The following is a 92,662-nucleotide window of genomic DNA, read 5'->3' on the forward strand; positions in this document are numbered from 1 at the left end:
GCCCCCCGCGGAGTGTGCATGCACTTCATATCGTCGCCGTCTGTATGCGTTGGGGGGCAACGGCAGGGGGCGGCCGCGGCCTTCCGGCCGCGACCGCCCCCGCCGTGCTCAGGGCTCCGTGCTCAGGACCCCGCGCCCCGGTCCTTCAGCATGTCCGCCATCAGACCCATCTCCGACTCCTGCCCGCGGACCATGCCCGCCGCCAGGTTCACGATGGCGTCCGTCTTCGCCGCACCGGCCGCGGCCCGCGCCATGTCGGCGCCCGCGCGGTGGTGCACGGTCATCAGCCGCAGGAACAGCACCTCGGCCTTCTCGCCCTTCGCGGCCGTGAGCGCCGCCAACTCCGCGTCGGTGGCCATGCCCGGCATCAGCGAACCGTCGTCGGTCGGCGTGAGGGTGTGCCCCATCCACTCCATCGGCGGCCCGGCCGCGCTCTTCGGCAGCCCCCACATCTCCAGCCAGCCCAGCATCATGCCGCGCTGGTTGGCCTGGGTGTTGATGATGTCGTACGCGAGCCGCCGCACGTCCTCGTCGTCGGTGCGGTCCCGCACGATGAACGACATCTCGACCGCCTGCTGGTGGTGGATCGCCATGTCCCGGGCGAAGCCCGCGTCCACGGAGTCCTCCGCCGGAGCGGACTGCGCCGCCGAGGACGCCCCGGACGGGGAGGCCGCGGAGGGGCGGACGACCATCAGCGCCACCAGCCCCAGGGCGAGGAGCAGCACGCAGGCTCCCGCGAGGACCATCCGGGTGGAGCGGGAGGGTGCGAGGGCGGTCACTTGTCCAGCCCGCCGGTGCAGGCGGCCCCCGGCTCAGGGGTCTGCGGGCCCTGCACGTACTTGGTGAAGAACTGCGCGACGCGATCGTCCGACGCGCTCTTGACCGTGACCTGCTTGCCCCAGGCGCTGAGCATCAGCGGGTCCTTCTGGTCCTTGACCGGGCTCATCAGCGAGTACGGAGTCGACTTGACCTTCTTGGTGAGCGCCTCGATGTCCGCGTCCGAGGCCTTGTCGTTGTACGTGACCCAGACCGCGCCGTGCTCCAGCGAGTGCACGGCGTTCTCCTTCGGTATCTCGTCGGTGTAGACGTCCGCGTTGCAGTTCATCCAGACCTGGTTGTGGTCGCCGCCGACGGGCGGGTTCATCGGGTAGTCGACCTTGTTCGCCACGTGCTCCTGCGTCAGCTTGTCCCAGCTGCGCTCACCGGTGACGGGCGAGGTCTTGGCCTTCTCCTCCTTCTCGTCCTTCTCGTTGGCCTGGGCCATCAGGTAGCCGCCTCCGGCGACCAGGGCGCCGACCACGGCCACCGACGCGCCGATGGTGATGATGCGGACGCGGCGCTCGCGGGAGCGCTCCTTGCGGCGGGCCTCTTCGAGCTTGGCGCGACGTGCCGCGCCCGCGTTGTTCTGGTTCTTGGCGGAAGCCATGGGAAGTCCTCGTCGTTCAACCGATGCATACGGTGCGATGCATGAGGGGCTGGGGATGCGGGGCATACGAAGAACCGCTCCCGTGAACCGGCGCCGGGGCACGGCGGGAGAGCGGAGCGGACCCGGCCTCTAGATCCTCTGGACCTGAAGGCGTAGTTGATCGACGGAACGCACACCGTCGTGCGCGGGACCCCTGATGGCCGCGGCCCCCGTGAGCGGGGCGGCGGGGACGAAGGCCACGGGCGAGGGAACGGCCACGGGGGCGGACGACACCGGAGGCACGACGGCCACCGTGTGCGTCGAGCCGCCGTGGCACGACGCACCGAGACCGCGGTCCGCCGGAGAGGCCCGCACGACCGGTTCGAAGGCCGCGTCGGGTACCGGGGTGAACGCGCGGACGGCGGCCGCTTCGGCCGGGCCCGCCGCGACCGGCACGGCGGCGGACGAGGTGGCGGCCGAGCAGCAGAAGAGCATGGCCACAAGGAAGAAGGACCAGCTCAGGGCGAGAGGCGTGCGGGAGCGGTACCGCTGCCGGTCCGTCCGCGTGCTCACCCTGGTCATCGCCCGTCATGGTAGTGGGTACATGAAGATTCAAAGAATGTGGGTCGTGCTGTTCGCGGGACAGTGTGCCCGAGTCGCCGCCGCGCGAACAGAGTGCAGATAATTTACAGGTGTAATACATGTTAACGTATATGGGTGAGCGATACACCTACCTGCGTCGGGCGGCGTTCCGGCCGCAAGCCCCCGTCGGCCGTCCGTACCTTCCCATCGGCCGTCCGCGGCCTCCCACCGGCCTCGGCCCTCCGGCTCTCCCGGCCGTCCGACATCTGGTTCAAGCCCGCCCTCAGCGTGGTCGTCGCCTCCGCCGTCCCCCATCTGACGCTCCTGGCCGTCGGCCGGCTGGACCTCGTGATGTACACGATGGCCGGTTCGCTCTGCGCGCTCTACGGACACGGCCTGCCGTACGCCCGGCGAGCGCGGGCCGTCGCGGGCGTGGTGCTCGGCATGGCCGCCGGACTCGCCGTCTCCCTCGTCACCGCGTCCCTCACCGGCTCGACTGCCGTGCTCATCGCGGTCGGTGCGCTGCTCGCGGCAGCCCAGAAGGTGCTGTGCGACGCCACCCGGATCGGGCCGCCCGGCCATGTGATCTTCACCTTCGTCAGCTCCGCCGCCCTCTTCGCCCCGCAGCGCCCGGAGCAGATCCCCAGCCACCTCGCCCTGACCCTCGGCGCGGGCGCGGTCGCCTGGCTCGTCGCCGTCGCGCCCGCCCTCCTCCGCCGTGAGGGGCCCGAACGCCGCGCCGTCGCCCGTGCCCTGGAGGCCGCGGCCGCGTGCGCCGCCGACCCCGGCCCCCGTCACCGCAACGCGGCGGCCGCCGCCGTGCACGCGGCCTGGCAGTGCCTGCTCGCCTCCGGCCGCCCCACCCCCGTACGCCGGTCGCTGGAACGTCTGGTGGTGCACGCCGAGGCGGCCTTCGCGGCCCCGCGCCCCGGGGGCGGAGGTGGGGCGGCGGATCCGGACCGGCTGCGCGCCTGGGCCGCCCTGACCCGGGCCCGGGGTCCCGTGCCCGCGCCGTCGGCGGCCCCCGGCACCGCCGACGAGCTCTCCGGCATCGACGCCGAACGCGCCGCCCTGCGGGCCCCCGAGGGACGCCGCGCGGTCCGCCGCACGCTGCTGCGCCGCCTCGGCCCCGGATCGCCGCTGCTGCCCGTCGCCGTCCGCACCCTGGCGGGCTGCGCGCTCGCCGGACACCTCTGCGCCACGCTCGGCGTCGGCCGCCCCTACTGGGCGATCGTCACCGCCGCCTCCCTCTGCCAGGCCAACATCACCCTGTCGTGGAACCGGGCCCTCCAGCGCACCCTCGGCAACCTCCTGGGCGTGCTCGTCTTCGCCGCCGTCCTGCCGGTGTCGCGGACCGGCCCGCTCGCCCTCGTCTGCTGCTGCCTCTTCTTCAGCTTCGCCGCCGAGGCCCTCATCACCCGCAACTACTGGCTCGGCTCCGTCGCGGTGACCCCGATGGCCCTGCTGGTCCTGGAGTTCGGCGGCGCCCAGCCGGCCGGGGAGCTGATCGGCGACCGGGTCCTGGACACCGTCATCGGCGCGGCCGCCGGCTTCCTGGCCGCGACGCTCGTCACCAACCGGAGGGCGGCGGGCCGGGTCGAGCGGGCGCTGGAGGCCACCCGCCGGGCCCGCGCCGAAGCGAGACGGACCGGAGCGGACCCCGGGGCCGCGCCCGCCGATCGGGACCGGGCCCGCCGGGCGCTCACCGCGAGCCTCGTCGAGCTGCGCGAGGCGGGCGACACCGCGGCGGGCGAATGGTGGCAGCGCGCCCTGCCCGAGCAGCGCCTTCTCGCGGCCGAGCAGGCCGGACACCGTACGCTCGCGGCGACAGCACAACGGCGAGGGCCCACGGTCCGCGCCCCTTCGATCGGAGCGGAGTGACCGACGACATCGTTGCCTCGGTGGTCCGGCAGTGGCAGGCCGTCAACCCCGAGCTCGACACCGGACCGATGGAGATCATCGGCCGGATCAACCGCTGCGCCGCCCTCCTCCAGCAGGCGGAGGACGCCCCGCTGCGCTCCGCCGGACTCACCCGCGCCGAATTCGACCTCCTCGGCGCCGTACGCCGGACCGACCGGGAACTGACCCCCGGCGAGCTGGCCCGCGAGACCTTCTCCTCCGGGGCCGCCGTCACCAAACGGCTGCGCACCCTCCAGGACCGCGCCCTGGTCGACCGCCGGGGCGACGACCGCGACCGGCGGGTCGCCCATGTCCGGCTCACCGACGAGGGCCGGGCCCTGGTCGACCGGCTGCTGCCCGAGCAGCTCGCCTACGAACGCGCGGTGCTCGCCGGACTCGACGAGAGCAGCCGCGAAGAACTCGGCTCCCGGCTCGGCGAGTTGCTCGTCCAGCTGGAGGGCCGGCTCGGCGGAGCCCGGCGCTGACACGACCCTCGGCCGGGCCTCGGGTGGCCGATCTCGCGCGTCACCCGCCCGACGGTCGGGAATCTGCACCTTTCGATCCGATTCGATCACGTGTGCCGTTGTCTGAATCTGTGAGGAAAAACCGGCTGATGTACGGGTGATTTACCCGGCAAAGCGCAGCAATCCGGCGACGATTGCTGCGCTTTGCGGCGTCATCACCGTTCGGTAGAGGCGTTTTTCAGCCACTCTCACTCCCTGCACATGCTTCACAGCGCAGCGTGCAAAAACTGGCGAGTGTATTCCTCTCGGCGGGCTCCCGCAGGGGGTTGGGTGAATATGCCGAAGCACTGTTCTCATCTGGCTAAGCTCACGCGCAGTGAAGTCGAGTTGAGATGAATTCGAGCACTTGTTCCCGAGTCTCCGCTCACGTGCGCATACATCCCGGAATCAACCGCCAGAGGGTTTTAGATGGTTCGTGTTGAATCACCGCCGACCGACAGAGAAATTCCCGTCGTCCGCGTAGTCCTGCTGCCCGTGGCCCTGCTCCTCGGCGCGACCGCCGCCGGATCGGCCCTGGTCGCACCGGCCGCGCGGATACCAGTCGCCGTGTGCGGCGCGATCACCACGCTCGTGGTCGCCGTACTCACCGTGGCGCTCCACCGCCGCCGACACGCCATGCGCGTCCAGCGCGCCGAGTACGAACAGCGCATCGCCTATCTGGAACACCGCATCCTCTCGCACGACGCCGAGACGGTACGGCTCACCAAGGAAGTCATGCCCGCCGCCATCCGGCGGCTGCGCGTGGGCAATTCGCCCGAAGAGGTGATGCGCGACATCGTCGACGCGGACGTGGCCAACCGCCACCTGCCGGGGGCGCTGCGCGAGCAGATCCACCAGGTCCTCGAAGTCATCGACAACGAGGAGGCGCGGCGTGACTCCGCTCAGCGTGCCTTCGTCAGCGTCGCCCGCCGCGTCCAGGCGATCGTGCACCGCCAGGCCAGTGAACTCCGGGAGATGGAGGACCACTACGGGCGCAACCCCGAGGTCTTCGACGACCTGCTGCGCATCGACCACGGCACCGCGCTGATCGGCCGGCTCGCCGACTCCATCGCCGTCCTCGGCGGCGCCCGCCCCAGCCGCCAGTGGCCCAAGCCCGTACCGCTGTTCAGCGTGCTGCGCGGCGCGATGTCCCGCATCCTGGAGTACCAGCGCGTCGACCTGCACTCGATCGCCAAGGTCGCCATCGTCGGCACCTCGGTCGAACCGCTCATCCACGCCTGCGCCGAACTCCTCGACAACGCGACCCGCTACTCGCCGCCCCAGACCCGGGTGCACGTCACCGCGGTCGAGGTGCAGACCGGCATCGCCATCGAGATCGAGGACGGCGGCGTCAGCCTCAGCGAGGAGGCCCGCGCCCGCGCCGAGAACATGCTCGCCCAGGCCCAGGCCGGCATCAACATGAACGACCTCGGCGAGTCCCCGCGCCTCGGCATGGCCGTCGTCGGCCGGCTCTCCCGGATGTACCAGCTCCAGGTGTCGCTGCGTCAGTCGGCGTACGGCGGCGTCCGCGCCGTCCTCATCGTGCCGCGCGACATGATCACCACCGGGCCCGCCCCGGGCATCGCCCACGGCATCGGCGCCACCTCGCGGCCCACCAGCTCCCTCGACATGTCGCAGCTCCAGCACGTGGTGCCGCCGCCCGGCAAGCGCAAGCCCAAGCCCAAGCCCGCCGCCACCGGCCCCGTGCCGTCCGTGGCCGCCCCGGTCTCCACCGGAGCCCCCGCGGCCACCTCGCGCCCGGCCGCTCCTGCGGCCGCCATGGAGGACGACGTTCCCGTGGTCACCGAGTGGACCGAGAACGGGCTGCCGCAGCGCCGCAGCCGGGGCCGCGCCCCGCTCGGCTCGCACAACCTCCCGCAGCAGCCTCCGCCGCCCCCGGCCCCCGCAGACGGGTTCCAGCCCGGCCCGGGCGAGTCCGCGGACGGCGGACGCGGCGAGGAGAAGCCCCCCGGCCTCTGGCTGGAGGCCTTCACCAAGGCCGTCAACGGCGTACCGCAGGAACGAAAGCACGGCGAAGACTCCGATGACGCGTGGGACAAGGGAGACCTGAAGTGATCCAGCAGCGGGGAAACATGGACTGGATGCTCAAGGAGCTGGCCGAAGACGTTCCCAGCATCCATCAGATCGTGGTGCTCTCGTCGGACGGCCTGCGCATCGCGATGCACGGCGGCGACCCCGACGTCGCCGACCGGCTCGCCGCCGCCTGCGCCGGACTGCAGAGCCTGGCCGCCGCGGTCGCCACCGAGATCCCGTACAGCGACGGCCTGATGAAGCTCGTCGTCATCGAGGTGACGGGCGGCTTCTTCTACCTGATGGCGGCCGGCACCGGCGCGTATCTCGCGGTCCTGGCCGGCGAGACCGTCGACGCCGGACTCGTCGGAGCCCGGATGCGGGACATGGTCGTGCGGATCGGAGCCCACCTGACCAGCCCGCCCCGCCACGGCGGGCAGTCCGGATGAGTGGTCCTCGACGAGAACGCCGCAAGGCCGATCCGGATCTCCTCGATCCGGAACGGCTGTACGTGATCACCGGCGATCTCGACGACAGCGAACGCGCCGCGCTCGACCTGGTCACGATGGTCGTCGCACAGGCGGAACCCTCGCCGACGTTCCAGCCCGAACAGGCGGCGATCCTGCGCCTCTGCCAGGCCCCGTTGTCCGTCGCCGAGATCTCGGCCTACCTCAGCCTGCCGTTCAGCGTGGTCACCTCGCTCCTGAGCGATCTCCTCGCGACCGAGCTCATCGAGTCGCGGGCTCCGATGGTCCGCGCCACTCTCCCCGACAGGTCCCTTCTCGAAGCGGTGATGCATGGACTTCAGAAGCTCTGACACGATCACCGGACCCCGCACCGAGGACGTCCTCCCCACCACGGCCACCGCCGCGGTGAAGGTCGTGATCGTCGGCGGGTTCGGCGTCGGCAAGACGACCATGGTCGGCTCGGTGAGCGAGATCCGGCCGCTGACGACCGAAGAGACCATGACCCAGGCCGGCGTCGGCGTGGACGACAACGCCGGGGTGGAGACGAAGACCGCCACCACCGTCGCCATGGACTTCGGACGGATCAGCCTCAGCGAGGAACTGATCCTCTATCTGTTCGGCACCCCCGGCCAGGAACGCTTCTGGTTCCTCTGGAACGGTCTCTTCGAGGGCGCCCTCGGCGCGGTCGTCCTCATCGACACGAGACGGCTCGAAGTCAGCTTCGACGTCATCGGCCGGCTGGAGGAGCGCGGAGTGCCGTTCGTGGTCGCCGTGAACACCTTCCCCGACGCACCGCACCACCCGGTCGAGGCCCTGCGCAGAGCCCTCGACCTGCCGGACGAGGTCCCGATGATCGACTGCGACGCCCGGCTGCGGGCCTCCAGCCGCGATGTGCTGATGACCCTGATGCGCTACCTGCACAGCCTGGCCGTACCCCTCGCCTGACGCCGTACGTCCCCGGGCCCGGCGACCGGACCTCCGCCGGGGGCGTACGCCGTCCCCCGACGCACGCCCCCGGCCCCGGGTCCGCGCCCGGACACCCCGTGCCGCCCGCTTGTCCCGCCCGCTCGTGCACCAGCCCCGGAATCTGTGCACCAGCCCTGGAATCCTGATCCCTGGAGCCCCTGTGACAACCCCCTTCCACCACGAACCCGGCGCCGTGCCCCCGCCGCAGTGCCCGGCCCACAACCTCGACATCGGCCCCGGCGGACTGCGCCGGCTCTACGGCCCCGAGGCGGAGAACGACCCCGCGGGCCTCTACGACAAGCTCCGCGCCGAACACGGCACGGTGGCCCCGATCCTGCTCCACGGCGACGTTCCCGCCTGGCTCGTCCTCGGCCACAGCGAGAACCTCCACCTCACCCGTACGCCGTCCCAGTTCTCCCGGGACTCGCGGCGCTGGCGGGCCCTCCAGGACGGCAGCGTCGCCCCGGACCACCCGCTCGCCCCGATCTTCACCTGGCAGCCCGTCTGCGTGTTCGCCGACGGAGCCAAGCACGAGCGGCAGCGCGGCGCGGTCACCGACAGCATGGAGCGGATCGACACCCGCGGGGTGCGCCGCCACATCAACCGCTTCAGTAACCGGCTGGTCAACGACTTCTGCGAGAAGGGCACCGCCGACCTGGTCAGCCAGTTCGCGGAGCACCTGCCGATGATGGTGATGTGCGCGATCTTCGGCATGCCGGAGGAGTACGACGAGCGCCTCGTCCAGGCCGCCCGGGACATGACCCGCGGCACCGAGACCGCCGTGGCCAGCAACGCCCACATCGTGTCCGTGCTGACGCGCCTGGTGGAGCGCCGGCGCGCCGACCCCGCGCCGGACTTCACCACCTGGCTCGTCGAACACCCCGCGACGATGACCGACATCGAGGTCGTCGAGCACCTGCGCCTCATCCTGATCGCCGCCTACGAGTCCACCGCCAACCTCATCGCCAACGTGCTGCGCATGGTCCTGATCGACCCGCGCTTCCGCGCCCGGCTCAGCGGCGGGCACATGACCGTGCCCGAGGCGGTGGAGCAGACCCTCTGGGACGAACCGCCGTTCACCGCCGTCTTCGGCCGCTGGGCGGTCGGCGACACCGAGCTGGGCGGCCAGCAGATCAAGGCGGGCGACGCCCTCCTCGTCGGGATCGCCCCGGCCAACACCGACCCCACCGTCCGCCCGGACCTCAATTCCGACATGGGCGGCAACCGCGCCCACCTCGCCTTCAGCGGGGGACCCCACGAGTGCCCGGGACAGGACATCGGCCGCGCCATCGCCGACGTCGGCGTCGACGCGCTCCTGATGCGCCTCCCGGACCTGGAGCTCGGCGTCGGGGAGAGCGAGCTGCGCTGGGTCGGCAACATCATGTCCCGCCACCTGGTCGAGCTGCCGGTGAAGTTCGCCCCCAGCCCGCAGCAGAAGCTGGACGCGGACCCGCTCTCGGTGATGGCCCGTACCCCCCGCCCGGCCGACGCCTGGGAGATCTCCTCCCCGGCCAGGACCGTCCCCGAGCCCCGGCACGAGGCGGCCGGGGCACAGCCCGCCCACGCCCCGGGCACCCCCGTCCGGCCCGCCCCGGCCACCACGTCCCCCCCGGCCGCCACACCCCCCGCCCCGGTGGCGATGATCCCGCCCCAGCGCCGCCCGGCCGCCCCCGTCCGGCTCTGGCAGGCGGTCAGCCGCTGGTGGAGCGGCTACTGACCCGCGTTCGGCCGTCCGGCCGCGGTGGCCCCGGACCACGCCCGGGGCCGCCGCGTCGCGCGCGGGCAGCGCCGTACGGCTCCGGCCTGCCCGTACCATCGAGCAGCGTGAAGCTGACAATTCTTGGCGGTGGCGGATTCCGGGTGCCTCTCGTGTACGGGGCCCTTCTCGGCGATCACGCCGAGGGCCGCGTCTCCCGGGTCACGCTGTACGACACCGACGCCGACCGGCTCACCGCCGTCGCCCGCGTCCTCGCGGAACAGGGGCGGGACGTGGCGGACGCCCCCGCCGTCGTCGCCACCACGGAACTCGACGAGGCGCTGCGCGGGGCCGACTTCGTCTTCTCCGCCATCCGGGTCGGCGGCCTGGCCGGACGGGCCGCCGACGAACGGGTGGCCCTCGACGAAGGCGTGCTCGGCCAGGAGACCGTCGGCGCCGGAGGCATCGCGTACGGGCTGCGCACCGTCCCCGTCGCCGTCGAACTCGCCCGGCGCATCGCCCGGCTCGCCCCGCAGGCCTGGGTCATCAACTTCACCAACCCGGCGGGCCTGGTCACCGAGGCGATGTCCCGCCACCTGGGCGACCGGGTCATCGGGATCTGCGACTCGCCGGTCGGCCTCGGGCGGCGCATCGCCCGCGTCCTGGGCGCAGACCCGGACCGGGCCTGGATCGACTACGCCGGACTCAACCACCTCGGATGGGTCCGCGGCCTGTACGTCGACGGGCGGGACGAACTGCCCCGGCTGCTCGGCGACCCGAAACTGCTCGACTCCTTCGAGGAGGGCCGCCTCTTCGGCGCGGAACTCCTCCGGTCGCTGGGCGCGATCCCCAACGAATACCTGCACTACTACTACGTCAACCGTGAAGCGGTCCGCGCCTACCAGGAGGCGGAGCAGACCCGGGGCGCGTTCCTCCGGGATCAGCAGGAGGGCTTCTACGCCCGCATGCGCGAGCCCGGCACGCCCGCCTGGGCCACCTGGGACCGCACCCGCGCCGAACGCGAGGCGACGTACATGGCGGAGAACCGCGAGGTCGCCGGGGCGGGGGAGCGGGAGGAGAGCGACCTGGAGTCCGGCGGCTACGAACAGGTCGCGCTGGCCCTCATGCGCGCCGTCGCCCGCAACGAACGCACCTCCCTGATCCTCAACGTCCGCAACCGCACGGCGCTTTCGGTCCTGGACGCGGACGCCGTCGTCGAGGTGCCCTGCCTCGTCGACGCCAACGGGGCCCACCCGGTGGCCGTCTCGCCCCTCCCGTACCACGCGGTCGGGCTCGTCACCGCGGTGAAGGCCGTGGAGCGGGCGGTGCTGGAGGCGGCGGAGAGCGGGTCCCGCGCGGCGGGCGTCCAGGCCTTCGCCCTGCACCCGCTGGTCGACTCCGTGACGGTGGCCCGGCGGCTGCTCGACCGGTACACCGAGGTCCACCCGGGGCTCGCGTACCTCGACCGGGCCTGAACCTGGCGGACCCACGACCGGACGAGACGGGCCCGACCTGACCGGGCCCGGCTCGTTCGGTCGTGGGCCCGCCGCCGGGGGGCCACGCGGGCTACGGAGCGGACACGACGCTCCGCGTACCGGCGGTGTCCCAGCTCGGCGCCACCCCCGTCACCTGGCAGACCATCAGGAAGAGCGGAATGGGCGGGGTGTACGGGGTGAGGGCGTCCGGTGAGTGGATCAACCGGGGCCGGGTGCCGGACACGGCCGCGTCCCGCGCGTACGTCACCTGATCGGGCCAGTCGAGATCCAGGTCGGAGCCGGCCGGGACGATCCACCACCAGCGGTCCGCGTCGGCGAAGACGCATCCGGTACGGGGCAGATGGGACATGAGGCGGAAGCCGTGCCGGGCGGGCACCCCGACCGCGTCGCAGCCCAGGCTGGCCGACATCGACGCCGGCAGCGCCAGCCGCGCCCGGCCGCCCCGGGGCTGTTCGGGCGTCCGGTCGCGGTGCGCCGCGCGCAGCCGGGACAGCGCGTTCCTCAGCATGGCCGGTCCGAGCCGGACAGCTGCTCCGCCTCGTGCGGCAGCTCCGCCCAGACGATCCGCCCGGAGGCGTCCCCGGCGTCGTGCGAACCCCAGGCGCTGCTCATCGCGTCGACGAGGAGCAGGCCGCGGCCGTGCTCGTCGTCGGAGGAGCGGCGCAGCCGCGGGCCGCCGGGCTGGTGTCCCTGGTCCTGCACGGCTATCCGCAGTCGTCTGCCGAGCCGGCTCAGCTCGCACACCACCCGGGTGCTCGTGGTGTGCACGACCGCGTTGGTCACCAGCTCGGAGACGATGAGGACGGCCGCGTCGCAGGCGTCGCGGCCCAGCTTCCAGGCGTCCAGCCGGGCTCGCGTCAGCTCGCGCGCACCGGCCACCGATTCGGGGTGCGCCGGCAGCGCGAAGCAGTAACGGAGCGCCTCCGTCCCGGGACTGAGGTCCATGAGCCGGGGGATGAGCGCACTGCCAGGTGCCACGACCGATTCCTCACAGTGGGGGCTGCGTCACGCTTCGTTCCCCGGATGCTCGGGGGCGGGCATGACTGAGCGAACTGGTTCGGGAGTCAACTCTCCCCCCGACGATGACACTTGGCAAGAGGCACTCTGAAATTTCCAGAGTGACTGTGTCGTTGGGGGCGCACGCATGGCACACTGCTCGCAAAACAGCGCATGGGGAGGTCTGAAGTGAGCGAACCGCGGTCCGCCCCGACCGTGGGCCAGGTCGTTCTCGGCAAGCGCCTGCAGGATCTGCGCGAGCGTGTCGGCCTGACCCGTGACCAGGCGGCGAAGGTGCTCCGGGTCGCCCCGGCGACGATACGCAGAATGGAAACGGCCGAGGTCGGGCTGAAGATCCCCTACGTCCAGCTGCTGCTGAAGGCGTACGGCGTCGCCGACCAGGAGGCCGAAGCCTTCGTCGACCTGGCGGAGGAGGCGAACAGGCCGGGCTGGTGGCAGCGTTTCCACGACGTGCTGCCCGACTGGTTCAGCATGTACGTCAGTCTGGAGGGCGCCGCGAGCCTTCTGCGCATGTACGAGCCGCACTTCGTGCCCGGACTGCTCCAGACCGAGGACTACGCGCGCTCCGTGATGCGCACCGGGGCGGTCGGCCAGACCCGTCCCGAGGACATCGAGCGCCACGTGGCGCTGCGGATGGAGCGTCAGTCCCTGCTGGCCAAGGACGACGCCCCCCGACTGTGGGCGATCATGGACGAGACCGTCCTGCGGCGGCCCGTCGACAGTGCGCAGGTGATGCGCGGGCAGATCGACAAGCTCCTCGCGGCCACGGAGCTTCCGCACGTCACCCTGCAGATCGCGGAGTTCGCCGCCGGCCACCACCCGGGAACCTATGGTCCCTTCGTCCTCTTCCGGTTCGCCGTTCCCGAACTCCCCGACATGGTCTACAGCGAGTACCTGACCGGTGCCGTCTACTTCGACGCCCGCCCCGAGGTGGCCTCCTACCTCGAAGTCATGGACCGCATGGCGGCTCAGGCCGCAACTGCACAACGCACGAAGGAAATCCTCCGGGACTTCCGCAAGGAGCTGTGATGAACCAGATATACAACGGCATGCCGGCCGGTGACCTCGGCTCCGAAGGCTGGTACAAGCCGTGGAGCGGCGGGAACGGCGGCAACTGCGTCGAGGCCATGAAGCTCGCCGACGGACGGGTCGCCGTACGCCAGTCCGCCGACCCGGAGGGCCCCGCTCTCATCTACTCCAACGGCGAGATCGCCGCGTTCATCCAGGGCGCCAAGGCCGGCCAGGCCGACTTCCTGCTCACCTGACATCGCACCCCTCCTTCACTGACCACTGACACGGAGCGCGCCATGACCGGGCAAGAACCCCACCCCATCGAGATCGACACCAGCAAGCCGCATCCGGCCCGCATGTACGACTGGTTCCTCGGCGGCAAGGACAACTACCCGGTCGACGAACAGATGGCGCGCCAGCTGCTCGCCCTGGACGCGCGCGGCCGTGACATGGCGCGGGTCAACCGGGCGTTCATGCACCGGGCCACCCGCTGGCTCGCCGAGAGGGGGGTGCGCCAGTTCCTGGACATCGGCACCGGCATACCCACCGAGCCGAACCTCCACCAGATCGCCCAGCAGGCCGCCCCCGACGCGCGCATCGTCTACTGCGACAACGACCCGATCGTGCTCGCCCACGCGGCGGCACTGCTCCGCTCGACGCCCGAGGGGGCCACCGAGTACATCCAGGCGGACGCCCGCAAGCCCGCAACCATCCTGGCGGAGGCCGGCAAGGTCCTGGACTTCGGCAAGCCGATCGCGCTCTCCCTGCTGGCCCTGCTGCACTTCATCGACGACGAGGACGGCGCGGCCGACCTGGTCGACCAGCTGGTCGACCAGCTTCCCTCCGGCAGCTACCTGGTGCTCTCGCACACCACCGGCGACTTCAACCCGGAGGGCGCCGCGCAGGCGCGGGCCATGTACAAGGCGCGCGGGATGACGCTGCGGCCCCGCACCCACGCCGAACTCACGGCGTTCTTCGACGGCCTCGAACTGGTCGAGCCGGGCGTCTCGCTCTCGGCCGACTGGCATCCCGAGCTCGGCGAGGTCATCGACGTGCCAGGCGACGAGCCGATCCCCGGTTACGCCGGCGTCGCGCGCAAGCCCTGATCTGCGCCTTCCGTCATCGTCGGCCCGCGTACGCGGCGGGCCCACGGCGGTGGGGCACGCGCCGGATCGATCGCCCCGGCCCACCGAGCCCGCCGCCGGGCGTCACAATGGACCCATGTCACGACGCACCTCCCGGCCCCGGGGCCCCGCCGCCCCGCGGATCACCCCCGCCTCCCCGTGCCCCTGCGGCCTGCCCGCCGCCTACGGGGAGTGCTGCGGCCGGTTCCACTCCGGCAGCGCCGCCGCGCCGACCTGCGAGGCCCTGATGCGCTCCCGGTACGCGGCCTTCGTCGCCCGGGACGCGGCGTACCTGCTGCGCACCTGGCATCCCGAGACCCGGCCGCCCGGCGTCGACTTCGACCCCGCGATGAGCTGGGTGCGGTTGGAGATCCTGGACACCACCGACGGCAGCGCCTTCCACTCCACCGGAACGGTCACCTTCCGCGCCCACTACACCGACGACGGCCGCCCCGACTCCCTCCACGAGAAGAGCCGCTTCGTCCGGCACGAGGGCGCCTGGGTCTACACGACGGCGGTCTTCGTCGACTGACCCCGGGCGTGGGCCTCAGACCGGAGCACCCACCCGCGACGATCCGCCGGAACCGGCCGCTGGGGACAGCTCCTGGGCCAGGTCCTCCGCCAGCAGCCGCTTGGCGATCACGTCCACGGTGGCCCGGAGCTGACGGTCGTCGGGGCGCGCGCCGTCCTCGGCCAGGCGGTCGTTGAGCCAGCGGCCCCAGGCGTCGGAGATCACCGCCGCCTCGCGCCGGCCCGCCGCCGTGTGCGAGAAGAGCCGCCCGTCGCCCGTCAGATAGCCCTCCTCGATCATCCGGTCGAAGACGGGCACCAGCACCTCCGGCGGGATCCGGTGCCGGGCCGCGATCAGCCCGAGTCCCGCGTGGCCGACCATCCGGGTGAAGAGGTCCACCTGCATCACCGCCCAGGCCCCCGCCATGTCGAGCCGGGTGTCGGACGCGGCGGTGATGCGCCGGGCGGTGTCGGGGCCGGCCCCGTGCAGGATCGTGGCCACGGAGTACTCCAGCACCTTCGCCGAGTCCCCGCTGCCCGGCTGGGCGAAGCCCTCGCCCATGTCCGTGGACCCGAGCCGCGCCGAGTCCCGCAGCTTGACCTCCTTGAGGAAGAGGGCGACGACGAAGCCGATCAGCGCGATGGGCACCGTCCACAGGAACACGGTGTGCAGCGTGTCCGCGTACGCCAGCGCCAGCGGTTCCGACTGGGCGGCGGGCAGCGCGTGCAGGGCCTGCGGGCTCTCCGAGGCCCGGGCCAGCACCGCCGGGTCGCCGCCCGCGGCGACCGCCTGAGCGACCCCGTCGGCGAGGTTCGGCTTCAGGGCGTTGGCGTAGATCGTGCCGAACACCGCCGTGCCGAAGGCGCTGCCCAGCGTACGGAAGAACGTCACACCCGAGGTGGCCGTGCCCAGGTCCTCGTAGTCGACGGTGTTCTGCACGGCGATCGTCAGCACCTGCATGGCCAGGCCGATGCCGAGCCCCAGGACCACCATGTAGAGGGACTCCAGCCAGACGCCGGTCCCCGGCCCCATCCGGGACAGCAGGAACAGCCCGGCCGCCATGACCAGCGTCCCCACGATCGGGAACACCCGGTAGCGGCCCGTCTTGCTCACCACGTTGCCGCTGAAGATCGAGGCGGCCAGCAGACCGACGACCAGCGGCAGCGTCCGCACCCCCGAGAGCGTCGCCGAGTCCCCGTCCACGTACTGGAGATAGGTCGGCAGGAAGATCATCGAGCCGAGCATCGCGAAGCCCACGATGAAGCTGAGGATCGAGCAAACGGTGAACACCGGGTTCCGGAACAGCCGCATCGGCAGCATCGGTTCCTTCGCCCGCGTCTCCACCAGGCAGAACAGCGCCAGGGCGATCAGCCCGCAGACGGCCAGCCCGATGATCACGGCCGAGCCCCACGCGTACTCGTTCCCGCCCCAACTCGTCGCGAGGATCAGCGCGCTCGCGCCGACGGTGACCAGCGCGATGCCCCGGTAGTCGATGACCGGCCGCCCCGCCGCCTTCACCGACGGGATGTTCCGGGCGGCCGCGATGACCACCACGATGGCGATCGGCACATTGACGTAGAACGCCCAGCGCCAGGTCAGATGGTCGGTGAACAGCCCGCCGAGCAGCGGGCCGATCACGGTCGAGATACCGAAGACCGCACCGATCGCGCCCTGGTACTTGCCCCGTTCGCGCAGCGGGATCACATCCGCGATAAGTGCCATCGACGTGACCATGAGGCCCCCCGCGCCGATGCCCTGCATACCGCGCCAGATGATCAGCAGCAGCATGTCCGACGCCAGGCCGCACAGGAACGATCCCGTGATGAAGATGATCGCCGAGACCTGGAAGACCAGCTTCCGCCCGAACAGGTCGCCGAACTTGCCGACCAGGACGGTGGCCACCGTCTCGGCCAGCAGGTAGGCGGTGACCACCCACGACATGTGCTCGGCGCCGCCCAGGTCCGAGACGATCGTCGGCAGGGCCGTGCCCACGATCGTCTGGTCCAGTGCCGCGAGGAGCATGCCGAGCACGATCGTGGCGAAGACGATGTTGCGCCGCCGCCGGTCGAGGACGGGCGGCGGCGCGGCGGCACTCTGCGCGGCGGGGGCTTGCTCGCTGGCAGTCGTCACCTCTGCACCCTCACACCGGCCCACGGCCCCCGCATGCGGGGGCGGGCCGGACGGGGGTCAGCGCGGCAGCGAGGAGATCGACGTCTTCAGCCGGGCCACGAACGCCTCCCGGATGTCCTCGCCGACCCGGTCGAGCGACAGATACGGGTTGAGGTCCTCCAGCTCCACCAGCAGCAGAGCGCCGTCCGCCGTCCGGCAGGCGTCGACCCGCTGGATTCCGTGGGAGAGGGAGTTCCACTCGATGAACAGCCGGGCGAACTCCAGATCCGCCGCGCTCACCGCGTACGGCTCCAGCACCCAGCGCCGCTCCGGGTCGGGGGCGTACAGCGCGTACTGGAAGTCGTGGTCGACGAAGTAGAAGGACACCTCGTGGCGGAAGTCGATCCGCGGCTGCACGAGGAGGGAGCCCTCGGCCGCCCGTTCCAGCTCGGCCCGGGCCTCCGCTGCCGTGACGAACCGCAGCCCGACCGAGTCCGCCCCCAGCTTCGGCTTGACCGCGTACCGGGGGACCTCGGGCAGTTCCGGCAGATCCGCCGCCCGGTCCACCGTGGGGATGACCGGGAGGCCGGCCGCGGACATCTCGACGAGGTACTCCTTGCCCGCCATGTCGCCGCGCCCGCCCAGCGGGTTGTAGACCGGCGTCCGCAGCTCCCGGGCCCGCGCGCGGAACGCGTCGTACGCCTCCCGGTAGTGCAGCACCGGCCCGCTGTTGCGGATCAGCACGGTGTCGAAGCCCGCCAGCAGCGCTGCCGCGTCCCGGGGGTGGCAGAGCGCGACGTCGAACGCCTCGCGCAGCCGGGAGCCGAGGTAGATGTCCTCGTCGCAGTAGCGGCGGCCGCGGGCCTCGTACGCGAGATCGGTGACGAGCAGGAGGGACGGGCGGCGTGCGCCGGCGGGTGACGCGGCGGTCATGAGGTGCTCCCGGGGTGAGGACGCGGACGGACGATCACTATCGCCGACGCCCCGGCCCCGCCCCGCGGAGGGGGGCGCTCGCCTGGTACGGAGGCCCGCACACCGCTCCCGGCGGGCGCCCGCCGCGTACCGTCGGTCAAGCTCCGCGGTTCAGCCCGTACGGTCAGACGGTTTCCGTCGACCCGCCCCGGACGGCCGCCACCCACTCGACGAGGAGCCGCTCGTACTCCCGGCGGCCCTCCGGCGACACCACACCGCCATCGGCGACCAGAGCGCGGATCTCCGCGTTCAGCTCAACCATCGGGCGGGCAGGTGTCGGCTCGGTCGAAGTGGAGGTCATGTGAAGAGGCTAGTGGCACGGAGGGGGGCGAGGCACCGGCAGAGCGTGCGGACCTCACCCCGGGAGCCGTTCGCCCGCGCCCACGACGTGGCGCCGACCCGCCGTCGTGCCTCGCCGCGTCCCTCTCCACGCCGTCGCCATAGATCGTCGGGGACGGTCCCGCCCGAGCGATCCGCACCCCGTCGCCGCACGTAGACGGGGTGCGGCAGGGTGCGGGCGCTACCGCGTGATCCTTCCGACGCGCTCGGTGACGACCTCCGACCGCCTCGGCCGGACGGAGAATTCCCCGTTCGCGTTCCGGCGCCGCCGCACCCGTTCGGGGCGACGAGGATCACATGTGCCGACCGTCACTTCGGCGACCCCTCAGCGGATCTGCCGCCCCGAGATCGCCCGCGCGATGACCAGGCGCTGGATCTCGCTGGTCCCCTCGAAGATGGTGTAGATCTTGGCGTCGCGGTACATCCGCTCCACCGGGTGCTCCCGGCTGTAGCCCGCGCCGCCGAGGATCTGGACCGCCTTCTCGGTTGCCGCGACCGCGAGTTCGCCGGCGCGCAGCTTCGACATGGAGCCCTGGCCCGCGTCGAAGGTCCGGTCGTTGCGGGCCATCCAGGCGGCCTGCCAGATCAGCAGGCGTACGGCTTCGATCTCCGTACGGATATCGGCCAGCGCGAAGGCGATCGACTGGTTCTCGATGATCGGCCTGCCGAACGCCTCACGCTCACCGGCGTATTCCAGGGCGTACTCGTAGGCGGCCCGGGCGATGCCGAGTGCCTGCGCGGCGACGGTCGGGCGGCTGACCTCGAAAGTCGCCATCGCCGCCTGGCTCTTGGCGGTGCCACCCTCGCGTGCCCGGGCGAGGCGGGCGTCCAGCTTCTCCTTGCCGCCGAGCAGGCAGTGGCCGGGGACGCGGACGTCGTCGAGGAAGAGGTCCGCCGTGTGCGAGGCGCGCAGGCCGAGCTTCTTGACCGTGCGGCCCGCCGCCAGGCCCTTCGTGCCGGGCGGCACGATGAACGCGGCCTGTCCGCGGGAGCCGAGCGACGGGTCGACCGAGGCGACGACGACATGGACCTCGGCGATGCCGCCGTTGGTGATCCACGCCTTCTGACCGGAGATCACCCACTCGTCGCTCGCCTCGGCGTAGCGCGCCCTCGTCGTCATCGCCGAGACGTCCGAGCCGGCCCCCGGCTCGGAGACGCAGAAGGCGGCGACCTTCGGGTCGTCCTCGTCGCCGTAGCACTGCGGCACCCACTCGGCGAGCTGGTCCGGGGTGCCGGAGGCGAAGATTCCGGCCACCGCGAGCGAGGTGCCGAACAGGGCCATGCCGATGCCCGCGTCGCCCCAGAACAGCTCCTCGTTGGCGATCTGGAGGGAGAGTCCGGTGGGGTCCCCGTACAGGTCGGCGAGCGATTCGAAGCCGTACAGACCGATCCGGGCGGCCTCCTGGATCACGGGCCAGGGGGTTTCCTCCCGGGCGTCCCACTCGGCGGCGGCCGGGCGGACCACCTGGGCGGCGAAGCCGTGCACCCAGCCGCGCAGGTCCTGCTGCTCCTCGGTCAGGGCCAGGGAGAAGAAGCTCATGCGCTCACGCCTTCGGGATGTCGAAGTAGCGGGTCAGGCCGGAGGCGAGACCGACGTCACCGGCGACCTTGAGCTTGCGCGTCATGAACATGGTGACCGGATTGCCGTTGCCGGAGACGAGCTTGAGGAACTCGACGTCGGCCATCACCAGCGTGGTGCGGGGTTCGGCGTCGGAGCGGCCCGCGGTGACCTCGCAGGCGCCGTCCGCTATCGCGGTCTCGTAGACCGCGTCGCTCTCCCCGGTGATCTTCCAGCGGATCAGTGCGGTGAGGCCGCCGGCCGCCTCGGGCCGGAACTGCTGCCGCATCCGGCCGAAGACCTCGCCGAGTATCCGGGTGCGCAGCTCGCCCCGCATGACCTCGGCGAGCTGCTTGGCGGACAGGCTCCTGACGATCCGTGCGAACTCCTCGGGCGCGACCGCCGCGAAGTCGAGCGCGGACAGGTCGTCGGTGAGGCTCCCGCTGCTGGTTCCGTCCACGCCGATTCCTTACTCCGAAGTAAACTTACTTTTGAGTAAGGTAAGGGGAGCGGTGGCGCCCCGCAAGGCCGGTCCGCCACTGACGGGCTCGATCGGGGAAGGGTTCAGAAGGGCGAGCCGGGCAGCACCGTCAGTCCCGGATGGTGCGCGGCCAGCACCTTGTTGGCTCGGGCCAGTTCGGACAGGGCCTGTTCGCGGTCGGCCTGGTCCTCGACGCCGAGCCGGGGCCCGCGGAACCTGCGGACCTCGCGGGCCGCGCAGTCGGCGTCGAACTCCGCCTGGAGGATGTGGGGCGGAATGCACGAACCGATCAGCGCGGCGACCCGGTCCGGGATCGGCACGGGGACGAGGAGGTGCGAGGCGGTCATGGGGCTTTCCCTTTTCGATGGTTGGCCAGGAGGCGGTGCACGGGGCCTGCCGCCCGGTGGGCGGCAGGTTCCTTCCTGTGTACGGGACGCGGTTCCGGGTTTCTCGCCGGAAACGTCTCCGTGTCGCAACCGTTTGGGACTGACCGTCTATTTCGCCTTACGCGCCGGTAAGTTGACCCGCCGCGCCGAACGTGATCCGGATCAGGGGGATGTGCCGGTGGCACGGGAGCGCAGACGCAGCGCCCGCAGCACCGCCTCGGTGGCGAAACGGCTCTCGGGCTCGACGAGTTGGTCACCGAAGATGGTCTCCAGGCTGCGCATGCGGTAGCGCACGGTCTGCGGGTGGACATCGAGCAGCGCGCCCATCTGCGCCGCGGTGCCCCGGGTGTCGAGCCAGATCCGCAGCGTCTCGACCAGCCGGTCACGGCGGGTGGCGCTGATCCCCGCGACGGCGGCCAGCTCCCGCTGGGCGAGCTGGTCCAGCAGGGCGGGGTCGGACAGCAGCCACAGGGTGATGAGGTGGTCCTCGCACCGGATCAGCGGAGCGTCGTCGATCACGCCGGAGTCGACGAGCTCCAGGACCCGGCGGGCCCAGCGGATCGACTCGCAGGCCAGCGCCGTGGGGACGGTCAGCCCGATCGCCGCGCGCCCGGCCGGTAAAGCCTGCTCCAGCATGGATCTTCGTGCGTCGTCCAGCGCTCCGGGAACGAGCAGATGCGGCTGCGGGGCGCTGAGATCGACCAGAAGGTCACGGTCCGCGCTGAGCCGGTCCAGCTCCGCCGGAGCGCGCACGGCGATCAGCGTCACCTCCTCGGGCAGCGCCCACCCGGTCTGCTCGCACAGCTCGGCGATGGCGCTGCCGGGGGACGGGCGTCCGGCGAGGATCAGGTGGAGCAGGCGACGGCGCAGCGCCTCGCTGTGCTCGCCCGACGGGGAGCGCACCTCCAGGAAGCCTTCTCGGGAAAGCGATTCCAGTTCATCGACGTAGGCGAAGAGCGCGTCGGCGAAGCTCAGCATCAGGGTGGGGGACAGGTGATAGCTCTGCCCGACCTTCTTCGCCCGCCGCAGTGCCACCCGCGCGCCCAGCCGGTAGGCCCCCTGAAGGGTGTCCATGGTCCGGCCCTCGTACGCCTCGAACCGCCCGAAGCGCCGGCACATGTCGTCCCGGAGCGTGGTGGGGGAGGAGGGCTCGGCCACCAGATCGACGAACGAGGCGAGGCTCTGCTCCACGCCCACCCGGATGGCCTGCCCGTTCGGGCCGTCGAGGAGCCGGGCGTATTCCGGATAGGCCCGGGTCACCTCGACGCCGATTTCCTTGATGAGGCTGGGCAGTTCAGGTCGCATGATCGCCGCGAATTCCTGGGGGAGCGGCCCGAGCGGGTCCTCGGTATCCAGCGGCTGTATGAGATGTGGCATGACAGATCCCCTTGCTCTCGGCGCCCGGTGGTGGGGTGAGGCGGTGGGGGGAAAGCGCTCCCACGAACCGACAGGTGCGTACCAAGTCCGCGACGAAGATAGACCACGGAACAGGCACTGCACACCACTTGGACAAGATCGAAGTGCAGGGGGCACACATCTCGGCCGCCCGGTGCGACTTCCGTGCAGGTCGGGCGGTGCTCAGCGCTTTCGGACAATGAATTTCGGCCGTCTGCTCCGGCGATGACAACAAAGCGGTGTCCTCTTCGCCGAGTTGTTCCGGCGTGGTCCGTCCGTAGCCCGTCGGGTGCGGAGTCGACGGGGGGTGCGGGCGGCTCACCACGGCGAACGCGGGGGGCACCTGGTGGGCGTTCTCTCTCGAACGGGGATTTCAAGCCGCCTGGCCGAATTGCATGCCACTCCTGAGGGGTCCGGGGGAACGGAAGCCGGACCTCCGTGGCCCCCGGCGCAGTGGCGCCGCGTACGCACCGCGCGCGGGGTTCCGGCCGCCGGTACGTAATTCCCGGCCCCCGGGTGCGCATTCCTTGACAAGGAGGCCGTACCCCGATGCTCATTTACGGATCAAAAAGAGTGCGGTGCAAAGAATCTTAGCCGGACGGATTGTGTCGCCCTGTTTCCCGCGAGTAACATCACGCCTCGATCAATTCGGTCATGAAATCTGCCCGAAATTTGATGCTCCGATACTCCGCCCCCGGGCCCACCCGAGGCTCCATCACCGTCGAGAAGTCGTCGCGGTGCGGGCATGCGTTGCAGAACGGTCAACTTCGTGCACGAGGCCGCGCCACGGCGGCCGACAGAGGGGACGACATGAGAACCGTTTCCCATCGAACCCGCGTAGGGCTGCTCGCGGCGTTCACGGCATTCAGCGCTCTGCTTTCCACCGGCTCGGCCACCGCCGCCACCCAGCTCAACGGCGACTGGGCGCCCTTCGACCGCTGCCCGGTCGACGCGCCCGCCATGCTGGCCGCCGACGGCATCAACACCATCGCCACCTGCATCGCGTCGAGTTCGGCCACCGGAACGATCACGCTGGGCAAGACGAAGGTCTCCACCGGCCAGACCGATCTGCAGCTCGGTGTCGTCCAGCGCGCCGGCGGCGCCGCCTCGCTGGTGGCCCCGCCCGAGGGGGCGCTGACGGCGGACCCGGCGGAGATCCCCGGCGGTCTGATCGGGCTGATGTGCCCCAGCGGAATTCCGTTCGTATCGGCAATCTGCCGTCAGTTGACGGACAACAACCTCAACCGTGTGACGGCCACCATCGAACCTGCCGGAGCACCACGCGACTTCAATATGAGCGCGGCATTCTCCACCGGCGAGCCGATTCTCACCATCCCGGTCCGCATCCACCTCAGGAACCCGTTCCTGGGTGACAAGTGCTACATCGGAACCACCGCGAATCCGGTGCTCCTCAAGCCGCAGAACGTGACGGCGCCGACCCTCTCGCTCCAGCGCTTCGGGGCCGACGGGACGCCGAACGACGACGAGGGCGAGATGGGGCGCTACACCTTCGACGGCGCCGACCAGGGCGATGCGGCCTTCGCCGTCCCGGGAGCCAGTGGCTGCGGCGCCGGGCTCCTGGACTGGGCGGTGAACCTCAAGACCGGTCTCCCGTCCGCCGCCGGGAAGAACAGCGTGACGCTGGACGCCACCACCACGTACTTCGGCAGCCCCTACGACCCCGCCGGCCTCGCGCCGAACGAGGGCCGCAAGCTGTCGGAATTCTGGCACTCCGCGAAGCGGTAGGCCATGGAGCACGAAATCTCTCCAGTCACGTTCAGCCGAATCCCCAACGGGACGAGAAAAGGGAGTACCCCCATGTTCAAGCGAACCGGTGTCCTGACCGCGATCGGTGCCGCCGCGGCATCCGTCGTCCTGGCCGCCCCGTCTGCCGTCGCCGCGCCGACCAGCTGGACGATCAGCCCGACCGGTGCCTTCAACGGCAGCGCCGGAGTGACCGTCCTGACCGACAACAACGGCAACAAGATCCAGTGCGCGACTTCCGCCGCCTCGGGCTCGGCGCCGACCTCCCCGGTCGCCGGCAGCCCGGCCAAGCTCGCGTCCATCTCGGCGATCTCGTTCAACTCGCCGTGCACCGGGCCGTTCAGCTCCACGTGGACGGTGACCACCACGCCGCCGTGGGAGATCTGGGGTCTCGACTACGCGGCGGGCGCCGGTACCAACTCCACGGGCCAGACGACCGGTGAGATCAGAGCGATCAAGGCGAAGGTGTCCGGCAGCAGCATCCTCGGACCCTGCACCTTCGACGTGACCGGCAAGGTCGCCGCCAAGTACAACAACCCGACCGCGGGCGGCAGCAACGGCACCCTGAACACCGCGGGCGGCGGGCTCACCCTGTCCATCGCCAACAAGGTCGGCGGCGGCTGCGGCATCGTCGGCACCACCGCCAGCTTCCAGGGCCTGTACACCATCGTGAACGCGGCATCGGGCAAGTCCCCGGTCATCAGCGGCTGATCCCGCTCCGATGACGTACCGCTTCTGAACGTCGTGCCCGGCCGTGCGCACCCGACGGCCGGGCACGCTTTCGCGCACTCGCCGACAAGGGCGCGGCGGCACTTTGTCACCGGCTGCCAAAGCCCGCACGCCGGTGATCCGATCGCGAACCCCGCCCTTCCCAGGCGTCGTCGGCGTGCGTACCGTACCCGCTCCGCAGCCGCCCATCCGCAGGGCCCACGCGCGCCGGAAGGACACATCCGTATGACCGTCGATGCACGCGCCGCGGCGAGACGACCGATCCACTGGGCCGTGGGCGGGGCGCTCGTCGTCGCCACCGCGCTCGTCCCCAGCGCCGAGTCCGCCGCCGCGGAACAGACCTCGGAGGTAGCCCTCCGCTACGCCTGCCCGTTCCCCTCCGGGCCCGAGGAGGTGGACGTCGTCGTCTCGGCGGTGCTGCCCACCTCGGCCCGCACGGGCGAGGAGATCCGCCCCGATCAGGTAGCGGTCGAGGTGAGCCTGCCACCGACCGCGCTCGCCCGGTTCGCCGATCTGGACGCCGCCACCCTGTCGGCCGTCGCGCGGCTCACCGTCCGCAACACCGTCGGCGACCGGTACGCGGACGCCTCCTGGCAGGACCTGACAGCCCCGCCGACAGCCCTGCCCGCACCCGCCGATGGCGATGGCGATGGAGACGGCGACGGCGATGGCGCAGGCGACGGCGAACTGACCCTGATCGCGACGGGGGACGTGCCGACGGTCTCGTTCGGCAGCCCCGGACGTGCGACGCTGGCCCCCGCCGCGCTCGCCCTCTCGCTGTCCTCGCTCACGGAGGCCGGTGAGCCGACCACGCCCCCGGGGCTCGACGTCGCCTGCGAACCGGTCCCGGGCCAGGACCCCGAACTCGCCGCGATCACGGTCCGCGGCGGCACCGACCCCACCGCCCCCGCACCCCGGCCGGGGGAGAGCGACCCCGCGCCGGACCCGACCCCGACCCGCCCGGCCGAGGGGCTCCCGCCCACCGCACGGGAGAAGATCGACGCCCTCACCGAGGAACGGCTCGGAGCCCTGGAGGACGACCCGGGCAGCTGCCCGATCGAGATCCCGCCCGAGTGGGTGATGACCACCGCCGAGACATACGCGGCCGGCTACGCCAACGCCGCCAAGCTGGACGGCGCGGCGGCGCTGGGTCCCGCGTTCATGAAGGTGGTGCTCAACAAGCGGTACATCAACGACTCCTGCGCCTCGACCGTCGACGTCAGCTCGGAGGTGAACTTCGACTACGAAGGGCGCCGCCAGCTCCCCCCGACGAAGGCCACGTTCCTCAGCTACGGGTTCATGCCGACCACCGCCACCATGACGCTGGAGCAGGTGGGCCCCCCGGCCGCGATCCACACGCACACGGTCACCAACACGCCGACCTACCCGGAGGAGACCACGGTCACCGCCCAGCTCGTCATGCGGCTGTCCGACGTCGAGGTGAACGGAGTGCCCCTGGACGTGGGACCCGACTGCCGCACGGAACGCCCCTTCGAGCAGGTGCTGAGGGGGTACGGCCAGAGCTACCCCCCGGCCGGCTACCTCGTGGCGTACGGCGGCACCCTGACCGGGTACGCCCACATCCCGCCGTTCGAGGGGTGCGGTGCGACCGAGGACCTCGACCCGATCTTCACCTCGGCCATCTCCAGCCCCGGCAAGAAGGCCGACAACTACACCAAGATGACGCAGGCGCCCCTGTGTGTGGCCACGAACCCGGAGGGGCCGGACTGCCCGCCGAGGAAGCCGGAGCCCGAACGGTGAGCGCGCGACGCTCCCTGTCCGTCGGCAGGTGAAAGGCGACCGAGCCCTTCCGGTCCTCCCCCGGGGACCGGAAGGGCTTTTTCCTGTCCGCCGGAACGGGACGCCCGGCCGTGTGATTCCTCATCATCCGACAGGTTTGGCACGCGGATTACTCACCCGACAACAATCATCCGGCCCACATGAATTCTCGCCGAGGAAAATCTGTACCCAGTATTGCGAAGTAAGGTTACCGGCCCGTAGCGTCCCAGCTGTGCCGGTCGAAAGCGCCTGCGTACCTGCTCGTCGGGGTTGCTGGGTGCCGGTTCGCTCCGCTCCGGTCCCGGGAAGCCGCGGGCCGAACACTCTGGTGCTTGCGCAGATTTCGACAAGGACGGGAACCGGCCTTGTCACCGAATGACAAGTGATCCAATCCCAGCCACAGGTTCGTCGAAATCCGCTGTTCAACGGCTTGCCCTGGCGGTTTCGGCAGACATAACGTGCGCCCCCTGGTGCATGTGTGACGAGCCGCCATCGCTTTTTTCAGAGCCGGAGCGCTTAACGATGAACACGTTCACCGCCACTTCGAGGGAGGGCCGATGGGAATCGAAGTAGTCGTCGAGGGCCTGACGAAATCCTTCGGCAAGCAGAACATCTGGCAGGACGTCAGCCTCACCCTGCCCGCCGGTGAAGTGAGCGTCATGCTCGGTCCTTCCGGAACCGGAAAGACCGTCTTTCTGAAATCCATCATCGGGCTCCTCAAGCCCGAACAGGGACGCGTCCTCATCAACGGCGTCGACATGGTGAGCAGCTCGGAGCGCGACATCATGGAGACCCGGAAGCTCTTCGGCCTCATGTTCCAGGACGGGGCCCTGTTCGGCTCCATGTCGCTCTTCGACAACATCGCGTTCCCGCTGCGCGAGCACACCCGCAAGAAGGAATCCGAGATCCGCCGCATCGTCATGGAGCGCATCGACATCGTCGGACTCCTCGGCGCCGAGGGAAAGCTGCCGGGTGAGATATCCGGCGGCATGCGCAAGCGGGCCGGACTCGCCCGCGCCCTGGTCCTGGACCCGCAGATCATCCTCTGCGACGAGCCGGACTCCGGCCTCGACCCGGTCCGCACCGCCTATCTGTCGCAGCTCCTCATCGACCTCAACGCCCAGATCGACGCGACGATGCTGATCGTCACCCACAACCTCGACATCGCGGCCACCGTCCCCGACAACATGGGGATGCTGTTCTGCCGCAACCTCGTCACCTTCGGGCCGCGCGAGGTGCTGCTCACCAGCGACACCCCGGTCGTCTCCCAGTTCCTCGCCGGCCGCCGCGAAGGACCCATCGGCATGTCCGAGGAGAAGGACGCCGCGACCCTCGCCGCCGAGCAGCAGGCCGACACCGCCCCGCTCCCCACCGGCCCCCGCACCGTCGTCCCGCAGCTGGAGCCCTCGCCCGGGATGCCGGTACGCCAGGGCGCGCTGCGCCGCCGCGAGCGGGTCATGTCGATGATGGGCCGGCTGCCGGAGGCCGCCCGTACGGCGATCCTCGACAGCTACGCCCCGGCCGCGGGAGGTGCGCGCGCGTGACCGCCCCGATGCCGGTGCGGCCGCCCGAGCCGCCCGAGAAGCCCCCGCCGGCCACCGGCCCGGAGGCGAGCGCCTCCGCCTCGCCCGGGCAGCGGCGGCCCTCCCGGCTGCTCGCCCCGCTCCGCGAGACCGGGAAACTGTTCGCGCTCGCCGTCGCCGTGGCCCGGGCCATCTTCCGCAGGCCTTTCCAGGTACGGGAGTTCATCGAGCAGTTCTGGTTCGTCGCGAGCGTCACCATCCTGCCCGCCGCCCTCGTCTCCATCCCGTTCGGCGCGGTCATCGCCCTCCAGGTCGGCTCCCTCACCCAGCAGCTCGGGGCCCAGTCCTTCACCGGCGGCGCCAGCGTCCTCGCGGTGATCCAGCAGGCGAGCCCGCTCATCGTGGCGCTGCTGATCTCCGGCGCGGCCGGCTCCGCGATCTGCGCCGACCTCGGATCCCGCAAGATCCGCGAGGAACTCGACGCGATGGAGGTCATGGGCGTCTCGCCCATCCAGCGCCTCGTCGTCCCCCGGGTGCTCGCCACCATGCTCGTCGCGGTCCTGCTCAACGGACTGATCTCGGTGGTCGGCACGCTCGGCGGCTACTTCTTCAACGTGATCATGCAGGACGGCACCCCTGGCGCGTACCTCGCGAGCTTCTCCGCCCTCGCCCAGCTGCCCGACCTCTACATCAGCGAGTTCAAGGCCCTGGTCTTCGGCTTCATCGCGGGCATCGTCGCCGCCCACCGCGGCCTCAACCCGCGCGGCGGCCCCAAGGGCGTCGGCGACGCGGTCAACCAGTCCGTCGTCATCACCTTCATGCTGCTGTTCTTCGTGAACATGGTCCTCACGGCGATCTACCTCCAGATCGTCCCCGCGAAGGGGAGCTGACCGATGGCCATGCTGAACTGGCTCGACCGGTCGGGCGACCAACTCACCTTCTACGTCAGGGCCCTTCTCTGGATCCCGCGCACCCTGCGCCGCTACGTGCGCGAGGTCCAGCGGCTGCTGGCCGAGGTCGCCTTCGGCAGCGGCGGGCTCGGCGTCATCGGCGGCACCATCGGCGTGATGATCGCCATGACCCTGTTCACCGGCACGGTCGTCGGACTCCAGGGCTACGCGGCGCTCAACCAGATCGGCACCTCGGCGTTCACCGGGTTCATCTCCGCCTACTTCAACACCCGGGAGATCGCTCCGCTGGTCGCCGGACTCGCCCTCTCCGCCACCGTCGGCGCCGGCTTCACCGCCCAGCTCGGCGCGATGCGGATCAACGAGGAGGTCGACGCCCTGGAGGCGATGGGCATCCGGTCCATGCCCTACCTCGTCACCACCCGGATCATCGCCGGAGTCGTCGCGATCATCCCGCTGTACGCGATCGGGCTGCTCTCCTCGTACGTCGCCTCCCGCTACATCACCATCTTCTTCAACGGTCAGTCGGCGGGCACCTACGACCACTACTTCAACCTCTTCCTCTCCCCGCAGGACGTGCTGCTGTCGGTGCTGAAGGTGCTGATCTTCAGCGTGCTGGTGATCCTCGCCCACTGCTACTACGGCTTCCACGCCACCGGCGGACCGGCCGGGGTGGGCGTGGCGGTCGGCCGCTCGGTGCGCAACGCGATCGTCCTCATCAGCGTCACCGACTTCTTCCTCTCGCTCGCCATCTGGGGCGCCACGACGACGGTGAAGGTGGCCGGCTGATGCGCACATCCAGCACCCGCACGGTCCGCCGACGCCTGGCCGGAGTCACCTTCCTGCTGGTGCCCGCCGTCCTGGTGTGGGTCTCGGTCTCCGTGTACGAGAAGGACTTCACCGACGACGCCACCGTCACCGTCCGCACCGGCTCGGTCGGCAACGAGATGCACGCGCATGCCGATGTGAAGCTGCGCGGCGTCGTCATCGGGCAGGTCCGTTCCATCGCCACCGACGGCGAGGGCGCCCGCCTCACCCTGGCCATCGACCGCGACAAGCTCGGACAGATCCCCGCCGACGTCACCGCGCAGATGCTGCCCACCACCCTCTTCGGCGCACGGTTCGTCGCGCTCGTCCCGCCCCGCATCCCCACCGGCACCACCCTGCGGTCCGGTGCGGTCATCCCGCAGGACCGCTCCAGCAACGCCATCGAGCTGGAACAGGTCCTGGACAACGTCCTGCCGCTGCTGACCGCCGTGAAGCCCGAGAAGCTCTCCGCCACCCTGGGCGCCGTATCCCAGGCGCTGGAGGGACGCGGAGAACGCCTCGGTGAGACGCTCACCACGCTGGACGGCCACTTGAAGAAGTTCAACCCCCAACTCCCCACCCTCAACGCCGACATCAAGGAACTCGTCAAGGTGAGCACGCTGTACGCGGATGCCGCGCCGGACGTCCTCGACGCGCTGACCGACGCCACGGTCACCAGCTCCACCCTCGCCGACCAGGAGGCACGGCTCGCCGGGCTCCACGGCACCACCACGGCCGCCGCGCAGGACGTCACCGCCTTCCTGCGGGAGAACAAGGACAACCTCATCCGGCTCTCCGCCGCCGGCCGCCCCTCCCTCGAACTCCTCGCCGAATACGCCGAGTCGTTCCCCTGCACCCTGCGCACCATGGCCGGATTCGTGCCCGCCATGGACAAAGCGCTCGGCAAGGGAACCAACGAGCCGGGGCTCCACGTATCGGTCAAGTCCGTTCCCTCCAAGGGCAAGTACGTCCCCGGCCGGGACACCCCGGTCTACAACGCCACCGGTGGGCCGAGCTGCTACTCGGTGCCGTACGTCGGCAAGCACGCACCGACCGCCGACAGCCGCCGGGCCGTCGACGTCACCGCACCCCCCGCCGCTCGGAGCGATGCCGGCGGCGGTACCGACACCGCGCTCGGACTGCCCAACTCGCCGCAGGAGTCCCAGCTCGTCAACGAACTGGTCGCGCCCTCGCTGAAGGTCCGGCCGGGAGACCTCGCCGACTGGAGCAGCGTGCTCATCGGCCCGGCCTTCCGCGGTGCGGAGGTGAAGCTCAAGTGAAACGCCGCTCCCTCGCGGGACCGATCACCAAGTCCCTCGTCTTCATCGTCGTCACCGTGCTGGCCACCACCGTCCTCGGGCTCTCCATCGCCAACACGGGCGTCGGTGACACGACCACGTACCAGGCGCGGTTCACCGACGCCACCGGCCTCATCCCCGGCGACAGCGTCCGGATCGCCGGGGTGAAGGTCGGCCAGGTCGAATCCGTGCGGGTCGCCGACCGGCGGGTCGCCGAGGTCGCCTTCGCCGTACGCAAGGGGCGTGACCTCCCCGCCTCGGTGACGGCGTCCATCAAATACCTCAACATGGTCGGCCAGCGGTACGTCGACCTCGACCGGGGCGCCGGACCCGTCGGCCGGAGCTTCGCGCCCGGGGACACCATCCCGCTCTCCCGCACCACCCCGGCGCTCGACCTCACCCAGCTCTTCAACGGCTTCCAGCCCCTGTTCGAAGGGCTGTCGCCGCCCGACGTCAACCAGCTCGCCGGCTCCATCGTCCAGGTCCTCCAGGGCGAGGGCGGCACCGTCGACAGCATCCTGCGGCACGTCGGCTCGCTCACCACCACCGTCGCCGCCAAGGACAAGGTGATCGGTGAGGTGATCACGAACCTCAACACGGTCCTCAAGACGGTCAACGACCGCGAGGCCGGTTTCGACGACCTCGTCGTCACCCTCCAGAAGCTCGTCACCGGATTCTCCGGCGACCGCAAACCGCTCGGCGAGGCCATCACCGCGATGGGCGCGCTCACCACCGTCACCGCCGACCTCTTCCAGGACGGCCGGAAGCCCCTCAAGGACGACATTCGTGAACTCGGTCGGCTCAGCGGTCAGTTGGAGAAGGGCACCCCGCAGATCGAGAACTTCCTCCAGAAGACCCCGGCCAAGATGGCGGCCATCAGCCGGCTGACGTCCTACGGATCGTGGCTCAACCTCTACCTCTGCGAGGCGAAGGTCAGCGGCGTCACCCACGACGACGGCAGCACGCCGCCAGGCGGCATCGCGATCACCCAACCGAGGTGCCTGGCATGAGCATCACACCCATCCGGGAACGCAACCCGGTCGCCGTCGCCCTCGTCGGACTCCTCGTCCTGACCCTCCTCGGCCTCGCCGCCTGGCGTGCCGACGCCCTGCCCTTCGTCGACAGCGGCACCTCCTACAGCGCCGACTTCACCGAATCCGCCGGACTCGCCGACGGCGACGAGGTACGGATCGCCGGAGTGAAGGTCGGCGAGGTCACCGGGGTGTCCCTCGACGGCGGAAAGGTCCGGGTCGACTTCCGGGTCAAGGACGCCTGGATCGGCGACTCCTCCACCGTGGGCATCGCCATCAAGACCCTGCTCGGGGAGAAGTACCTCGCCGTCGACCCGCTCGGCGACGCCCCGCAGGACCCCGGCTCCCGCATCACCGCGAGCCGCACCACCTCCCCGTACGACGTCACCCAGGCGTTCAACGGGCTCGGGGAGACCATCGGCGAGATCGACACCGATCAGCTCGCCAAGAGCTTCGAGACGATCTCCGCCACCTTCAAGGACTCCCCGCCCCACGTCCGCAGCGCCGCCGACGGGCTCTCCGCCCTCTCGCGTACGGTCTCCGAACGCGACGCCCAGCTCGCCACCCTGCTCAGCAGCAGCAAGAAGCTGACCCGGACCCTCGACGGGAAGAAGAGCAGCTTCGAAACGCTCCTGGAGGACGGGAACCTGCTGCTCGGCGAGATCCGGGCCCGCCGCGACTCCATCCACCTGCTGCTCACCGGCGCCCGCGACCTCGGCACCCAGCTCACCGGACTCGTCAAGGACAACGACAAGCAGCTCGGGCCGACCCTGGCCTCCCTCGGCCGCGTCACCGCCGTCCTGGTGAAGAACCGCAAGAACCTGGACAAGGTCCTCGCCACGACCGGCTCGTACAGCCGGCTCGTCGGCAACACCCTCGGCAGCGGGCGCTGGTTCGACAACTACGTCTGCGGCGTCGTGCCCAAGAACTACCTCCCCGCCGGTACACCCCCGGCGACCGGATGCATGCCACCCCGGCAGCAAGGGGGCCGCTGACATGAGACGCACCCGCATCACCGGCATCGCCGCCGGACTCGCCCTCGTCGCCGTCGCGGCCGCCACCGGCGTGAGCGCGCTGGAGGAGGACGGCAAGACCACCGTCACGGCCTACTTCGACCGGGCCACCGGCGTCTACGCGGGGTCGGACCTGCGCATCCTCGGCGTCAAGGTCGGCACCGTCGACTCCGTCGAACCCCGCGGCGAAGAGGTGAAGGTCGTGCTGCGCCTCGACGAAGGCATCGACGTCCCCAGGGACGCCCACGCCGTCGTCGTCGCCCCCAGCCTCGTCGCCGACCGCTACGTCCAGCTCGCCCCGGCCTACGACGGCGGGCCCCGGCTCGCCGACGACGCGGTGCTGCCCGCGGCCCGCAACGCCACCCCCGTCGAGGTCGACGAGCTGTACGCCTCCATCACCGAACTCTCCACCGCGCTCGGCCCCGACGGAGCCAACGCGGACGGGGCCTTAGCCCGCCTCCTGGACACCGGCGCGAAGAACCTCGACGGCAACGGCAAGGCCATCGGGGACTCCATCGAGCAGTTCGGCAAGGCCACCAAGACGCTCGACAGGAGCAGCGGCGACCTCTTCGACACCCTGACCCACCTCCAGCGCTTCACCACCATGCTCGAGGAGAACGACGGCAACGTCCGCAGCGCCGAGCAGCAGCTGAACACGGTCACCTCCTTCCTCGCCGACGACAAGAAGAACCTCAGCGCGGCCCTGAAGGAACTCGGCACCGCCCTCGGCCAGGTCAAGACCTTCATCGCCAAGAACCGCGGCTCGCTCAAGAAGAACGTCGAGGCCCTGGTGCCCGTCACCCAGGCGCTCGTCGACCAGCGCGCCTCGCTCGCCGAGGCGATGGACACCCTGCCGCTCGCCGCGGGCAACGTCCTCAACGCCTACGACCCGGCCAACCGCACCCTGAACGGGCGCACCAACCTCAACGAACTGTCCATGGGCGGACCGCTCATCGACCCGGGGGCCGCCGCCGTGGCCGGCCGGCTCACCGGCCTCGCCCCCGTCGACGCGGACCGCCGCAAGGCGCTGCCCGTCCTGCCGCTGCCGGAGGTCGGCACGGTCTACGGCACCCCCGGCAAGCAGCCCGGCACCCCGGGCAAGCAGCCCGGCACGTCCGGCACGTCCGGCGAGAAGAAGGGGGCGGAAGGATGAACGACGACGCCCGTCGCAGACCGGCCGCACGGGCCGCCGTCGCCGCCGTCGCCCTGCTCGCGACCGGAGCGCTGATCGCCCTGGTCGTGGTCCGCCCCGACGCCCCCTCCTTCACCGGCATCGAGCAGATCCCGCTGCCCGGCGGCGCGGACCTCGGCGACCGGCCCTACGAGGTCACCGCGGAGTTCGGCGACGTCCTCAGCCTCGCCCCGCAGTCCTCGGTCAAGGTCAACGACGTGTCCGTGGGGCGGGTCACGAGGATCGAGCTCGCCCCGGGCGGATGGCGGGCCCGGGTCACCATGCAGGTCAACGGGAGGATCGAACTCCCCGCCAACGCCTACGCCCGGCTCGAACAGTCCAGTCTGCTCGGCGAGAAGTTCATCCAGCTCGCCCCGCCCCCCGAGGGCACCGCACGCGGATCGCTCGCCGGCGCCGGGCGCATCCCCGTCTCCCGCACCAACCGGAACCCGGAGGTCGAAGAGGTCTTCGGCGCCCTGTCCATGCTCCTCAACGGGGGCGGCGTCAACCAGCTCAAGACCATCACCACCGAACTCAACAAGGCGCTCGCCGGACAGGAACCGCAGATCCGCTCCGTCCTCAACCGGGTCGACACGCTCGTGACCGACCTGGACGAGAACAAGGGCGACATCACCCAGGCCCTCGACGGCGTCAACCGGCTCGCCGCCACCCTCGCCACCCGCGAACAGGACATCGGCACGGTCCTCACCGGGCTCAGCCCCGGGCTCAAGGTCCTGGAGAAGCAGCGCGGCTCCCTGCTGACCATGCTGCGCTCCCTGGACACCCTGTCCACCGTGGCCGTCGACACGATCAACCGGAGCAAAGCCGACATGATCGCCGACCTCAAGGCGCTCGCCCCGACCCTCAAGGCGCTCGCCGACTCCGGCCAGGACCTCCCCGACTCGCTCCAGGTGCTGCTGACGTACCCCTTCACGGACGAGGTGCTGCGCGGCGTCAAGGGCGACTACCTCAACGTCTACCTGGACGTGACGGCCGTGCCCGGTACGCAGATCATCCCCCCGCTCACTCCGGACGAGCCCGGCATTCCGCTGCCCCCGGCCGAGGGGGAGGGCGCGGCGGCAGCGACCCGGAACGCGCTTCCGCTGCCGCTGCCCGCCGTGCCGGGCACACCGAGGACCACGAAGGAGGCGACACCGTGATCACTCTCGCCATCCGGCTGAAGAACCTCGCCTTCCTCGTCATCGCCGTCCTGGTCCTCGGCTACCTCGGCGTGCGGTACGCCGATCTCGGCCACTACGTCGGACTTCGCGGCTACTACACCGTCACGGTCCAACTCCCGCAGACGGGCGGCCTGTACACCCACTCCAACGTCACCTACCGGGGTGTCTCCGTGGGCCGCGTCGGCCCCATCGAGCTGACCGAGGACGGCGTCGAGGCCGAGCTGCGGATCGAGAAGGGCGCCCCGCGGATCCCGGACAGCCTCACGGCCGTCGTCGCGAACCTCTCGGCGGTCGGCGAGCAGTACGTCGACCTGCGGCCCACCCGCACGGAGGGCCCCTTCCTGGGCAACGGCTCGGTCATCGACGAGGCCGACACCACCATCCCCGCGCCCCCCACCGACGTCCTCACCAGCGTCGACGACCTGGCGAGCTCGGTGGACCTGGAGAGCCTGCGGACCGTCGTCGAGGAGTTCGGGGCCGCCTTCGAAGGACGCGGCGACGACCTCCAGGTCCTCCTGGACACCGGTGGCGACTTCGTCGAGGCGGCGGACCGGGCCCTGCCGGTCACCACCCGGCTGATGGCCGACGGCGAGAAGGTCCTGCGCACCCAGGCCGAACAGGGGCAGGCCCTCAAGGGCTTCGCCAAGGGGGCCAAGGAGCTGGCCGCCGAACTCAAGGGCTCCGACGCCGACCTGCGCCGCCTGATCGCGACCACCCCGGACGCCGCCGTCCAGATCAGCGGACTGCTGCGCGACCTCGACCCCGCCTTCGGCGTCGTCGTCGCCAACCTCCTCACCACGTCGGAGGTCGCCGTCACCCGCCAACGCGGCCTGGAGGAAATCCTCGTGAAGCTCCCCGCCGTCGCCGCGGCCGGAGCGAGCGCGGTCGACGACGACGGCGCCCGGTTCGGCATGTCCCTCACCTTCTTCGAACCGCTGCCCTGCACCGCCGGCTACGGCGGCACGGTCTACCGCAACGGCCTCAACACCTCGGCCGGGCCCGCCGTCAACACCGCCGCCCGCTGCACGTCCTCGCCGGGCACCGGCATCAACGTCCGGGGCAGCGCCAACGCCCCCAAGGGCGGCCCGGTGCCGAAGCCGGCCGTCCCGGGCTCGATGAAGCTGCCCGGAGCCGTGGCCGGCGCATCGGCGACCACCCAGCCGCCGGCCGAGGGCATGGCCGGGCTGCTCGGCCTGGGAGGCGGCTCATGACCCCCCGCACCCGACGCCGGGCCGGCTGGGCCGTCCTGCTCGTCGCCGCCCTGCTCTGCGGGCTGGGGGCCTGGTCGTACGGACAGGCGCGCGGAGACCGCTCACTGTCGTACGCGAAGGCACGCGACACGGCCCTGGCCGACGGCAAGCGGCACCTCGCGACGCTGAACAGCCTGGACGGCGAGGACGCCAAGCGCGTCGACGCCGGGCTGCGGGCCTGGCAGGACTCCTCCACCGGACCGCTGCGCGACCAGTTGGAGCGCACCCGGAAAGCCGACGCCAAGTCCCTGACGGCGGCGGGTGACACGGCCCGGTCCAAGGTGACCTCGGCCGCGCTCACCGCACTGGACGAGCGCACCGGCACGGCGGAGCTGATCGCCACCGTGGACGTCGAGGTCACCCCGCGCAGCGGCGCCGCCGGCACCCAGCGCAAGCGGTTCGGGGCGACCCTCGCCCGTACCGCCGAGGGCTGGAAGGTCAAGGCGCTCACGGCGATCGGGACGGGCGGCGGCCGATGAGAGCGAGCGGAGGAACGACGACGGTGAACAGCGAGGCCGCCCTCGACCCCGGCCCCGAGGCCCGGGAGGCCGAAACGGTGGCGACGGAACCCGGAAACAGGGCGGACCCGACCCGCCGCCGGTGGCCGCGCCTCCTCGGCGCACTGCTCACGGTCGCCCTTCTCGCCACGGGCGGCGCCCTGTTCGCCGAAGGACGCCAACTGCGCGACACCCCGGCCACGGCGAACCTCGCGCTCACCGACGCGGAAGCGACCACGCGCGTCACCGGCGACGTCAGCAGCGCGCTCAGCAAGATCTTCTCGTACGGCCCCGGAGCCACCGCCACCACGCGGGCGGCGGCCGAAGAGGTCCTGGCGGGCAAGGCGCTCCAGCAGTACGCGGCACTGTTCGGCCAGGTCGAGCGGCAGTCCGCCGACCAGAAGCTGACGCTCACCACCGAGGTCGTCCGGGCCGGCGTGACCCGGCTGACCGACGACAGCGCGCACCTCCTGGTCTTCCTCGACCAGGTCTACGAGCGCCGGGACCGCACCCCCACCACCGCCTCCGCGCAGCTCACGGTGACCGCCGAACTGCGCGACGGACGCTGGTGGATCGTCGAGATCGGCTCCACATGACGGCGGCCCGGCGGCGACGGCGCACCGGTCCGGTTCGGCAGGCAGGGGAGAGGCACCACATGGCACCGCAGCGGACGGCGGAGAAGAACGCCGAGACCACCAGGACCGCAGAGGGACCCCCGACTTCGCGCGCGGGAACGAGGAACCCGCTGCTGCTCGCCGCGCTGGCCCTGGCTCTCTGCGCGGCCGGAGCGGCGGGCTGGGGCGGCTGGCAGCGCTACGAGGCCTCGCACGATGACGCGGCGTCCTTCGCACAGGCGCGGAACGACGCGTTGGCGGCGGGGGAGCAGGCGGTGCAGAACATGAACACCCTGGACCACCGGTCGCTGGAGAAGGGGCTCGACAGCTGGGAGCAGTCCACCACGGGTGACCTCCACCGCCAACTCGTGGACGGGCGCGACGCGTTCGCCCAGCAGATAGCCGAGACGAAGACGGTGAGCACGGCGAAGGTGCTGTCCGGCGCGGTCACCGAGCTGGACCAACGGGCGGGACGAGCAGGGGTGATGGTGGCGCTGCGGGTCACCGTCACCGCGCCCAAGGGTGAACCGGCGGTGAAGGAGAGCCGGTTGCTCGGCAGCCTCACCCGGACCGCCGGCGGGTGGAAGCTCAGCGCGCTGGGCCAGGCGCCCGTCGGCTCCACGGCCGGCTGACCTCCACGCCGCCCCCCGCCGCATCCCGCCCCGCACGCCCCGAGAGGACCCCACCCATGTCGACGACCCGTCACCTCGTCAACCGTCGCCGCCGGCTGGCCACGACGCCCTCGCGTACGGCGGGGGCCGGGACGGAGCCGGGTTACGAACCGGCCGCCGCGGCCACGGACACGGAGACCGAGCCCGAACCGCGGGCAGCGGCAGGCGCCGCCGCCCGCGACACGGCTGCCGCCGACCCGGATGCACCCGAAGCCGCCACCGGGCCCGCTCCCGCCGCCCCGACGGAGGCCTCCCGCCCCACCGCCGCCGGCCTCCGCCGCACGCTGCCCGCCGTGCTCTGCGCGCTCACCGTGCTCCTCGGGGCCTTCGCCGCCTGGGCGTTCGCCTCCGCCGACAACCTGCGGGACGAGCCCGCCCGGCAGAACACCGCGCTCACCGACATCGGCCGGACCAGTGAGGTGAAGGGCCGGATCAGTGAGGCGGTCGGCGCGGTGTTCAGTTACGACTACGCCTCGCCCGCCCGGTCCGACCGCGCGGCGAGCACCTATCTGACCGGCCGGGCCGTGCGGCAGCACAAGGACATGCTCGCCGACGTACGGGAGCAGGCTCCGGAGCAGAAGCTCGTCCTGACGACCACCGTCACCGAGAGCGGGGTCGAGTTCCTCGACGGCGACCGCGCCCGGCTGCTGATCTTCGCGGACCAGAGCAACACCCGTACCGGCAAGGACGAGGAGACGACGTACGCGGCGGCCATGTTCGCCGTGGACGCCGTCCGCCGAGGGGACGCCTGGCTGATCGCCGCGATCGACACGTTCACCCGCTGAGACCTGAGGGAGCACCCATGAGCTTCAACCGCACGGTGCGCCGCCGGCTCGGCACCACGGCCACCGCCGTCGCCGCGATGACCGCGCTCACCGCGTCCCAGGCCCCGGGGCTCACGCTGCCCGAGCCCCGGCCGGAGAAGGCGGCGTCCTCCGACGACGTCGTATGGACCGAGGTGCCGGGCGACGACGTCTACCACACCGAGTTACCGCCGTTGCGGTCCCCGAAGCCGCCCGCGCCCCCGAAGCCCGGGGCGAAACCCGATCCGCTGCCGGCCCGGTCCTGGTCCGAGGCGGGCATCCCGGCCACCGTGCTGGCCGCCTACCGAAAGGCCGCGAGCATGGTCGGCCGCAGCGATCCTGGCTGCGGGCTGCCGTGGCAACTGCTCGCGGCGATCGGCAAGGTCGAGTCCGGACAGGCGTCCGGCGGCCGGGTCGACGCGCGCGGGACGACGCTCGCCCCGATCCTCGGTCCCGCGCTCGACGGCAACGGCTTCGCGCTGATCCGGGACACCGACGCGGGGGCGTACGACGGCGACCGTACATTCGACCGGGCCGTCGGGCCGATGCAGTTCATCCCGTCCACCTGGGCGGCCTGGGGCGCGGACGGCAACGGCGACGGCCGCCGGGACCCGAACAACATCTACGACGCGGCGCTCGCCGCCGGGCACTACCTCTGTGCCGGTCCGCGCGATCTGACCCGCCGAGCCGACCTGGACCGGGCGATCCTCAGCTACAACCGCTCCGACACCTATCTGCGGACGGTGCTGTCCTGGCTGGACTTCTACCGCACGGGCAGCCACCCGGTCGCCGACGGCGAGGGCGTCCTCCCGGTCAGCCCCGGCCCGGGCGGGAAGACGCGGCCAGGGGCCCCTGTCGGTGGTCCCGGCGCTCCCGAACCGCCCGGCAAGGGCGGCGGAGGCGTCGTTGTCGGACCGCAGCCGACCCGGCCGCCGAGTCCGACCCCCACGCCCCGTCCCACGGGCCCCGGCTCCCCGAGTCCCAGCCCCGACCCGACGGACCCGGGCCCCGACCCCACCGACCCCGGTCCGGGCCCCGGCCCCGACCCCACCGACCCGGGCCCCGGCCCGACGGACCCGGGCCCGAGTCCCAGCCCCGACCCGACCGGGCCCACCACACCGCCGGACCCCGGCGAGACCGACCCGGGCTGCCCCGACCCCGGCGACACCCCGTCCCCCTCCCCGTCGGATTCCGCGCCGGCCGGGGGGACGTCAGGCGTCCGGGAGGAACCCGGCGACCCCTGCGCGCCGACCGACGGGGCCGCCGCCTGAGACCGAGGGGCGGGCCTTCCCCGGGGCCGGCCCCTCAGAACAGGGCCACGACGGCCACGATGCGCTTGCCTTCCCCGTGCGGGGTGACGGACACCTCCGAGGCCAGCCGACGGACCAGCGGCCAGCCGTAGCCGCCTTCGCCGAGTTGGGCCCCGCGCTGTTCCCGCACCACGGGGAAGCCCGGATCCGCGTCGTCGACCGTGATGCGGAGCCCCTTCTCGGTGATCCGCGCCGAGAAACCGGTGAGGCCACCACCGTGCCGGACGGCATTGGTCACCAGCTCCGAGGTGATCAGCAGAGCGTCCGCCACCACCACGTCCGACTGGGACTCCCCGGCCAGCGAGCAGAACTCGGATGCCAGCAGTTCTGCGACGGCGTCTCGCGCCTCGGCAGCGCTGCCGGGCGTCCGCGCTGCCGCGCCGACGGGGTCCGACGCGACCGCGGTGCGACGCACGGGAGCTGCGTTGCTCACGCCCGTACCTCCTTTCGCGCGTTGGTCGCTCGCTCGCCCCGCGGGTCCGGCGAAGACGCCGACCGGACGGGGCGCGGTGCATGGTCGGCGGGTCGAACTGTCAGCGTGTCCCGAACCGCCGGATTCATGTCTGCTTCATGTCCGCGGGAAATTTCCCGGTGCCGCCGGGCCCATTGCGGACTCCGTCGATAAATACGTGAGTGATATTCCGCTTTGCCCGGGTACCCGGGCTGCATAGGGCCCGGGGAGGGCTCTTCTCGTTTCAGGGAGGGAAAACGATGAAGAAGGTCATGCTGGTCGCGGTTTCGGTCTCTTTGGGTGCGGCGGCGCTGGTGGGGTGCGGGGGGAATGGGGGATCCGGTGAAACGTTCGACGGAAAGAGCGCGGACACCATCGCGGCGGACGCGGTCAAGGCGACGCGGGACGCGAAATCCGTCCGTATCGCGGGAAGCGTGCGACAGCCGGGTGGAAACGAGATCGCCCTCGACTTCCACATCGACGATCAGGACCGGTGTACGGGCACGATGACCGGCCAGGGCGCGAAGGCGGACGTCCTCCAGGTCGGACAGAGCGTCTATGTGCGGGGTGACGAGAAGTTCTGGAAGAACAGCCTGAAGGGCCGGCCCGGCACGGATGACGTGGTCAAGCAGGTGCAGGGCAAGTGGGTGGAGTCCGAGCAGGGGCAGTCCGGCATGGAGGGGATGTGCGACAAGCAGACTTTCCTGGCCTCGATGGACGGTGACAAGTCCGAGCGCGAGGGAATGAAGAAGGGGGATACCACGGAGGTGGACGGGCAGCCCGCGCTGATTCTCGAGAAGAAGCAGTCGAACGGTGAGAAGATCACCATGTACGTGGCCACCGAGGGCGAGCCCTATGTCCTCAAGACGGTGACGGAGGGCGGGGACGCGCCGGGTGAGGTGGTGCTGAGCGACTTCGGCAAGAAGGTCGACGCGCAGAAGCCCGCCGCCGAGGACGTGGTCGACCCGAAGAAGATCACCGCGTGACACCCGTCCCGCGCCCCGGGAAATGTCCGGCCCCCGGGAAAGGGAATTGCTCAAGCGTGCGATTCTCTTGTTCTCCTGTTCGAGCGACTTCTGGTTGACGAATCCTGGTTCTCCACCGGCCCGGTGGAGAACCAGGATTCGCTGCGTCAGGAGGGGTGGGCTCACGCCTCTTCAGGGTGGTTGCCCGGCCCGTGCGCCCGGCCGGTCAGCGGCGTCGGCGAGAGAACCGCCTGCTCCTCGCCGGGCTCCAGCAAGGTGTCCGCCGGACCCACGATCAGCGGATCCGGGGGTCCGATGGTCTTCTCGTCCTTGCTGTCGTAGTCGAGACGCCACAGCAGGCTGCGCATCGCCTCCAGCCGGCCGCGCTTCTTGTCGTTGTTCTTGACCACGGTCCAGGACGCGTACTCGGTGTCCGTGGCCCGGAACATCGCGACCTTCGCGGCCGTGTACTCGTCCCACAGGTCCAACGAGGCCACGTCGGTGGGCGACAGCTTCCACTGGCGGACCGGGTCGACCTGCCGGATCGCGAACCGGGTCCGCTGCTCGCTGCGCGAGACCGAGAACCAGAACTTCACCAGCAGCACCCCGTCCTCGACGAGCATCCGCTCGAACTGCGGGGCCTGCCGCAGGAAATGCTCGTACTGCTCGGTGGTGCAGAAGTCCATCACCCGCTCCACACCGGCCCGGTTGTACCAGGAGCGGTCGAAGAAGACGATCTCCCCGGCGGTCGGGAGCTGGGCCACATAGCGCTGGAAGTACCACTGCCCGCTCTCCCGCTCGGTGGGCTTCTCCAGGGCGACCACACGCGCGCCACGCGGGTTGAGCCGCTCGGTGAACCGCTGGATGGTCCCGCCCTTGCCCGCGGCGTCACGGCCCTCGCACAGGACCACCAGCCGCTGCCCGCTCTCCCGGACCCAGCGCTGGAGCTTGAGCAGTTCGATCTGGAGGACGCGCTTGTCCCGCTCGTATTCCTTGCGGCGCACCCGCCGGTCGTACGGGTAGTTCTCCCGCCACGTCTCGATCGGGCGGCCCTGATCGTCCAGCAGAACGGGCTGCTCGGGACGCCGGCCGTCCACGGTCAGCCCTTTCAGCAGCTCCGCGGGGTCGGTGTTCGGTCCTTCGGTCATCGCCCTGTCCCCGTTCGCCTCGACATCAGCCGGTGCGGGAGAGGGCCCACCCGCGACGGGGTGGGCCCTCTCCCGCACCGGAACGTGCCCCGAAGGCCGCCGTCCATGCCCGCGACCGGTGGCACGGCGGCCCGGTCAGCCGCCCGCCAGCACCTCGGAGAGATCGTAGGAGACGACCTCCTCCAACTGCGTGTACGTACAGTCTGCCGGAGACCGGTCCGGCCGCCACCGACGGAACTGGGTGGTGTGCCGGAACCGGTCGCCCTCCATGTGGTCGTAGGCCACCTCGCACACCCGCTCGGGGCGCAGCGGCACCCAGGACTGGTCCTTCTTGCCCGTCCAGCGGTTCTGCGTCCCGGGCAGCCGGGACTGCTCGTGGGCCGCCGCGTCCGCCCAGGCGCCCCACGGGTGCTCGGTGAACTCGCAGCGCATCGGGGCGAGTTCCTCGGCGAGTTCGGCGCGCCGCTTCATCGGGAAGGCCGCGCAGACCCCGACGTGCTGGAGCACGCCGTCGGCCCCGTACAGGCCGAGCAGGAGCGAGCCGACGACCGGGCCGCTCTTGTGCTCGCGGTAGCCGGCCACCACGACGTCGGCCGTCCGCTCGTGCTTGATCTTGTACATCGCCCGGGCGTCGGGCCGGTAGGGGAGGTCGAGCGGTTTGGCCACGATCCCGTCGAGCCCGGCCCCCTCGTAGCGGTCGAACCACTCCCGGGCGATCTCGATGTCCGTGGTGGACGGGGCGAGGAGCACGGGCGCGGACGCGCCGGAGAGCGCCGCCCGCAGCACCTCCCGCCGGTCCGCCTGCCGGGTGGCGAGAAGGGAGGTGTCGTCGACCGCGAGGGCGTCGAAGGCGATGAAGCTCGCAGGGGTCTGCTCGGCGAGCATCCGCACCCGGGAGTCCGCCGGATGGATGCGCTCGCTGAGCCGTTCGAAGTCGAGCCGCCCCTCGTGCGCGATGACGATCTCCCCGTCGATCACACAGCGCGGCGGGAGGTTGTCCCGCACGGCGTCGACCAGGTCGGGGAAGTAGCGGGTCAGCGACTTGCCCGTACGGCTGCCGATCTCGACCTCGTCGCCGTCCCGGTACACGATCGCCCGGAAGCCGTCCCACTTCGCCTCGTAGGCCATGCCCGGCGGGATCTTGGCCACCGACTTGGCGAGCATCGGCTTGATGGGCGGCATCACCGGCAGGTCCATGGCCCGATTCTGGACCGCGCACCCACCCATGTCTCCCGATGTGCGGCATATGTGCGACCGGCCTACGGTGGCCGTCATGGGAGCAGCGGTGGAGCTGGACGCGGGCGGACGGGCCGTGAGGCTGTCCAACCCGGACAAGGTGTACTTCCCGGAGAAGGGCTACACCAAGAGGGACGTGGCCGAGTACTTCCTGGCCGTCGGCCCCGGGATCACCCGCGCCATCAATCACCGTCCGACCACCCTCCAGCGCTTCGTGGACGGGGTGGAGGGCGACTTCTTCTACCAGAAGCGTGCCCCGAAGAACCTCCCCGAGTGGATCCCCACCGCCAAGATCGCCTTCCCCAGCGGCCGTCCCGCCCACGAGATCTGCCCGACCGAGCTCGCCGCCGTGATCTGGGCCGCCAACCTCGGCACCCTCACCTTCCACCCCTGGCCGGTGCGGGCCGGGGACACCGACCACCCGGACGAGCTGCGCATCGACCTGGACCCGCAGCCCGGCACCGACTACGCCGACGCCGTCACCGCCGCCCACGAGCTGCGCTCGGTCCTGGAGGACCACGGCGTACGCGGCTGGCCCAAGACCTCCGGGGGGCGCGGGATGCACGTCTTCGTGCCCATCGAGCCCGCCTGGACCTTCGTCGAGGTGCGGCGCGCCGCCATCGCCGCCGGGCGCGAGCTGGAGCGGCGGATGCCCGAGCGGGTGACGACCGCCTGGTGGAAGGAGGAGCGCGGCGAACGGATCTTCGTCGACTTCAACCAGACCGCCCGCGACCGCACCATCGCCTCCGCCTACTCGGTACGCCCCTTCCCGCACGCCCCGGTCTCCGCGCCGCTGCGCTGGGAGGAGATCGACGACGCCGAACCGCGCGACTTCGACATCGTCACGCTTCCGGCGCGCTACGCCGAGGTGGGCGACGTCCACGCCGACATGGACCAGGAGGCGTTCCGGCTCGACGGGCTGCTGGAACTGGCCGACCGGGACGAGAAGGAGCGCGGCCTCGGCGACATGCCGTACCCGCCGGAGTACCCGAAGATGCCCGGCGAGCCCAAGCGCGTCCAGCCCAGCCGGGCCCGCCACGACGACGACGGTGAGATGGCGTGAGCGAGGGCGGCCACCGGCACGGCGCACACGGGCGGCCACTCACCCCGCGCGAGCGCTGGGAGGCGTACAAGAACAGCCCGTTCCTTCCCGCGACCGTCCTCGTCCTGATCGTCGCCGCGGCGGCCGGTCTCTTCGCCGGCTCCTACACCTACGCGATGGCGAACCCCACTCCGCACCGGATCCCGGCGGCCCTCGTCACCCAGCCGGAGGTGGAGCGGGGCGAGGCGTTCGTCGTGGGGATGGAGAAGGCCCTCGACGCCTCGCTCGAACTCCACGACTACCCGGACGTCGCCGACGCCCGCCGCGCCCTCGACGAGCAGAAGGTCTTCGCCATCGTGCGCGCGTCCGACGGGGGAGTCGCACTCGACGTGGCCGCGGCCTCGGGCGCTTCCGTGGCCGAACTGCTGGGTGAGGCGGGGCTGAAGGTGGGTGACGCCACCGGCGTCGAGGTCACCGTCCGGGACGTCAAGCCGCTCCAGCAGGGCGACCCGCGCGGGCTCGCCCTGTTCTACATCTCGCTGGCCGCCGTGATCATGGGCTTCCTCGGCGCGATCCAGCTCAGCGTGCACGCCCATGGCCTGAACCCGGCCGAGCGCATCGCGTTCACCGCCGCGTACGCCCTGCTCGGCGGGTTCGCCATCGCGGCGGCCGTCGACTGGTGGCTCGGGGCGGTGGATCTGCCGTTCGTGCAGTCCTGGCTGATCCTGGCCTTCACGATGTTCACCTCCGGCATGGTCTTCACGATGTTCAACACCCTGATGGGCCGCTGGGCGATGATCCCCACCTGGGGCGTCATGGTGCTGCTCGGCAACCCGTCATCCGGCGGGGCGGTCTCCTGGCCGCTGCTGCCCTCGGCGCTCGGACACATCGGCCGCTGGCTGCCGCCGGGCGCGTCCGTCAACGCCCAGCACACCGCCGTGTACTACCAGGGCCACCAGTTCGTCTTCCCGTACCTGGTGCTCGCCGCCTGGGCGCTGGTCTCCTGCACGGTCTTCTGGGTGTGGCGGCACCGACACCCAGGTGGCCGCGCCCGCACGCCTGAGCATGCGGCCGCGGCCACCTGAGACCTTCTCCTTACGGCTTACAGCTCCTTGATGCGGATGTCGCGGTACGAGATGACGTCGGTGACGCCGTGGACCTGGAGCCCGATGTGACCGGAGGCGAACCGCCGGCCGTCGGTGCCCGGGTCGTCGCCCCGCGGCGGCTCGAAGAGCTGACCGCCGGTGTTGTCGAACTCGTTGATCAGGACACCGTTGCGGTAGATCTCGTAGTGCTGGCCGACCACCTTGATCTCGTAGTCGTTCCAGGTGCCCTTGGGCGTGACCCCGGCGCCGCCGAGGCCCACCCGGTCGAATCCGTAGACCGAACCGGTCTTGTACATGTCGCCGTCCGGCCGGTCGTTGACCTGGATCTCATGGCCGTACTTGATGGCGACCCACTCCGGACGTGACTCCTCCGGGTGGTCGTGGACCTTCGGGAAGCGGACGAAGACCCCGCCGTTGGCGTTGCCGCTGCCGGGGGCGTCGTCCCGCCACTGGAGCTTGAGCGAGTAGTCGCCGTAGGCCCGGTTCGGCAGCCACAGCATGCCCATCCCCTCCACCGTGGTGGAGCTGGTGATCGAGCCCTCCTCCTCGTTCAGCTCGAACTTGCCGCCGCCGACCTGCTCCCACTTGGCGAGCGAGGCCGCCGTGCCGTCGAAGAGCTTGGTGTAGCCCTCGGACTGGCCCGGCTTGCCGATGCCCGACTGCTTGGCGGCCTGGTTGATGGCCTTGCGCTCGCGCTGGTCGATCACGCCGTCCGTCTGCAGCTTGTCGAGGACCGCCTTCACGTGCTTGAGGAACAGCGCGTTGGAGGACCAGTCCTTCTCGTCCTCGATCAGCTCGTTGATCGTGCAGCGGTTACGGGTGATCCGGTTCGGGACGCCCGTGTCGACCGTGCCGACGAAGACGGTGTGCCGCTCGTCGAACTCCGCGCAGTTCGGCGCGGGGACCCCGCCGCCCTGGGCGATGGTGAACGACACCTTCTTCGACTCGGAGGTGTTGCCCGCCTTGTCCGTCGCCCGGTGGGCGACGGAGTGGTGGCCGACGCGGTCGACGATCACCGGGGTGGTGTAGGCGAGGTACGGTCCACCGTCGAGGCTGTACTCGACCTTGTCCACGCCCGAGTCGTCGTCGGTCGCGGTGACGGTGGCCTTGGCGCTGGTGATGAACGCGCCGTCGCTGTTCTTGTCGCCCTCGACCTTCACCGAGGTCTCCGGAGCCGTCTGGTCCTGCGACGGCGGCTCCACCACGGTGAACTCGACGGTCTTCTCGTCCGCGACGTTGCCCGACCGGTCGGTGGCCCGGTAGCGGACGGTGTGCTCGCCCACCTCGTGGACCATCACGGGCGCGGTGTAGGGCTGCCACGCGCCGTCCGCGCCGAGCGCGTACTCGATGGTGTTGACGCCGGACCCGGTGTCGGACGCGGTCACGGTGACCGTGGCCATGCCCAGGTACGCACCCGCGTCGTCCTTCTCGCCGGTGACGGTCGCCGAGGTCTCCGGCGGCGTCTCGTCGTCGGTCGGCGGGGCGGCCACCGCGAAGTCGACGGATTTCTCCTCGGCCGCGTTGCCCGCCTTGTCGGTGGCCCGGTAGCGGACCGTGTGGTCGCCGACCTCGTCCACCACGACGGGCGCGGTGTAGGGCTGCCACGCGCCGTCCGCGCCGAGCGCGTACTCGATCGTGTCGACGCCGGAGCCCGCGTCGGTGGCCTCGACGGTCACCGACGCCTGCCCGATGTACGCGCCGTCGCCGTTCTGGTCGCCGTCGACCTTCGCCGAGGTCGCCGGGGCCTCGGTGTCATCGCCGCCCCCGCCCTCGGTGACGGTGAGCACGCCCTTCATCTGCCCGTGTCCCGGGATCGTGCAGGAGTAGAGGTACGTGCCGGGAGTGAGCGTGACCTCGACGCTGTGCTTGCCGCCTTCCGCGTCACTCGGGTTGGCCAGGATGTTCAGCTGGACGTCCTGGTTGTGCTCCGGGTCCGACGTGCTGAACGTCAGCGTGTGCGGCATGCTCGTCGTGTTGCCGGTGGCCGTGCTGTTCTCGAAGACGATGGTCGCCTTGCCGGCCACCGCCGTCTCGGGCGCGGTCAGATAGCGGTCGATCGGGTCGCCCGCGGTCCAGTTCAGCACCTGGTCGGCGGCCTTGGCCTCGGGAGCGTCGCCGCCCTTTCCGTACGCGGCCGTCGAGGTCAGCCCGAGGACCATCAGGAGGGAGGCCAGCAGGGCCACCCAGAAGCTCGGCGGACGATGCCGCCTGCGTGCGAGGTACGGACGCTGTCTCACTTCGCCGCCGCCTTGTCCACGAGATCCGCGGCGGCCGGCGTCGCGCCGCCGCCCTTGTACGACACGCGCCACAGCGCGGACTTGGAGTCGGAGGTGAAGAACCCGCGCCCGTAGTCCAGGACGTACAGCGAACCGTCCGGGGCGAACTTCCAGTCCATCAGGTTGCGGATGCCGTCCGCTCCGACCGGGATGATCTTCTTCAACGACTCGGCGTGCGTGGGCAGTCCGCCCTTGCCGACCGTCTTCGGGTCGGTGAGCACGGCGTGCCGGGGCTGGGTGTCGTCGTAGAAGTCACCGACGAACCACTTGCCGTCCCAGTAGGCCGGCCACTTGGCGGCGGACTCGCTCTGCGCGTCGTAGCGGTAGACCGGGCCGTTCATCGTGGCCTGCCCGCCGCCCTTGAGCCAGGGCAGCAGCTGCTTGCCCTCCTCCGGCTTGTAGCTCGGTACGCCGTTGGCGTCGCGCGGGTAGTCGACCCCGCCGCCCTGCGGCGAGTACCAGATGGTGTTCGGGGTCACCGGCGGCAGCTTCACCAGGCCGTCGTTGTTCGGCGACTCGTTCTTCGGAGCCTTGCAGTCGTACCAGCCCAGCGGCTTGGTCGGATCGGGCAGATTGCGGTCCCGGTAGGGCTGGTTGTTGCCCATGCAGTACGGCCAGCCGTGGTTGCCCGCCTTGGTGATCGCGGCGAACGTGTCGTACTTCGCCGGGCCCCAGGTGGTGGACGGCGCACCCGCGTCGGGGCCGACCCAGCCCGCGTACAGCGTGTCCGTCGCGGGGTCGATCGAGATCCGGGCCGGGTTGCGCACGCCCATCACATAGATCTCGCCGCGCGTCTTGCCGCCGCCCTCGTCCGGCTCCTTGCCGGTGAAGAGGTTGCCGGACGGCAGGGTGTACGTGCCGTCGTCCTCCGGGTGGATCCGCAGGATCTTCCCGTTCAGGTTGTTGGTGTTGCCGGCGGTGCGCCGCGCGTCGGCGAAGGAGACGCCCTTGTAGTTCGGCTGCGGGTTGTTGCCGGAGTAACCGTCGCTGAAGCCGGAGGAGTTGTTGTCACCGGTCGCGATGTACAGGTTGTCCTGCGAGTCCCACGCCAGGCCGCCGCCCGCGTGGCAGCAGCTGTTGATCTGCACGGGCCAGCCCAGCAGCACCTTCTCCGATGCCAGGTCCAGCTTGCCGGTCGCGGAGTCGAAGGTGAAGCGCGAGACCTGACGGGTCGCCATGCGCTTGTCGCGGTCGATCTTCGCGTGCGGGGTGTAGTGCAGGTAGACCCAGCCGTTGGAAGCGAAGTCGGGGTCCAGCTCGATGCCGAGCAACCCCTCCTCGTTCTTGACCAGTTCGTCGCCGCCGCCCTTGTTGCCGAAGACGTCCAGCGCACCGGCCAGGGTGACCTTCTTGGTCTTCGGGTCGTAGACGTGGACTTCGCCCTTGCCCTTGCCGATGTTCGGGTCGGCCCAGTCGGTGACGACCGGCTTGGAGCTGTCGGCCCCACCGCGCCCGATGTAGAAGGCCCGCCCGTCCGGCGCGGTCACCAGGCCGTGCGGCTCGCCGATCTGGTCGTTCTGGCCCGGCTGGTTGGGCTGGGTGACGCGCTCGGCCGCGTAGTTGGAGGTGATCGTCGCCTTGCAGTCGGCCTGCGCGGTCCGGTTCGTCCAGGACAGCGCCCCGCGCAGGTGGTCCCGGAAGTCGGTCTCCGCGAAGCTGTCCGCCGTGCCGCCCATCGCGGTGTAGAAGGACCGGCCGCCGTCGTAGTCGCGGCACCAGGAGACCGGATGGTCCCAGCCGTTGGCGCTCTCACCCGGCTTGTACGTCAACTCCCGTACGCGCGCCACGGTGTGGACGTCACCGGACGGGTTCTTCGTCCAGTTCAGCCACTTGTCGGGACGCTTCCACTCCAGCGGCAGGCTCTTGGTGGCCGGGTGGACCCGGTCCCCGATCTCCACGGTCGCCCGCTGTACGGACGCCGGGCCCTTCGCCGCGGGCCGGGCCCCGACCAGACCGGTGAACCAGTCCGAGTACGGCTCGGTGCGCGCCGCGTCATGGACGCCGAGGAAGCCGCCGCCGGCCTCCATGTACGCCTCCAGGCCCGCTTCCTGCTCCGGGTCGAGGACGTCGCCCCCGCCGGTCAGGAAGACGACCGCGTGGAAGGAGCCGAGCCGCTTGCCGTTGGTGAAGACCTTCGGATCGGCGGTGGCCACGGTGGTGAACCGCTGTGCCTCCGGGCCGGTCTGCCCGATCTTCTCGATGGCCGCGATCCCGGCGTCGGTGTACGGCGCCTCGTCGCCCGCCGAGGCGTGGAAGACCAGCACCTTGACCTGGTTCTTCGCCCCCGGCGGGGACGGCAGGGACAACGTTGTCGCCATCTTCTCGACCAAGGCCCGGTCCGGCGACTGATCCGCGCTGGCCGGGCCGCCGCTGCCCAGCATGGACACGGTCAGTGCGCCGGCCGCCACGGCCGCCGCGAGGCCGCGTCGTGATCTGGACCGGTGATGTGATGCGCGCTGCATGTGGTCACCCACCCCTCTGTGGTCACTGCACCTCTCGGTGACTGTGGCTTGCTCACTCTTCGTCAGGAGCGCGGGACTCGACGGCTCTTGACTCACTACCTCTTGATTCACTGCGACAGCGCACGAAGCTAGACCTCTTTTCGCGGTCCGCCAATAGCTACGGCAGCAATCGCACGAACTTTGTCCTGAGTGTGGATAAACGGAGTGGCCCCGGCTACGGTGTGGCCCGTTCCGGGGATCCCGTGAGCCCCGTTCCGTACCGGCGACGTCGCCAGTTTCCTTATCGCAGTGGGGAGTTCGACATGGACCGAAGGACCTTCAGCCGGCGGATGCTGGTCGGTGGCGCGGCGGCGGCCGCCACGGGGGTGACATCGTTGTCGCTCGGGGCGGTGGAGGCCAGCTCGGCCGAGAACCCGCCGCGTACGGCCCCGGCGGGCGGCGTCACACGCCGACTGAAGATGTACGCCGAGAAGTTGCCCAACGGCGAGCTGGGGTACGGCTTCGAGAAGGGCAAGGCCTCGATCCCCGGCCCCCTCATCGAGCTGAACGAGGGCGACACTGTCCACATCGAGTTCGAGAACCTCACCGACGTCGACGCCAGCCTTCATGTGCACGGCGTGGACTACGACATCGCCAACGACGGCACCCGGATGAACAAGAGCCACGTCGAACCCGGCGGCACCCGCACCTACACCTGGCGCACCCACGCCCCGGGCCGCCGCAAGGACGGCACCTACGAGCCGGGCAGCGCGGGCTACTGGCACTACCACGACCACGTCGTCGGCACGGACCACGGCACCGGCGGCATCCGCAAGGGGCTCTACGGGCCGGTCGTCGTGCGCCGCAAGGGCGACATCCTGCCCGACCAGACGTGCACGGTCGTCTTCAACGACATGATGATCAACAACAAGACGGCCCACAACAGCGTCAACTTCGAGGCCACGGTGGGTGACCGGCTCGAATTCGTGATGATCACGCACGGCGAGTACTACCACACCTTCCACATCCACGGTCACCGCTGGGCGGACAACCGGACCGGCATCCTCACCGGCCCCGACGACCCCAGCCGGGTGATCGACAACAAGATCTGCGGGCCCGCCGACTCGTTCGGCCTCCAGATCATCGCGGGCGAACGCGTGGGCGCGGGGGCGTGGATGTACCACTGCCACGTCCAGAGCCACTCCGACATGGGGATGGCGGGACTCCTGCTGGTCAAGAAGGCCGACGGCACGATCCCGGGGTACGACCCCCACCACCACACGGCCGGAGGCACGGAGAGGAAGACCGGGGAGAAGGCCGACGGGAAAGCCGAGAAGAAGAGCGCGGACCGGGCCGCCGCGAAGGACGCCGAGGCGGGTGCGGGGGAGCACCAGCACTGACCCCGTCCGTCACGGGGCCCGCGGAGGGGGCGGGCCCGGTCGGGGACGTTCCCCGTCGCCCGCCAGCCGCTGCTGCTCCTCCTCGACGATGCGCCGGGCCAGCTCGGCGTCGGAGACGTCGACCGCGTCCGGGGTGGTCTCCGCGAGGTCGCTGCGCCGGGCGTACGCGTCGAAGAGCCGGTCCTTGCGGGCCAGCAGCTCCACCAGGCGCTGGTCGACGCTGTCCGTGGCGAGCAGCCGGTGCACCTGGACCGTGCGCACCTGCCCCATCCGGTGGGCGCGGGCGACGGCCTGGTGCTCCAGGGTGGGCTTGATCTGCGGCTCGCACAGGATGACCACGGAGGCGGCCTGCATGTTCAGGCCCGTGCCGCCCGCCTGGATCTGGCTCAGCAGCACCGCGTGCCCCTCCACCGCGGAGAAGGCGTCGACCAGCTCCTGGCGCCGGGCCGGCGGGACACCTCCGGAGAGCGGCCCGAAGACGTCCGGGCCCAGGGCGTCGCCGACCGCCGCGAGGACCTCGCGGAAGTAGGAGAAGACGACCACCTTCAGACCGTTGTCCCGTGCCTCGCCGACCAGTTCGCGCAGCCGCTCCAGCTTGGCGGAGGTCCCGGGCACGGCGTAGGCGGCCCGGCGCATCCGCATGAACCGCCCGGAGGCGACCTCCTCGCGGTAGGCCTCCCGGTCCTCGGCCCCGAACTCCTCCCACTCGTCCACCTGGACCAGCGCCGGGAGTTCGGCCAGCACGTCCACCTGGTTGCGGCGCAGATAGGCGGGCGCCACGGCCCGCCGGAAGGCCCGCGAACCGGCCGCGCCGTGCGTCGTGCTCACCGACGGCGCGAGTTCGGGGCGCAGTTGGCGCACCAGGCTGCGGAACTCCTCCACCCGGTTCTCCATCGGGGTGCCGGTCAGGAACAGCACCCGCTCCACCTGCTCCGCCCAGCCCGCGACCGCCCGCGACCGGCGGGCCTCGGGGTTCTTCACGAAGTGCGCCTCGTCCACCACCAGCATCCCGGGCCGCACCGCGGCCGCCGCCCCCTCGGGCAGCAGGTGCAGCGCGTCGAAGGTGGTCACCGCGACCCCGCCCGTCTCACGCCAGTCCGCGAACGCCCGGGCGCGCTCGGCCCCGTGCACCGGAACGGCGCGCAGGGTGGAGCGGGCCCGGATCTCCCGGGTCCAGTTGATCAGCACGCTGGCCGGGCACACCACGAGGAAGTGGGTCTCGCCCCGGGCGGCGAGATGGGCGAGGGCGGCGATGGCCTGGACGGTCTTGCCGAGGCCCATCTCGTCCCCGATGACGACCCGCTTCTGCGCCAGCGCGAAGCGCGCACCGAACGCCTGGTAGCCGCGCAGTGACACCCGCAGACGCGTGTCGTCGAGTCGCAGCGCACGCACGCGGTCCGCGATCCCGGCGGGCAGGAACCCCTCGGCGGCGTCCCGGTCGGGACCGCTGCCGGACAGCTCCGCCAACAGGCTGTAGTACTCGGCGGACCGCAGCTCGAAGTCCACCCAGGCCTCGGCGGGCGACGCCGCGGAGCGCAGCAGGTCGGCCGACGCCTGCGCGAAGAGCACCGGCAGCTCCCGCTCCACGGCGTCCGCCACGGCCGATCGCACCGCGTCGACCGCCTCTCGCACCCGAGCCCGCGTCTCCCGCCGGGTGAACAGCATCCGCAGCCTGCTCCCGCCCGGTGCGGCCATCTCCGCCCGCGGGCCCAGCAGTTCGGTCAGCCGCCGGGCCGCGTCCACCGCCCGCCGCGCGTCCGCGCCGGCCATGACCAGCCGGTGCAGGGCGATCACCAGCGCCGTGGACGTGTCGTCCGGTGCGTCCACGTCGATCCGCACCGAGACGGTGTCGCGCACGGCGTGGGCGATCTGCCCGGCGGCGGCCAGCGCCTGGTCGGGGGTGTGCGCGCCGACCCCGGGGATCTGCCGGAGCTCGTAGCGGTCCGTGCGGTGGACCTGGCCGACGGTGCCGAACCCGGCCTGCTCCAGCGCCCCGAGACGCAGCCGCCCCTCCGTGACGTCCTTGAGCCGGGAGACGGGGATGTGGGCCAACTCCCGGACCACCAGGGAGTCGAGGAGCGGATCGAGCACCGAACGTACGGCGGCCACGGCGTTCACCCGGTCCGCCGGCACGGCACGGGCGCTCTCCAGCAGCCGCTCCGCCCGCGCGAGCAGCTCACGGGCCCCGCCACCGGTCGGCACCGTGCTCCCGGCGGCCCCCCGCGCGCGTGTGCTGCCCGCCGCCCCGCTCTGTTTCATGTACGTCCTTCTGTTCCCGAGGGGGTGTCCCGCCCGCCCCGGGACCCCGCTCTTCCGGCTCCTGAGGCCTCCCCGTCATCGTGCCACGCTCCACGGACACCCCCGGCCCGGTCGCGCCGACCGGCGGGCGACGCGCCGGGTCGACGCTTCGCCCCGGCAGGCACCCGCTGCCTACCCTGGGCCGCACGGCGGACGCGATCTGCCGCCGGTGGTCCGCGCCCCGGTCGGCCCCGTGCGGACTGCGGTTGTCAGTGCCCGGTGCCAGACTCGGAACGGAAGCGATCACCCGGCAGCACAGGACGAGCAGGACCACCCGGACGACTGAGGAGCACGCCATGATCAGCCCCACCTTTCTCGACGGAGCGCCCAACTGGGCCGATCTCGGCACCCCCGATCTCGACGGGGCCACCGCCTTCTACCGGGAGCTGTTCGGATGGGCCCTGATCCCCGGCGGCCCCGAGGTCGGTGGCTACGGGATGCTCACCCTGGACGGCCGGTACGCCGGCGGTGTGATGACGGTGTCCGAGGAGGAATCCCCGAGCGCCTGGTCGGTCTCCTTCCAGTCGCCCGACGTCGCCGCCACCGCCGCCGCGGTGCGGCGGGCGGGCGGCAGCGCCGCGTTCGAGCCGATGGACGTCCTGGACTTCGGGAGCATGGGCGGCTTCACCGACCCGGCCGGAGCCTATTTCGGTGTGTGGAAGCCGAAGGAGCACCCCGGCTTCGGCGTCGTCCAGGAGCCCGGCTCGTTCCTCTGGGCCGAGCTGTACACCTCCGACGTCCCGGGGGCAGCCGCGTTCTTCGCCGACGTCTTCGGCTGGGGGACCGACCAGCTGAAGGTGGAGGGCACCGACTACACCTACACCACGATCCACCCGGCCGGCGCGGGCCCGGAGGCGTCGTTCGGCGGCCTGGTCCGGATGGGCGACGTCCCGTCCGAGGCGGCCCGGGGCCCCCACTGGCTGCCGTATTTCGCCGTGGCCGACGTCGACGCCACGGTGGCCGCGGCGAAGCGGCTCGGCGGCACGGAGACCCTGGCCGCCATGGAGGTGCCCGGCGTCGGCAAGATGGCCAACATCGCCGATCCGTACGGGGCGGCCTTCGCGGTCATGAAGCCGGAGCCGAGGCAGTAGGGCCGGCGACCCCGCGACGACTCCGGGGCCGCCCTCGGAGCCTTCGCCGGATTGATGAGTCGTTGATCGGTTGTTTATCGCCACCGGGCACCGTGGGCTCCATGCTGATCAATACCGTGACCGACGACGCACTCGCCTGGCAGGAGACCGCGTTGTGCGCGCAGGCCGGGCCCGAGTTCTTCTTCCCGGCCCCGGGCAGTTCGACCCGCGAGGCCAAGCAACTGTGCAACGCCTGCGAGGGGCGCCTCGCCTGCCTGGAGTACGCCCTCGCCAACGACGAGCGGTTCGGCGTCTGGGGCGGGCTGTCGGAGAAGGAGCGCGAGCGGCTCCGCAGAGAAGGCCGCGACCGGGGCTGAACGCCCCAGGTCGCACACACGCACCATGAACGTCCGGGGTGTTCGGAAAACCCCCTGGGGTGTCCGGCTCGGGCCCGGCACAATCGGGCCATGACCGACGCATCGCCGCTCGTCCTCGCCGCCACTCTGCTCGACGCGCTCGAACCGCTGCCCCATGCCGGCCGTATGAGCGAACTGGCGCTGCGGGCAGGCCGACTGGCCGCCGAGGGGACGTTGCGCGCCGTCCTGGACGAACTGGCGGACGGCGACCCGTACGAGCGCCGGATCGCGGTGATCGCCGCCGCGGTCGGCAGGGACGCCGAGTGGATCGGCCAGCGTCTCGCCGACGAGGACGCCCTGGTGCGCGGGCACGCCCTCCGCGCGGCCCGGACCATCGGGGTGCCGGACACGGCGTACGAGAGGGCCTTCGCCGACGCGCCCGCCGTCGTGCGCCGGCACCTCGTGCGGGCGATCATCGCCGACCGCCGCACCGCGCTCGCCGACCACCTGGTCATCGCGGTGCGCGGCACCCATGGTGACATCGAGGCGGCCCGCCTGCTGCCCGGCTGCTCGGCCGCGACGGTCGAGAGGCTGCTGCCGGAACTGCGGCGCTCGACCGCCTGCTGGTCCTCGCTCGGCCACCACCACCCCGGACCGGTCCTGGACTCCGCCGAGGAGGAGCTGGCGGACCTCCCCGCGGCGGCGCGGGACGCCTGGTGGCAGGATCTCGGGCACCCCCGGGGTGTCGCTGCCGCGATGCCGGCCCTTCCGCACCGGGTGCTCGACCTCCTCGAACGGTTCGGCCCCACCCGGCTCCCGGCCGCCCTGTACGGCTCCTTCGGGCACCTCGTCGCCGCCGACCCGGCCCGTGTCGCCCGGCTCGCCATCAGGCCGGACGTCTGCGCGCAGGTGCACCGCGCGCTCAGCGGCACCCAGCTGCGCCGCCTGGTCCGCGCCCTGCCCGACGCGCTCCTCGTCGAACTGGGCCGCAGCGCGCCGCAACCGGCCGGCCCGCTGCCCCGGATCCTGTGCGCACTGCCGCCCGCCCGCCGAGCCGCACTCCACGAGGCGGTCACCGACGGCAGGGGCGAGGGAGCCTCGGGGGCCACCGTCGACACCCGGCTGCTGGACGCGCTGCCCCGCAACCAGGTAGCCGCCGTGGCGCGGCGGACGGCCGAGCGGGCCCGTGACCGCGGGGCCGACGCGGCGGTCCTCCTCGCCACGTCCTACCTCCCCTTCGACGAGGGACGCGAACAGCTCCTGGCCGCCACCCGCGGACCCGCCGCCGACGACCGCGCCACGGCCTGGTCGCTGCTCGTCGGCAGCGCGGGCCGCTCCGGCGATCCGGCCTCCGCCGCCACCGTGCTGGAGGACCTGCAGCGCCTGCGCAACGAACAGGACCCCGTCCGCTCCGCCGCCCTCACCGCCCTGGCCGGGGTGGAACCCGCCCTGTTCACCGACGCCGTGGAGCCCCTGCTCGACCGCGTCGCCGCCGACGCCGTGGAGGCCCGCGACTCGTCCCCGGCCACCCGCTCCGCCCTCGGCTCGCTGGCCGTCGGCGTGCTGCGCGAGCACGCGGTGACCGGACAGCGCGACCTGCTCAACTGGGCGCTGCGCACGCTGGTCCGGATCACCGGCAGCAGCGGCAGCGCCGACTTCGGCCGCCTGGACCGGACCCTGCGCCGGGGCCAGGAGCACATCGTGTTCGACGCGCTGCGGCCCTGGCTGGAAGCGGGTGCGGAGCGGTCCGACTACGGCCTCGTCCTGGCACTCGCCCGCGCCGTGGGCCGTCGCGCCGACGCCATGCCCGGCCTCCAGGAGCTGCTGTGGCAGGCCGTGAACTACGGCGGGCCCGCGGCTGCCCGGGGCGCGGCGGCCCTCTGGCTCCGGGCCCCGGCCGGCCGCGACGAGCGGGTCGAACGGCTGCTGGCCCGGCACCCGTCCGCCGTCGCGCTCCCGGAGGTCCGGCGCGTCGTGACGGGCCGGCGGACGGACCTGCTGGGGGCGTACCTCGACGGGACGCCGCCCCGGGGCCGGTTCCTCGCCCCCGGCACGCCCTGGACCGTCGAGGCCGCCGGAGCCGAGCGCTGGACGCCCCGTCAGCAGCGGGCCGCACAGCGCGCGGTGGAGCGCACGGTGGCGGACGAGAAGCTGCCGCTCCACCTGCGCACCGCCGCCCTCGGACAGCTCGCCCGCATACCCGGGCGGGGCGCCGACGCCGTACGGCCCTGGACCGACGACCGGGACGTGGTGATCGCCGAGGCCGCGCTCACCGCCCTCACGTACACCGACCGGCCCGCCGACGCCCTGCCCGATCTCCTCGCCCGCGCCGGCGACGACCGGGCGCGCGTCGCCATGTTCGCGGCGGGCCGGGCCGCCGCCTGCACCCGGCCCTCCCGGCTGGCCCCGCTGCTCGCCGCCCGCACGGCTCCCGGCACCGGCAAGGTGACGAGCCGCAAGGAGACGGTCCGCCTCGCCGCCGCCCTGCTGCCCCGCGCGGAGGCGGCCGCCCTCCTCGCCGACGCGTACGCGCAGCCGGATCAGCACCTCGATGTGCGGGCCGCCTGTGTGGCCGCCGGTACGCCGCTGCTCGGCGACGTACGCATGTGGGAGGCGACGAAGGACGCGGCGGGCGGCGAACGCGCGCTGCGGGTGGCGGTGCTGCGGGCGCACCCGACGGAGCTGGACCCGGCTCTGCGGCCGCGCTACGCGCGGCTGATCCAGGACGTGTGCCGCACCGAGGACGACACGCTGGCCGCCCTCGCCCACACCGCGCTGGTCCCCTGGCTGCCGTGGGCCCCGCAGGCGGCGGCGGTCCTGGTCGAGGCGGTCACCGACCTGGACCGGCGGGGCAGGTGGCGCTCGGCCGCCGACGCCCTCGTGGACGCGGCCCGGACCACTCCGGACGCGCTCGGGGCCCTGAACCGCGTCCTGTCCCTGCTGGCCACGGGGGAGACGGCGGACGACGCGGGGGCGGAGCGGGACCGGCCCGCCCGCCGCCGGATCGGCCATCTGGCCAGAACGCTGACGCTGCGGACCGGCCCGAACAACCGGCAGGGCGCGGCGGTGCTCGCGGAGGCGGGCCGGACCCTGGCCGCCCACCGCGACCTCGTGCCGGACGCCGTCGCCCTGCTAGCGCGCTCGCTGGACCTGGCGGCGGACCCGGACCCGCTGCACACCGGGCTGGTCGAGCTCGCCGCCCTGCACACCGGCCGCCCGGCGCTCGCGGCCAGGACCGCGCAGACCGTCGGCAGGCGGGTCGTCGGACACCCGGGGACGGAGGCCGGCGACCCCGGCACCCTGCTGCTCGTCGTCGCTCGCCTGGCGGCGACGGGAGACCCTGCCGAGGGCCTGCTCGCGGCCGAACTCACCGTGGCGTGCGGCCTGCGCACCGGGTGGACCGGACCGTGGCGCACCCAGCTGCGGATGCTCCGCCAGCACTCCTCGGACGACGTACGCGACGTGGCCTACGCCGAGGCCACGGCAGAGGAGTGACGGCACGGGCACGGGGAACGAGCGCGCGCCGCCGGGGCGCCGGCCGGGGGTCAGGCGCGGTCGCGTGCCACCATCCGGGCCTTGCGGGCGGCGAGCTTCTCGTCGAACTTCGAGGCCTCGCTGTCCAGCCCGCCCATGTACAGACCCAGCTCCTCCTGGGCCTTCGCACCCTCCGGGCCGAGCCCGTCGATGTCCATGACCTTCAGGAAGCGCAGCACGGGCTGGATCACGTCGTCGTGGTGGATGCGCATGTTGTAGATCTCGCCGATCGCCATCTGCGCGGCGGCCCGCTCGAAGCCGGGCATGCCGTGTCCGGGCATCCGGAAGTTGACGACGACGTCGCGCACGGCCTGCATGGTCAGGTCCGGGGCCAGCTCGAAGGCGGCGCCCAGGAGGTTGCGGTAGAAGACCATGTGGAGGTTCTCGTCGGTCGCGATCCGGGCCAGCATCCGGTCGCAGACCGGGTCGCCGGACTGGTGGCCGGTGTTGCGGTGCGAGACGCGGGTGGCCAGCTCCTGGAAGGCGACGTACGCGACGGAGTGCAGCATCGAGTGCCGGTTGTCCGACTCGAAGCCCTCCGCCATGTGTGCCATGCGGAACTGCTCCAGCTTGTCCGGGTCCACGGCGCGCGAGGTGAGCAGGTAGTCGCGCATCACGATGCCGTGGCGGCCCTCCTCGGCGGTCCAGCGGTGCACCCAGGTGCCCCACGCGCCGTCGCGGCCGAACAGGGAGGCGATCTCGTGGTGGTAACTGGGGAGGTTGTCCTCGGTGAGGAGGTTCACCACGAGAGCGATCTTGCCGATGTCGGTGACCTTGGACTGGTCCGGCGACCAGGCGTCGCCGTCCTCGAAGACGCCGGGGAAGTTGCGGCCGTCGGAGAACGGCACGTACTCGTGAGGCATCCAGTCCTTGGCTACCTTGAGATGGCGGTTGAGTTCCTTTTCCACCACCTCTTCCAGCGCGTACAGCAGCTGGGCGTCGGTCCACGCCTTCGAACTGCCGAGGTGGGGAGAGGTGATCGTCACGGGGAGCTCCTGGGGACGGGAGAATTACCTACGGCTTCGTAGGTTACGTGACCGTAGGTTAAGGCGACGGTAAGGCCAAAGCCAAGCCTGTCCCCGGCAAGGGCGGGCTACACAGAGTCATCGTCACAGGTGAAAAGGTGCGTGAGACACGCCTCGGAGCCTTCAGTGACCCCCTTTTCACCGCTCCTTCCACCGCTCCGGATCCGGTGATTCCACCCCCGGATCCCGGCGCAAGTATCGGCCCGTGACGGATGTCGGGTGCGCGAGCAGATCGGCGGGCGTCCCCTCGAACACCAGCTCTCCGCCGCCCTTGCCGCCGTCCGGACCGAGGTCGATCACCCAGTCCGCCCGCTTGACCACATCCAGGTTGTGCTCCACGCAGATCACCGTGTTCCCCGCGTCGACCAGCCGGTCCAGCAGATCCACCAGCGCGCCCGTGTCCGCCAGGTGCAGTCCGGTCGTCGGCTCGTCCAGCACGTACACGCTGGAGGTGCGGTGCAGCTGGGTGGCGAGCTTGATCCGCTGGCGCTCGCCGCCGGAGAGCGTGCTGAGCGGCTGGCCGAGCGTCAGGTAGGTGAGGCCGACCTCGTCGAGCGTACGCAGCTTCCTCAGCAGCGCGCGGTCCTCGAACATCCCGACCGCCCGTGCCGCCGTCATCTCCAGTACGTCCACGATCGACCGGCCGGCGACCCGGTGCTTCAGCACGTCGTCGTGGAACCGGCGGCCCTCGCACTCCGGGCACGTCGTGGTGACCGGATCCATGAACGCCAGATCCGTGGAGATCTCACCGCGCCCCGAACAACCCGCGCAGGCCCCGGCGGAGTTGAAGCTGAACAGCCCCGCGTCCACGCCGTTCTCCCGGGCGAACACCTTGCGGATGGCGTCCAGCGCCCCGATGTACGAGGCGGGGGTGGAGCGCGACGAGGCGGTGATCGCGCTCTGGTCGATCACCACCGCCTCCGGGTACGCCGCCGTGAACACCCGCGACACCAGCGTCGACTTCCCGGACCCCGCCACCCCCGTCACCGCGGTCAGCACCCCGGCCGGGAACGACACGTCCAGACCCTTGAGGTTGTACAGATCGGCCCCGTGCACCGGAAGCCGTCCGACGGGGGAGCGCACGGTCCCCTTGAGCGGGGTGCGGCGGCGCAGCGACCGGCCGGTGAGCGTATCGGCCTCGCGCAGCCGCTCGAACGGCCCCTCGAAGACGACACGACCGCCGTCGGAACCGGCCCGCGGCCCCATGTCGACGACATGGTCGGCGACCGCCATCACATCCGGGTCGTGCTCGACGACCAGCACCGTGTTGCCCTTGTCGCGCAGCCGCACCAGCAGATCGCCCAGCCGCCCCACATCGCGCGGATGCAGGCCGACGCTGGGCTCGTCGAAGACGAAGGTCAGCCCGGTCAGCGAACTGCCCAGGTGGCGCACCATCTTGAGCCGCTGCCCCTCGCCTCCGGACAGGGTCGTGGTCTCCCGGTCCAGGCTCAGATAGCCGAGCCCGATGCCGACCAGCCGCTCCAGCCGCTCCCGCGCGGCGGCGGCGATGGGCCCGCCCACCGGATCGTCGATCCGCTCCAGTACGCCGACGAGGTCGGATACCTCCATCCGCCCGTAGTCGGCGGGCGAGAGCCCGTCGATCCGGGCGGCGAGCGCCGCCGCGTTCAGCCGCGCCCCGCCGCAGGCCCCGCAGACCCGCTCCACGGTGAACCGGGCTGCCGCCTCGCGCCGCTTCTCGGACAGCGAGGCGGTGTCGCGCTTGAGGTACAGCCGCTCGAAGCGGGTCACGACCCCCTCGAACTTCATGTCCGCCGAGCCGGTCCGCATGTCGATGCGGACGATGAACCCCGAACCGTGCAGCAGGAGCCGGCGCTCCTCCTCGCCGAACTCGGCCAGCGGCAGGTCGTTGTCGAACCGCCCCGACCCCCCGTACAGATTCCACTCCCAGCTGCCCACCGACAGACCGGGCAGCAGCAGTGCCCCCTCGTTCAGCGACTTCGACCAGTCGACCGCCCGGTCGAGATCCAGCTGGACCGTGCGCCCCACCCCGTCGCACTCCGGGCACATCCCGGCGGGGTCGTTGAACGAGTACGCCGTCGCCCCGCCCGCGCTCGGGGTGCCGCACCGCGAGAACAGCACCCGGATCACCGACCAGATGTCGGTCGCCGTGCCCACCGTGGACCGGACATTGCCGCCCAGCGGCTTCTGGTCGATCACGATGGCCACCGACAGGTCCTCGACGGACTCGACGTGCGGCCGCTCGTACTTCGGCAGCCGGTTGCGCAGGAACGAGGTGAAGGTCTCGTTCAGCTGCCGCTGCGACTCCACGGCGATCGTGTCGAAGACGACCGACGACTTGCCCGAACCGGAGACCCCGGTGAAGACGGTGATCCGGCCCTTGGGGATCCGGAGGGAGACATCGCGCAGATTGTTCTCACGCGCGCCGGTGATGACGATGTCGCGGTGCGCGGAGCCGGGAGTGTCCGGTGCCCCGTCGCGCTCGGGAAAGCGATTCATGGTCGCGACGCTAGGCGGGATACCGGACAGCTTCTGTCGCCTTTTCTCGGAAGATCCGAAGACGCGCTCGGACCGTGACCCCGGACCACGGCCGGCGGCGGGGGCCCTGTGGCGACACGCGCAGCGACGACATTCGTACAAGACCGCGGGCCATCGGCTCCGCCATCCTCGCGTCCATGCGTATCCACGACAGTACGTACGTGCAGGGCATGCACGTCGTCCACGACGGCCCCCGTGAGGCGCCGCCGCTCCTGCTCATCCACGGATCAGGTGCCTCGGGCGGCTCCTGGGGCCCGGTGGTGCCGGCCCTGGCCGGACGTCACCACGTGGTCCGGGTCGACCTCCCCGGGCACGGCCAGTCCCCGCCCGCGGCCTCGTACGAGGTGCCCGAGCAGGCGGCCCGCCTGGCCGCGGCGCTCGACGAACTCGGCCTGCGCCCGGTCATGGTGGCCGGGCACTCAAGCGGCGGCTACATCGCCACCGCCCTCGCCGAACAGCGCCCGGACCTGGTGGGGTCCCTCGCGCTGGTCAGCAGCGGTCCCCGTCCCGACGCGCTCCTTCCGCAGCCCGCTTTCCTCCGGGCCCTCATCGCCCCGCCGCTCGGTCCGCTGCTGTGGAGAGTGCGCTCCGACGCCATGCTCCGCCGGGGGGTGACCGCGGTGTGCCACCGCCCGGTGGACGTCCCGGACGACCTTGTCGCCGAAGTGCGGGTCATCGGCTACCGCACCTTCAGGACGGTGCTGAGCCGGAACAACGCGTACATCGCCGAGCGGAGCGTCCCCGAGCGCCTGAGCACGCTCGACGTCCCCGTGCTGGTGATCTTCGGCGCCGCCGATCCCCGGTGGGACCCGTCCTCGGCGCATCTCTACGACACCGCAGCGAACGCGAGAGTCGAGCTGCTGCCGGACGTCGGACACTTCCCCCCGCTAGAAACGCCGGAGGAGACCGGCGAGCTGCTGCTGCGGTTCGCGGCGACGGGCCGCTGACCCCGTAGCCTGGTGCCGTGAAGCCGACCGAACCACCTCCCGACTGGGCGTCGGTGGAAGTCGCCGTGCCCCGCACGTCGAGCCGGCTCCCGGGGGTCGCCATGGCCGGGTTCCGTCAACTCGCCCCGCTCCACGTGGACATCGCCATGGTCGCGCACCCCTCGGTCACGCTGTTCGTGGATCTGAGCAAGGGGGACGGCCTCATCCGCGACGCCCACGGCCGGCGCGAACGCGGCAGTACGGTCGTGGGACTGGCGTCGGGCGCCCTGCGGTTCGGAGGCAGTGCGGACGGGAAGGTCGAGTGCCTTCAGATCCGGTTGTCACCGGTCCTGGCGGCCGCGGTGCTCGGCGCCTCGACCGACCTCAGCGGAACGGTCGTCCCCCTGGAGGACGTCTGGGGCCGCGACGCCGGGCGGATCGAGGACAGGCTGCGGCAGGCCGCGTCCTGGGACGAGCGGTTCACCGTCGCGGCGGACGCCATCGGCCGACGGCTGAACGCGCGGCCGTCGCCCGATCCGGAGGTGGCCGCCGCCTGGCGGCTGATGCTTGCCGGCCGGGGCCGGATGGGCGTCGGCAGTCTGGCGGACTCGGTGGGATGGAGCCGCAAGCGCCTGTGGTCACGGTTCCGGTCCCAGATCGGCCTCGCCCCGAAGCACGCCGCCCGGCTGATCCGCTTCGACCACGCCGCCCACCGCCTCGCGGCGGGCGACGCCGCCGCCCGGGTGGCGGCCGTGACCGGCTACGCCGATCAGGCCCATCTCCACCGCGAGGTCAGGGCCTTCACCGGAGTGACCCCCACCGCCGTGGCCGCCGCGCCGTGGCTCGCCATCGACGACCTCGCGTGGCCGGCCCCGGCGGCGGGCCGGACCCCGCCGGGGCCCCGTGATCCGTCAGGTGACGGCGAGGTCGTCTGAGGCCCGATGAGAGGAGCGGCCGCGCGCGCTCGTCACGGGCGCGGGCCGGCCCGCCGCGTCCCGGCCGGGCCCGCGTCGTCGCGGGCGCCCCCTCAGCGGCCCTCGCGCACCTCCTCCGCCGTCGTGTCCCGCAGTCCGCCGTCGAGCCGGAGCCAGCGGGTGATCCCGATCGACTCCAGGAACGGCACGTCGTGGCTCGCCACGATCAACGCCCCCTGGTACGCCTCCAGCGCCTCGGTCAGCCGTCGTACGCTCGCCAGGTCGAGGCTGTTCGTCGGCTCGTCGAGCAGCAGCAGCCGGGGCGCCGGGTCGGCCAGCAGCAGCATCGCCAGCGTCGCCCGGAACCGCTCGCCGCCCGACAGGGTCCCCGCCGGGCGGTCCGCCGTGGCCCCCTTGAACAGGAAGTGGGCCAGCCGCGCCCGTACCGCGTTCTCCGTGCGGTCGGGGGCCGACCGCGCCACGTTCCGCGCCACCGACGACGCGTCGTCCAGCACGTCCAGCCGCTGCGGCAGGAACCCCGTCGCGACCAGCGGGCTCGCCTCGCCCGAGAGGGGCGCGAGCTCACCGGCGATCAGACGGAGCAGCGCCGTCTTGCCCGCCCCGTTGCGCCCGGTCAGCGCGATCCTCTCCGGGCCCCGCACCATCAACTCGCCGCGCAGCGGCGGCCCGTACGGCGGCACCGGGTCGCGCAGCAGCAGTACCTCGCTGCCCGGGTGGACCCGGGTGTCCGGCAGCTCGATCCGGATCTCCTCGTCCTCCCGTACCGCTGACTCCGCCTCGTCCAGGCGCTCTTCGGCCGCCGCCAGCCGCTCCGTGTGCAGGATGCGGTGCTTGCCGGCCGACACCTGGGCCGAGCGCTTGCGCTGCCCCATGATGACCTTGGGCTCGCGCTTCGTGTCCCACATCTTCTGCCCGTAGCGCTTACGACGGGCCAACTTGACGTATGCGTCGGACAGTTCGCGTTTCTGCCGCTGCACGTCCGACTCGGCGGCCCGCACCATCCGCTGCGCCGCCTCCTGCTCGACGGCGAGCGCCTCCTCGTACGCCGACAGGTTCCCGCCGTACCAGGTGACCGAACCCTCGCGCAGATCGGCGATCCGGTCCACCCGCTCCAGCAGTTCCCGGTCGTGGCTGACGACCAGCAGCGCCCCCGTCCAGGCGTCCACCACGTCGTACAGCCGCCGACGGGCGTAGGTGTCCAGGTTGTTCGTCGGCTCGTCCAGCAGCAGCACGCCGGGCCGGTCCAGCAGCAGCGCGGCCAGCCGCAGCAGGACGCACTCGCCGCCGGACATCTCCCCGATCGTGCGGTCGAGCCCGATGTGCCCGAGGCCCAGCCCGTCCAGGGCCGCGAGGGACCGTTCCTCGATGTCCCAGTCGTCGCCGATCACCGCGAAGTGCTCGGCCCGGACGTCACCCGCCTCGACCGCGTCGAGCGCCGCGCGCCGGTCCGCGATGCCGAGCACCGCGTCGACCCGCAGCGCGGTGTCCAGGACCAGGTCCTGGGGCAGATAGGCGAGTTCACCTCGGGTCCTGATCAACCCGGACCGTGGGGCGAGCTCACCGGCGATCAGCCGCAACAGGGTCGATTTACCGCAGCCGTTGAGGCCGATCAGGCCGGTGCGGCCGGGGCCCACGGTCAGGTCGAAGTCGGTGAAGACCTCGCTGCCGTCGGGCCAGGAGAAGGAGAGGGAGGCACAGCTGATATGGGTGTCGGTGGCAGACATACGGAACTCCCGTTGTGCGTCGGGAACGACAAGGACGGCCGAGAGAAGCTGAGATCGCACACGGGCGCTCCGGGCCACGACAGGGCGCGGCGGGCGCTGCACGGTGTGCACAGGACCTCAGATCAGCAACGTCCTACTCCGATCGACGACAACAGGGACGTTCACGAAGGTAGGGCCGGGGCGCGGGCCCGGCAACCGGATTTCCGCCGAGGTTCAGCAAGGACCGCCGAGCAGGTCGGTCAGACCCCGGTCCAGGTCCAGATAACGGTGCTCGTCGCCCACCGGAACCAGTTCCTGCGCCCGCTGGAGGAAACGCCGCAGCTCCTCGGTGCGCACATGGACCATGGCGATGCCCTCGGGGGCGTGGAACTCCAGCACGGTCCGCTCGTACCCGAAGGGCCGTACGCGAACGTCGCCCTGCCCGGCGGGGGAGTCCACCCCGGTGGTCAGCAGCTCGCGGGAGAACTCCCAGGACACCTCGGTGCCTTCGAGGGTCGCCGGGGCCGGGAACGCCATGCGTACGGCGAAGGGGTACTGGCGGTCATAACTCAAGGTGGCGGGCAGGGTCTCCATCCGCGGTGCGGACGCGACCATGCGAGCCTGCACGGACTGCTCGATAACGCTGGACAAGACCTGCTCCCTCTCGCGGCTGGGTGAACGGTTCCCGGCACTGGAGTAGACGACGGAACTCCTCGTTTCGTGCACCGGCGCGCGGCGTGAGCTGCGTCACCGGCTCCGGCCGACTCCTTACTGATCTCCGCGCGCCCCGCTCTCCTGCCCGTTCAGCGGCGACGCACCCTGGACGGGCCCGGGCCCGTGGGCTAGCTTCCAGCGCCATGAAGGCCATGGGGAACACGAGACGGCTGATGGCACTGGTGACCGGCGGCGCGGCCCTGGCCGCCGCACTGGTCGCACCGGGCGCACACGCGGCGCCGACGGAAGGCGCGGGGGTGGTCTCCCGGGATGCGGACGGCCGCGGACTCCTGCCCGGCTGGCGGCTCACCGACACCGGCACCGACGTCCGCTTCCGGGGTCTCGCCGCGGTCAGCCGTACCACCGCCTGGGTCGCCGGTTCGAAGGGCACGGTCCTGCGCACCGGCGACGGCGGCCGCACCTGGCGTGACGTGTCACCACCGGGAGCCGCCGAGCTGGAGCTGCGGGACATCGAGGCGTTCGACGGCCGCCGGGCCGTCGCCCTGGCCATCGGCGAGGGCGAGGCCTCCCGGGTGCTGCGCACGGAGGACGGCGGGGCGACCTGGACCGAGTCCTTCCGCAACACCGATCCCCGCGCCTTCTTCAACTGCCTGACCTTCTTCGACAGCCGCCACGGCCTCGCGGCGGGCGACCCGGTGGACGGCAGGTTCCGGGTCCTGTCCACGGCGGACGGCGGCCGTTCCTGGCGGGTCCTGCCCGACGCCGGGATGCCCGCCGCCCAGCCCGGCGAGGCGGGGTTCGCGGCGAGCGGGCAGTGCCTGGTCAGCTCCGGCGCCAAGGACGTCTGGCTGACCACCGGGGGAGCGGCGACCGCCCGGGTCCTGCACTCCGGGGACCGGGGCCTGACCTGGACGGCGAGTGCGTCGACCCTCCCGGCGGGCGACCCGGCGCGCGGGGTCTTCGCCGTCGCCTTCCGCGACCGGGGGCACGGCATCGCCGTCGGCGGCGACTACCGCCCCGACCAGGCCTCCCCGAAGGCCGCCGCCGTCACCGGGGACGGCGGCCGGACCTGGCGGCAGTCCGCCACCCCGCCGCCCGCCTACCGCTCCGGCGTCACCTGGCTCCCGTACAGCCGATCCGCCGCCCTCGCCGTCGGCCCGACGGGCACCGACCTCACCCTGGACGGCGGGCGCACCTGGCGGACGGTCGACCCCGGTTCGTACGACACCGTCGACTGCACGCCCGACCTGGGCTGCTGGGCGGCGGGCGAGAAGGGACGGGTGGCCCGGCTGGGGTTCTAGGTTCCAGGGGGCCGCTTCGGGGTTCCGGTTCCGGGCAGCAGCCCTACGAGGCCTCCAGCACCTCGCGCAGCCGCCGCCCGAACTCGTCCGGCTTGCCCGGATAGCCGAACTCCCCGTCGAGGAAGCCGCCGTGATGGCTCGGGAAGACGGTCACCGGCTGCCCGAGCAGTTCGGCGGCAGCGGCGGACGTCCGCCCGGTCAGGACCGCCCGGGACTCCTCGCCCACGGCGATCACCACGCGGGTGCCGGCCGCGGCGATGGCGTCGGCGTCCGGCCGGTAGCCGCTGACCGCCCAGGACCGGTCGGACAGCAGCGGGTCGCCGCGGGTGCCGTCGTCCTCGGTCGGCATGCCGAACGCGGCGGGGTCGGGCTCGGGTCCGTCGAAGTACGCGTCGGTGAACTCGCCCTCCCACGAGGTCATGGCCACGAACGCGGCCATCCCGGCGCCCCACCCGCGCTTCTCGTACGCGTCCCGTACCCCGGCCCGGGCCCGGACGGCCGCCGGGCCGTCCGGCGTGAGCGTGATGAGCGGCGGCTCGTGCGCGACGAGGGTGGTCACATCGCCGGGGTGGCGGGCCACGAGGGCGAGAGCGGTGATCGCCCCGCCACTGCTGGCGAACATCTCGACCGGACCGGCCCCCAGCGCCTCGACGACGGCGTGCACGTCGTCGGCCTGGGTCCCGGGCGTGTGGTCGACCCGCCCGTCCTGACGGGCGGATCGGCCGAGCCCGCGCGGGTCGTAGGTGACGACGGTGCGCTCGGGGAAGCGGGCCGCCAGCGCGACGAACCCGGTGGCGTCCATGGGCTGCCCGATCATGAACAACGGCGGGCGGCCGTCGGCGGGCGGGAGCGGCCCGCGGACGTCGTACACGAGGTCGGCGCCGGCTGTCGTGAGTGTGTAGGTCTCCATACCCGTGCAGACCCGCCCCGCCCCGGAAACTCATCGCTGCCGGCGACAGCCACCGTGCGGCGTCCGCCCGCTACGGCAACCGCTGCTGGTACGGGGCGAGTCCGGGCGCCGTCTTGGTGGCGATGAACTCGGTGATCCGGTACGCGCACACACCGTGCGCGGCGAAGGGGTCGGCCGCCGCGATCTTCTCGATGGCCGCCCGGTCCTCCCCGACGGCCAGGATCACTCCGCCGTCCCGGGGGTTCTTGCGGCCCGAGGCGATGAAGACGCCCGCCGCGTAACTCTCGTCGAGCCAGGCGATGTGCTCCTGCATCAGCGCGTCGACGCGCTCGACCGGGGCCGTGTAGGTCAATTCGAGTACGAACATGATCGTCAGGCTACGGGATCCCGGCCGCCGCGAGGATGGACTCCATGGCGGTGAGCGGGAGGGCGGGCCCCTCCGCCGCGGCCCCGACGGTCTCCGGCTCGTGGAGGAGTTCGAGCAGCCGGCCCGCCGGCAGCCGGGCGTCCCGGGCCATGACGCCCCGGACGCCGGGGGACGGGTCGTGGCTCAGCCGCTCGATCAACTCCGCCGGGGCGTCCGGATCCCGCGCCACCAGCAACCGCGCCCCCGGATCCTCGCTCTCCGCGAACCGCGCGAGCCCGGCGCGCGGGAACTGCGGCCGGCCCAGCTGGTCGAACCGGGTGATGAACGGCGAGGCGAGCAGCGTCTCCAGGAGCAGATCGCCGGGGGCCGCCGGGTGGTTCTCGCACAGCAGCATGCGCACCACGAAGTCCTCGTCGGCGGCGAGCCGGGCCACCAGATCGCCGGGGAGATGCGGGCTGTACGCGGCGAAGCGCCGCATCCCCGGGTGCGCGGACTCGGCGCAGGCCCGCATGAGCACGGGATCGGTGAGCGACTGTCCCACCCACGCCGGGGGGTGGACACGGTCCTCGGACCCGAGGCTCCAGTCGATCGCCGCACGCCGCGCCTCGGTCAACTCCGGCCGCAGGGACACCGCGAGCCGAACCGCCGGTGAGGCGTCGGAGGCCAGGACGGCGACCAGCCGGTCCGGGAGCCCTGTATTGAAGGCGAGCCCCTCGCGTACGTCCTCGTCGCCGGTGGCGTACAGCCGGTCCGCCAGCTCACCCCCGAGCACCGCGCCCGCGGCCGTCTGCTGCCGCTGCCGGCCGGATTCCGCGGCGGCCACCTGTTCCAGGATCTCGGCGGGGGAGCCGACGACGACCCCCGCCACGTGGGCGGCCGCCCGCCGCACCGCAGGGTCGGGGTCGTCCAGGAACGGCCGCACCGCCGCGACGGGGGCGCCCCGCCAGTGGTACAGGGCGGACTCCCGTACCTCCGCCTCCGGGTCCGCGAGCAGCAGCGCCCACACCTCGTCCGGAACCGGGACGTACATGCCGAGGCGGGCCCGCACCCGCCGGTCCTCGTCCCGGGCGAGAGCGGCGCACACCTCGTCCGGAAGCGGATCGGCCTGGCGCCAACGGCCGTGCACCTCCGGCCCCGCCGCGACCCGTCGGCGTACCCACGGATCCGGGTCCGCGGCGAGCCGCGCCCGCTGCGCGCCGGCCGCTCCGGCGCCGACGGCGAGGTAGCCGCGTACCTCCCGGTCGGGGTGGGACACCGCGACGTCGCACACGGCCGCCGGGACCTCGTCGCGCTCGAACACGGAACCCCGCACCGGCCCCTGGGCGCCGGTCAGGATCCGCAGCAGCACCGATTCCGGGGCGGCCGGATTGCGCGCCAGGCCGTCGAGACGTATCAGGTCCGCTCTCTTCATCGCGCCAGTATGAGGAGCGGGCCCGCGCCCGGTCCGCCCGGCGGTCCGCGCAGCGCACCGCGTCACGGGCCGGCCTCCGTCACCGCATAAGCTTCGAGGCATGACGAGCTCCCCCACCCCCGCCCACGAGACCCCCGCCGACGAAGCCGAGGGCCGGGCGATCCAGGACCGGCTGCGCGGCCGGGTGATCCTGGACGAGGCGGGGCCGGAGCCCGGAACCGGGCTGGTCACCGGGGTGGACGTGGCCTACGACGACGAGAAGGACATCGTCGTCGCGGCGGCCGTCGTGCTGGACGCGGCGACGCTGGAGACGGTCGAGGAGGCCACCGCCGTCGGCAAGGTCACCTTCCCCTACGTCCCGGGGCTGCTGGCCTTCCGGGAGATCCCGATGGTGCTGGAGGCCCTTGAGGAGCTGAGCGTCGGTCCCGGTCTCGTCGTCTGCGACGGCTACGGTCTCGCGCACCCGCGCCGCTTCGGACTCGCCAGCCACCTGGGCGTGCTCACCGGGCTCCCGGTGATCGGCGTCGGCAAGAACCCGTTCACGTTCACCTACGAGGCCCCCGGCCCCCGGCGCGGCGACTTCTCCCCGCTGCTGGACGGCGAGGAGGAGGTGGGGCGGGCGCTGCGCACCCGGGAGGCCACCAGCCCGGTGTTCGTCTCGGTGGGCCACCGCATCAGCCTCGACAACGCCTGCGCCCACACGCTCCGCCTGGCCGGCCGCTACCGCCAGCCGGAGAGCACCCGCCGGGCGGACGCCCTGTGCCGGCGGACGCTGCGGGAAGCGACCGCCTGACGCAGCCGCCCGGGCCGCACCGCGCGCAGAGTTGCCGTCCGGCGCGTGATCGTCCCGGGCGTGGAACAGTCCTGCAACTGAGTACCTGTGCGGATGGCATAGATCCACAGGACTGGGCAGGCTGAACGCATGAACGCATCTCGCACAGCCGTCCGCCCCGTGCCCTTCGACCCTGCCCAGCGCCGCATGGCCCTCGGCATGCTCCTCGGCAGTGCCGCCGGGCTCGTCTGGCTGGGCGCGATGCTCTACACGCTGGCCGGCTGGATCTTCCAGTGACCTGAGTCAGAGATGTGCGGGCTGTTTTCGTCCGGACGAACGGTCTCGGGTTCTCGTTCCAGTCGGTGAGCCGCCCCCGCAGGTTGCGTTCTGGAGCGTGGACCGAGCGGTGGACGCCCGCGCCCGAGATTCATCCGGGCCGCAGAGGAAGCCGGCCCGCGCCGTCGAGGTCGCTGCCGCCGACGGCGGTGAACTCCCACTTCCCCGGCTCGACCTCGCGCCATCCCTCCGGGGCGGACGCGTGGACGGGCCGATCCAGCACCGCCCCACCGCCCCACCGTGCCGCGCACGATGGGGCTTCCTGCTGTCCAGGTACCGCCGGAGTGCCGGGGTGTCCGTGCGGGTGGGCCGGATGGTCGTGCGTGACGCGCGGCGGCGCTGTCGGTGTGTTTTCGTCGCTCTGACCGCACCCGGCACCCGGCACCCGGCCTTCGGATCGGAGCCGAGCGCGGAGGAGGCATGATTCCGGACCCGAGGACCGGGGTCCTCACGCCCGAGGAAGGACCGGAGCATGAACACCGAACCGGGAGCCAGGGCGCGGACCGGAGCCTTCGTCGCGGTGGCGGTCGCGCTCTTCTGCGTACAGGTCGACTTCTTCGCCCTCAACCTCGCCATCCCCGGCATCGCGCGCGAACTCGACGTGTCCGCCTCCGCCGCCCAGTGGACGCTCTCCGCCTACATGCTCGCCGTGGGCTGCTTCTTCGTCATCGGCGGCCGGATCGGCGACGTTTTCGGACGCAGGCCTGCTCTCCTCGCCGGCATCGCGCTGTTCGTGATCGGCTCCGTCGGCTGTGCGCTCGCGCCCGGGCTCGTGCTGCTCGTCGTCGCCCGCATCGTCCAGGGCATCGGCGCCGGCTTCGTCTTTCCGGTGTCCGTGTCGGTGATCACCAATGCCTTCTCCGACGAGAGCCGAGCCCGTGCTCTGGGAGCCGTCTTCGGTGTCGCGAACATCGGTACCGCCCTCGGCCCGTTCGTCGGCGGCGGCTTCACGGAGGGGCCCGGCTGGCGGTGGATCTTCTGGCTGCTCGCGCCACTGAGCGCGGCGGCGTTGGTTATCGCCGTGCTGTTCGTACCCGACTCCCGTGACGCCTCCGCGCCCCGCGAGCTCGACCTGACCGGCTGCTTCGCCGTTGTGTGCGCGCTCGCGGCCGTCACCCTCGCCGTCGAGCGCGGCAGCGCCTGGGGCTGGGACCACGCCCGGACCCTCGCCCTGTTCGGCCTGGCGCTGCTCGCCGGTGTCTTCTTCGTCCTGCGGGAGAACCGGATCCGTCATCCGCTCGTCGACCTACGGCTGTTCCGGAACACTCCCTACGTGCTGGTGACGGGCATGGGCTCGGTCGCCAACATGGGCTACGCCGTGACGGTCTTCGTCGCGACGCTCTACCTCCAGGGCGTGCGCGGGCTGTCACCGCTGATGGCGGGCGTGGTGTTCCTCGCACCCGCCGTGGTGGTCGCGCTCACCGGTCCGCTGGGAGCACGGCTCGCGCCCCGGATGCGGCCCACGGCCGTGATGGCGCTCGCCGGGGCGATCGCCGGGACGGGGATGATCGCGCTGAGCCTGGTCAGTGCCTGGTGGCTCTACGTTCCGGTGTTCGCCTGGTGCGGCCTCGGACTCGGACTGGGCTGGACGTTCTCCAGCGTGGCCACGCAGCAGGTCGTGCCGCCGGCGCGGGCGGGAGAGGCGTCCGGTGTGCTGCTGACGTTCCTCGTCACCCTGGGCGCCATCGCGCTCGCCGGTGCAGCGGCCGCGATCACGGCGATGACACCCGAGCAGCCGCCCGAGGACGCCTACGACGCCATTCTTCGCTTCGGAGGTGCGGTGATCCTCTTCGCGTCCATCGTGGTGATGACCGTTCGCCATCGGCTGGTCAGGCTCGGCAAGGTGCCTCCCCTCTCCATGCGAGCGCCTTGGCCGCCCCGATGAGTAGATGGGAGCTTCCTGCCGGCGCCCGCCCCGGCGACGAGTCCAGCCTCCCACTGATCGCTCCTGTCACCCCGGCCACGACCCCCGGCTCGTCTCCCCGGCCGCCGGCGTCGCCTGCGCGGCCGGGCGGCTGCTGACCGGCGACCCGAGCGAATCGGAACGGGCGACAGCCTGTCTCCTCAACTACCCGGCCGCAGGTCGAGAGTCCAGTTCTGGCCGACGAGATCGTGGCCGTAACTGTGGTGGCGTTCCTCGTCGGCGAGGGTGAAGCCGAAGCTCTGGTAGATCTTGCGCGCCGCTGTCAGCACGTCGTTGGTCCACAACGTCACCTGGTCGTAGCCCGCCCCACGGGCGAAGGCCAGGCACTCCTCGACCAGGCGCGTCCCGAGGCGAAGCCCCCTGCCCTCCGGGGTGACGAGCAGGATCCGCAGCTTGGCCACCTTCGGCCGCTCGCCGGCGACAAGGAAGACGCAGCCCACGCGCCGTCCGTCGACCTCGGCGATCCAGCCCGCCTCACCGGTCGGGTCATGCTTGACGCCGTAGTCGGCGATGATCTTGGCGACGAGGACCTCGAAGTCGGTGTTCCAGCCGAACTGCTGGCTGTATGCCTCGCCGTGAGCCATGACCACCCATCCCAAGTCGCCCGGACGGTCGGCCCGACGCACGACGACCTGCCTCTGATCCTGCTCCGGCATGAACTTCTCTCCTGGCCTCGGGAACGTTCCGCACACATCACTGAAACGAGTGTTTCTCAAGGACCGGCACGTCGACTTCCCGGGCCGCTACCTCCAACATCACCGCCAGCGGCCCTGGACCGGGTCCGACCCAGCGCGCCCGAGGACGGTGACGAGGAGGAGGGGCCCGGGTCGGTCCGGACCGGTGCCCACTCAAGCCATGAGCAGGCGGAGGCCGAGGTCCGCCGTGTCGAGGTGGGCGAGATCGCGGTTGCGCTCAGCCCACCGGCCGGAGTCGAGGTCGTCGCGGAGGCTGCGCACCGCCCGCTGCTCGGCGTCCGGCCCGACCCTCGTCCACACCGACATCGCACGGCGGACGTGCTCCTCCAGATACGCCCCCGGTCTGCGCCAGTACGCCTCGAACAAGCCGTCAGCGCAGTCCCACGGGACGGGCACCGGCTCAGCGCGGGCGCCGATCGCGTCGGTCATCCCCGCAAGTGAGGGAAAGTCCGCGAGGACGGTGGCGAACTCGGGCAGGTAGTCCCGGGTGAGCCAGAACCGGTCCTGCCATCCGGGCTCGTCCGTGTCGAACGTCAGCACCACCACGCGGCGGGCCACGCGCCGCATCTCGCGCAGCCCCGCTATCGGGTCCCCCCAGTGGTGAACAGTGGAAACGGCCATCGCGACGTCGAAGGAGCGGTCCTCGAACGGCAGGCTCTCCGCGGCGGCGGCCACGCACGGCGCCGAGCCGGCCGGCCGCTGACGCCGCATGACCTCCGACGGCTCCACCGCGGTCACCTCGCGGTCGACCGGCTCGTAGGAGCCGGTGCCGGCCCCGACATTCAGTACCGTCCGCGCGTCCCCGAGCGCGTCCAGGATCCGCGCCGCGAACCGCGGCTCGGTACGCCGCGTCGCCGTGTAAGCGCCGCCGATCGCGTCGTACAGCCGTGACCCGAGCATCCCCAACTGCTCCTCCGGTGTCACCTTCAGCCCCCTCGCCCGTGTCTCAAGTTCCCTGTCGATGGCCGCCACCATGGCGTCAGCACGATCACGCCGCTCCAGCAGCAGGCCACGTAGCCGGCGCAGGTGCGCGACCGCGTCGGTGGACGAGTCGCCGACCAGCTCCGCAACCTCCCGCAACCCGAAGCCCAGCCGCCGGTAGCCCAGCACTTCCCTCAGCCGCTCGACGTCACCCGCCGAGTAGGCCCGATACCCACCCGCGGTCCGCGCCGACGGACGCACGAGTGCGATCTCGTCATAGTGATGCAGCGTGCGGACGCTCACGCCGGCCAGCTCGGCCACGCGCCCCACGGTCCAGTGATCTTCCACGGCACCGACTATGCAGCCTGACGTCACGTGAGGGTCAAGAGCCGCACTGATGACCGCAGGAGCAAGCCGATGCGGAGCCGTAGCCGCACGTCGCGCTACCGTCAGAAACGACCCTCAGCCCGAGCAAGATCAAAAACGACGGCCCGGCGGACGCGCAGCGCCGCTCCGGTTCGCGGACATGGTTCTCGCCAGGCTCCCGCGCGTACCACCTCCGCCGACCGCGGGCCGGTCGGCCGTGGCGCCCCGGCACCCGGTCCCGCTCACCCTCAAGATCCACTTTCGGCCCGCCCCCGGGGTGCCCAGGGCCCGTCGGGCTACCGCACCGCCGCGACCCGGAACCGCAGTCCCGCCGCCGTCAGCCGCTCCAGCAGTGCGTCGCCCATCGCCATCGCCGTGGTGACCTGCCCGGAGGTCTCCGGCAGCTCGTCCAAGGCCAGGCACACCGCGGACTCGGCGAGGATCTTCGCCGTCTCGCCGTAACCCGGGTCGCCGCCGGACACCTCGGTGAAGACGCGCCGCCCGCCGCCCTCGCCGACGAAGCGGACCGTGAACCAGCTCCGCTCGCGGCGCTCCTCGTCCGGCCCCTGCCCCGGCTCGTAACGGCTCATCAGCCACTCCCGTACGCCTTCCACCTGCGCGGCAGCGACCAGCCCGCCGATCGCCACCGGGGCGCCGAGAGCCATCGGCAGCGTCTTGACCGAGGCGAAGTGCCGGTAGCGGAAGTCGGGGCCGTACCGCTCCAGGGCCCGTGCCGAGCGGCCCACGATCGTCGGGTCGACCGTCGGCAGCGGCAGCGCCCAGGTGCCGGTGGACCCGCTGAAGTGCGGCGAGCCCGCCGGGGTGCGGACGCGACGTCCCACCAGGCGCGGCTCGTTGAGCCTGCGCTCCCGGGCGGCGGCCAGCATCTGCGGGCCCCGGCCCATCGCGGTCAGCGCCGAGGCGAACGTCCCGCCGGAGAACACCGCGTTGGTGCGGACGAAACCGTCGACGGCCAGGGGGACGTCCTCGGGCAGCTGCTTGACGGTGAACCAGGCCCCCAGGTCGTGGGGGACGGAGTCGAAGCCGCAGGCGTGCACCATGCGCGCCCCCGTCTCGCGGGCCCGGGCGTCGTGCTCCAGATACATCCGGTCGATGAACTCCGCCTCGCCCGTGAGGTCCGCGTAGTCCGTCCCGGCATCGGCGCAGGCGGCGACGAGCTTCTCGCCGTAACGGAGGTACGGGCCCACGGTCGTGGCCACCACCCGGGTGGAGGCGGCCAGTCGGGCCAGCGCCTCCGCGTCGTCCGCGTCGGTCTCCAGCAGCGGCAGCTCCGAGCAGCCCGGGGCGATCTCGGTAAGCCGCTCGCGCAGCTTCTCCAGCTTGGTGCGACTGCGGCCGGCCAGCGCCCAGCGGAGACCGGCGGGGGCATGGGCCGCCAGGTATTCGGCGGTGAGCGTCCCCACGAAGCCGGTGGCGCCGAAGAGGATCACGTCCAAGTGGCGTGACGCGTCGTTCTGCCTGTTCACGAGTACCTCCGCTGGGAGCCGACTGCCGACGTGGCAGGCAGAGGGTAGCGGAGAGCGACGTGGCGGCGTGCGGCCGGGCGGGCCGGATGAGAGAGGATCGGAGGAAGAACTAAGCGCTTGCTCGGCCAGAGGGGTTGTGCGGAACCGGGCACGTTCTTAGCATCGTTGATGTTACATCGGTTGTGTCACACCCCTGGGGGCTCACAGATGGCGAAAGGCCCAAGGCCCGGGCACGGTCCGCTGACCGGTGTCCGTGTCGTCGAGCTGGCCGGCATCGGCCCCGGACCGTTCGCCGCGATGCTGCTGGCGGACCTCGGGGCCGACGTCGTACGCGTCGACCGGCCCGGCGGCGCGGGGCTCGGGATCGATCCCGCGTACGACCTCACCAACCGCAACAAGCGCTCCGTCCTCCTGGACCTCAAGAGCGACGAGGGGCCGGCCCGCGTCCTGGACCTCGTCGAACGCGCCGACATCCTGATCGAGGGCTACCGCCCCGGCGTCGCCGAACGTCTCGGCGTCGGCCCGGACGCCTGCCTCGCCCGCAACTCGAAGCTCGTCTACGGCCGGATGACCGGCTGGGGTCAGGACGGGCCGCTCGCCGACCGGGCGGGCCACGACATCGCCTACATCGCGCTCACCGGCACCCTGTCCATGATCGGCGAACCGGACGAACCGCCCACCGTCCCCGCCAACCTGGTCGGCGACTACGCGGGCGGCTCCCTCTACCTCGTCGTCGGCGTCCTCGCCGGCCTCCAGCACGCCCGCGCCCACGGCGAGGGGCAGGTCGTCGACGCCGCCATCGTGGACGGCGCGGCCCATCTCGCCACGATGATCCACGGCATGCTCGCCGCCGGGAGCTGGCAGGACCGGCGCGGCGCGAACCTGCTCGACGGCGGCTGCCCGTTCTACGGCACCTACGCCACCTCCGACGGCGGCCACATGGCGGTCGGCCCACTGGAGGGGCAGTTCTACGCCGAGTTCGCCGGCCTCCTGGGCATCGCGGAGGCCTTCCCCGACCGGTGGGACCTCGCCCGCTGGGACGAACTGCGCGCCGCCGTCACCGAACGCTTCCTCACCCGTACGCGCGCCGAGTGGACCGAGGTCTTCGCCGGCACCGACGCCTGCGTCGCCCCCGTGCTCTCGCTCACCGAAGCACCGCACCACCCGCACCTCGCCGCCCGCGCAACCTTCGTCGACCACGGCGGCCTCACCCAGCCCGCCCCCGCCCCGCGCTTCTCGGCCACCCCCGTCTCCGTACGTCGCGGGCCCGCGCGGCCCGGCGCCGACACGGAAGCCGTCGCCGCCGACTGGGACGTCCCCGCACTGCGGCCCGCCGACTCACCCGACACCCCCTAGGAGACCCCGTGCAACGGCAGATCTTCACCGAGGAGCACGACGCGTTCCGCGAGACCGTCCGGGCCTTCCTGGCCAAGGAGGTCCTCCCGTACTACGAGCAGTGGGAGCAGGACGGCATCGTCTCCCGTGAGGCCTGGCTCGCCGCCGGGCGCGCGGGACTGCTGGGCCTCGCCGTCCCGGAGGAGTACGGGGGCGGCGGCAGCGACGACTTCCGCTACAGCGCTGTCCTCGCCGAGGAGTTCACCCGGGCCGGGGCCGCCGGACTCGCGATCGGCCTGCACAACGACATCATCGGCCCCTACCTCACCGGCCTGGCCACCGACGAGCAGAAGCGCCGCTGGCTCCCCGGGTTCTGTTCCGGCGAGACCATCACCGCGATCGCCATGACCGAGCCGGGCGCGGGCTCCGACCTCCAGGGCATCCGCACCACCGCCGAGGACCAGGGCGACCACTGGCTGCTCAACGGCTCCAAGACCTTCATCTCCAACGGCATCCTCGCCGACCTGGTCATCGTCGTCGCGAAGACCACGCCCGAGGGCGGGGCCAAGGGCCTCTCCCTCATCGTCGTCGAACGGGGGGCGGAGGGCTTCGAGCGCGGCCGCAACCTCGACAAGATCGGCCAGAAGGCCCAGGACACCGCCGAGTTGTTCTTCGACGACGTCCGCGTCCCCAAGGAGAACCTCCTCGGGACACGCGACGGCGCGTTCCTCCACCTGATGACCAACCTGGCCCAGGAGCGCATGGGCATAGCGGTCGCCGGGATCGCCGCCGCCGAACACCTGCTGGAGATCACCACCCAGTACGTCAAGGAGCGCGAGGCCTTCGGACGTCCGCTCTCCAAGCTCCAGCACATCCGCTTCGAGATCGCCGAGATGGCCACCGAGTGTGCCGTCACCCGGACCTTCCTCGACCGGTGCATCGTCGACCACTCCGACGGCGTCCTGGACGCCGTCCACGCCTCCATGGCCAAGTGGTGGGCCACCGAACTCCAGAAGCGCGTCGCGGACCGCTGCCTCCAACTCCACGGCGGCTACGGCTACATGAGCGAGTACAAGGTAGCCAAGGCGTTCACCGACGGCCGCATCCAGACCATCTACGGCGGCACGACCGAGATCATGAAGGAGATCATCGGCCGCTCGCTGCTCGCCTGACCGGCCCTGATCGGCAAGCCCCGGTCCCGCGCCGACAACCACCCTCGAAAGGCAGCTGTCTTGAGTACCGAAGCATTCGTCTACGACGCGATCCGCACCCCCCGCGGCCGCGGCAAGGCCAACGGCGCCCTGCACGGGACCAAGCCGATCGACCTCGTCGTCGGCCTCATCCACGAGATCCGGGACCGCTTCCCCGGTCTCGACCCGGCCGCCATCGACGACATCGTCCTCGGCGTGGTCAGCCCCCTCGGCGACCAGGGCTCCGACATCGCCCGCATCGCCGCCATCGCGGCGGGCCTGCCCGACTCCGTCGCCGGGGTCCAGGAGAACCGCTTCTGTGCCTCGGGCCTGGAAGCGGTCAACCTGGCCGCCGCCAAGGTCCGTTCGGGCTGGGAGGACCTCGTCCTGGCCGGTGGCGTCGAATCGATGTCCCGCGTTCCGATGGGCTCCGACGGCGGGGCCTGGGCGATGGACCCGATGACCAGCTTCGAGACCGGCTTCGCCCCGCAGGGCGTCGGCGCCGACCTCATCGCCACCGTCGAGGGCTTCAGCCGCCGCGACGTCGACGAGTACGCCGCGCTCTCCCAGGAGCGCGCCGCCGCCGCCTGGAAGGACGGCCGCTTCGCCCGCTCCGTCGTCCCCGTCAAGGACCGCAACGGTCTGATCGTCCTCGACCGCGACGAGCACCTGCGCCCCGGGACCACCGCCGACTCCCTCGCCGGTCTCAAGCCGTCCTTCGCGGGCATCGGCGAGATGGGCGGCTTCGACGCGGTGGCGCTGCAGAAGTACCACTGGGTCGAGAAGATCGACCACGTCCACCACGCGGGCAACTCCTCCGGCATCGTCGACGGCGCGGCCCTCGTCGCCATCGGCTCGAAGGAGGTCGGCGAGCGCTACGGCCTCACCCCGCGCGCCCGCATCGTCTCCGCCGCCGTCTCCGGCTCCGAACCCACCATCATGCTCACCGGCCCCGCGCCCGCCACCCGCAAGGCGCTCGCCAAGGCCGGGCTGACCATCGACGACATCGACCTCGTCGAGATCAATGAAGCCTTCGCCGGAGTCGTCCTGCGCTTCGTCAAGGACATGGGCCTCTCCCTGGACAAGGTCAACGTCAACGGCGGCGCGATCGCGCTCGGCCACCCCCTCGGCGCGACCGGCGCGATGATCCTGGGCACCGTCATCGACGAACTGGAGCGCCGCGACCAGCGGTTCGGCCTGGTCACCCTCTGCGTCGGCGGCGGCATGGGCATCGCGACCGTCGTCGAACGCATCTGACCGTTCCCAGCCGCCCCCTTCGCTTACGGAGAAGACACCGACATGACCGAGAGCACCACCATCCGCTGGGAACAGGACGAGACCGGCGTCGTCACACTCGTCCTCGACGACCCGAACCAGTCGGCCAACACGATGAACCGGGCCTTCAAGGACTCCATCGCGGCCATCGCGGACCGCGCCGAGGCCGAGAAGGACTCCATCCGCGGCATCATCTACACCTCCGCCAAGAAGACCTTCTTCGCCGGCGGCGACCTCAAGGACATGATCAAGGTCGGCCCGGAGAACGCCCAGGCCGCCTTCGACACCGGCACCGAGATCAAGAACTCGCTGCGCCGCATCGAGACCCTCGGCAAGCCCGTCGTCGCCGCCATCAACGGGGCGGCCCTCGGCGGCGGTTACGAGATCGCGCTCGCCTCCCACCACCGCGTCGCCCTCGACGCCCCCGGCTCCCGCATCGGGCTGCCCGAGGTCACCCTCGGCCTGCTCCCGGCCGGCGGCGGAGTCACCCGGACCGTACGCCTCATGGGCATCGCCGACGCGCTGCTCAAGGTGCTCCTCCAGGGCACCCACTACACCCCGCGGCGCGCCCTGGAGAACGGCCTCGTCCACGCAGTGGCCGCCACCCGCGAGGAGATGCTCGACAAGGCCCGCGCCTTCATCGCGGCCAACCCGGAGTCCCAGCAGCCCTGGGACGTCGAGGGCTACAAGATCCCCGGTGGCACCCCGTCCAACCCTCGCTTCGCCGCCAACCTGCCCGCCTTCCCGGCCAACCTGAAGAAGCAGCTCGCGGGCGCGCCCATGCCCGCACCGCGCAACATCCTCGCGGCGGCCGTCGAGGGCGCTCAGGTCGACTTCGCGACCGCCCTGACCATCGAGGCCCGGTACTTCACCGAGCTGGTCACCGGCCAGGTCTCCAAGAACATGATCCAGGCGTTCTTCTTCGACCTCCAGGCCGTCAACTCCGGCGCCAACCGCCCCAAGGACATCCCCGAGCGCCCGGTCCGCAAGGTCGCCGTCCTCGGCGCCGGGATGATGGGCGCCGGCATCGCCTACTCCTGCGCCAGGGCCGGCATCGAGGTCGTCCTCAAGGACGTCTCCACCGAGGCGGCCGCCAAGGGCAAGGAGTACAGCGAGAAGCTGCTCGCCAAGGCGCTCTCCCGGGGCCGTACGACCGAGGCCAAGCGCGACGAGCTGCTGGCCCGGATCACCCCGACCGGCGACGCGGCCGACCTCGCGGGCTGCGACGCGGTGATCGAGGCCGTCTTCGAGGACACCGCCCTCAAGCACAAGGTGTTCCAGGAGATCCAGGACGTCATCGAGCCCGACGCGCTGCTCTGCTCCAACACCTCCACCCTCCCCATCACGGTCCTCGCCGAAGGCGTCTCGCGCCCCGTCGACTTCATCGGGCTTCACTTCTTCTCGCCCGTCGACAAGATGCCGCTGGTCGAGATCATCAAGGGCGAGCGGACCGGCGACGAGGCGCTCGCCCGCGCCTTCGACCTGGTGCGCCGGATCAAGAAGACGCCGATCGTCGTCAACGACTCGCGCGGCTTCTTCACCTCGCGCGTCATCGGCCAGTTCATCAACGAGGGCGTCGCCATGGTCGGCGAGGGCGTCGAGCCCGCCTCCATCGAGCAGGCCGCCGCCCAGTCCGGCTACCCGGCCAAGGTCCTCTCCCTGATGGACGAGCTGACCCTGACCCTGCCCCGTAAGATCCGCAACGAGACCAGGCGCGCGGTGGAGGAGGCCGGCGGCACCTGGCCCGGCCACCCCTCCGACGCGGTCATCGACCGCATGGTCGACGAGTTCGGCCGCCCGGGCCGCAGCGGGGGAGCGGGCTTCTACGACTACGACGAGGACGGCAGGCGCGCCGGCCTCTGGCACGGCCTGCGCGAGCACTTCACCAAGCCCGGCGCGGACGTCCCCTTCGAGGACATGAAGGAGCGGATGCTCTTCTCGGAGGCCCTGGACAGTGTCCGCTGCCTGGAGGAGAACGTGCTCATCTCCGTCGCCGACGCCAACATCGGCTCCATCATGGGCATCGGCTTCCCGCCGTGGACCGGTGGCGTCCTCCAGTACATCAACGGGTACGAGGGCGGCCTGCCCGGCTTCGTGGCCCGTGCCCGGGAGCTCGCCGAGCGTTACGGCGACCGCTTCCTGCCGCCCGCGCTGCTCGTGGAGAAGGCGGAGAAGGGCGAGACCTTCCACGACTGAGGCGCTCGCGCACCGCGTTCACCGGCGCTGTCACTCGGCGGTGAACGCGGCCCGCAGTTCCTCCTTGAGCGAGCGCTGAAAGGCCGTCACCAGCGCCTGCACCACGATCGGTTGCATATCCGCGGACAGCGACTTCATCGCCGCCACATGCTCCGGGTCGCCCTCGCGCTCCCGGTACGGGTTCCACACCTCGTCCCGGAACAGCCGGGTCATCTCCTGGGCGGCCGAACGGGTGTGCTTCAGCAGGACGGTCCGCGCCGCCAGGATCGTCTCGTGCGCGATCGGCACGTCCAGCAACTCCACCCCGAGCCGCAGCAGCCCCGGATCCACCCGGAACTCCCCGCCGGGCTCCGGCGGCCGGACCAGCACCCCCATCGCCGCCAGCCGCTCCACATCCGCCTCCGCCAGCGCCCGCCCGGCCCGCCGCTCCAGCTCGCCCCGCGAGAGGTCCTCGGTCTTGTCCGGCGCCCAGGACGCGACCAGCGCCCGGTGGATCGCCAGATCGTGGGCGCTCAGGTCGGGCGGCAACCGCTCCAGGTACCGTTCGATCGCCGACAGCGTCATGCCCTGCTGCTGGAGCTCCTCGATCAGGGCGAGCCGCGACAGGTGGTCCGGCCCGTAGTGCCCGACCCGGCGGGGCCCGATGACCGGGGGCGGCAGCAGGCCCCGGGTGCTGTAGAACCGCACGGTGCGCACGGTGACCCCGGCGCGTGCCGCCAGCTCGTCCACCGTGAGCGTCGGCTCGTCGGTCCCCGTCGCCATCTCTGCTCCTCGCCGTCGAACCTCGTATCGGACAGTGCCGCTGTCTCACCACAACTGTGAAAGTCTCCGGCACCATCGCTCCGCCGTCCACCCCGGACCGTTGTCAGCGGCGGCCCGTACGGTGACTCCATGTCGGAGATCACTTACGTACGGGGGGACGCCACCGCCCCGCAGGGCAAGGGCGTCAAGCTGATCGTCCACGTCTGCAACGACCTGGGCGGCTGGGGCAAGGGCTTCGTCCTCGCCCTCTCCCGCCGCTGGCCCGAGCCGGAGGCCGCCTACCGGCGCTGGCACCGTGAGCGGGCGGGCAACGACTTCGCTCTGGGGGCGGCCCAGTTCGTGCGGGTGGGGCCCTGTCTCTGGGTGGTCAACATGATCGGCCAGCGGGGCATGCGCACCGGCAGCAAAGGGGTGCCCGTGCGGTACGAAGCCATCGACGCGGCGCTCGGCGCGGTGGCAGCCAAGGCGGGCGAGCTCGGGGCGTCGGTCCATATGCCCCGGATCGGCTGCGGTCTCGCGGGCGGCAAGTGGTCCAGGATCGAGCCGCTGATCGAGCGACGCCTGATATCCGCCGGCCTGCCGGTGACGGTGTACGACCACGACTGACCGGAGCACCGACGGCCCCGGACCCCGCCACCACGGTCCGCCCGCACGCGAGGGATCATGGAGAGGAAGGGGACGGGCAGCGCACGGCAGGCCCGCCGGGACCGCGGGAGCACCGGATGAGCAGCGCGAAGGACGCGAAGGACCCCGAGCCGCCTCCGCCCGGCAGTGTGCGAGACCCCCAGCCGCCTCCGCCCGGCGGGGTGCTCTGGAGCCTGTCCGGCGACATCCGTGCCTTGCTGATGCTGCCCGCCGCCCTCACTCTCCAGGTCGCCCACCCGGCCGTCGGCGCCGGAGTCGACGAGCACTCCGTCTTCCGCACGGACCCGTGGGGGCGCGGTGAACGCTCGCTGCGCTCGCTCCAGCTCTGGGTCTACGGCGGCGCGGAGGCGGCGGCGGAGGGCCGCAGGCTGCGCGTGCTGCACCGGACCATCCAGGGCACCGACACCCGGGGCCGCCGCTACCACGCGCTGACGCCCGCCAACTACGCCTGGGTGCACGCCACCGGCTTCCCCGTCTACCAGCACGCGGCCCGCTATCTGGTCCGGCCGATGACCCCCGCCCAGGAGCGCGCCCTGTACGCGGAGTGGCTCCAGGTCGGCCGGATCCTGGGCATCCACGACCGGGACATGCCCCAGAGCATCGAGGAGTTCTGGCCGTACTGGGAAAAGATGCTCGCCGGGGAGATCGAGGCGACCACCGTGGTGCGCGAGCTGGTCGACATCGATCAGCCCGTACCGCCGCCGGACCGGGGCCCGTGGCCGCTGCGGACGGTCCTGCGGGTGCTGTGGCCGGCGCTGCTCCCGCCGCTCGCCCGCTTCCGGCGGTTCGTCACCATCGGACTCATGCCGCCCGCCGCCCGCGACGCGATCGGACTGCCGTGGACCGCGGACCAGGAGAAACGGCTGCGGCGGATGTGCGCGGTGCTGCGGGTCGTCGTCCCCGCCCTGCCGGAGCGGCTGCGCTACCTGCCCAGGGCGCGGGCCGCCCGTGGGGCGTTTGCCGCCGAGACGCGTCGGAACGGCTGAGCGCTCACCGTTCCGACACACCTGGAGGGCGTGCCCGTCAGCGGTGGTCGGCGCCATCGTGGGCCCCGTTGTTCCCGTGGTCCCCGTGGGCCCGTGGTCCCCGGGGGCCCCGTTGTTCCCGTGGTTCTCCTGGGTTCCGTGATCCTGCACGGTGTTCGTCGCCGCGATCTTCTTCCAGGACGTCGGCCGCTCGACCCGCGCCGCCGAGCGCGCCGACAGGGCCGCCCCGGTGAGACCCGCGTCCGCCGCGGCCGGGAGCGCCGGGCGGTACAGCCGGTACAGCCAGGGGTCGAACAGCGCGGCGGGCGGCTTGCCCGAGACCCGTTCCGCGTACCGGACGAAGTCGCCGACGTTCGCGTTTCCGCGGCGACCGGTCGTCACGAGGCCAGGCAACCGCCCGGGCGCGAAGGGGCATTCCGGGTGCTTCTGTTACACGATCGGCGTTCCGTCGCCACGGGCGGCCGTACGCGCGAACGTACGGGCGGCGGTGATCGCCCCCTGTCGCACGGGAGTTGACCGGGGTAACGTCCGCACATCGCCGACAGGCCGACGGGCGTCACGCCGCCCGCCCCCACACGTTCCGGAGGCAGCAGCCGATGACCCGTCACGTCGCCCGCTCGCTTCGCATGCTCAGCCCGCACCCGTGGCTCGCACCGGTCGCGGTCCCCGCCCGGCCGGGGCCCGTGCCCCCGCGCCGCGGTGCGGGGGCGATGCGCCGGACGGCCGTGGCGGCGACGCTCGCCGCGCTGGCGCTCCCGTTCGCCATCGCGCCCGCCGAGGCCGCGCCCCGCCCGCCGCGGACCGGGTTCGAGACGAGCGAGGGAGCCCGCTGGACCGGGGAGGCGGAGGAGCGGGACTTCCTCGCCGAGGTGGACCGGGGGAGCGACCGGGTCTCCGTGGACCGCGTCGGCACCACCGGTGAGGGCCGCCCCCTGAGGCTCGTACGCGTCGGTCGGGAGCGCCCCGGCGCCACCACGGTCCTGCTGATCTGCAGCCAGCACGGGGACGAACCCGCCGGACGCGAGGCCTGCCTGACCACGATCCGCGACCTGGCGTTCGCCGAGGACCGTGCCACCCGCGCGTTCCTGGCCCGTACGACCCTGCTGGTGCTGCCCACCGCCAACCCCGACGGACGCGCCGCCGACACCCGCGGCAACGCCGACGGGATCGACGTCAACCGCGACCACATCGCCCTGGAGACCGCCGAGGCGCGGGCCGTCGCCGCCGTCGTGCGCGACGAACGACCGGAGGTGATCTACGACTTGCACGAGTACGGCGCGACCCCGCCGTATTACGACAAGGACCTGTTCGCCCTGTGGCCTCGCAACCTCAACGTCCACGACGGCGTCCACGACGCCTCGCGCACCCTCTCCGAGCGCTATGTCCGCCCCGCCGCGACGGCGGGCGGCTACAGCAGCGGGCACTACGGCATCTGGACCGACCCGGCCACCCGGGAGCCGATCAAGCAGGTCGCCGGCGACGGCCAGGAGCGCATCCTGCGCAACACCTCCGGTCTCAAGCACGCCGTCGGCCTGCTCATCGAGTCGCGGGTCGACGCGCTGAGCGACGCGGAGAAGGCGGATCCGGCACTCAACCACCGGCGCCGGGTCGACTCCCAGAAGATCTCGCTCGGCGGTCTCTTCGACTTCACCGAGGAAGAGCATGCCCGGCTCCGCGGCGCCACCGCCCTCTCCCGTCTGACCGGCCTCGCCGACCGGGGACCCGTGTACCTCGGCGGCGCCGACAACGACCCGGCCGAGCCGTCCGAGGTCCTGGCCGACCCGCCGTGCGGCTACCGCCTGGACGCGGCCCAGTACGCGGAGGTGAAGGACGAGCTGGCCCTGCACGGGGTCCGGTCCCGGCTGGACGAAGATGGCGTATTTGTGCCCCTACGTCAGTCTGCTCGCAAGCTGATTCCGCTCCTCCTCGATCAACGGGCGACATATCGAATCGCAAACGGTCAAGCCGATAGAGCTTGTTGATCCTTCGAGATCCTGGGCAGGTGTGGTAAGGCCTACAAGGAGCGATTTTCAGACTCGATGAAAGGTGCCATTTGTGTCCCAGGACGACCAGACGACTGACGGGCGGGAAGGGCTGGCGGTCACGGCCGACCTTCCCCCCGAACCGGTCAGCAGCAGGACTCCGACCACCGACCGGGTGGTCTTCGGTGTCACGGCGGTCCTCACCCTCGCCTTCGTCGTCTGGGGTGCGACCGCCACCGGCTCCCTGGAGTCCGTCTCCAGCAAGCTGCTCACCGGGCTGATCCACAACGGCGGCTGGGCCTTCATGCTGGCCGCGTCGGCCTTCGTCATCTTCGCCCTGTGGCTGGCCATCAGCCGGTACGGCAAGATCTGCCTCGGCCAGGAGGGGGAGCAGCCGGAGTTCCGGACCATCTCCTGGATCGCGATGATGTTCAGCGCAGGCATGGGCATCGGGCTGATGTTCTGGGGCGTGAGCGAGCCCCTCGCCCACTTCCGGAACCCGCCGCCGGGCACCGACCCCGCCGACGCGGCCGAGGCCATGCAGACGGCGATGGCGACCACGCTCTTCCACTGGACGCTGCATCCCTGGGCCATCTACGCGGTGGTCGGGCTCGCCATCGCCTACAGCGCCTACCGGATGCGCAGGCGGCAGACGATCAGCGCGGTCTTCGAGCCGCTGATCGGCAAGCGCCACGCGTACGGCGGCGTCGGCCGCGTCATCGACATCCTGGCCATCTTCGCCACGCTGTTCGGCTCGGCGGCCTCGCTGGGCCTCGGCGCGCTCCAGATCGGCAGTGGCATCCAGGAACTGGACTGGCTGGAGAAGGCCGGCACGGGGCTCCTCGTCACCGTCATCGCGGTGCTGACCGTCGCCTTCGTCGCCTCCGCCGTATCCGGCGTCGAGAAGGGCATCCAGTGGCTGTCCAACATCAATATGGTGCTGGCCCTGCTTCTCATCGTGTTCGTCTTCATCGCCGGTCCCACGATCTTCGTGCTCGACCTGGTGCCCACCTCCCTCGGCGCGTACATCAGCGACCTCGGGCAGCTCGTCGGCCGCACCGAGGCGACCGGCGGCGGTGAGGTGGCCGACTGGCTCGGCAGCTGGACGGTCTTCTACTGGGCCTGGTGGATCTCCTGGACGCCCTTCGTCGGCATGTTCATCGCCAGGATCAGCCGCGGCCGGACGATCCGTCAGTTCGTCGGCGGCGTCATCCTGGTGCCCAGCACCGTCAGCCTGATCTGGTTCGCCGTCTTCGGCGGTTCGGCCATGAAGCTGGACGAGGCCGGGAAGCTGACCGGCGCCGAGACCCCGGAGGCGCAGCTGTTCGGCGTCCTCCAGGAGTTCCCGATCGCCACGGTGACGAGCCTTCTGGTGATGATCCTGGTCGGTATCTTCTTCGTCTCCGGCGCGGACGCCGCCTCGATCGTCATGGGCACCCTCTCGCAGAAGGGCGTCCTCGAACCGAGCAAGTGGGTCGTCATCTTCTGGGGCGTCGTGACCGGGGCCGTGGCCGCGATCATGCTGCTCATCGGCGACGGCGAGGAGAACGCGCTCCAAGGACTGCAGAACCTCACCATCCTGGTGGCCGCCCCCTTCGCCGTCGTGATGATCGGCATGTGCGTGGCCCTGATGCGGGACCTGCGCAGGGACCCGCAGATCGTCCGGCAGGAGTTCGGCGTGGAGGCGGTCGAGTCCGCGGTGATCGAGGGGCACGCCAAGTACGACGGCGACTTCGAGATCCGCATCGGCCCCGGGACCACGCCGGTCACGGACGAGCGCCACAAGCACGAGTCCGGCGGATCGGGTTCGACGGCCACGGAGAAGCGCCCCACCGACTGACCGCATAAGCGCACCACCGCACCACCGCACAACCGATTCGGAGCCCGCGACCGCCTGCCGGTCGCGGGCTCCGATGGTGCGCGGGACACGAAGACCGGACCCCGGCTCAGCGCACCAGCGCCGCCGCCGCCCGCGCGCAGCCCCAGGCCACCGTCACGCCCGCGCCGCCGTGCCCGTAGTTGTGCACCAGCAGACCGCCGCCCGGCAGCGCCTCCGCCTCGATCCGCACCCCCGCCTCCCGCGCCGGCCGCAACCCCACCCGGTGCCCGAGCACCCGGGCGCCGGCGATCTCCGGCCGGATCCGCGCGCACCGCGCCACGATCTCCCGCGCCGTGTCCGGGTCGGGCTCGGTGCGCGGATCGTCCGCCTCGGCCGTACCTCCCAGCACCAGCCGGCCCGGCTGCGGGAAGAAGTAGGTCGTCGCGGTCGACGCCGGATCCGCCTCGGTGTACCACTCCTCGATCCCCGGGTTCTCCACCGCGACCAGCTGCCCCCGCACCGGCCGCACCCCGGCGTCGGGCACCAGCTCGCGCGACCCGAGCCCGGTGCAGTTCACCACCACCGGGCTCCGCTCCGCCGCCTCCGCGAACCCCGTCACGGCCCGCCGCTCCACCGCACCGCCCGCCGCCAGGAGCCGCCGCTCCAGCCACGCCAGGTGGACGGGCATGTCCAGCAGCGGCAGCGTCACCCGCAGTCCTTCCGGCACCTCAGCGGCGTCCTTCAGCTCCGCCGCCCACGCGCCCAGCGCCGCGAACCGCTCCCCGCCGTGCAGCCCCCCGACCCGCCGTACGCCGGTCTCCTCCGATGCGCCCGCCAGCTCCTCGTACACCGCCAGTGTCTCCAGCGACCAGTCACCCACCCGTTCCGCCGGCTCGATCCGGTACGGCCACCACAGGGCGCCCGCCACGGCCGACGTCGTCGCCCCGGCCGGATCGCGCGACCAGACCCGTACCCGCAGCCCGCGCTCCGCCAGCGTCACGGCGGTGGTGAGCCCGACGACCCCGCCGCCCACCACGATCACATCCGCCACCACGGCACTCCTGTTCCCTCGGTACGCGCCCGTCGCTGCCCGGACGCTAACCGAAACCGGAATCCCGGGGCCAGAGGAACCGGAATCCCGGGGCACGGCGCACGAGGCCGTCGCCCCGGCAGGGCGCGGGAGCGAACCATCCCCCGCGCGGTTTCGACAAGTTGAGACAGGCTCGTTGACAGCGGTCACCTCCGGCAGGATTCTGAGAGCGCTCTCAGAGTCCAGGTGATGTGCCCCCGTTCCATCCACGCATCCGCCCGATGAGGAGAACGAGCATGCCTGCTTTACGGAGAAGTCTCGGCGCGCTGACCGCCGCCCTGGCCCTTGCCCTGGGGCTGACCACCGGCCTCGGCCAGACGCCCGCCGAGGCGGCGGTGCCCGCCACCATCCCGCTGACCATCAAGAACGACTCGGGACGCGCCGACCAGATCTACGTCTACAACCTCGGAACAGAGCTCTCCACCGGCCGCCAGGGCTGGGCGGACGCGAACGGCACCTTCCACCCCTGGCCGGCCGGGGGCAACCCGCCCACCCCGGCCCCGGACGCCTCGATCGCCGGGCCGCGGAACGGGCAGTCGGTGACGATCCGGATGCCGAAGTTCTCCGGCCGCGTCTACTTCTCGTACGGTCAGAAGCTCGTCTTCAAGGTCACCACCGGCGGTCTCGTCCAGCCCGCGGTGCAGAACCCGAGCGACCCGAACAGGAACATCCTGTTCAACTGGACCGAGTACACGCTCAACGACGCGGGCCTGTGGATCAACAGCACCCAGGTCGACATGTTCTCCGCCCCCTACTCCGTCGGCGTCAAGGCGCCCGGAGGGGCCGTGAAGAGCACCGGCAAGCTCAAGTCGGGCGGCTACAACGCGGTGTTCAACAACCTCAGGAACCAGTCCGGCGGCTGGTCCGGCCTCATCCAGACCCGGTCCGACGGAACGGTGCTGCGCGCCCTGTCCCCGGGGCACGGCGTCGGGAGCGGCGCCCTGCCGTCCGGGATCATGAACGACTACATCAACCGGGTCTGGAGCCGCTACAGCAGCTCCGTGCTGACGGTGACCCCGTTCGCGCACGAGCCGAACACCAAGTACTACGGCCGGGTCTCCGGCAACGTCATGAACTTCACCAACGGCTCGGGCGCCGTCGTGACCTCGTTCCAGAAGCCGGACTCGGACAGCGTCTTCGGCTGCTACAAGCACCTGGACGCGCCCAACGACCAGGTGCGCGGCCCGATCTCCCGCACCCTGTGCGCGGGTTTCAACCGCTCCACCCTGCTGACCAGCGCGAACCAGCCCGACAACAACGCGGCGAACTTCTACAAGGACTCCGTGACCAACCACTACTCCCGCCTCATCCACGCGCAGATGGTGGACGGCAAGGCGTACGGCTTCGCCTTCGACGACGTGGGCGCCCACGAGTCGCTCGTCCACGACGGCAACCCGCAGGAGGCGCTGATCACACTCGACCGCTTCAGCTGACCGGCCCCGCTGTCCGGCCCGGTGGGACGCGCTCCGCGGCGTCCCACCAGTCTAATAT

General features: G+C 71.7%; 82 protein-coding genes. 51 read left to right on the forward strand and 31 right to left on the reverse strand.

All coding sequences use genetic code 11. From position 1 onward, the window contains the following. Positions 1–122: 122 nt before the first annotated feature. From ACFWRV_RS03875 to ACFWRV_RS03885, 3 genes are all read right to left on the reverse strand, one after another. Positions 123–779 (reverse strand): DUF305 domain-containing protein, encoded by a 657-nt coding sequence (locus ACFWRV_RS03875; RefSeq protein WP_384327727.1) that lies wholly within the window; start codon positions 777–779, stop codon positions 123–125. After that, the gene (locus tag ACFWRV_RS03880; protein ID WP_384327730.1) at positions 776–1,426 is read right to left on the reverse strand and encodes a DUF3105 domain-containing protein; all 651 of its coding nucleotides are present in this window, start codon (positions 1,424–1,426) and stop codon (positions 776–778) included. Before ACFWRV_RS03880 ends, ACFWRV_RS03875 begins: the two co-directional genes overlap by 4 nt. 129 nt (positions 1,427–1,555) lie before the next feature. Then, positions 1,556–1,987: a hypothetical protein gene (locus ACFWRV_RS03885; protein ID WP_384327733.1), complete on the reverse strand. Its 432-nt coding sequence runs from the start codon at positions 1,985–1,987 to the stop codon at positions 1,556–1,558. Between the two features lie 135 nt (positions 1,988–2,122). Between ACFWRV_RS03885 and ACFWRV_RS03890 the strand changes: the two genes are divergently transcribed. From ACFWRV_RS03890 to ACFWRV_RS03925, 8 genes are all read left to right on the forward strand, one after another. Further along, complete coding sequence (locus ACFWRV_RS03890) at positions 2,123–3,868, forward strand: FUSC family protein (RefSeq protein ID WP_384327736.1); 1,746 nt, start codon at positions 2,123–2,125, stop codon at positions 3,866–3,868. Beyond that, positions 3,865–4,371, forward strand: coding sequence for a MarR family winged helix-turn-helix transcriptional regulator (locus tag ACFWRV_RS03895; protein WP_384327739.1), 507 nt, complete (start codon positions 3,865–3,867; stop codon positions 4,369–4,371). Before ACFWRV_RS03890 ends, ACFWRV_RS03895 begins: the two co-directional genes overlap by 4 nt. 447 nt (positions 4,372–4,818) lie before the next feature. Continuing rightward, positions 4,819–6,465 carry a sensor histidine kinase gene (locus ACFWRV_RS03900; protein ID WP_384327742.1) on the forward strand — a complete coding sequence of 549 codons (1,647 nt, stop codon included), beginning with the start codon at positions 4,819–4,821 and terminating at the stop codon, positions 6,463–6,465. Beyond that, positions 6,462–6,869 (forward strand): roadblock/LC7 domain-containing protein, encoded by a 408-nt coding sequence (locus ACFWRV_RS03905; protein WP_003964954.1) that lies wholly within the window; start codon positions 6,462–6,464, stop codon positions 6,867–6,869. Before ACFWRV_RS03900 ends, ACFWRV_RS03905 begins: the two co-directional genes overlap by 4 nt. Beyond that, on the forward strand, positions 6,866–7,237 hold the full coding sequence (locus ACFWRV_RS03910) for a DUF742 domain-containing protein (protein WP_384327746.1): 372 nt from the start codon (positions 6,866–6,868) through the stop codon (positions 7,235–7,237). The genes ACFWRV_RS03905 and ACFWRV_RS03910 overlap by 4 nt, the downstream gene beginning before the upstream one ends. Next, the gene (locus tag ACFWRV_RS03915) at positions 7,218–7,832 is read left to right on the forward strand and encodes an ATP/GTP-binding protein (protein ID WP_010058144.1); all 615 of its coding nucleotides are present in this window, start codon (positions 7,218–7,220) and stop codon (positions 7,830–7,832) included. Before ACFWRV_RS03910 ends, ACFWRV_RS03915 begins: the two co-directional genes overlap by 20 nt. 181 nt (positions 7,833–8,013) lie before the next feature. After that, positions 8,014–9,570, forward strand: coding sequence for a cytochrome P450 (locus tag ACFWRV_RS03920; RefSeq protein ID WP_384327750.1), 1,557 nt, complete (start codon positions 8,014–8,016; stop codon positions 9,568–9,570). 107 nt (positions 9,571–9,677) lie between these two features. After that, positions 9,678–11,024: a 6-phospho-beta-glucosidase gene (locus ACFWRV_RS03925; RefSeq protein ID WP_384327753.1), complete on the forward strand. Its 1,347-nt coding sequence runs from the start codon at positions 9,678–9,680 to the stop codon at positions 11,022–11,024. A 91-nt stretch (positions 11,025–11,115) separates the two neighbouring features. On the opposite strand, the gene ACFWRV_RS03930 is transcribed toward ACFWRV_RS03925, so the two are convergent. Both ACFWRV_RS03930 and ACFWRV_RS03935 read right to left on the reverse strand, forming a co-directional pair. After that, a complete protein-coding gene (locus ACFWRV_RS03930) occupies positions 11,116–11,553 on the reverse strand; it encodes a hypothetical protein (RefSeq protein ID WP_384327756.1) in 438 nt (145 codons plus the stop codon). Beyond that, positions 11,547–12,023: an ATP-binding protein gene (locus ACFWRV_RS03935; RefSeq protein ID WP_384327759.1), complete on the reverse strand. Its 477-nt coding sequence runs from the start codon at positions 12,021–12,023 to the stop codon at positions 11,547–11,549. Before ACFWRV_RS03935 ends, ACFWRV_RS03930 begins: the two co-directional genes overlap by 7 nt. A 207-nt stretch (positions 12,024–12,230) precedes the next feature. On the opposite strand from ACFWRV_RS03935, the gene ACFWRV_RS03940 reads away from it, so the two are divergent. The 4 genes from ACFWRV_RS03940 (at position 12,231) to ACFWRV_RS03955 (ending at position 14,729) form a co-directional block, all read left to right on the forward strand. Continuing rightward, positions 12,231–13,091: a helix-turn-helix domain-containing protein gene (locus tag ACFWRV_RS03940; protein ID WP_384327762.1), complete on the forward strand. Its 861-nt coding sequence runs from the start codon at positions 12,231–12,233 to the stop codon at positions 13,089–13,091. Then, positions 13,091–13,327, forward strand: coding sequence for a DUF397 domain-containing protein (locus tag ACFWRV_RS03945; protein ID WP_384327764.1), 237 nt, complete (start codon positions 13,091–13,093; stop codon positions 13,325–13,327). Before ACFWRV_RS03940 ends, ACFWRV_RS03945 begins: the two co-directional genes overlap by 1 nt. A 42-nt stretch (positions 13,328–13,369) precedes the next feature. Continuing rightward, on the forward strand, positions 13,370–14,179 hold the full coding sequence (locus ACFWRV_RS03950) for an SAM-dependent methyltransferase (RefSeq protein ID WP_384327767.1): 810 nt from the start codon (positions 13,370–13,372) through the stop codon (positions 14,177–14,179). A gap of 115 nt (positions 14,180–14,294) precedes the next feature. After that, the gene (locus ACFWRV_RS03955) at positions 14,295–14,729 is read left to right on the forward strand and encodes a YchJ family protein (protein ID WP_384327770.1); all 435 of its coding nucleotides are present in this window, start codon (positions 14,295–14,297) and stop codon (positions 14,727–14,729) included. Between the two features lie 15 nt (positions 14,730–14,744). On the opposite strand, the gene ACFWRV_RS03960 is transcribed toward ACFWRV_RS03955, so the two are convergent. The 7 genes from ACFWRV_RS03960 to ACFWRV_RS03990 all read right to left on the reverse strand — a co-directional run bounded on the left by ACFWRV_RS03960 (position 14,745) and on the right by ACFWRV_RS03990 (position 21,930). Beyond that, positions 14,745–16,838: an MDR family MFS transporter gene (locus ACFWRV_RS03960; RefSeq protein WP_384327773.1), complete on the reverse strand. Its 2,094-nt coding sequence runs from the start codon at positions 16,836–16,838 to the stop codon at positions 14,745–14,747. A gap of 57 nt (positions 16,839–16,895) precedes the next feature. Beyond that, positions 16,896–17,750: a hypothetical protein gene (locus ACFWRV_RS03965; protein ID WP_384327776.1), complete on the reverse strand. Its 855-nt coding sequence runs from the start codon at positions 17,748–17,750 to the stop codon at positions 16,896–16,898. 163 nt (positions 17,751–17,913) lie between these two features. Continuing rightward, on the reverse strand, positions 17,914–18,090 hold the full coding sequence (locus ACFWRV_RS03970; RefSeq protein WP_384327779.1) for a hypothetical protein: 177 nt from the start codon (positions 18,088–18,090) through the stop codon (positions 17,914–17,916). A 363-nt stretch (positions 18,091–18,453) separates the two neighbouring features. After that, positions 18,454–19,668 (reverse strand): acyl-CoA dehydrogenase family protein, encoded by a 1,215-nt coding sequence (locus tag ACFWRV_RS03975; protein WP_384327781.1) that lies wholly within the window; start codon positions 19,666–19,668, stop codon positions 18,454–18,456. A gap of 4 nt (positions 19,669–19,672) precedes the next feature. Beyond that, positions 19,673–20,146 carry an SCP2 sterol-binding domain-containing protein gene (locus tag ACFWRV_RS03980; RefSeq protein ID WP_384327784.1) on the reverse strand — a complete coding sequence of 158 codons (474 nt, stop codon included), beginning with the start codon at positions 20,144–20,146 and terminating at the stop codon, positions 19,673–19,675. 104 nt (positions 20,147–20,250) lie between these two features. Next, a complete protein-coding gene (locus ACFWRV_RS03985) occupies positions 20,251–20,514 on the reverse strand; it encodes a hypothetical protein (protein ID WP_384327787.1) in 264 nt (87 codons plus the stop codon). Positions 20,515–20,715: 201 nt separating this feature from the next. Further along, complete coding sequence (locus ACFWRV_RS03990) at positions 20,716–21,930, reverse strand: helix-turn-helix domain-containing protein (protein WP_384327791.1); 1,215 nt, start codon at positions 21,928–21,930, stop codon at positions 20,716–20,718. An 828-nt stretch (positions 21,931–22,758) separates the two neighbouring features. On the opposite strand from ACFWRV_RS03990, the gene ACFWRV_RS03995 reads away from it, so the two are divergent. The 17 genes from ACFWRV_RS03995 (at position 22,759) to ACFWRV_RS04075 (ending at position 40,258) form a co-directional block, all read left to right on the forward strand. Next, positions 22,759–23,694, forward strand: coding sequence for a hypothetical protein (locus tag ACFWRV_RS03995; protein ID WP_384327794.1), 936 nt, complete (start codon positions 22,759–22,761; stop codon positions 23,692–23,694). Between the two features lie 72 nt (positions 23,695–23,766). Beyond that, complete coding sequence (locus ACFWRV_RS04000; RefSeq protein ID WP_384327797.1) at positions 23,767–24,423, forward strand: hypothetical protein; 657 nt, start codon at positions 23,767–23,769, stop codon at positions 24,421–24,423. A gap of 243 nt (positions 24,424–24,666) precedes the next feature. Beyond that, positions 24,667–26,202 (forward strand): DUF6801 domain-containing protein, encoded by a 1,536-nt coding sequence (locus ACFWRV_RS04005; protein WP_384327800.1) that lies wholly within the window; start codon positions 24,667–24,669, stop codon positions 26,200–26,202. A gap of 575 nt (positions 26,203–26,777) precedes the next feature. Then, entirely contained in the window at positions 26,778–27,764 is a 987-nt protein-coding gene (locus ACFWRV_RS04010) for an ABC transporter ATP-binding protein (protein WP_384327803.1), read from the forward strand. Then, positions 27,761–28,633 (forward strand): MlaE family ABC transporter permease, encoded by an 873-nt coding sequence (locus tag ACFWRV_RS04015; protein ID WP_384327806.1) that lies wholly within the window; start codon positions 27,761–27,763, stop codon positions 28,631–28,633. Before ACFWRV_RS04010 ends, ACFWRV_RS04015 begins: the two co-directional genes overlap by 4 nt. A gap of 3 nt (positions 28,634–28,636) precedes the next feature. After that, a complete protein-coding gene (locus ACFWRV_RS04020) occupies positions 28,637–29,440 on the forward strand; it encodes an MlaE family ABC transporter permease (RefSeq protein ID WP_384327809.1) in 804 nt (267 codons plus the stop codon). After that, positions 29,440–30,738, forward strand: coding sequence for an MCE family protein (locus ACFWRV_RS04025; RefSeq protein ID WP_384327813.1), 1,299 nt, complete (start codon positions 29,440–29,442; stop codon positions 30,736–30,738). Before ACFWRV_RS04020 ends, ACFWRV_RS04025 begins: the two co-directional genes overlap by 1 nt. Further along, a complete protein-coding gene (locus ACFWRV_RS04030; RefSeq protein ID WP_384327816.1) occupies positions 30,735–31,766 on the forward strand; it encodes an MCE family protein in 1,032 nt (343 codons plus the stop codon). The genes ACFWRV_RS04025 and ACFWRV_RS04030 overlap by 4 nt, the downstream gene beginning before the upstream one ends. Beyond that, positions 31,763–32,782 carry an MCE family protein gene (locus ACFWRV_RS04035; protein ID WP_384327819.1) on the forward strand — a complete coding sequence of 340 codons (1,020 nt, stop codon included), beginning with the start codon at positions 31,763–31,765 and terminating at the stop codon, positions 32,780–32,782. The genes ACFWRV_RS04030 and ACFWRV_RS04035 overlap by 4 nt, the downstream gene beginning before the upstream one ends. Position 32,783: 1 nt before the next feature. Continuing rightward, positions 32,784–33,953: an MCE family protein gene (locus ACFWRV_RS04040; RefSeq protein ID WP_384327822.1), complete on the forward strand. Its 1,170-nt coding sequence runs from the start codon at positions 32,784–32,786 to the stop codon at positions 33,951–33,953. After that, complete coding sequence (locus tag ACFWRV_RS04045) at positions 33,950–35,131, forward strand: MCE family protein (RefSeq protein WP_384327825.1); 1,182 nt, start codon at positions 33,950–33,952, stop codon at positions 35,129–35,131. Before ACFWRV_RS04040 ends, ACFWRV_RS04045 begins: the two co-directional genes overlap by 4 nt. After that, positions 35,128–36,363 (forward strand): MCE family protein, encoded by a 1,236-nt coding sequence (locus tag ACFWRV_RS04050; protein WP_384327828.1) that lies wholly within the window; start codon positions 35,128–35,130, stop codon positions 36,361–36,363. Before ACFWRV_RS04045 ends, ACFWRV_RS04050 begins: the two co-directional genes overlap by 4 nt. Further along, positions 36,360–36,881 carry a hypothetical protein gene (locus ACFWRV_RS04055; protein ID WP_384327831.1) on the forward strand — a complete coding sequence of 174 codons (522 nt, stop codon included), beginning with the start codon at positions 36,360–36,362 and terminating at the stop codon, positions 36,879–36,881. The genes ACFWRV_RS04050 and ACFWRV_RS04055 overlap by 4 nt, the downstream gene beginning before the upstream one ends. A gap of 23 nt (positions 36,882–36,904) precedes the next feature. Continuing rightward, positions 36,905–37,495, forward strand: coding sequence for a hypothetical protein (locus tag ACFWRV_RS04060; protein ID WP_384327834.1), 591 nt, complete (start codon positions 36,905–36,907; stop codon positions 37,493–37,495). A 152-nt stretch (positions 37,496–37,647) separates the two neighbouring features. After that, positions 37,648–38,145, forward strand: a complete 498-nt coding sequence (locus ACFWRV_RS04065) for a nuclear transport factor 2 family protein (protein WP_384327998.1) — start codon at positions 37,648–37,650, stop codon at positions 38,143–38,145. A gap of 56 nt (positions 38,146–38,201) precedes the next feature. Next, positions 38,202–38,969, forward strand: coding sequence for a hypothetical protein (locus ACFWRV_RS04070; protein ID WP_384327837.1), 768 nt, complete (start codon positions 38,202–38,204; stop codon positions 38,967–38,969). Positions 38,970–38,986: 17 nt separating this feature from the next. Beyond that, positions 38,987–40,258, forward strand: a complete 1,272-nt coding sequence (locus ACFWRV_RS04075; protein WP_384327840.1) for a lytic transglycosylase domain-containing protein — start codon at positions 38,987–38,989, stop codon at positions 40,256–40,258. Positions 40,259–40,292: 34 nt separating this feature from the next. Here the strand turns inward: ACFWRV_RS04075 and ACFWRV_RS04080 are convergent, their stop codons facing one another. Then, positions 40,293–40,730 carry an ATP-binding protein gene (locus tag ACFWRV_RS04080; RefSeq protein WP_384327843.1) on the reverse strand — a complete coding sequence of 146 codons (438 nt, stop codon included), beginning with the start codon at positions 40,728–40,730 and terminating at the stop codon, positions 40,293–40,295. Between the two features lie 278 nt (positions 40,731–41,008). Between ACFWRV_RS04080 and ACFWRV_RS04085 the strand changes: the two genes are divergently transcribed. After that, complete coding sequence (locus ACFWRV_RS04085; protein ID WP_384327846.1) at positions 41,009–41,734, forward strand: hypothetical protein; 726 nt, start codon at positions 41,009–41,011, stop codon at positions 41,732–41,734. Between the two features lie 161 nt (positions 41,735–41,895). Here ACFWRV_RS04085 and ppk2 read toward each other — a convergent pair whose 3' ends face one another. Next, positions 41,896–42,861, reverse strand: a complete 966-nt coding sequence (ppk2, locus tag ACFWRV_RS04090) for a polyphosphate kinase 2 (RefSeq protein ID WP_384327848.1) — start codon at positions 42,859–42,861, stop codon at positions 41,896–41,898. Positions 42,862–42,996: 135 nt separating this feature from the next. Further along, a complete protein-coding gene (locus ACFWRV_RS04095; protein ID WP_384327851.1) occupies positions 42,997–44,058 on the reverse strand; it encodes an ATP-dependent DNA ligase in 1,062 nt (353 codons plus the stop codon). A 76-nt stretch (positions 44,059–44,134) separates the two neighbouring features. Between ACFWRV_RS04095 and ligD the strand changes: the two genes are divergently transcribed. Both ligD and ACFWRV_RS04105 read left to right on the forward strand, forming a co-directional pair. After that, positions 44,135–45,160, forward strand: a complete 1,026-nt coding sequence (gene ligD / locus ACFWRV_RS04100; RefSeq protein ID WP_384327854.1) for a non-homologous end-joining DNA ligase — start codon at positions 44,135–44,137, stop codon at positions 45,158–45,160. Continuing rightward, positions 45,157–46,224 carry an ABC transporter permease gene (locus ACFWRV_RS04105; RefSeq protein WP_384327857.1) on the forward strand — a complete coding sequence of 356 codons (1,068 nt, stop codon included), beginning with the start codon at positions 45,157–45,159 and terminating at the stop codon, positions 46,222–46,224. Before ligD ends, ACFWRV_RS04105 begins: the two co-directional genes overlap by 4 nt. 17 nt (positions 46,225–46,241) lie before the next feature. Here ACFWRV_RS04105 and ACFWRV_RS04110 read toward each other — a convergent pair whose 3' ends face one another. Together ACFWRV_RS04110 and ACFWRV_RS04115 are read right to left on the reverse strand one after the other, a co-directional pair. After that, the gene (locus tag ACFWRV_RS04110) at positions 46,242–48,482 is read right to left on the reverse strand and encodes an OmpL47-type beta-barrel domain-containing protein (RefSeq protein WP_384327860.1); all 2,241 of its coding nucleotides are present in this window, start codon (positions 48,480–48,482) and stop codon (positions 46,242–46,244) included. Next, on the reverse strand, positions 48,479–50,983 hold the full coding sequence (locus ACFWRV_RS04115) for a ThuA domain-containing protein (RefSeq protein WP_384327863.1): 2,505 nt from the start codon (positions 50,981–50,983) through the stop codon (positions 48,479–48,481). Before ACFWRV_RS04115 ends, ACFWRV_RS04110 begins: the two co-directional genes overlap by 4 nt. A 302-nt stretch (positions 50,984–51,285) precedes the next feature. Between ACFWRV_RS04115 and ACFWRV_RS04120 the strand changes: the two genes are divergently transcribed. Continuing rightward, positions 51,286–52,362, forward strand: a complete 1,077-nt coding sequence (locus ACFWRV_RS04120; RefSeq protein WP_384327866.1) for a multicopper oxidase domain-containing protein — start codon at positions 51,286–51,288, stop codon at positions 52,360–52,362. 9 nt (positions 52,363–52,371) lie between these two features. Here ACFWRV_RS04120 and ACFWRV_RS04125 read toward each other — a convergent pair whose 3' ends face one another. Next, on the reverse strand, positions 52,372–54,621 hold the full coding sequence (locus tag ACFWRV_RS04125) for a DEAD/DEAH box helicase (protein WP_384327869.1): 2,250 nt from the start codon (positions 54,619–54,621) through the stop codon (positions 52,372–52,374). 335 nt (positions 54,622–54,956) lie between these two features. Between ACFWRV_RS04125 and ACFWRV_RS04130 the strand changes: the two genes are divergently transcribed. From ACFWRV_RS04130 to ACFWRV_RS04140, 3 genes are all read left to right on the forward strand, one after another. Continuing rightward, positions 54,957–55,751: a VOC family protein gene (locus ACFWRV_RS04130; protein WP_384327872.1), complete on the forward strand. Its 795-nt coding sequence runs from the start codon at positions 54,957–54,959 to the stop codon at positions 55,749–55,751. Between the two features lie 101 nt (positions 55,752–55,852). Beyond that, a complete protein-coding gene (locus ACFWRV_RS04135) occupies positions 55,853–56,107 on the forward strand; it encodes a WhiB family transcriptional regulator (protein WP_006128884.1) in 255 nt (84 codons plus the stop codon). Positions 56,108–56,197: 90 nt separating this feature from the next. Next, positions 56,198–59,581, forward strand: a complete 3,384-nt coding sequence (locus ACFWRV_RS04140; protein WP_384327875.1) for a hypothetical protein — start codon at positions 56,198–56,200, stop codon at positions 59,579–59,581. A gap of 50 nt (positions 59,582–59,631) precedes the next feature. Here the strand turns inward: ACFWRV_RS04140 and ACFWRV_RS04145 are convergent, their stop codons facing one another. Both ACFWRV_RS04145 and ACFWRV_RS04150 read right to left on the reverse strand, forming a co-directional pair. Next, positions 59,632–60,606, reverse strand: coding sequence for an acyl-ACP desaturase (locus ACFWRV_RS04145; RefSeq protein ID WP_384327877.1), 975 nt, complete (start codon positions 60,604–60,606; stop codon positions 59,632–59,634). Positions 60,607–60,783: 177 nt separating this feature from the next. Continuing rightward, positions 60,784–63,123, reverse strand: coding sequence for an ATP-binding cassette domain-containing protein (locus ACFWRV_RS04150; protein WP_384327880.1), 2,340 nt, complete (start codon positions 63,121–63,123; stop codon positions 60,784–60,786). A 176-nt stretch (positions 63,124–63,299) separates the two neighbouring features. Here ACFWRV_RS04150 and ACFWRV_RS04155 point away from each other — a divergent pair, with 176 nt between their 5' ends. Together ACFWRV_RS04155 and ACFWRV_RS04160 are read left to right on the forward strand one after the other, a co-directional pair. Next, positions 63,300–64,109: an alpha/beta fold hydrolase gene (locus ACFWRV_RS04155; protein ID WP_384327883.1), complete on the forward strand. Its 810-nt coding sequence runs from the start codon at positions 63,300–63,302 to the stop codon at positions 64,107–64,109. A gap of 101 nt (positions 64,110–64,210) precedes the next feature. After that, entirely contained in the window at positions 64,211–65,023 is an 813-nt protein-coding gene (locus tag ACFWRV_RS04160) for a helix-turn-helix domain-containing protein (protein ID WP_384328001.1), read from the forward strand. A gap of 92 nt (positions 65,024–65,115) precedes the next feature. On the opposite strand, the gene ACFWRV_RS04165 is transcribed toward ACFWRV_RS04160, so the two are convergent. Further along, positions 65,116–66,747, reverse strand: coding sequence for an ABC-F family ATP-binding cassette domain-containing protein (locus ACFWRV_RS04165; RefSeq protein ID WP_384327886.1), 1,632 nt, complete (start codon positions 66,745–66,747; stop codon positions 65,116–65,118). 213 nt (positions 66,748–66,960) lie between these two features. Further along, positions 66,961–67,377: an SsgA family sporulation/cell division regulator gene (locus tag ACFWRV_RS04170; RefSeq protein ID WP_384327888.1), complete on the reverse strand. Its 417-nt coding sequence runs from the start codon at positions 67,375–67,377 to the stop codon at positions 66,961–66,963. 206 nt (positions 67,378–67,583) lie between these two features. On the opposite strand from ACFWRV_RS04170, the gene ACFWRV_RS04175 reads away from it, so the two are divergent. Next, positions 67,584–68,702, forward strand: a complete 1,119-nt coding sequence (locus tag ACFWRV_RS04175; RefSeq protein ID WP_384327891.1) for a WD40/YVTN/BNR-like repeat-containing protein — start codon at positions 67,584–67,586, stop codon at positions 68,700–68,702. A 43-nt stretch (positions 68,703–68,745) separates the two neighbouring features. On the opposite strand, the gene ACFWRV_RS04180 is transcribed toward ACFWRV_RS04175, so the two are convergent. The 3 genes from ACFWRV_RS04180 to ACFWRV_RS04190 all read right to left on the reverse strand — a co-directional run bounded on the left by ACFWRV_RS04180 (position 68,746) and on the right by ACFWRV_RS04190 (position 71,390). Further along, entirely contained in the window at positions 68,746–69,612 is an 867-nt protein-coding gene (locus ACFWRV_RS04180; protein ID WP_384327894.1) for an alpha/beta fold hydrolase, read from the reverse strand. Between the two features lie 70 nt (positions 69,613–69,682). Then, on the reverse strand, positions 69,683–69,979 hold the full coding sequence (locus ACFWRV_RS04185) for a YciI family protein (RefSeq protein ID WP_384327896.1): 297 nt from the start codon (positions 69,977–69,979) through the stop codon (positions 69,683–69,685). A 10-nt stretch (positions 69,980–69,989) separates the two neighbouring features. Continuing rightward, the gene (locus tag ACFWRV_RS04190) at positions 69,990–71,390 is read right to left on the reverse strand and encodes an LRV domain-containing protein (protein ID WP_384327899.1); all 1,401 of its coding nucleotides are present in this window, start codon (positions 71,388–71,390) and stop codon (positions 69,990–69,992) included. 100 nt (positions 71,391–71,490) lie between these two features. Between ACFWRV_RS04190 and ACFWRV_RS04195 the strand changes: the two genes are divergently transcribed. Together ACFWRV_RS04195 and mmpA are read left to right on the forward strand one after the other, a co-directional pair. Continuing rightward, positions 71,491–72,183: an endonuclease V gene (locus tag ACFWRV_RS04195; RefSeq protein ID WP_384327902.1), complete on the forward strand. Its 693-nt coding sequence runs from the start codon at positions 71,491–71,493 to the stop codon at positions 72,181–72,183. 129 nt (positions 72,184–72,312) lie between these two features. Beyond that, on the forward strand, positions 72,313–72,459 hold the full coding sequence (gene mmpA, locus ACFWRV_RS04200; RefSeq protein WP_384327905.1) for a morphogenic membrane protein MmpA: 147 nt from the start codon (positions 72,313–72,315) through the stop codon (positions 72,457–72,459). A gap of 130 nt (positions 72,460–72,589) precedes the next feature. Here mmpA and ACFWRV_RS04205 read toward each other — a convergent pair whose 3' ends face one another. Further along, entirely contained in the window at positions 72,590–72,721 is a 132-nt protein-coding gene (locus ACFWRV_RS04205) for a hypothetical protein (RefSeq protein ID WP_384327908.1), read from the reverse strand. Between the two features lie 249 nt (positions 72,722–72,970). Here ACFWRV_RS04205 and ACFWRV_RS04210 point away from each other — a divergent pair, with 249 nt between their 5' ends. Then, complete coding sequence (locus ACFWRV_RS04210; RefSeq protein ID WP_384327911.1) at positions 72,971–74,383, forward strand: MFS transporter; 1,413 nt, start codon at positions 72,971–72,973, stop codon at positions 74,381–74,383. A 179-nt stretch (positions 74,384–74,562) separates the two neighbouring features. On the opposite strand, the gene ACFWRV_RS04215 is transcribed toward ACFWRV_RS04210, so the two are convergent. From ACFWRV_RS04215 to ACFWRV_RS04225, 3 genes are all read right to left on the reverse strand, one after another. After that, complete coding sequence (locus ACFWRV_RS04215) at positions 74,563–75,078, reverse strand: GNAT family N-acetyltransferase (protein ID WP_384327914.1); 516 nt, start codon at positions 75,076–75,078, stop codon at positions 74,563–74,565. 192 nt (positions 75,079–75,270) lie between these two features. Next, positions 75,271–76,368, reverse strand: coding sequence for a methyltransferase domain-containing protein (locus ACFWRV_RS04220; RefSeq protein ID WP_384328004.1), 1,098 nt, complete (start codon positions 76,366–76,368; stop codon positions 75,271–75,273). Between the two features lie 332 nt (positions 76,369–76,700). Beyond that, positions 76,701–77,891 carry a saccharopine dehydrogenase family protein gene (locus ACFWRV_RS04225; protein WP_384327917.1) on the reverse strand — a complete coding sequence of 397 codons (1,191 nt, stop codon included), beginning with the start codon at positions 77,889–77,891 and terminating at the stop codon, positions 76,701–76,703. A 207-nt stretch (positions 77,892–78,098) separates the two neighbouring features. Between ACFWRV_RS04225 and ACFWRV_RS04230 the strand changes: the two genes are divergently transcribed. The 4 genes from ACFWRV_RS04230 to ACFWRV_RS04245 are packed head-to-tail and all read left to right on the forward strand — an operon-like array spanning position 78,099 to position 83,887. Then, entirely contained in the window at positions 78,099–79,247 is a 1,149-nt protein-coding gene (locus ACFWRV_RS04230; RefSeq protein ID WP_384327920.1) for a CaiB/BaiF CoA transferase family protein, read from the forward strand. An 8-nt stretch (positions 79,248–79,255) separates the two neighbouring features. Next, positions 79,256–80,398, forward strand: coding sequence for an acyl-CoA dehydrogenase family protein (locus ACFWRV_RS04235; protein ID WP_384327923.1), 1,143 nt, complete (start codon positions 79,256–79,258; stop codon positions 80,396–80,398). Between the two features lie 60 nt (positions 80,399–80,458). Then, on the forward strand, positions 80,459–81,673 hold the full coding sequence (locus ACFWRV_RS04240) for an acetyl-CoA C-acetyltransferase (RefSeq protein WP_384327926.1): 1,215 nt from the start codon (positions 80,459–80,461) through the stop codon (positions 81,671–81,673). 42 nt (positions 81,674–81,715) lie between these two features. Next, positions 81,716–83,887 (forward strand): 3-hydroxyacyl-CoA dehydrogenase NAD-binding domain-containing protein, encoded by a 2,172-nt coding sequence (locus ACFWRV_RS04245; protein WP_384327929.1) that lies wholly within the window; start codon positions 81,716–81,718, stop codon positions 83,885–83,887. Between the two features lie 30 nt (positions 83,888–83,917). On the opposite strand, the gene ACFWRV_RS04250 is transcribed toward ACFWRV_RS04245, so the two are convergent. Next, complete coding sequence (locus tag ACFWRV_RS04250; protein WP_384327932.1) at positions 83,918–84,649, reverse strand: MerR family transcriptional regulator; 732 nt, start codon at positions 84,647–84,649, stop codon at positions 83,918–83,920. 129 nt (positions 84,650–84,778) lie between these two features. Between ACFWRV_RS04250 and ACFWRV_RS04255 the strand changes: the two genes are divergently transcribed. The 4 genes from ACFWRV_RS04255 to ACFWRV_RS04270 all read left to right on the forward strand — a co-directional run bounded on the left by ACFWRV_RS04255 (position 84,779) and on the right by ACFWRV_RS04270 (position 90,102). Next, positions 84,779–85,255, forward strand: a complete 477-nt coding sequence (locus ACFWRV_RS04255; protein WP_384327935.1) for an Appr-1-p processing protein — start codon at positions 84,779–84,781, stop codon at positions 85,253–85,255. 116 nt (positions 85,256–85,371) lie between these two features. Continuing rightward, positions 85,372–86,280: an oxygenase MpaB family protein gene (locus tag ACFWRV_RS04260; RefSeq protein ID WP_384327938.1), complete on the forward strand. Its 909-nt coding sequence runs from the start codon at positions 85,372–85,374 to the stop codon at positions 86,278–86,280. Positions 86,281–86,876: 596 nt separating this feature from the next. Continuing rightward, positions 86,877–88,262, forward strand: coding sequence for a M14 family metallocarboxypeptidase (locus ACFWRV_RS04265; protein WP_384327941.1), 1,386 nt, complete (start codon positions 86,877–86,879; stop codon positions 88,260–88,262). Between the two features lie 73 nt (positions 88,263–88,335). Further along, the gene (locus ACFWRV_RS04270) at positions 88,336–90,102 is read left to right on the forward strand and encodes a BCCT family transporter (RefSeq protein WP_384327944.1); all 1,767 of its coding nucleotides are present in this window, start codon (positions 88,336–88,338) and stop codon (positions 90,100–90,102) included. 106 nt (positions 90,103–90,208) lie between these two features. On the opposite strand, the gene ACFWRV_RS04275 is transcribed toward ACFWRV_RS04270, so the two are convergent. Beyond that, a complete protein-coding gene (locus ACFWRV_RS04275; protein WP_384327947.1) occupies positions 90,209–91,132 on the reverse strand; it encodes an FAD-dependent oxidoreductase in 924 nt (307 codons plus the stop codon). A 275-nt stretch (positions 91,133–91,407) separates the two neighbouring features. Between ACFWRV_RS04275 and ACFWRV_RS04280 the strand changes: the two genes are divergently transcribed. Then, positions 91,408–92,604: a glycoside hydrolase family 64 protein gene (locus tag ACFWRV_RS04280; RefSeq protein ID WP_384327951.1), complete on the forward strand. Its 1,197-nt coding sequence runs from the start codon at positions 91,408–91,410 to the stop codon at positions 92,602–92,604. Positions 92,605–92,662: the final 58 nt, after the last annotated feature.

It is taken from the genome of Streptomyces sp. NPDC058576, from assembly GCF_042718715.1.
In the GTDB taxonomy this organism is placed as follows: domain Bacteria; phylum Actinomycetota; class Actinomycetes; order Streptomycetales; family Streptomycetaceae; genus Streptomyces.

Excerpts from the sequence above, each read along its gene's own strand:
- ACFWRV_RS04035 (WP_384327819.1), top strand. The coding sequence starts at position 31,763 with ATGAGCATCACACCCATCCGGGAACGCAACCCGGTCGCCGTCGCCCTC.
- ACFWRV_RS03975 (WP_384327781.1), bottom strand. The coding sequence starts at position 19,668 with ATGAGCTTCTTCTCCCTGGCCCTGACCGAGGAGCAGCAGGACCTGCGC.
- ACFWRV_RS04045 (WP_384327825.1), top strand. The coding sequence starts at position 33,950 with ATGAACGACGACGCCCGTCGCAGACCGGCCGCACGGGCCGCCGTCGCC.
- ACFWRV_RS04230 (WP_384327920.1), top strand. The coding sequence starts at position 78,099 with ATGGCGAAAGGCCCAAGGCCCGGGCACGGTCCGCTGACCGGTGTCCGT.
- ACFWRV_RS03955 (WP_384327770.1), top strand. The coding sequence starts at position 14,295 with ATGTCACGACGCACCTCCCGGCCCCGGGGCCCCGCCGCCCCGCGGATC.
- ACFWRV_RS03945 (WP_384327764.1), top strand. The coding sequence starts at position 13,091 with ATGAACCAGATATACAACGGCATGCCGGCCGGTGACCTCGGCTCCGAA.
- ACFWRV_RS04265 (WP_384327941.1), top strand. The coding sequence starts at position 86,877 with ATGACCCGTCACGTCGCCCGCTCGCTTCGCATGCTCAGCCCGCACCCG.
- ACFWRV_RS04120 (WP_384327866.1), top strand. The coding sequence starts at position 51,286 with ATGGACCGAAGGACCTTCAGCCGGCGGATGCTGGTCGGTGGCGCGGCG.
- ppk2 (WP_384327848.1), bottom strand. The coding sequence starts at position 42,861 with ATGACCGAAGGACCGAACACCGACCCCGCGGAGCTGCTGAAAGGGCTG.
- ACFWRV_RS03995 (WP_384327794.1), top strand. The coding sequence starts at position 22,759 with ATGAGAACCGTTTCCCATCGAACCCGCGTAGGGCTGCTCGCGGCGTTC.
- ACFWRV_RS04180 (WP_384327894.1), bottom strand. The coding sequence starts at position 69,612 with ATGGAGACCTACACACTCACGACAGCCGGCGCCGACCTCGTGTACGAC.
- ACFWRV_RS03990 (WP_384327791.1), bottom strand. The coding sequence starts at position 21,930 with ATGCCACATCTCATACAGCCGCTGGATACCGAGGACCCGCTCGGGCCG.
- ACFWRV_RS04210 (WP_384327911.1), top strand. The coding sequence starts at position 72,971 with ATGAACACCGAACCGGGAGCCAGGGCGCGGACCGGAGCCTTCGTCGCG.
- ACFWRV_RS03950 (WP_384327767.1), top strand. The coding sequence starts at position 13,370 with ATGACCGGGCAAGAACCCCACCCCATCGAGATCGACACCAGCAAGCCG.
- ACFWRV_RS04165 (WP_384327886.1), bottom strand. The coding sequence starts at position 66,747 with ATGTCTGCCACCGACACCCATATCAGCTGTGCCTCCCTCTCCTTCTCC.
- ACFWRV_RS03930 (WP_384327756.1), bottom strand. The coding sequence starts at position 11,553 with ATGCTGAGGAACGCGCTGTCCCGGCTGCGCGCGGCGCACCGCGACCGG.
- ACFWRV_RS03970 (WP_384327779.1), bottom strand. The coding sequence starts at position 18,090 with ATGACCTCCACTTCGACCGAGCCGACACCTGCCCGCCCGATGGTTGAG.
- ACFWRV_RS04040 (WP_384327822.1), top strand. The coding sequence starts at position 32,784 with ATGAGACGCACCCGCATCACCGGCATCGCCGCCGGACTCGCCCTCGTC.
- ACFWRV_RS03965 (WP_384327776.1), bottom strand. The coding sequence starts at position 17,750 with ATGACCGCCGCGTCACCCGCCGGCGCACGCCGCCCGTCCCTCCTGCTC.
- ACFWRV_RS04075 (WP_384327840.1), top strand. The coding sequence starts at position 38,987 with ATGAGCTTCAACCGCACGGTGCGCCGCCGGCTCGGCACCACGGCCACC.
- ACFWRV_RS03880 (WP_384327730.1), bottom strand. The coding sequence starts at position 1,426 with ATGGCTTCCGCCAAGAACCAGAACAACGCGGGCGCGGCACGTCGCGCC.
- ACFWRV_RS04160 (WP_384328001.1), top strand. The coding sequence starts at position 64,211 with ATGGCCGGGTTCCGTCAACTCGCCCCGCTCCACGTGGACATCGCCATG.
- ACFWRV_RS03910 (WP_384327746.1), top strand. The coding sequence starts at position 6,866 with ATGAGTGGTCCTCGACGAGAACGCCGCAAGGCCGATCCGGATCTCCTC.
- ACFWRV_RS04215 (WP_384327914.1), bottom strand. The coding sequence starts at position 75,078 with ATGCCGGAGCAGGATCAGAGGCAGGTCGTCGTGCGTCGGGCCGACCGT.
- ACFWRV_RS04025 (WP_384327813.1), top strand. The coding sequence starts at position 29,440 with ATGCGCACATCCAGCACCCGCACGGTCCGCCGACGCCTGGCCGGAGTC.
- ACFWRV_RS04010 (WP_384327803.1), top strand. The coding sequence starts at position 26,778 with ATGGGAATCGAAGTAGTCGTCGAGGGCCTGACGAAATCCTTCGGCAAG.
- ACFWRV_RS04190 (WP_384327899.1), bottom strand. The coding sequence starts at position 71,390 with ATGAAGAGAGCGGACCTGATACGTCTCGACGGCCTGGCGCGCAATCCG.
- ACFWRV_RS04260 (WP_384327938.1), top strand. The coding sequence starts at position 85,372 with ATGAGCAGCGCGAAGGACGCGAAGGACCCCGAGCCGCCTCCGCCCGGC.
- ACFWRV_RS04130 (WP_384327872.1), top strand. The coding sequence starts at position 54,957 with ATGATCAGCCCCACCTTTCTCGACGGAGCGCCCAACTGGGCCGATCTC.
- ACFWRV_RS04175 (WP_384327891.1), top strand. The coding sequence starts at position 67,584 with ATGAAGGCCATGGGGAACACGAGACGGCTGATGGCACTGGTGACCGGC.
- ACFWRV_RS04250 (WP_384327932.1), bottom strand. The coding sequence starts at position 84,649 with ATGGCGACGGGGACCGACGAGCCGACGCTCACGGTGGACGAGCTGGCG.
- ACFWRV_RS03985 (WP_384327787.1), bottom strand. The coding sequence starts at position 20,514 with ATGACCGCCTCGCACCTCCTCGTCCCCGTGCCGATCCCGGACCGGGTC.
- ACFWRV_RS03900 (WP_384327742.1), top strand. The coding sequence starts at position 4,819 with ATGGTTCGTGTTGAATCACCGCCGACCGACAGAGAAATTCCCGTCGTC.
- ACFWRV_RS04005 (WP_384327800.1), top strand. The coding sequence starts at position 24,667 with ATGACCGTCGATGCACGCGCCGCGGCGAGACGACCGATCCACTGGGCC.
- ACFWRV_RS04085 (WP_384327846.1), top strand. The coding sequence starts at position 41,009 with ATGAAGAAGGTCATGCTGGTCGCGGTTTCGGTCTCTTTGGGTGCGGCG.
- ACFWRV_RS03915 (WP_010058144.1), top strand. The coding sequence starts at position 7,218 with ATGGACTTCAGAAGCTCTGACACGATCACCGGACCCCGCACCGAGGAC.
- ACFWRV_RS04280 (WP_384327951.1), top strand. The coding sequence starts at position 91,408 with ATGCCTGCTTTACGGAGAAGTCTCGGCGCGCTGACCGCCGCCCTGGCC.
- ACFWRV_RS04135 (WP_006128884.1), top strand. The coding sequence starts at position 55,853 with ATGCTGATCAATACCGTGACCGACGACGCACTCGCCTGGCAGGAGACC.
- ACFWRV_RS04255 (WP_384327935.1), top strand. The coding sequence starts at position 84,779 with ATGTCGGAGATCACTTACGTACGGGGGGACGCCACCGCCCCGCAGGGC.
- mmpA (WP_384327905.1), top strand. The coding sequence starts at position 72,313 with ATGAACGCATCTCGCACAGCCGTCCGCCCCGTGCCCTTCGACCCTGCC.
- ACFWRV_RS04095 (WP_384327851.1), bottom strand. The coding sequence starts at position 44,058 with ATGGACCTGCCGGTGATGCCGCCCATCAAGCCGATGCTCGCCAAGTCG.
- ACFWRV_RS04150 (WP_384327880.1), bottom strand. The coding sequence starts at position 63,123 with ATGAATCGCTTTCCCGAGCGCGACGGGGCACCGGACACTCCCGGCTCC.
- ACFWRV_RS04245 (WP_384327929.1), top strand. The coding sequence starts at position 81,716 with ATGACCGAGAGCACCACCATCCGCTGGGAACAGGACGAGACCGGCGTC.
- ACFWRV_RS04155 (WP_384327883.1), top strand. The coding sequence starts at position 63,300 with ATGCGTATCCACGACAGTACGTACGTGCAGGGCATGCACGTCGTCCAC.
- ACFWRV_RS04195 (WP_384327902.1), top strand. The coding sequence starts at position 71,491 with ATGACGAGCTCCCCCACCCCCGCCCACGAGACCCCCGCCGACGAAGCC.
- ACFWRV_RS04020 (WP_384327809.1), top strand. The coding sequence starts at position 28,637 with ATGGCCATGCTGAACTGGCTCGACCGGTCGGGCGACCAACTCACCTTC.
- ACFWRV_RS04125 (WP_384327869.1), bottom strand. The coding sequence starts at position 54,621 with ATGAAACAGAGCGGGGCGGCGGGCAGCACACGCGCGCGGGGGGCCGCC.
- ligD (WP_384327854.1), top strand. The coding sequence starts at position 44,135 with ATGGGAGCAGCGGTGGAGCTGGACGCGGGCGGACGGGCCGTGAGGCTG.
- ACFWRV_RS04055 (WP_384327831.1), top strand. The coding sequence starts at position 36,360 with ATGACCCCCCGCACCCGACGCCGGGCCGGCTGGGCCGTCCTGCTCGTC.
- ACFWRV_RS04115 (WP_384327863.1), bottom strand. The coding sequence starts at position 50,983 with ATGCAGCGCGCATCACATCACCGGTCCAGATCACGACGCGGCCTCGCG.
- ACFWRV_RS04070 (WP_384327837.1), top strand. The coding sequence starts at position 38,202 with ATGTCGACGACCCGTCACCTCGTCAACCGTCGCCGCCGGCTGGCCACG.
- ACFWRV_RS04185 (WP_384327896.1), bottom strand. The coding sequence starts at position 69,979 with ATGTTCGTACTCGAATTGACCTACACGGCCCCGGTCGAGCGCGTCGAC.
- ACFWRV_RS04000 (WP_384327797.1), top strand. The coding sequence starts at position 23,767 with ATGTTCAAGCGAACCGGTGTCCTGACCGCGATCGGTGCCGCCGCGGCA.
- ACFWRV_RS03885 (WP_384327733.1), bottom strand. The coding sequence starts at position 1,987 with ATGACCAGGGTGAGCACGCGGACGGACCGGCAGCGGTACCGCTCCCGC.
- ACFWRV_RS04140 (WP_384327875.1), top strand. The coding sequence starts at position 56,198 with ATGACCGACGCATCGCCGCTCGTCCTCGCCGCCACTCTGCTCGACGCG.